The sequence below is a fragment of the Pseudomonas fragi genome (assembly GCF_900105835.1).
Classification (GTDB): Bacteria; Pseudomonadota; Gammaproteobacteria; order Pseudomonadales; family Pseudomonadaceae; genus Aquipseudomonas; species Aquipseudomonas fragi.
In genome coordinates, this window is the sequence record NZ_LT629783.1 from 3,862,787 (window position 1) to 3,976,526 (window position 113,740).

102 protein-coding genes and 5 pseudogenes (2 of these 107 cut by a window edge) are annotated in these 113,740 nt (G+C 57.9%); 63 read left to right on the forward strand and 44 right to left on the reverse strand.

Going from position 1 to position 113,740, the window contains the following annotated elements; genetic code table 11:
• Both eat and exaC read right to left on the reverse strand, forming a co-directional pair.
• Window positions 1–355: the beginning of an ethanolamine permease gene (gene eat / locus BLU25_RS17745; protein WP_016779246.1), read on the reverse strand. It extends 1,091 nt beyond the left edge of the window; the window shows 355 of its 1,446 coding nt (coding positions 1–355); it begins with the start codon at window positions 353–355; the stop codon falls past the left edge of the window.
• A gap of 223 nt (window positions 356–578) precedes the next feature.
• Window positions 579–2,099: an acetaldehyde dehydrogenase ExaC gene (gene exaC / locus BLU25_RS17750; RefSeq protein WP_016779247.1), complete on the reverse strand. Its 1,521-nt coding sequence runs from the start codon at window positions 2,097–2,099 to the stop codon at window positions 579–581.
• 346 nt (window positions 2,100–2,445) lie between these two features.
• Between exaC and BLU25_RS17755 the strand changes: the two genes are divergently transcribed.
• From BLU25_RS17755 to BLU25_RS17770, 4 genes are all read left to right on the forward strand, one after another.
• Window positions 2,446–4,332 (forward strand): sigma-54-dependent Fis family transcriptional regulator, encoded by a 1,887-nt coding sequence (locus tag BLU25_RS17755; protein WP_083369751.1) that lies wholly within the window; start codon window positions 2,446–2,448, stop codon window positions 4,330–4,332.
• A gap of 194 nt (window positions 4,333–4,526) precedes the next feature.
• Window positions 4,527–5,876: a UDP-N-acetylmuramate:L-alanyl-gamma-D-glutamyl-meso-diaminopimelate ligase gene (mpl, locus tag BLU25_RS17760; protein WP_083369752.1), complete on the forward strand. Its 1,350-nt coding sequence runs from the start codon at window positions 4,527–4,529 to the stop codon at window positions 5,874–5,876.
• Window positions 5,873–6,502 carry a flavin prenyltransferase UbiX gene (gene ubiX, locus BLU25_RS17765; RefSeq protein ID WP_016779250.1) on the forward strand — a complete coding sequence of 210 codons (630 nt, stop codon included), beginning with the start codon at window positions 5,873–5,875 and terminating at the stop codon, window positions 6,500–6,502. Before mpl ends, ubiX begins: the two co-directional genes overlap by 4 nt.
• A complete protein-coding gene (locus BLU25_RS17770) occupies window positions 6,495–6,782 on the forward strand; it encodes a YceK/YidQ family lipoprotein (protein WP_029611202.1) in 288 nt (95 codons plus the stop codon). Before ubiX ends, BLU25_RS17770 begins: the two co-directional genes overlap by 8 nt.
• Window positions 6,783–6,798: 16 nt before the next feature.
• Here BLU25_RS17770 and BLU25_RS17775 read toward each other — a convergent pair whose 3' ends face one another.
• Window positions 6,799–7,440, reverse strand: coding sequence for an oxidoreductase (locus BLU25_RS17775; protein WP_016779252.1), 642 nt, complete (start codon window positions 7,438–7,440; stop codon window positions 6,799–6,801).
• A 49-nt stretch (window positions 7,441–7,489) separates the two neighbouring features.
• Window positions 7,490–9,172, reverse strand: coding sequence for a C13 family peptidase (locus BLU25_RS17780; protein ID WP_016779253.1), 1,683 nt, complete (start codon window positions 9,170–9,172; stop codon window positions 7,490–7,492).
• 166 nt (window positions 9,173–9,338) lie between these two features.
• Between BLU25_RS17780 and BLU25_RS17785 the strand changes: the two genes are divergently transcribed.
• From BLU25_RS17785 to BLU25_RS17795, 3 genes are read left to right on the forward strand one after another with little or no spacing between them, the layout of a single operon-like run.
• Window positions 9,339–9,701: a CidA/LrgA family protein gene (locus BLU25_RS17785; protein WP_016779254.1), complete on the forward strand. Its 363-nt coding sequence runs from the start codon at window positions 9,339–9,341 to the stop codon at window positions 9,699–9,701.
• A gap of 2 nt (window positions 9,702–9,703) precedes the next feature.
• A complete protein-coding gene (locus tag BLU25_RS17790; protein WP_369782726.1) occupies window positions 9,704–10,414 on the forward strand; it encodes an LrgB family protein in 711 nt (236 codons plus the stop codon).
• Between the two features lie 10 nt (window positions 10,415–10,424).
• Window positions 10,425–11,015 (forward strand): LON peptidase substrate-binding domain-containing protein, encoded by a 591-nt coding sequence (locus tag BLU25_RS17795; protein WP_016779256.1) that lies wholly within the window; start codon window positions 10,425–10,427, stop codon window positions 11,013–11,015.
• Window positions 11,016–11,017: 2 nt separating this feature from the next.
• Here BLU25_RS17795 and BLU25_RS17800 read toward each other — a convergent pair whose 3' ends face one another.
• Window positions 11,018–12,334, reverse strand: a complete 1,317-nt coding sequence (locus BLU25_RS17800) for a bifunctional DedA family/phosphatase PAP2 family protein (protein ID WP_083369753.1) — start codon at window positions 12,332–12,334, stop codon at window positions 11,018–11,020.
• Window positions 12,335–12,494: 160 nt separating this feature from the next.
• Window positions 12,495–13,163, reverse strand: a complete 669-nt coding sequence (locus BLU25_RS17805; RefSeq protein ID WP_037001118.1) for a DNA-3-methyladenine glycosylase — start codon at window positions 13,161–13,163, stop codon at window positions 12,495–12,497.
• 176 nt (window positions 13,164–13,339) lie between these two features.
• Between BLU25_RS17805 and BLU25_RS17810 the strand changes: the two genes are divergently transcribed.
• From BLU25_RS17810 to BLU25_RS17870, 13 genes are all read left to right on the forward strand, one after another.
• The gene (locus BLU25_RS17810) at window positions 13,340–14,611 is read left to right on the forward strand and encodes a glutamate-5-semialdehyde dehydrogenase (protein ID WP_029611204.1); all 1,272 of its coding nucleotides are present in this window, start codon (window positions 13,340–13,342) and stop codon (window positions 14,609–14,611) included.
• Window positions 14,580–15,302 (forward strand): nicotinate-nucleotide adenylyltransferase, encoded by a 723-nt coding sequence (gene nadD / locus BLU25_RS17815; protein WP_083369754.1) that lies wholly within the window; start codon window positions 14,580–14,582, stop codon window positions 15,300–15,302. Before BLU25_RS17810 ends, nadD begins: the two co-directional genes overlap by 32 nt.
• Before the next feature lie 72 nt (window positions 15,303–15,374).
• Window positions 15,375–15,869, forward strand: coding sequence for a ribosome silencing factor (gene rsfS / locus BLU25_RS17820; RefSeq protein WP_016779261.1), 495 nt, complete (start codon window positions 15,375–15,377; stop codon window positions 15,867–15,869).
• A gap of 9 nt (window positions 15,870–15,878) precedes the next feature.
• On the forward strand, window positions 15,879–16,346 hold the full coding sequence (gene rlmH / locus BLU25_RS17825; RefSeq protein ID WP_003444191.1) for a 23S rRNA (pseudouridine(1915)-N(3))-methyltransferase RlmH: 468 nt from the start codon (window positions 15,879–15,881) through the stop codon (window positions 16,344–16,346).
• A 13-nt stretch (window positions 16,347–16,359) separates the two neighbouring features.
• Entirely contained in the window at window positions 16,360–18,255 is a 1,896-nt protein-coding gene (mrdA, locus tag BLU25_RS17830; protein ID WP_029611206.1) for a penicillin-binding protein 2, read from the forward strand.
• 31 nt (window positions 18,256–18,286) lie between these two features.
• Entirely contained in the window at window positions 18,287–19,390 is a 1,104-nt protein-coding gene (gene rodA / locus BLU25_RS17835; RefSeq protein WP_162939404.1) for a rod shape-determining protein RodA, read from the forward strand.
• Between the two features lie 17 nt (window positions 19,391–19,407).
• On the forward strand, window positions 19,408–20,418 hold the full coding sequence (mltB, locus tag BLU25_RS17840; RefSeq protein WP_083369755.1) for a lytic murein transglycosylase B: 1,011 nt from the start codon (window positions 19,408–19,410) through the stop codon (window positions 20,416–20,418).
• Window positions 20,418–21,404 (forward strand): septal ring lytic transglycosylase RlpA family protein, encoded by a 987-nt coding sequence (locus tag BLU25_RS17845; RefSeq protein ID WP_016779264.1) that lies wholly within the window; start codon window positions 20,418–20,420, stop codon window positions 21,402–21,404. The genes mltB and BLU25_RS17845 overlap by 1 nt, the downstream gene beginning before the upstream one ends.
• Before the next feature lie 176 nt (window positions 21,405–21,580).
• The gene (locus tag BLU25_RS17850; protein ID WP_016779265.1) at window positions 21,581–22,738 is read left to right on the forward strand and encodes a D-alanyl-D-alanine carboxypeptidase family protein; all 1,158 of its coding nucleotides are present in this window, start codon (window positions 21,581–21,583) and stop codon (window positions 22,736–22,738) included.
• Between the two features lie 80 nt (window positions 22,739–22,818).
• The gene (locus tag BLU25_RS17855; RefSeq protein ID WP_016779266.1) at window positions 22,819–23,094 is read left to right on the forward strand and encodes a DUF493 domain-containing protein; all 276 of its coding nucleotides are present in this window, start codon (window positions 22,819–22,821) and stop codon (window positions 23,092–23,094) included.
• Window positions 23,094–23,747 carry a lipoyl(octanoyl) transferase LipB gene (gene lipB, locus BLU25_RS17860; protein WP_016779267.1) on the forward strand — a complete coding sequence of 218 codons (654 nt, stop codon included), beginning with the start codon at window positions 23,094–23,096 and terminating at the stop codon, window positions 23,745–23,747. The genes BLU25_RS17855 and lipB overlap by 1 nt, the downstream gene beginning before the upstream one ends.
• A gap of 1 nt (window position 23,748) precedes the next feature.
• The gene (gene lipA, locus BLU25_RS17865) at window positions 23,749–24,789 is read left to right on the forward strand and encodes a lipoyl synthase (protein ID WP_016779268.1); all 1,041 of its coding nucleotides are present in this window, start codon (window positions 23,749–23,751) and stop codon (window positions 24,787–24,789) included.
• 4 nt (window positions 24,790–24,793) lie between these two features.
• A complete protein-coding gene (locus BLU25_RS17870; protein ID WP_016779269.1) occupies window positions 24,794–25,747 on the forward strand; it encodes a S66 peptidase family protein in 954 nt (317 codons plus the stop codon).
• A gap of 103 nt (window positions 25,748–25,850) precedes the next feature.
• On the opposite strand, the gene BLU25_RS17875 is transcribed toward BLU25_RS17870, so the two are convergent.
• From BLU25_RS17875 to leuS, 5 genes are all read right to left on the reverse strand, one after another.
• On the reverse strand, window positions 25,851–27,161 hold the full coding sequence (locus tag BLU25_RS17875) for a lytic murein transglycosylase (RefSeq protein WP_016779270.1): 1,311 nt from the start codon (window positions 27,159–27,161) through the stop codon (window positions 25,851–25,853).
• Window positions 27,162–27,211: 50 nt separating this feature from the next.
• Window positions 27,212–27,361, reverse strand: coding sequence for an alternative ribosome rescue factor ArfA (gene arfA, locus BLU25_RS17880; protein ID WP_003444166.1), 150 nt, complete (start codon window positions 27,359–27,361; stop codon window positions 27,212–27,214).
• Between the two features lie 174 nt (window positions 27,362–27,535).
• Window positions 27,536–28,573 carry a DNA polymerase III subunit delta gene (gene holA, locus BLU25_RS17885; RefSeq protein ID WP_016779271.1) on the reverse strand — a complete coding sequence of 346 codons (1,038 nt, stop codon included), beginning with the start codon at window positions 28,571–28,573 and terminating at the stop codon, window positions 27,536–27,538.
• 42 nt (window positions 28,574–28,615) lie between these two features.
• Window positions 28,616–29,221 (reverse strand): LPS-assembly lipoprotein LptE, encoded by a 606-nt coding sequence (locus tag BLU25_RS17890; protein ID WP_016779272.1) that lies wholly within the window; start codon window positions 29,219–29,221, stop codon window positions 28,616–28,618.
• Between the two features lie 89 nt (window positions 29,222–29,310).
• Window positions 29,311–31,917 (reverse strand): leucine--tRNA ligase, encoded by a 2,607-nt coding sequence (gene leuS, locus BLU25_RS17895; RefSeq protein ID WP_083369756.1) that lies wholly within the window; start codon window positions 31,915–31,917, stop codon window positions 29,311–29,313.
• Window positions 31,918–32,152: 235 nt separating this feature from the next.
• Between leuS and BLU25_RS17900 the strand changes: the two genes are divergently transcribed.
• A complete protein-coding gene (locus tag BLU25_RS17900) occupies window positions 32,153–32,437 on the forward strand; it encodes a hypothetical protein (protein WP_016779274.1) in 285 nt (94 codons plus the stop codon).
• A 158-nt stretch (window positions 32,438–32,595) separates the two neighbouring features.
• Window positions 32,596–33,357 carry a YdcF family protein gene (locus BLU25_RS17905; protein ID WP_016779275.1) on the forward strand — a complete coding sequence of 254 codons (762 nt, stop codon included), beginning with the start codon at window positions 32,596–32,598 and terminating at the stop codon, window positions 33,355–33,357.
• Between the two features lie 165 nt (window positions 33,358–33,522).
• Here the strand turns inward: BLU25_RS17905 and lnt are convergent, their stop codons facing one another.
• From lnt to miaB, 5 genes are all read right to left on the reverse strand, one after another.
• Window positions 33,523–35,046, reverse strand: a complete 1,524-nt coding sequence (lnt, locus tag BLU25_RS17910; protein WP_016779276.1) for an apolipoprotein N-acyltransferase — start codon at window positions 35,044–35,046, stop codon at window positions 33,523–33,525.
• Window positions 35,047–35,067: 21 nt separating this feature from the next.
• Entirely contained in the window at window positions 35,068–35,907 is an 840-nt protein-coding gene (locus tag BLU25_RS17915; protein WP_016779277.1) for an HlyC/CorC family transporter, read from the reverse strand.
• Window positions 35,908–35,945: 38 nt separating this feature from the next.
• A complete protein-coding gene (gene ybeY, locus BLU25_RS17920) occupies window positions 35,946–36,407 on the reverse strand; it encodes an rRNA maturation RNase YbeY (RefSeq protein ID WP_016779278.1) in 462 nt (153 codons plus the stop codon).
• Entirely contained in the window at window positions 36,400–37,419 is a 1,020-nt protein-coding gene (locus BLU25_RS17925) for a PhoH family protein (RefSeq protein ID WP_016779279.1), read from the reverse strand. The genes ybeY and BLU25_RS17925 overlap by 8 nt, the downstream gene beginning before the upstream one ends.
• Before the next feature lie 240 nt (window positions 37,420–37,659).
• Window positions 37,660–38,988 carry a tRNA (N6-isopentenyl adenosine(37)-C2)-methylthiotransferase MiaB gene (miaB, locus tag BLU25_RS17930; RefSeq protein ID WP_016779281.1) on the reverse strand — a complete coding sequence of 443 codons (1,329 nt, stop codon included), beginning with the start codon at window positions 38,986–38,988 and terminating at the stop codon, window positions 37,660–37,662.
• A 132-nt stretch (window positions 38,989–39,120) separates the two neighbouring features.
• Between miaB and BLU25_RS17935 the strand changes: the two genes are divergently transcribed.
• Window positions 39,121–39,447 carry a DUF1820 family protein gene (locus BLU25_RS17935; protein WP_016779282.1) on the forward strand — a complete coding sequence of 109 codons (327 nt, stop codon included), beginning with the start codon at window positions 39,121–39,123 and terminating at the stop codon, window positions 39,445–39,447.
• Between the two features lie 35 nt (window positions 39,448–39,482).
• Here BLU25_RS17935 and BLU25_RS17940 read toward each other — a convergent pair whose 3' ends face one another.
• From BLU25_RS17940 to BLU25_RS17955, 4 genes are all read right to left on the reverse strand, one after another.
• On the reverse strand, window positions 39,483–40,031 hold the full coding sequence (locus BLU25_RS17940; protein WP_016779283.1) for a tetratricopeptide repeat protein: 549 nt from the start codon (window positions 40,029–40,031) through the stop codon (window positions 39,483–39,485).
• 224 nt (window positions 40,032–40,255) lie between these two features.
• The gene (hemL, locus tag BLU25_RS17945; RefSeq protein ID WP_016779284.1) at window positions 40,256–41,539 is read right to left on the reverse strand and encodes a glutamate-1-semialdehyde 2,1-aminomutase; all 1,284 of its coding nucleotides are present in this window, start codon (window positions 41,537–41,539) and stop codon (window positions 40,256–40,258) included.
• A 31-nt stretch (window positions 41,540–41,570) separates the two neighbouring features.
• Entirely contained in the window at window positions 41,571–42,194 is a 624-nt protein-coding gene (gene thiE / locus BLU25_RS17950) for a thiamine phosphate synthase (protein WP_016779285.1), read from the reverse strand.
• A gap of 17 nt (window positions 42,195–42,211) precedes the next feature.
• Window positions 42,212–43,009 (reverse strand): hydroxymethylpyrimidine/phosphomethylpyrimidine kinase, encoded by a 798-nt coding sequence (locus BLU25_RS17955; RefSeq protein WP_029611207.1) that lies wholly within the window; start codon window positions 43,007–43,009, stop codon window positions 42,212–42,214.
• Between the two features lie 284 nt (window positions 43,010–43,293).
• On the opposite strand from BLU25_RS17955, the gene BLU25_RS17960 reads away from it, so the two are divergent.
• The 4 genes from BLU25_RS17960 (at window position 43,294) to BLU25_RS17975 (ending at window position 49,790) form a co-directional block, all read left to right on the forward strand.
• A complete protein-coding gene (locus BLU25_RS17960) occupies window positions 43,294–45,663 on the forward strand; it encodes a hybrid sensor histidine kinase/response regulator (RefSeq protein WP_016779287.1) in 2,370 nt (789 codons plus the stop codon).
• 74 nt (window positions 45,664–45,737) lie between these two features.
• The gene (locus BLU25_RS17965; protein WP_016779288.1) at window positions 45,738–47,387 is read left to right on the forward strand and encodes an acyl-CoA dehydrogenase family protein; all 1,650 of its coding nucleotides are present in this window, start codon (window positions 45,738–45,740) and stop codon (window positions 47,385–47,387) included.
• A gap of 227 nt (window positions 47,388–47,614) precedes the next feature.
• Entirely contained in the window at window positions 47,615–49,087 is a 1,473-nt protein-coding gene (gene amn, locus BLU25_RS17970; protein WP_016779289.1) for an AMP nucleosidase, read from the forward strand.
• 136 nt (window positions 49,088–49,223) lie between these two features.
• Complete coding sequence (locus BLU25_RS17975; RefSeq protein WP_166672938.1) at window positions 49,224–49,790, forward strand: pseudouridine synthase; 567 nt, start codon at window positions 49,224–49,226, stop codon at window positions 49,788–49,790.
• Here the strand turns inward: BLU25_RS17975 and BLU25_RS17980 are convergent.
• Window positions 49,785–49,994 carry a DUF2788 domain-containing protein gene (locus BLU25_RS17980; protein ID WP_016779292.1) on the reverse strand — a complete coding sequence of 70 codons (210 nt, stop codon included), beginning with the start codon at window positions 49,992–49,994 and terminating at the stop codon, window positions 49,785–49,787. The genes BLU25_RS17975 and BLU25_RS17980 overlap by 6 nt on opposite strands.
• A 256-nt stretch (window positions 49,995–50,250) precedes the next feature.
• Entirely contained in the window at window positions 50,251–50,730 is a 480-nt protein-coding gene (locus BLU25_RS17985; RefSeq protein ID WP_029611209.1) for an Lrp/AsnC family transcriptional regulator, read from the reverse strand.
• A gap of 415 nt (window positions 50,731–51,145) precedes the next feature.
• Here BLU25_RS17985 and BLU25_RS17990 point away from each other — a divergent pair, with 415 nt between their 5' ends.
• Entirely contained in the window at window positions 51,146–51,982 is an 837-nt protein-coding gene (locus BLU25_RS17990) for a DUF6515 family protein (RefSeq protein WP_083369757.1), read from the forward strand.
• A gap of 19 nt (window positions 51,983–52,001) precedes the next feature.
• On the opposite strand, the gene BLU25_RS17995 is transcribed toward BLU25_RS17990, so the two are convergent.
• Together BLU25_RS17995 and BLU25_RS18000 are read right to left on the reverse strand one after the other, a co-directional pair.
• Window positions 52,002–52,904 (reverse strand): cation diffusion facilitator family transporter, encoded by a 903-nt coding sequence (locus BLU25_RS17995; RefSeq protein WP_016779295.1) that lies wholly within the window; start codon window positions 52,902–52,904, stop codon window positions 52,002–52,004.
• Window positions 52,905–52,932: 28 nt separating this feature from the next.
• Complete coding sequence (locus BLU25_RS18000) at window positions 52,933–53,352, reverse strand: hypothetical protein (RefSeq protein WP_029611210.1); 420 nt, start codon at window positions 53,350–53,352, stop codon at window positions 52,933–52,935.
• A gap of 79 nt (window positions 53,353–53,431) precedes the next feature.
• Between BLU25_RS18000 and BLU25_RS18005 the strand changes: the two are divergent.
• The 6 genes and pseudogenes from BLU25_RS18005 to hrpB (BLU25_RS18030) all read left to right on the forward strand — a co-directional run.
• Window positions 53,432–53,815: pseudogene (locus BLU25_RS18005) on the forward strand (DEAD/DEAH box helicase); the annotation flags it as partial.
• 616 nt (window positions 53,816–54,431) lie between these two features.
• Complete coding sequence (locus BLU25_RS18010; RefSeq protein ID WP_016779298.1) at window positions 54,432–56,303, forward strand: KAP family P-loop NTPase fold protein; 1,872 nt, start codon at window positions 54,432–54,434, stop codon at window positions 56,301–56,303.
• On the forward strand, window positions 56,284–57,177 hold the full coding sequence (gene qatB / locus BLU25_RS18015; RefSeq protein WP_029611211.1) for a Qat anti-phage system associated protein QatB: 894 nt from the start codon (window positions 56,284–56,286) through the stop codon (window positions 57,175–57,177). The genes BLU25_RS18010 and qatB overlap by 20 nt, the downstream gene beginning before the upstream one ends.
• A complete protein-coding gene (qatC, locus tag BLU25_RS18020) occupies window positions 57,174–58,442 on the forward strand; it encodes a Qat anti-phage system QueC-like protein QatC (RefSeq protein WP_016779301.1) in 1,269 nt (422 codons plus the stop codon). Before qatB ends, qatC begins: the two co-directional genes overlap by 4 nt.
• Window positions 58,443–58,619: 177 nt before the next feature.
• Complete coding sequence (locus tag BLU25_RS18025; RefSeq protein WP_029611212.1) at window positions 58,620–59,042, forward strand: hypothetical protein; 423 nt, start codon at window positions 58,620–58,622, stop codon at window positions 59,040–59,042.
• Between the two features lie 99 nt (window positions 59,043–59,141).
• Window positions 59,142–61,676, forward strand: coding sequence for an ATP-dependent helicase HrpB (gene hrpB, locus BLU25_RS18030; protein ID WP_016779303.1), 2,535 nt, complete (start codon window positions 59,142–59,144; stop codon window positions 61,674–61,676).
• Between the two features lie 112 nt (window positions 61,677–61,788).
• Here hrpB (BLU25_RS18030) and BLU25_RS18035 read toward each other — a convergent pair whose 3' ends face one another.
• Window positions 61,789–62,253 (reverse strand): helix-turn-helix domain-containing protein, encoded by a 465-nt coding sequence (locus tag BLU25_RS18035; RefSeq protein ID WP_228795880.1) that lies wholly within the window; start codon window positions 62,251–62,253, stop codon window positions 61,789–61,791.
• A gap of 319 nt (window positions 62,254–62,572) precedes the next feature.
• Between BLU25_RS18035 and BLU25_RS18040 the strand changes: the two genes are divergently transcribed.
• The 4 genes from BLU25_RS18040 to BLU25_RS18055 all read left to right on the forward strand — a co-directional run bounded on the left by BLU25_RS18040 (window position 62,573) and on the right by BLU25_RS18055 (window position 64,672).
• Complete coding sequence (locus BLU25_RS18040; protein ID WP_169716047.1) at window positions 62,573–62,878, forward strand: hypothetical protein; 306 nt, start codon at window positions 62,573–62,575, stop codon at window positions 62,876–62,878.
• A 144-nt stretch (window positions 62,879–63,022) separates the two neighbouring features.
• On the forward strand, window positions 63,023–63,751 hold the full coding sequence (locus BLU25_RS18045) for a metallophosphoesterase family protein (RefSeq protein ID WP_016779305.1): 729 nt from the start codon (window positions 63,023–63,025) through the stop codon (window positions 63,749–63,751).
• Window positions 63,752–63,864: 113 nt separating this feature from the next.
• Complete coding sequence (locus tag BLU25_RS18050; protein WP_003444076.1) at window positions 63,865–64,266, forward strand: DUF6957 family protein; 402 nt, start codon at window positions 63,865–63,867, stop codon at window positions 64,264–64,266.
• A 49-nt stretch (window positions 64,267–64,315) separates the two neighbouring features.
• The gene (locus BLU25_RS18055) at window positions 64,316–64,672 is read left to right on the forward strand and encodes a hypothetical protein (RefSeq protein WP_003444074.1); all 357 of its coding nucleotides are present in this window, start codon (window positions 64,316–64,318) and stop codon (window positions 64,670–64,672) included.
• A 335-nt stretch (window positions 64,673–65,007) separates the two neighbouring features.
• Here the strand turns inward: BLU25_RS18055 and BLU25_RS18065 are convergent, their stop codons facing one another.
• A complete protein-coding gene (locus BLU25_RS18065; RefSeq protein ID WP_050901279.1) occupies window positions 65,008–65,307 on the reverse strand; it encodes a hypothetical protein in 300 nt (99 codons plus the stop codon).
• A 700-nt stretch (window positions 65,308–66,007) separates the two neighbouring features.
• Here BLU25_RS18065 and BLU25_RS23775 point away from each other — a divergent pair.
• The gene (locus BLU25_RS23775; RefSeq protein WP_228795940.1) at window positions 66,008–66,112 is read left to right on the forward strand and encodes a hypothetical protein; all 105 of its coding nucleotides are present in this window, start codon (window positions 66,008–66,010) and stop codon (window positions 66,110–66,112) included.
• 66 nt (window positions 66,113–66,178) lie between these two features.
• A complete protein-coding gene (locus tag BLU25_RS18080) occupies window positions 66,179–67,090 on the forward strand; it encodes a cation diffusion facilitator family transporter (RefSeq protein WP_016779308.1) in 912 nt (303 codons plus the stop codon).
• A 136-nt stretch (window positions 67,091–67,226) separates the two neighbouring features.
• Here the strand turns inward: BLU25_RS18080 and BLU25_RS18085 are convergent, their stop codons facing one another.
• Both BLU25_RS18085 and BLU25_RS18090 read right to left on the reverse strand, forming a co-directional pair.
• Window positions 67,227–68,663, reverse strand: coding sequence for a heavy metal sensor histidine kinase (locus tag BLU25_RS18085; protein ID WP_016779309.1), 1,437 nt, complete (start codon window positions 68,661–68,663; stop codon window positions 67,227–67,229).
• Entirely contained in the window at window positions 68,660–69,334 is a 675-nt protein-coding gene (locus BLU25_RS18090) for a heavy metal response regulator transcription factor (RefSeq protein WP_003444058.1), read from the reverse strand. Before BLU25_RS18090 ends, BLU25_RS18085 begins: the two co-directional genes overlap by 4 nt.
• 547 nt (window positions 69,335–69,881) lie before the next feature.
• On the opposite strand from BLU25_RS18090, the gene BLU25_RS18095 reads away from it, so the two are divergent.
• The 5 genes from BLU25_RS18095 (at window position 69,882) to BLU25_RS18115 (ending at window position 76,349) form a co-directional block, all read left to right on the forward strand.
• Window positions 69,882–71,105, forward strand: a complete 1,224-nt coding sequence (locus BLU25_RS18095) for a TolC family protein (protein WP_228795938.1) — start codon at window positions 69,882–69,884, stop codon at window positions 71,103–71,105.
• 87 nt (window positions 71,106–71,192) lie between these two features.
• Window positions 71,193–72,419 (forward strand): efflux RND transporter periplasmic adaptor subunit, encoded by a 1,227-nt coding sequence (locus BLU25_RS18100; protein ID WP_003444054.1) that lies wholly within the window; start codon window positions 71,193–71,195, stop codon window positions 72,417–72,419.
• A 26-nt stretch (window positions 72,420–72,445) separates the two neighbouring features.
• Window positions 72,446–75,610: a CusA/CzcA family heavy metal efflux RND transporter gene (locus BLU25_RS18105; protein ID WP_016779310.1), complete on the forward strand. Its 3,165-nt coding sequence runs from the start codon at window positions 72,446–72,448 to the stop codon at window positions 75,608–75,610.
• A gap of 140 nt (window positions 75,611–75,750) precedes the next feature.
• Entirely contained in the window at window positions 75,751–75,948 is a 198-nt protein-coding gene (locus BLU25_RS18110; protein WP_016779311.1) for a co-regulatory protein PtrA N-terminal domain-containing protein, read from the forward strand.
• A gap of 74 nt (window positions 75,949–76,022) precedes the next feature.
• On the forward strand, window positions 76,023–76,349 hold the full coding sequence (locus tag BLU25_RS18115; protein WP_081481051.1) for a DUF2790 domain-containing protein: 327 nt from the start codon (window positions 76,023–76,025) through the stop codon (window positions 76,347–76,349).
• 363 nt (window positions 76,350–76,712) lie between these two features.
• On the opposite strand, the gene BLU25_RS18120 is transcribed toward BLU25_RS18115, so the two are convergent.
• A complete protein-coding gene (locus BLU25_RS18120; RefSeq protein WP_016779312.1) occupies window positions 76,713–78,038 on the reverse strand; it encodes an OprD family porin in 1,326 nt (441 codons plus the stop codon).
• 390 nt (window positions 78,039–78,428) lie between these two features.
• Here BLU25_RS18120 and BLU25_RS18125 point away from each other — a divergent pair, with 390 nt between their 5' ends.
• Window positions 78,429–78,782: a hypothetical protein gene (locus BLU25_RS18125; protein ID WP_016779313.1), complete on the forward strand. Its 354-nt coding sequence runs from the start codon at window positions 78,429–78,431 to the stop codon at window positions 78,780–78,782.
• Window positions 78,783–79,262: 480 nt separating this feature from the next.
• Here the strand turns inward: BLU25_RS18125 and BLU25_RS18130 are convergent, their stop codons facing one another.
• Window positions 79,263–79,703, reverse strand: a complete 441-nt coding sequence (locus tag BLU25_RS18130; protein ID WP_016779314.1) for a MerR family transcriptional regulator — start codon at window positions 79,701–79,703, stop codon at window positions 79,263–79,265.
• A 61-nt stretch (window positions 79,704–79,764) separates the two neighbouring features.
• Here BLU25_RS18130 and BLU25_RS18135 point away from each other — a divergent pair.
• Both BLU25_RS18135 and BLU25_RS18140 read left to right on the forward strand, forming a co-directional pair.
• Window positions 79,765–80,079: pseudogene (locus BLU25_RS18135) on the forward strand (disulfide bond formation protein B); the annotation flags it as partial.
• Between the two features lie 2 nt (window positions 80,080–80,081).
• A pseudogene (locus tag BLU25_RS18140) lies at window positions 80,082–80,192 on the forward strand (transposase domain-containing protein); the annotation flags it as partial.
• 38 nt (window positions 80,193–80,230) lie between these two features.
• Here the strand turns inward: BLU25_RS18140 and BLU25_RS18145 are convergent.
• Window positions 80,231–81,193 (reverse strand): arsenic resistance protein, encoded by a 963-nt coding sequence (locus BLU25_RS18145; RefSeq protein WP_016779316.1) that lies wholly within the window; start codon window positions 81,191–81,193, stop codon window positions 80,231–80,233.
• 93 nt (window positions 81,194–81,286) lie between these two features.
• Between BLU25_RS18145 and BLU25_RS23855 the strand changes: the two genes are divergently transcribed.
• Window positions 81,287–81,721: a MerR family transcriptional regulator gene (locus tag BLU25_RS23855; RefSeq protein WP_016779317.1), complete on the forward strand. Its 435-nt coding sequence runs from the start codon at window positions 81,287–81,289 to the stop codon at window positions 81,719–81,721.
• A gap of 492 nt (window positions 81,722–82,213) precedes the next feature.
• On the opposite strand, the gene BLU25_RS18155 is transcribed toward BLU25_RS23855, so the two are convergent.
• Genes BLU25_RS18155 through BLU25_RS18170 form a run of 4 tightly spaced genes read right to left on the reverse strand, consistent with a single transcriptional unit; the run spans window position 82,214 to window position 88,564 of the window.
• A complete protein-coding gene (locus BLU25_RS18155; RefSeq protein WP_016779318.1) occupies window positions 82,214–83,620 on the reverse strand; it encodes a tyrosine-type recombinase/integrase in 1,407 nt (468 codons plus the stop codon).
• The gene (locus BLU25_RS18160; RefSeq protein WP_016779319.1) at window positions 83,613–84,221 is read right to left on the reverse strand and encodes a hypothetical protein; all 609 of its coding nucleotides are present in this window, start codon (window positions 84,219–84,221) and stop codon (window positions 83,613–83,615) included. The genes BLU25_RS18155 and BLU25_RS18160 overlap by 8 nt, the downstream gene beginning before the upstream one ends.
• Complete coding sequence (locus BLU25_RS18165) at window positions 84,208–86,304, reverse strand: hypothetical protein (protein ID WP_016779320.1); 2,097 nt, start codon at window positions 86,302–86,304, stop codon at window positions 84,208–84,210. The genes BLU25_RS18160 and BLU25_RS18165 overlap by 14 nt, the downstream gene beginning before the upstream one ends.
• A complete protein-coding gene (locus tag BLU25_RS18170) occupies window positions 86,291–88,564 on the reverse strand; it encodes a hypothetical protein (RefSeq protein WP_016779321.1) in 2,274 nt (757 codons plus the stop codon). Before BLU25_RS18170 ends, BLU25_RS18165 begins: the two co-directional genes overlap by 14 nt.
• A gap of 88 nt (window positions 88,565–88,652) precedes the next feature.
• Here BLU25_RS18170 and hrpB (BLU25_RS18175) point away from each other — a divergent pair.
• Window positions 88,653–90,791, forward strand: a pseudogene (gene hrpB / locus BLU25_RS18175) (ATP-dependent helicase HrpB); the annotation flags it as partial.
• A gap of 105 nt (window positions 90,792–90,896) precedes the next feature.
• Here the strand turns inward: hrpB (BLU25_RS18175) and BLU25_RS18180 are convergent.
• The 3 genes and pseudogenes from BLU25_RS18180 to BLU25_RS18190 all read right to left on the reverse strand — a co-directional run bounded on the left by BLU25_RS18180 (window position 90,897) and on the right by BLU25_RS18190 (window position 94,267).
• The gene (locus BLU25_RS18180; protein WP_016779323.1) at window positions 90,897–92,342 is read right to left on the reverse strand and encodes an aldehyde dehydrogenase family protein; all 1,446 of its coding nucleotides are present in this window, start codon (window positions 92,340–92,342) and stop codon (window positions 90,897–90,899) included.
• A 92-nt stretch (window positions 92,343–92,434) separates the two neighbouring features.
• A pseudogene (locus tag BLU25_RS18185) lies at window positions 92,435–93,517 on the reverse strand (endonuclease/exonuclease/phosphatase family protein).
• Between the two features lie 90 nt (window positions 93,518–93,607).
• Window positions 93,608–94,267, reverse strand: a complete 660-nt coding sequence (locus BLU25_RS18190) for a YciC family protein (RefSeq protein WP_016779326.1) — start codon at window positions 94,265–94,267, stop codon at window positions 93,608–93,610.
• Between the two features lie 176 nt (window positions 94,268–94,443).
• Here BLU25_RS18190 and BLU25_RS18195 point away from each other — a divergent pair, with 176 nt between their 5' ends.
• From BLU25_RS18195 to BLU25_RS18215, 5 genes are all read left to right on the forward strand, one after another.
• Window positions 94,444–95,115: a DUF2076 domain-containing protein gene (locus BLU25_RS18195; RefSeq protein WP_016779327.1), complete on the forward strand. Its 672-nt coding sequence runs from the start codon at window positions 94,444–94,446 to the stop codon at window positions 95,113–95,115.
• A gap of 123 nt (window positions 95,116–95,238) precedes the next feature.
• Window positions 95,239–95,715 carry a LabA-like NYN domain-containing protein gene (locus BLU25_RS18200; protein WP_016779328.1) on the forward strand — a complete coding sequence of 159 codons (477 nt, stop codon included), beginning with the start codon at window positions 95,239–95,241 and terminating at the stop codon, window positions 95,713–95,715.
• Between the two features lie 26 nt (window positions 95,716–95,741).
• Complete coding sequence (locus BLU25_RS18205; RefSeq protein WP_016779329.1) at window positions 95,742–96,353, forward strand: 3'-5' exonuclease; 612 nt, start codon at window positions 95,742–95,744, stop codon at window positions 96,351–96,353.
• Between the two features lie 331 nt (window positions 96,354–96,684).
• Window positions 96,685–97,575 carry a drug/metabolite exporter YedA gene (gene yedA, locus BLU25_RS18210; RefSeq protein ID WP_016779330.1) on the forward strand — a complete coding sequence of 297 codons (891 nt, stop codon included), beginning with the start codon at window positions 96,685–96,687 and terminating at the stop codon, window positions 97,573–97,575.
• Window positions 97,576–97,642: 67 nt separating this feature from the next.
• Window positions 97,643–98,980 (forward strand): DEAD/DEAH box helicase, encoded by a 1,338-nt coding sequence (locus BLU25_RS18215; protein WP_083369759.1) that lies wholly within the window; start codon window positions 97,643–97,645, stop codon window positions 98,978–98,980.
• A 105-nt stretch (window positions 98,981–99,085) separates the two neighbouring features.
• On the opposite strand, the gene BLU25_RS18220 is transcribed toward BLU25_RS18215, so the two are convergent.
• Together BLU25_RS18220 and BLU25_RS18225 are read right to left on the reverse strand one after the other, a co-directional pair.
• Complete coding sequence (locus tag BLU25_RS18220; protein WP_083369760.1) at window positions 99,086–100,327, reverse strand: TIGR03862 family flavoprotein; 1,242 nt, start codon at window positions 100,325–100,327, stop codon at window positions 99,086–99,088.
• A 272-nt stretch (window positions 100,328–100,599) separates the two neighbouring features.
• Complete coding sequence (locus BLU25_RS18225; protein WP_083369761.1) at window positions 100,600–101,520, reverse strand: histone deacetylase family protein; 921 nt, start codon at window positions 101,518–101,520, stop codon at window positions 100,600–100,602.
• Between the two features lie 91 nt (window positions 101,521–101,611).
• On the opposite strand from BLU25_RS18225, the gene BLU25_RS18230 reads away from it, so the two are divergent.
• From BLU25_RS18230 to BLU25_RS18240, 3 genes are all read left to right on the forward strand, one after another.
• Window positions 101,612–102,181 carry a GNAT family N-acetyltransferase gene (locus BLU25_RS18230; RefSeq protein WP_016779334.1) on the forward strand — a complete coding sequence of 190 codons (570 nt, stop codon included), beginning with the start codon at window positions 101,612–101,614 and terminating at the stop codon, window positions 102,179–102,181.
• 84 nt (window positions 102,182–102,265) lie between these two features.
• Complete coding sequence (tesB, locus tag BLU25_RS18235) at window positions 102,266–103,135, forward strand: acyl-CoA thioesterase II (protein ID WP_016779335.1); 870 nt, start codon at window positions 102,266–102,268, stop codon at window positions 103,133–103,135.
• Window positions 103,132–103,722 (forward strand): HAD family hydrolase, encoded by a 591-nt coding sequence (locus BLU25_RS18240; RefSeq protein ID WP_083369762.1) that lies wholly within the window; start codon window positions 103,132–103,134, stop codon window positions 103,720–103,722. The genes tesB and BLU25_RS18240 overlap by 4 nt, the downstream gene beginning before the upstream one ends.
• A gap of 166 nt (window positions 103,723–103,888) precedes the next feature.
• Here the strand turns inward: BLU25_RS18240 and BLU25_RS18245 are convergent, their stop codons facing one another.
• Entirely contained in the window at window positions 103,889–104,875 is a 987-nt protein-coding gene (locus tag BLU25_RS18245) for a hypothetical protein (RefSeq protein ID WP_016779336.1), read from the reverse strand.
• Entirely contained in the window at window positions 104,876–105,769 is an 894-nt protein-coding gene (ypfJ, locus tag BLU25_RS18250; protein ID WP_016779337.1) for a KPN_02809 family neutral zinc metallopeptidase, read from the reverse strand. It abuts the gene before it with no gap.
• 292 nt (window positions 105,770–106,061) lie between these two features.
• Between ypfJ and BLU25_RS18255 the strand changes: the two genes are divergently transcribed.
• From BLU25_RS18255 to pcaG, 4 genes are all read left to right on the forward strand, one after another.
• Window positions 106,062–107,027, forward strand: a complete 966-nt coding sequence (locus BLU25_RS18255) for a PDDEXK nuclease domain-containing protein (protein WP_050901269.1) — start codon at window positions 106,062–106,064, stop codon at window positions 107,025–107,027.
• 24 nt (window positions 107,028–107,051) lie between these two features.
• The gene (gene pcaQ / locus BLU25_RS18260; protein ID WP_016779339.1) at window positions 107,052–107,981 is read left to right on the forward strand and encodes a pca operon transcription factor PcaQ; all 930 of its coding nucleotides are present in this window, start codon (window positions 107,052–107,054) and stop codon (window positions 107,979–107,981) included.
• A gap of 98 nt (window positions 107,982–108,079) precedes the next feature.
• Entirely contained in the window at window positions 108,080–108,799 is a 720-nt protein-coding gene (gene pcaH, locus BLU25_RS18265) for a protocatechuate 3,4-dioxygenase subunit beta (protein ID WP_016779340.1), read from the forward strand.
• Between the two features lie 10 nt (window positions 108,800–108,809).
• On the forward strand, window positions 108,810–109,415 hold the full coding sequence (pcaG, locus tag BLU25_RS18270) for a protocatechuate 3,4-dioxygenase subunit alpha (protein WP_016779341.1): 606 nt from the start codon (window positions 108,810–108,812) through the stop codon (window positions 109,413–109,415).
• Window positions 109,416–109,593: 178 nt separating this feature from the next.
• Here pcaG and BLU25_RS18275 read toward each other — a convergent pair whose 3' ends face one another.
• Together BLU25_RS18275 and BLU25_RS18280 are read right to left on the reverse strand one after the other, a co-directional pair.
• Window positions 109,594–110,478 (reverse strand): DMT family transporter, encoded by an 885-nt coding sequence (locus BLU25_RS18275; RefSeq protein ID WP_083369763.1) that lies wholly within the window; start codon window positions 110,476–110,478, stop codon window positions 109,594–109,596.
• Between the two features lie 23 nt (window positions 110,479–110,501).
• Complete coding sequence (locus tag BLU25_RS18280; RefSeq protein ID WP_016779343.1) at window positions 110,502–111,830, reverse strand: MFS transporter; 1,329 nt, start codon at window positions 111,828–111,830, stop codon at window positions 110,502–110,504.
• Window positions 111,831–112,074: 244 nt separating this feature from the next.
• On the opposite strand from BLU25_RS18280, the gene quiC reads away from it, so the two are divergent.
• Window positions 112,075–113,740, forward strand: partial view of a 3-dehydroshikimate dehydratase QuiC gene (gene quiC, locus BLU25_RS18285; protein WP_016779344.1) — the 5' portion only. 245 nt of this gene lie beyond the right edge of the window; 1,666 of the gene's 1,911 nt are visible here — the first part of the coding sequence; its start codon is at window positions 112,075–112,077; its stop codon lies off the right edge, out of view.

Here is a 113,740-nt window from a genome sequence, read left to right on the forward strand (position 1 = left end):
GGATCGCGGTGCCGGTGAGAAATCCGCCCCAGGGCCCGAAAGCGCTGCGGGCAAAACCGTAGCCGCCGCCGGCCGTGGGGATCATCGAGGACAGTTCGGCCAGGGAAAAGCACATGCACAAGTACATGGTGGCCATCAGCAGTGTGGCGATAAACATCCCGCCCCAGCCGCCCTGGGCCAGGCCGAAGTTCCAGCCGGCGTAGTCACCGGAAATCACATAGGCCACACCCAGGCCCACCAGCAGGACCCAGCCGGCAGCGCCTTTTTTAAGTTCACGTTGTTGGAAATATTCGGAGCCGACTTTTTCGAAGTCGACAGAGGACGCCGCCGCAGCTGCAGTTGGTTCGCTAGGCATGGGAATTCACCTGTTCTTTTATAGTTTGAGAAAATATGACAGGGAGATAAGCAAGAGCTGGGCCACAGGGCCTTGTGTAGCAGCTGCCGCAGGCTGCGTCCGGCGGCGAAGCCGTCGCAAGTTCAAACAATGCGGTCGTACAGAAACACCGCATTATCAGGATTTACGACGGCTTCGCCGCCGGACGCAGCCTTCGGCAGCTGCTACGGGGCGAGCGTAGGGGTTAGAAGAAACCCAGCGGGTTGATGTCGTAGCTCACCAGCAGGTTTTTGGTTTGCTGGTAGTGGTCGAGCATCATCTTGTGGGTTTCACGGCCAACACCGGATTTTTTGTAACCACCGAACGCGGCGTGGGCCGGGTACAGGTGATAGCAGTTGGTCCACACGCGACCGGCCTTGATCGCCCGGCCCATGCGGTAGGCGCGGTTGATGTCGCGCGTCCACAGCCCGGCACCCAGACCAAACTCGGTGTCGTTGGCAATCGCCAGTGCTTCGGCTTCGTCCTTGAAGGTGGTGATGCTGACCACCGGGCCAAAGATTTCTTCCTGGAACACGCGCATTTTGTTGGTGCCCTTGAGCAGGGTCGGCTGGATGTAATAGCCGGTTGCCAGGTCGCCTTCGAGCTTGGCCACGGCACCGCCGGTGAGCAGTTGCGCGCCTTCTTTTTTAGCGATTTCAAGGTAGGACAGGATCTTGTCGAATTGCTGCTCGGAGGCCTGGGCGCCGACCATGGTGTCGGTGTCCAGCGGGTCACCGCGCTTGATCGACTCGACCTTTTTCATCACCACTTTCATGAATTCGTCGTAGATCGATTCCTGGATCAGCGCACGGCTCGGGCAGGTACACACTTCGCCCTGGTTGAAGAACGCCAGCACCAGGCCTTCTGCGGCCTTTTCAATAAAGGTTGGTTCGGCCTGCATGATGTCTTCGAAGAAGATGTTCGGCGACTTGCCGCCCAGCTCGACGGTGGACGGAATGATATTTTCCGCCGCGCATTTCATGATGTGCGAGCCCACAGGCGTGGAGCCGGTGAACGCGATTTTGGCGATGCGCTTGCTGGTGGCCAGCGCTTCGCCTGCTTCCTTGCCGAAACCTTGCACCACGTTAAGCACGCCCGGTGGCAGCAGGTCGCCGATCAGCTCCATCAGCACGGTGATGCTCAGCGGGGTTTGCTCGGCAGGCTTGAGTACGATGCAGTTGCCGGCAGCCAGTGCCGGGGCGAGTTTCCAGGCGGCCATCAGCAGCGGGAAGTTCCACGGGATAATCTGCCCGACCACGCCCAGCGGTTCGTGGATGTGATAGGCCACGGTGTTGCCGTCGATCTCGGCGGCGCTGCCTTCCTGGGCGCGGATGCAACCGGCGTAGTAGCGGAAGTGGTCGGCGGCCAGCGGCACGTCGGCATTCAGGGTTTCGCGCACGGCCTTGCCGTTGTCCCAGGTTTCGGAAACGGCCAGCAGTTCAAGGTTCTGTTCGATACGATCAGCGATTTTCAGCAGTACCAGCGAGCGCGCCTGCACGCTGGTGGCGCCCCAGGCATCAGCAGCGGCATGGGCGGCGTCGAGGGCCTTGTCGATGTCTTCGGCGGTCGAGCGCGGGAATTCGGCGATGGCTTTGCCGTTTACAGGCGAGGTATTGGTGAAGTACTGGCCTTTGACGGGCGCCACGAATTCGCCGCCGATGTAGTTACCGTAGCGGCTCTTGAACGAGACGATCGAGCCTTCAGTACCGGGTTGTGCGTAACGCATGGTAGGTGTCTCCTGGCTTTATTGTGCTTATGGGAGGACGCGCTGTGGCGCTGTTACAAGCAGGAGCAAGGGCTGGGCCAGAATGGTGAAACCCTTGCTGGCCGGGGCTTTGCGGGTTTAAGGGGGGCGTTGGGGCAGGGCGGATGTCACCGTTGTGGCACAGTGGCTGTGACAATTTGTACCATCGCTGGTACAAGCGATGACCGGCGGGTCAGTTCGCGATTGCAATGGCCGGTGAGCAAGAGGATGCTGGGTGTTCGGTTTGGACTGGATCCTTGTTGCCGCTGAGGGAAGTTTGCCTCTGATGAGCACGGGACCGCCGAGACAGAGCGGAGAACAATAAGAAATGCACAGTACTGATCTGCGCCGTCATGCACGGCAAGTCATTGATGTCACCCAGGGCCGCCCTCAGGGGTGCGATCCGTCTATCGTCCGCTCCTGGCAGCGCTGCCTGGAGGACTATCACCTCGACCCCACGCAAACCATCGCCCCCACCGTGCTTGAGCAAAGTCGCATCCTTGAAGGCCGTGAGCGTTTGCAGCAGGTGCTGAAAATCGCCGGTCACGAAATGAACAGCCTGCACCAGCAGCTCTCCGGTGCCGGGCACGCGGTACTGCTGACCGATGCCCGCGGCGTGATCCTCAACTGCGTTACTGCCCCCTCCGAGCGCAAGGTGTTCGAGCAGGCCGGGTTGTGGCTGGGCGCGGACTGGAGCGAGGCGCGGGAGGGCACCAACGGCATCGGCACCTGCCTGGTGGAGCGCCAGGCCCTGACCATTCACCAGGACGAACACTTTCGCGGGCGCCACACCGGCCTGACCTGTTCGGCCAGCCCGGTGTTCGACCCGCAGGGCGAGTTGCTGGCTGTGCTCGACGTGTCTTCGGCACGGCATGAGGCTTCGCGCCAGAGCCAGTTTCACACGATGGCGTTGGTCAATCTGTCGGCGAAAATCATCGAAAACAGCTACTTCCTGGGGCATTTCGAAAATCAGTGGCTGCTGCGCTTTCATCTGCAGGCCGAGTCTGTGGGGTTGTTCAGTGAAGGCATGCTGGCGTTTGATGGCGACGGGGTGATCTGCGCAGTCAACCAAAGCGCCTTGAACCTGTTGGGCCATATGCGTGACAGCTTGCTGGGGCTGTCGGTCGACACTGTGTTCGATTGCCCGCGCGATGAGCTGTTCAGCCGGGCCACACCCCAGGCCGGTACCAGTTGGCCGTTGCGCACCCGCGACGGGCGCCGATTGTTTGCGGCCCTGCGCGGTCAGCCGCGACATGTGCCAGCCCCGGTCGTCGTGCAGGCTGAGCCCACGCGTGCGCGCCCGAGCGGTATCTGCCTGGGGGATGAGGCGCTGCAGGAGGATTTTCGCCGGGCATTGCGGGTGTTTGAACGCGATGTGCCGCTACTGGTCAACGGTGAAACCGGTTCGGGCAAGGAGGCGTTTGCCAAGGCCGTGCATGAGGCCAGCTTGCGTAGCAGCAGGCCTTTTGTGGCGCTCAATTGCGCGTCGATCCCCGAAAGCCTGATCGAGAGTGAGCTGTTCGGCTATCGCGGCGGCAGTTTTACCGGAGCGCGCAAGGAGGGCATGCAGGGCAAGTTGCAGCAGGCCGATGGCGGCACCTTGTTCCTGGACGAAATCGGCGATATGCCGCTGGCGTTGCAGACCCGCCTGTTAAGGGTGCTGGAAGACCGGCTGGTGGTGCCCATTGGTGGCGAGCCGCTGGCAGTCAACGTGCGCATCATCAGTGCCACCCACCGCAATTTGCAGGAGCGTGTGGCCGACGGCAGTTTCCGCGAAGACCTTTTTTACCGCCTCAACGGGCTGGAAGTCGGCTTGCCGGCGTTGCGCGAGCGCACGGACAAATCCCAGTTGCTGGACTTTTTACTGGCTGAAGAGGCGGCCGGGCAAAGGCTGCGGATCACACCTGCGGCGCGTGAGGCGCTGCTGGGGTTCTCGTGGCCGGGCAACGTGCGCCAATTGCGCACGGTGCTGCGTACCCTGGCGGCGCTGTGCGAGGGCGACGTCATCCAGTTTGAGGACTTGCCGGCCGTTATTCGCCTGGCGCCGGTCAAGGCGCCCGAGCCCTGTGAACACCCGCTCGAAGATGCCGAAAAACAGGCGTTGATCCTGGCACTGGAGCTGCACCGCTGGCACATGACCCATACCGCCCTGCAACTGGGGGTGAGCCGCAATACGCTGTATAGAAAGCTGCGCAAGCATGGGATTGAACGCTGAGCAGAGTGACTTGAGCATGTGGGAGCGGGCTTGCTCGCGATGGTATCAGCGCGGTCTGTCAGGCAAATCGCGGTGATGCCTTCGCGAGCAAGCCCGCTCCCACAACAGCGATGTGTGTGAGCGTCGATCAGAATCATCAGGTGCTAAAACAACCCTCCTACGCTACCCTTCCTCGATGATTTACGAGGTCGACTATGCACATTCATATTCTTGGTATTTGCGGCACTTTCATGGGCTCGCTGGCGGTGTTGGCCAAAGAACTGGGCCATCACGTTACAGGTTCTGACGCCAACGTCTATCCGCCGATGAGCACCCAGTTGCAGGCTCAAGGCATTGAGTTGACCCAGGGCTACGATCCTGCGCAGCTCGATCCGGCCCCTGATTTGGTGGTCATTGGCAACGCGCTGTCCCGTGGCAACCCGGCGGTGGAGTACGTTCTCAACAAGGGCCTGCCTTATGTGTCCGGCCCGCAATGGCTGGCCGACCATGTGCTGCAGGGCCGCTGGGTGCTGGCCGTGGCCGGTACCCACGGTAAAACCACCACCAGCAGCATGCTGGCCTGGGTGCTGGAGCACGCGGGCATGGCCCCGGGGTTCCTGATCGGCGGCGTTCCGCAGAACTTTGCCGTGTCGGCCCGTTTGGGTGACACGCCGTTTTTTGTGGTGGAAGCCGATGAATATGACAGTGCCTTCTTCGACAAGCGCTCCAAGTTTGTTCATTACCGCCCGCGTACGGCGATCCTGAATAATCTTGAGTTCGATCATGCGGACATCTTTCCGGATTTGCCGGCCATTGAGCGGCAATTCCACCATCTGGTGCGTACCATTCCGAGTGAAGGGCTGGTGATCCACCCGACCACCGAGCCTGCATTGCAGCGCGTGATCGAAATGGGTTGCTGGACCCCGGTACAGACCACGGGCGTTGACGGCCAATGGCAAGCCAGGTTGCTCAGCGACGACGGATCACGTTTTGACGTGCTGTTTGAAAGCGTGCTGCAAGGTACCGTCGAGTGGGACATGACCGGCCAGCACAACGTCGCCAATGCCCTGGCGACCCTGGCAGCTGCCCGCCATGTAGGCGTAGTGCCGAGCATGGCCATTGACGGGCTGAGTGCTTTCAAAAGCGTGAAACGGCGCATGGAAAAGGTTGCCGAAGTTCACGGTATTACCATCTACGACGACTTTGCCCACCACCCGACGGCGATCGCGACCACCCTTGATGGTCTGCGCAAGCATATTGGTGATGCACCGCTGATTGCAGTGATCGAGCCGCGTTCCAACTCCATGAAGCTGGGTGCCCACCGTGATGGCCTGCCGCAAAGCGTGGTGCAGGCCGATCACGTGGTCTGGTACGCCCCGGCGAATCTTGGCTGGGATCTGGCAGCAACAGTTGCATCGAGCCCGGTGCCGACCAACGTCTGTGATTCGCTGGAGGCCATCATTGCCGAGGTCAAAACCCGGGTTAAACCCGGCACCCATGTGGTGATCATGAGCAACGGCGGCTTCGGCGGCCTGCATGGCAAACTGGCGGAAGCGCTGCAATGAGTGGCCCTGAGCGCATTACCCTGGCGGTTACCGGTGCTTCCGGCATGCCTTACGCCTTGCGTCTGCTCGATTGCCTGGTGCGAGAAGACCGCGAAGTCCACTTCCTGATCTCCAAGGCCGCTCAATTGGTCATGGCGACCGAAACGGACGTCAATCTACCGCCCAAGCCACAGGCAATGCAGACGTTTCTGACTGAATACACGGGCGCTGCCGCCGGGCAGATTCGCGTATACGGCAAGGAAGACTGGATGTCGCCAGTCGCCTCAGGGTCGGGAGCACCTGCGGCGATGGTGGTCGTGCCGTGTTCCACCGGCACCCTGTCGGCGATTGCCACCGGGGCTTGCAACAACCTGATCGAGCGGGCAGCCGATGTGACGCTCAAGGAGCGCCGCCAGCTGATTCTGGTACCGCGTGAGGCGCCGTATTCCAGTATTCACCTGGAAAACATGCTCAAGCTGTCCAATATGGGCGCGGTGATCGTGCCGGCATCGCCGGGCTTCTATCACCAGCCACAGACCATTGATGACCTGGTGGATTTTGTGGTGGCGCGCATTCTCAATCTGCTCAATATTCCCCAGGACATGCTGCCGCGCTGGGGTGAGCATCATGTTGGCGGCGATGAGTAAGGCGCTACTGGCACTGCTGGTAGCGGCTCTGGTGTGTGGATGTGCCAGCGTTCGCACGCTGGATGCCGCCAAGCCCGGCGCGCCTGTGGTCTATTCGGGAACCCGGCTGGACCTGTATGCGCTGGAGGGCGGGTGTTGTGCCAAGGATCGCTTTGGCGCCGAGGCACCGCGCCACCCCGGCCTGGACCTGCCCGCCAGCGCGCTGCTCGATACCGTGCTGTTGCCGTTGTCCGTGCTGACGGTGCTGGGTGTGGGGTTTCAGGCCAGCGGCGGCCTGTAGTCAGCAGGCTGGGTGATTACTTGCCCAGTTTGCGCAGCTCATCGGATTCGATCACCCGCACTCCGTCCTGCTCTTCCAGTGCCAGTCGCCACAGCGCACGCGCGAGTTGGCAGGCTTCAATGCCGTGGTACTTGCCCGGAATCAGCTTGGACAATGGCCCGGCGATCTGTTCGGCCAGGCGGGGCTCGATGCGATCACCCAGTAGCAGCGACGGGCGTGCGATGGTCAGTTGCGGCCAGTTCTGGGCGCGTAATGATTGCTCCATCTCGCCTTTGACCCGGTTGTAAAACACCGAGGATTTGGGGGCGGCGCCAATCGCGCTGACCACCACCAGATGGCGTGCGCCCATTTCCCGGGCGCGTTTGGCGAAAGCCACCACCATGTCATGGTCGACGGCGCGGAAGGCGGCTTCGGAGCCGGCCTGTTTGATCGTGGTGCCCAGGCAGCAGAAAGCCACATCGACCCGGCCACTGAGCTGGGGCAGGAACACCACCGGGTCACCCACCGGGTTTTCCAGGCGCGGATGCGCCGCCAGGGGTTTGCGCGAAGGGGCAAGCACGCGGGTGATGGTGGGCTCATTGAGCAGGCGGTCGAGCAGCAGTTCGCCCGTAAGGCCAGTGGCCCCGGCGAGCAGGATATGTGACGGCGTCAAGTGCATAGTGTTTCTCCCTTGATACAAACAGCTTAGTCATTGCAGGGGTATTTGCTTACTGCAAAGCCTGTTTTGCCTGTTGCTGACGTAAGCGTTGCCAGTGGGTCAGAACGCCTTTTGGCGCCCATATTTGCGGTTCAGATGGCTCGTAGCCATCAGCCTGTTCGCGCTCGGCCACATACTGCTTGGCCAGCTTGAAGGCTTTTTGCGGATCGTCGGTCTGGTTCAGCGCCTGGGCAAACAAGGCATTGCCGAAATAGGTGAAGTCGGCTTCTTCCGAGCAGCCAAAGGACACCCGATCAGCCTGGGATGCGGTCATGATCAGGGTTTTTTCATCCTTGAGCGCGGGGATGAAACCACCCGAGTAGCAGGATGAAATCACGATGATCTTGTCGCGGTTTTTCAGCGGCGCCAGGGCTGCCGCCAGTTCGTCGGCGGGCAGATCGGCCAGCTCCATGCGCGGCTGGTCCAGTACCAGCTCGTGCTCCTGGGTGCCGTGACTGGTGAGGTAGATAAACACCAGGTCCTCGGGGCCGGTGCGCTCGGCCAGGGTTTTTGCGGCGCGGTGCAGGTTTTCGCGGGTGGCCATCGGGCGATCGAGCAGATGATCGCGGTGGTTGACCAGGGTGATCCGGCCACGGCTGCCAAAACGGCTGGTGAGCATGTCGCTGACGTAGTCGGCCTCGCGCTTGAACACGCTCTGCTTGCCGTCGCCTGCCAGTACCAGGCTGTACAGCTCGATGGCCGGGGTGGACGGGGCAACGTCGGCCAGGGCCTGGTTGAGCAGTGTGCCCTGATTGAGCAGGCCCAGCTCCAGCGGGTCGGGCAGGATCGCGCCCTTGGCATCGCGCACCCGCTGGCCGTTGAGCCAGTAGCCGCTTTGTACGGTGCCGTCGCTCAGGGTCAGGGTGCCCTGGCCCTGATAGGTGTCTGCGGCGAATTCGCCGTCATAGGTGCTGCCGTCAGGCATGCTCAAATGGCCGGAGCCATTGAAGCGCCATTCGTTGAACTGGCCGCGATAGTGGCTGCCGTCGATGCCGATCAGCTCGCCCTGGCCGGTCAAGGCGCCGTCCTTGAAGTCGCCGATCCATACATCGCCGTCGGCATTTTCGTAGCGGCCCTTGCCGTTGAGCTGGTTGTTCCTGAACGCGCCCTCATACTGGTCGCCGTCGGCGCTGTTGAACACGCCGTTGCCTTCCAGCTCGCCATTGACGAATTCGCCGACGAACTCATTGCCGCTGGCGTCGCTGCGCCGGCCGGTGCCGTGGGGCTTGCCGTGGGCAAACTGGCCCTGGTACTGGCTGCCGTCTTCCAGCTCCAGATGGCCGTCGCCCGAGAACTGGTCATCCTTGAAGTCGCCGCGATAGCTCAGGGAACCTTGCTTGAGCGTGCCCTCGCCCTCGCGGTTACCCAGCTTGAACCCGCCCTCGTAGGTGCTGTCGTGGGTCGTCAGGCGGCCCTGGCCGCTGTACAGGCCTTGGGCGAAATCGCCGCGATAGCTGTCGCCATTGCTGGCGTGCCACTCGCCCTGGCCGTGCCACTGGCCATTTTTGAAGCCCCCTGCGTACCAATTGCCGTTCGGGTAGTCGATACGGCCCTGGCCTTGCAGCAACCCGTTGACCACTTCGCCTCGGTAGCGTCCGCCATCGGGCAGGCGTGCGTCGGGGGGTGACAGTGATTCACCGTCACCACAGGCCGTCAGCAGCAGGGTCAAAGCAAGGGGGGCAAGTGGGCGCATAGCGGGATCCGGGTAATTAAGCCACCGAGTATGCCGTAGCAATACAGGCTGTCTATAGGCCCGGATGAAACATCAACAGTTATTCAATGCCAAGGTGTAAGCCTGGGCCGTTGGTCGGCGGGACGTGCTTATAATGCGGTACAAAAATATTCGCTGGAGAGGTGAAATGTTGTTACGCGGCTTGACTTGGCTGGTGCTGTTTCAATTGCTCGGCACAGCCCTCAATCACTTGTTCGTCCCTGTATTGCCTGGGCCTATTATCGGATTGTTGCTGCTGTTGGGCTTTTTGGTGGTGCGCGGTCAAGTCAGCGAGCCATTGAGTCAGGCTGCCAGCGGGCTGTTGCGCTATTTGCCGTTGTTGCTGGTGCCGCCTGCGGTGGGGGTGATGGTGTATGCCGCCGACATTGCCGCCGACTTCTGGGCCATTGTCGGGGCGCTGGTGCTGTCGCTGTTGATCTCGATGGCGTTTGTCGGGGTGTTGATGCAGCGCCTGCTCAAGAACCACAGCCATACCGAGGAGCGCCCATGAATATGCAATGGCAGGGCGCTTGGGAGTCCGTTATCCACCATCCGCTGTTTGGCATCGGTATCACCCTGGGCGCCTATCAGCTGGTGCTCGCCGCGTACGAAAAAACCCGCTGGATTTTCCTGCAACCGGTACTGGCTTCGATGCTGCTGGTGATCGGTGTGTTGCTCAGTTGCGGCTTGAGCTACGCGGAGTACCGTAAAAGCACCGATATCCTGAGCATTTTGCTGGGCCCCGCGACTGTGGCGCTGGCGGTGCCCTTGTACCTGAACCTGCGGCGCATCCGGCAGTTGTTCTGGCCCATTTTTACTACGCTGGTGATTGGGGGGGTGTTTGCCACCGCGCTGGTGGTGGGCCTGGCCTGGTGGTTCGGTGCCGAACACATGGTGCTGATGACCCTGGCGCCCAAATCCGTCACCTCGCCGATCGCCATGCTGGTGGCCGAGCAGATCGGTGGTGTTGCGGCGTTGGCGGCGGTATTTGTGTTGATCACCGGTGTGATCGGCGCGATTTGCGGGCCGGCCCTGCTGAATCTGTTGCGGGTCAGCAGCCCCGAGGCCCGGGGGATGGCGCTGGGCATGACGGCGCACGCAGTCGGCACGTCGGTGGCCCTGCAGGAAAGTGAAGAGTGCGGCGCCTTTGCGGCGTTGGCGATGAGTCTGATGGGTGTGGCTACGGCGGTGTTTTTGCCGTTGGCCGTGACCCTGGTGGTGTAAAGGTGAAGCTATGACGTTGCCGCTGTTTCCTTTGAATACCGTGCTGTTTCCGGGGTGCGTGCTGGATTTGCAGCTATTTGAAGCGCGCTACCTGGACATGATTGCCCGCTGCATGAAGCAGGGGACGGGCTTTGGTGTGGTGTGCATCCTCGATGGCCGGGAGGTTGGCGATGTGCCGCAGGGTATCGCCGGGATCGGTTGTGAAGCCCTGATTCGCGATTTTCAGCAGCAGGACAACGGCCTGCTGGGCATTCGCGTCGAAGGCGGGCGACGTTTTGAAGTGCTGGGCACGCAGGTGCAGCGCGACCAGTTACTGGTGGCTGAAGTCGAGTGGCTGGATGACGCCCCCGAGCAGCCGCTGCAGGAAGAGGACCAGGACCTGCTGGCCTTGCTCAAGGCCCTGGCCGAGCACCCCATGGTGGCGGCCCTGAACATGAGTACCGAGGTGGCGGGGCAGCAGTCCTTGTCCAATCAACTGGCGTACCTGTTGCCCTTTGCCGAGGCAGACAAGATCGAGCTGCTGCAGGTCAATGACCCGCAGCAGCGGCTGGACGGGATCCAGGTGCTGCTCGATGAGATCCAGGGCGAGGCCCTCAACTAAGGTCAGTAGGCGTAGCGCAGCAGCTCCCTGGACAAATGCGCGAGCATGAAAAACCCGTAGAGCGCGGTGACTGACGGCAAGATCAGCCACCAGACTTTTTGCGGGACCGGTGCCAGGGGCATGAAGCGCTGGCTCAGGGCCAGGGCAAACGCGTTGACGGTGATGGCGAGCAGGGCGCCTGCGGTGATGTCGGTCGGCCAGTGAGCGCCGAGGTACACCCGTGACATGGCCACGGTGATCGCCAGCAGACAGCCCAGTAATACCCAGGTGACGCGCATGCGCTGTGGCTGATTGCGCCCGGCGAGGATCGCCAGGGCGACAAAGAACGCAAAGGCGCCCGAACTGTGGCCGCTGGGCATGCTGTAGGTGGTCAGCGGGTCGGCCAGTACTTCGGGGCGTACCCGGGCGAAGAAGTGCTTGGTCGTTGTATTGGCCAGCGCGGTAACCAGCGTGACCCCGCCAAAGAACCACATGGCCCGCCACTGCCGGGTAAACAGCAAAATGACGCACACCAGTGCTGCCGCCAGAAATTGTGTGCGGAAGTTGCCGATTTGCGTCACCAGTACGGCGGCGGTGTCCAGGGTACTGCTGCGATGTTCTTGTACCAGGGCGGTGATGCCCTGATCGAAGGCGGTCATATGCGGATAACCGACAAAAACGGCCAGCAGCAGGGCGAGGCTGAGTGTGCCGATCAGCAGCGTGGTCCGGGGCTGGCGGCGGATGCTGGCATTGATGCTCAAGCCCAGCAGCGCGGCGAGGCCCACCGCTACGATGGCAGCCTGAGGCCAGAAGCCTTCAGGTAATGGCAGGCGAATGGCCGCGCCGGTCGCCCAGCCTGGCAGCAGGTACGCCACCGACCAGCCGGCACCCGCCAGCAGGCTGACGCCGATAAAACGCGGGATCGGCATGTCGCACATCCCTGCCACCATTGGCAGCATGGGGCGTAGCGGGCCGATAAAGCGCCCAACCAGCAGACTGACGATGCCATAACGATGGAAATAGCTCTCGGCGCCGTTCATCCACTCCGGGTGCGAGCGCAACAGGGGCAGGCGGCGGATGTTCTGATGGAAGCGTCTGCCCAGGGCGTAGGACACCGCGTCACCCAGCAGCCCGCCAAGAAAGCCCAGCAGCAGGGTTTGGCCCAGAGACAGGGCGCCGCTGCCAGCCATGACGGCAATGGCGAACAGCAACACGGTGCCGGGGACGATGATCCCGGCAATTGCCAGGCATTCGACGCAGGCCACAATAAATACCGCGAGGCCAAGCCACTGCGGGTTGGCTGTGAGCCAGCCGGTGATGCTATCGAGCCACGGGCCCATGTTTCGATTTCCTTGTCTGCGTTTGGGGTGTTTGCAGGGGCTACAGCCTTGAAGCTGGCCCGGCTCTATTTGTGGGAGCGGGCTTGCTCGCGATGCAGGCCCCGCGGTCTGTCAGGAAAAATGCGCTGATGCCATCGCGAGCAAGCCCGCTTCCACAGGGTCAGTTGTGTTCCAGGGTGATGAAGTCCCGCCCCTCAACCTGGCCACGGCGCAACGGGTTGCGGGTGCAGTACTTAGCGTAGTCAGCGTCCACAAAGCGATACATCAAATGCTCGTCCCGCCCGTGAGGGATGCCCAGGCGCGTGGTCTGGATGATTCGCGAAGGTCGTTGTGTGACGTCATCGACCCACAAACGTTCGGGGTCGAAACATTTTGCATCCCATTCACGCACTTTCAGGCCCAGCGCCTTGCACAGCAGGGTCTGCCCCGCGCAAAGTTTGTGTTGCGGGCGGGGGTGGCCTTGGGCATCGGGGTTGTTGCGTTGCATTTGCGCGAGGCTGTCAACGCCCGACAGCTCGTCCAGCCACGGATGGGCCGACTTGATCAGCACGGCATTGCCGGCCCCGTGGGCACTGAAATTCAGCGAATCACCGCCGCGGGCGTAATACATGTAGATGTTGCCGCCATCAAGAAACAGCGCCTTGCGTTTGTCGGTATAGCCCAGCGAGGCGTGGCTGCCCTTGTCGGCAAGGTAATAGGCTTCAGTCTCGATAATCCGTGCGCTGAGCCACAGGCCGTTGACCCGATGGCGAATGACTTTACCCAGCAGTTCGCGGGCAACAAGCTGGGCGTCACGGTCGAAAAAGGCATCAGGCAGCATTGTGGGCATGTGCAGGACGGTCAGTGGATAGCTGAAAAGGGGCAGATCATAGCAAGTCATGCTTAATCGGGGCTGAACGCAGTGTATTTACCGTCCATTTCGACCATCCGCCTGCCACCGCTGTGCGTAAGGCGGCTGGACCGCTATAATCGGCCGCTTTCCTCCCTGCCAAGACCCTTGAGACCATGACTGAGTCCGTTCTTGACTACATGACCCGCCTGGGTCGCGCTGCTCGCGAAGCTTCCCGCGTGATCGGCCGTGCCAGTACAGCGCAGAAAAACCGTGCCCTGCACGGCGCTGCTGCTGCACTGGACGCCGCTCGTCTGGAGCTGGTTGCCGCCAACGAACTGGACCTGGCCGCCGGCCGGGCCAACGGCCTGGAGCCGGCCATGCTGGAGCGCCTGGCGCTGACCCCTGCACGCATCGACAGCATGATTGTCGGTTTGCGTCAGGTGGCAAGCCTGCCAGACCCCATCGGCGCGATCCGCGACATGAGCTACCGCCCCTCGGGTATTCAGGTAGGCAAGATGCGGGTGCCGCTGGGTGTAGTGGGAATCATCTATGAGTCGCGCCCGAACGTGACCATCGATGCGGCCAGCCTGTGCTTGAAGTCGGGCAATGCCACCATCCTGCGCGGTGGTTCCGAGGCGATTCACTCCAACCGTGCCATTGCCGTGTGCATCCAGCGCGGCCTGGCCGAGGCCGGTTTGCCGCCGGCCGTGGTGCAAGTGGTTGAAGTGACCGATCGTGCCGCTGTCGGCGCGCTGATCACCATGCCCGAGTACGTAGATGTGATTGTGCCTCGTGGCGGCAAGGGCCTGATCGAACGGGTCAGCCGTGACGCCAAGGTGCCAGTTATCAAGCACCTTGACGGTATTTGTCATGTTTACGTCAGTGCCCATGCCGATCTGGCCAAGGCGCAGCGCATTGCCTTCAACGCCAAGACCTACCGTTATGGGATTTGCGGCGCGATGGAAACCCTGCTGGTGGATCAGGCCGTGGCGGCAGCGTTTTTGCCGGCAATGGCTGAACAATTTCGCGACAAAGGCGTCGAACTGCGCGGTTGCGAACGCACCCAGGCGCTGATCGACGTGGTTGCCGCTACCGAAGAAGACTGGAACACCGAGTACCTGGATGCAATCCTGTCGATTCGCATCGTTGACGGGCTGGACCAGGCGATTGAGCATATCAATCACTATGGCTCCCATCACACCGACTCGATCGTCACTGAACACCAGGGCGATGCCCGGCGTTTTATGGCCGAAGTGGACTCCAGTTCGGTGATGCTCAACACACCCACCTGCTTTGCCGATGGATTTGAATACGGATTGGGTGCGGAGATTGGCATTTCTACTGATAAGCTGCACGCCCGCGGCCCGGTGGGTCTCGAAGGTCTGACCTGCGAGAAGTACATTGTGGTCGGTGATGGCCAGTTGCGCGGCCAGGAGCCGGTCTGACTTGGCCACCCTGAAAGCGTCAGTGCCGGCCCCTGTGATCGACGTGTTACCCCAGCGCATTGGCGTACTGGGCGGAACCTTTGATCCGGTGCATATAGGCCATCTGCGTGGCGGGCTGGAAGTGGCGGAGATGATGGGGCTCGACGAGCTGCGTCTGACCCCCAACGCCAGGCCGCCTCACCGTGACACGCCACAAGTGTCGGCCCACGACCGTTTGGCGATGGTCGAGTGCGCGGTCGCAGGAGTGGCTACGCTGGTAGTGGACGCCCGGGAGCTGCAACGGGACAAACCGTCCTACACGATTGATACGCTGGAATTGATGCGGGCCGAGATGGCCGCGCATGACCAGCTGTTTTTACTGTTGGGCTGGGACGCGTTTTGCGGACTGCCCACATGGCATCGCTGGGAAGAGTTGCTCCAGCATTGCCATATCCTGGTGCTACAGCGCCCGGATGCCGACAGCGAACCGCCGGATGCCTTGCGCAACCTGCTGGCAGCGCGCTCGGTAAGCGACCCGCTGGCCCTGAAGGGGGCCAGCGGGCAGATTGCATTCGTTTGGCAGACGCCGCTCGCGGTATCCGCCACCCAGATCCGTCAACTGCTGGCCAGCGGTAAGTCGGTACGTTACCTGGTGCCCGACGCGGTCCTGGCCTACATCGATGCGCACGGGCTTTACCGTGCGTCGAACTGAAAAAGGGTGTGTTTCAAGGCGCCAATTGACGCGTATTGAAACACCCGAACATACGAGCAAAACGAGTTTTATATGACTGACAAAGATGTAAGCAAAGTAAAGCGCAAAGGCACCTTCAAAAGCGCGCCATTGCCAGAAAAAACCTTCAGCGCCGAGCCTTTGAAAGGTGAAGAGCTGGTCAAGGTTGCTGTTGCAGCCCTTGAAGACGTCAAGGCCCAGGACATCCAGGTCATCGACGTGCGTGACAAGCACAGCATCACTGACTTCATGATCATCGCTACCGGTACTTCGAACCGTCAGATCGGCGCGATGCTCGACAAGATCCGCGAAGCGGTGAAGGCTCTGGGCGTCAAGCCGCTGGGCGAAGAAGGCAAGGGCGACAGCGACTGGGTGCTGCTGGACATGGACGACGTGATCGTTCACATGATGACTGCCAGTGCCCGTCAGTTCTACGACCTGGAGCGTCTGTGGGCCGGTGCTGAACAAAGCCGTGCAGGCAGCGCTGCTCACCACAGCCCGGAAAACACCCATGAGCACTTCCTGAAGCTCAACAAAGACCAAGAGTAAGGGTTCGCTGTGCGCCTGCGTTTGATCGCTGTCGGTTCGCGTATGCCCAAGTGGGTGGAAGAAGGCTGGCATGAATATGCCAAGCGTCTGCCATCCGAGCTGGCCCTTGAACTGGTGGAAATTCCGCTCAATACCCGTGGCAAGAATGCCGACGTGGCTCGCTTTATCCGTCAGGAAGGCGAGGCCATGCTGGCCAAGGTCGGCCCGGGCGAGCGGATCGTTACCCTCGAAGTGCACGGCAAGCCGTGGAGTACCGAGCAGCTGGCGGTTGAGCTTGACCGCTGGCGCCTGGATTCGCGCACGGTGAACTTTATGGTCGGTGGCCCGGAAGGGCTGGCGCCGGAAGTCTGCGCCCGCGCCGACCAGCGCTGGTCGCTGTCGCCGTTGACGCTGCCACACCCGTTGGTAAGGATTCTGATCGGTGAGCAGTTGTATCGCGCCTGGACTGTATTGTCCGGGCACCCGTATCACAAATAGCTCAGCGCCCTGAATGTCTCAGCCGATTCGCCTTAAAGACCACGAGAAAGACTCACGCCTTGTGCGCGGACGGGTCGTGGTTGGTGCAATTGTGGTGGTGACACTTATTTGTGTGCTGCTCGTGCGTCTTTATTACCTGCAGGTGGTGCAGTACGACTACCACTCCACCTTGTCGGAAAACAACCGGGTGCATGTGCAGCCGATTCCACCGACCCGGGGTCTGATTTTTGACCGCAATGGCGTGGTTATCGCGGACAACCGTCCCAGCTTCAGCCTGAGCATGACCCGCGAGCGCTCTGGCGACTGGCAGCAAGTGCTCGACGTTATTGTTGAAGTGCTGCAGCTCACCCCTGAAGATCGCGCCCTGTTCGAAAAGCGCATGAAGCAGGGGCGGCGGCCATTTGAGCCGGTGCCCATCCTGTTTGAGCTCAACGAAGAACAGATCGCCCGGATTGCCGTGAACCAGTTCCGCCTGCCCGGCGTTGAAGTGGTTGCGCAGTTGGTGCGCCACTACCCGCAGGGCGCGCATTTTGCGCACTCGGTGGGTTACATGGGGCGGATCAACGAAAAAGAGCTTAAAACCCTCGATCCGGTCAATTACAGCGGCACCCACCATATCGGCAAAACCGGCATCGAGCGTTTCTACGAAGCCGAGCTGCACGGTCAGGTGGGTTACGAAGAAGTCGAGACCAATGCCCGTGGCCGGGTATTGCGCGTACTCAAGCGCACCGACCCGATCCCCGGCAAGGACATCGTGCTCAGCCTCGACATCAAGCTGCAAGAGGCGGCCGAAGAAGCCCTGGCGGGGCGTCGTGGCGCAGTGGTGGCACTGAACCCGATGACGGGCGAAGTGCTGGCCATGGTCAGCCAGCCGAGCTTTGACCCCAACCTGTTCGTCACCGGCATCAGCTTCAAGGCCTATGCCGAGCTGCGAGATTCCATTGACCGACCGCTGTTCAACCGCATCCTGCGCGGCCTGTACCCACCTGGCTCGACGATCAAGCCTGCGGTGGCGATTGCAGGCCTGGACAGCGGCGTGATCACCGGCTCGTCGCGGGTGTATGACCCCGGCTATTACCAGTTGCCCAATTACGATCACAAATACCGTAACTGGAACCGCACCGGTGATGGCTACGTCGATCTGGATACCGCAATCATGCGTTCCAACGACACCTATTTTTATGACCTGGCCCACAAACTGGGCATCGACCGCCTGTCGAGCTACATGAACCAGTTCGGCATCGGCCGCAAGGTCTCGCTGGACATGTTCGAGGAGTCCGCCGGGCTGATGCCGTCCCGCGAATGGAAGCGCGCCACCCGGCGCCAGGCCTGGTTCCCGGGCGAGACGCTGATTCTGGGGATTGGCCAGGGCTATATGCAGTCCACCCCCTTGCAGCTGGCCCAGGCCACCGCGCTGATCGCCAGCAAAGGCAAGTGGATCCGCCCGCACCTGGCCAAGACCATCGAGGGCGTGCCGCCGGTGGATCCGGACCCGGTGCCGGATATCGTCCTGCGTGACCCGTCCAACTGGGCCAAGGTCAACCACGGCATGCAGCAAGTGGTGCATGGCGCGCGCGGCACGGCGCGGGTGGCGGGCGTTGGTGCGCAGTACCTGATTGCCGGCAAGAGCGGTACGGCGCAGGTAGTGGCGATCAAGCAGGGCGAAAAATACGACCGCTCCAAGGTGCAGGAACGTCACCGCGACCACGCCTTGTTCGTCGGCTTTGCGCCGGCCAACAACCCGCAGATTACCGTTTCGGTGATGATTGAAAACGGCGAAGCCGGCAGCCGTGTCGCCTCGCCCGTGGTGCGCAAGGTCATGGATGCCTGGTTGCTGGGTGAAGACGGCAAACTCAAACCCGAGTACGGCGGCCCCGTAAAGGCAGAGGTTCCGGCCAATGATGAGTAATTTCGACCGCATCCTCTCCAGTGAGGATGTGATGCGCCGCCGTGCCACGCTGCTTCAGCGTTTGCATATCGATGGCCCGCTTCTGATCCTGCTTCTGACCCTGGCGGCGGGCAGCCTGTTTGTCCTGTATTCGGCCAGCGGCAAGAGCTGGGACCTGCTGAGCAAGCAGGCAACCTCCTTCGGCATCGGCCTGGTCTCGATGTTTATCATCGCCCAGCTGGAGCCGCGGTTCATGGCGCGCTGGGTGCCGATCGGCTACCTGATCGGGGTGATGTTGCTGGTGGTGGTGGACATCATGGGCCACAACGCAATGGGTGCAACGCGCTGGATCAATATTCCCGGGGTGATCCGCTTTCAGCCCTCGGAGTTCATGAAAATCCTGATGCCCGCGACCATCGCCTGGTATCTGTCCAAGCGCACCCTGCCACCGCAGCTCAAGCATGTGGCGGTCAGCCTGATGCTGATCGGCGTGCCCTTTGCCCTGATCGTGCGTCAGCCGGACCTGGGTACGGCGCTGCTGGTACTGGCGGGGGGGGCGTTCGTGCTGTTTATGGGCGGGTTGCGCTGGCGCTGGATCCTCAGCGTACTGGCCGCCACCGTGCCAGTGGCGATTGCCATGTGGATGTTCGTGATGCACGACTACCAGAAGCAACGCGTGCTGACCTTCCTTGACCCGGAAAGCGACCCGCTGGGCACCGGCTGGAACATTATCCAGTCCAAGGCGGCCATCGGCTCGGGCGGGGTGTTCGGCAAGGGCTGGCTGCTGGGCACTCAATCGCACCTGGACTTCCTGCCTGAAAGCCATACCGACTTCATTATTGCGGTAATGGGCGAAGAGTTCGGCCTGGTGGGTATTTGTGCCTTGCTGCTGATCTACCTGCTGTTGATCGGTCGTGGCCTGGTGATTACCGCCCAGGCCCAGACCCTGTTTGGCAAGTTGCTGGCGGGCAGCCTGACCATGACGTTTTTTGTTTATGTTTTCGTCAACATCGGTATGGTCAGTGGCTTGTTGCCCGTCGTGGGTGTGCCCTTGCCATTTATCAGTTACGGCGGCACTTCCCTCGTGACGTTGTTGTCAGCGTTTGGGGTTTTGATGTCGATTCACACGCATCGCAAGTGGATCGCACAAGTTTGATTAAGGTGAATTATTCAATGCAAGCAATGCGTGGCTGGGCCGCTCGATACGCGCCGTGGGTGGGCCTGCTGGGTCTGTTCGGGGCAGCGCCGGGCGCGCTGGCCGGTGACTACGAAGGCTCGCCCCAAGTGGCCGAGTTCGTCGGTGAAATGACCCGTGACTACGGGTTTGCCGGTGAGCAGCTGATGGGCGTGTTCCGCGAGGCCGAGCGCAAGCAGAGCATCCTCGATGCCATTTCGCGCCCCGCCGAACGCGTCAAGCAGTGGAAAGAGTACGCCCCGATGTTCCTCACCGACGCCCGTGTGGCGCGTGGTGTCGACTTCTGGCGCGAACACGAGGCCGTATTGGCCCGTGCCGAGCAGGAATACGGTGTACCGGCCCAGGTGATTGTATCGATCATCGGCGTTGAAACCTTTTATGGCCGTAATACCGGCAATTACCGGGTGATCGACGCACTGTCGACCCTGGGTTTCGATTACCCGCCCCGCGCCGAGTTCTTCCGCAAAGAGCTGCGTGAATTCCTGTTGCTGGCCCGCGAAGAGCAGGTCGACCCGCTGACCCTCAAGGGTTCCTATGCCGGGGCGATGGGCTTGCCGCAGTTTATGCCCAGCAGCTTCCGTGCTTATGCCGTGGATTTCGACGGGGATGGCCATATCAATATCTGGAGCAACCCGGACGATGCCATTGGCAGCGTTGCCAGCTACTTCAAGCGTCATGGCTGGGTAGGTGGCGAGCCGGTGGTGAGCCGCGCCGATGTGCGCGGTGATCGGGTCGATGAAGGCCTGACCCAGGGTATCGAGCCGGTCAAGACCGTCGGGGAGTTGCGAGCGCTGGGCTGGTCGAGTCATGATGCGTTGCGCGACGACATGCCGGTCACAGCGTTCCGTCTTGAAGGCGCCGACGGCCCTGAATACTGGATGGGCCTGAAGAACTTTTATGCGATCACGCGCTACAACCGAAGCGTGATGTACGCCATGGCAGTGCATCAACTGTCCGATCTGCTGGTTCAAGCACGGGGCAACAAGTAATGCCGTTTCAAGCGATCCGCACACCGTTGAAACTCGCTGCCTGCGCCGCTATTGCGCTGCTGGTGGTGAGCTGTTCGAGCAGCCGCACGCCGCCACAAACGTCGGCGGGCGTCACCTCCAAGCCGGGCCTGGATATCAACCGTGCGCACAAGGACGGCGCGCCGTGGTGGGATGTCGACGTATCGCGCATCCCCGACGCCACGCCGACCCTGCACACCGGCGCGTACAAGGCCGCGCCGTACTCGGTGCTGGGCAAGACCTATTTCCCGCTGCAAGAGTCCAAGACCTATGTGGCCTCGGGCACGGCGTCCTGGTACGGCACCAAGTTTCATGGTCAAAACACCGCCAACGGCGAAGTGTATGACCTGTACGGCATGAGCGCGGCGCACAAGACCCTGCCGTTGCCCAGCTACGTCAAAGTGACCAACCTCGATAACGGCAAGGCCGTGATCCTGCGGGTCAATGACCGTGGCCCGTTTTATTCGGACCGCATCATCGACCTGTCCTACGCCGCTGCCAAAAAGCTCGGCTATGCCGAGACCGGTACGGCCCGGGTCAAGGTTGAAGGCATTGACCCGCAAGCCTGGTGGGCGCAACGTGGGCGCCCTGCGCCATTGATGCTCAATGAGCCGAAAGTGGCCCAGAACACCGCCCCGACCGTGTCGACCGGCAAGGTTGAGCAATGGACACCGCCGGCCCAGCAGCATGCCGCCGATGTGGTGCCAGTGAGCCCGATGGTCAAGGGCCAGGGCACCTATTTGCAAGTAGGCGCCTTTGCCAATCCGGACGCCGCCGAGTTGCTTCGCTCCAAACTCAGTGGCATGGTCAGCACACCCGTATTTATCAGCTCGATTGTGCGCAATCAGCAAACCTTGCACCGCGTGCGCCTGGGGCCTATCGCCTCGGCGGGTGAAGTGGCACAAACGCAAAACAGCGTGCGCCTGGCCAATCTGGGCCAGCCGAGCGTTGTGACGTCGGATCAGTAACATCGAACAAAGCGTTGGGCCGCGAACATTCGCGGCCCAAACGCAGTTGCAGAGGTCAAGAATAAAAGCCCTTCCAGGGGCCGGGACTGCAACTGAATACGCGGCAGTCAGTCAAAAGACTGCCTGTACAGTTTTGCCCGCGAGGGTAAGTTTCCATTAACAACTTCGAGAGACGGATGAACATCACCACCTTTGCCAAACGCCTGTGCCTGCTAGTACCGCTGATCGTCACTCCTGCCGCCTGGGCAGTCGAGATGATGCCGTCGCCGCCGCAACTTGCAGCCAAGTCCTATGTTCTGATGGATGCCAGCAGCGGTAACGTGCTGGTCGAGAACAACGGCGACCAGCGTCTGCCGCCAGCCAGCCTGACCAAGCTGATGACCGCTTACATCGCGACTCTGGAAATCCGTCGTGGCCAGATCGGCGAAAACGACCCGGTTACCGTCAGCGAAAACGCATGGCGCACCGGTGGTTCGCGGATGTTCATCAAGGTCGGCACCCAGGTGTCGGTCAGCGACCTGTTGCACGGCATCATCATCCAGTCGGGTAACGACGCCAGTGTTGCCCTGTCCGAGCACATTGCCGGCAGTGAAGACGCGTTTGCCGACATGATGAACAAGACGGCGGGCGAGTTGGGCATGTCCAACAGCCACTTCATGAACCCGACCGGCTTGCCGAACCCGGATCACTACTCCTCGGCCCACGACATGTCGTTGCTGGCTCGCGCCATCATCCACGAAGACCCGACTCACTACGCGATCTACTCGCAGAAAGAGTTCTTCTGGAACGGTATCAAGCAGCCTAACCGCAACCTGTTGCTGTGGCGTGACAAGACCGTTGACGGTCTGAAAACCGGTCACACCGACGAAGCTGGCTACTGCATGGTGTCTTCGGCTGTACGCGACGGCATGCGCCTGATCGCCGTGGTGTTCGGCACCAACAGCGAAGCCGCCCGAGCGGCCGAGACCCAGAAGCTGCTGACCTACGGTTTCCGTTTCTTCGAAACCCAGACCTTCTACCAGAAGGGCACCGAGCTGGCTCAGGCTCCGGTCTGGAAAGGCACCACCAGCCAGGTTAAAGCCGGTCTGGCGGATGACCTGACCATGACCCTGCCAAAAGGCCAATTGAAAAAGCTGGCCGCAAGCATGACCATGAACCCGCAACTGATGGCCCCTATCGCCAAAGGCGATGTGATCGGCAAGGTTGAGGTCAAACTCGACGACAAGGTTGTGCACAGCGCTGACCTGATCGCGCTTGAGCCTGTCGAGGAAGGTGGAATTTTCCGACGCGTGTGGGATAGCATCCGTCTATTCTTCTACGGGCTGTTCAACTGATTGCACCCACCTGAGTGCCCCCGCGCTTTACCCTGCGCGGGAGCACCTTTGTTGTTCCGGGCTTACGAGGCCAATACGCCATGAGCGATACCGAAGTAAAGGCGCCAAAGATCGAATTTCCCAACGTGGATTACCCGGTTAAGGTAATCAGCGACACGGGTGTGGGCAACAAGGACAAGATCATCGATATCGTCAAGAAGCACGCGACGGTCAACGATGATCGTGTCGATGAACGCCAGAGCACCAACGGCAAGTACACGACGATCCAGTTGCACATCGTGGCAACCGATCAGGATCAGCTCTACAACATCAACAGCGAATTGCGGGCCACCGGCTTCGTACATATGGTGTTGTGATGTCACAGGTCTTGGGTATTCGTGAGCTGGGTCTGCTTGATTACGAGCGCACCTGGCTGGCGATGCAGCGATTCACCGATGAGCGCAAGCTGGTGCCGGACACGCAAGACGAAGTCTGGCTGGTGCAGCATCCGCCGGTGTTTACCCAAGGTCAGGCAGGCAAGGCCGAGCATCTGCTGCTGCCGGGGGACATCCCGGTGGTCAAGTCGGATCGCGGTGGCCAGGTGACTTATCACGGCCCTGGCCAGTTGGTTGCCTACCTGATGCTCGACGTGCGCCGGCTGGGCTATGGCGTGCGTGAGCTGGTCACGCGGATGGAACAGTGCCTGATCGACCTGCTCGCCAGCTATGACGTGAGCGCTGCAGCCAAGGCCGATGCGCCGGGCGTGTATGTCGATGGCGCGAAAATCGCCTCACTGGGCCTGCGGATCCGCAATGGCTGCTCCTTCCACGGTCTGGCCCTGAATGTGGACATGGACCTGGAACCGTTTCGACGGATTAACCCCTGTGGTTATGCAGGGCTGGCGATGACCCAGCTGCGTGATCATGCAGGGCCGATTGAATTTGCCGAGGTAGGTGCCCGGCTGCGCTCGCAGCTCGTCAAACACCTCGACTATGCTGAGCAGACGACCCTGACGGGCGGAATCGATTGATATGACTACTGCGCAAGACGCTGTTCAAACCCTGATCCCAACGCTGGATATCTCAGAACGTGCAGCCCGCGCCAGCGAGGCCCGTTCCAAGGTTGAGACCGGCGTCAAGTTGCGCGGTGCCGAGAAGGTTGCGCGTATCCCGGTAAAGATCATTCCGACCACCGAGTTGCCGAAAAAACCCGACTGGATTCGTGTGCGTATTCCGGTTTCCCCGGAAGTCGACCGCATCAAGTCCCTGCTGCGTAAGCACAAGCTGCATAGCGTGTGCGAAGAAGCCTCCTGCCCGAACCTGGGCGAGTGCTTCTCGGGTGGTACCGCGACCTTCATGATCATGGGTGACATCTGCACCCGTCGTTGCCCGTTCTGCGACGTGGGCCACGGCCGACCGAAGCCACTGGATACCAACGAACCGGAAAGCCTGGCCATTGCCATTGCTGACCTGCGGTTGAAGTATGTGGTGATCACCTCTGTAGACCGCGACGACCTGCGTGACGGCGGTGCCCAGCACTTTGCCGACTGCATCCGCGAGATCCGCAAGCTGTCGCCGGGCGTACTGCTGGAAACCCTGGTGCCGGATTACCGTGGTCGCATGGACGTTGCGCTGGAAATCACCGCCGCCGAGCCGCCAGACGTGTTCAACCACAACCTCGAAACCGTGCCGCGCCTGTACAAGGCTGCGCGTCCGGGTTCCGACTACCAGTGGTCGCTGACCCTGTTGCAGCGCTTCAAGCAGATGATGCCGCACATCCCGACCAAATCCGGCTTGATGCTGGGCCTGGGCGAAACGGACGACGAAGTGATCGAAGTGATGAAGCGCATGCGCGAACATGACATCGACATGTTGACTCTGGGCCAGTACCTGCAACCGTCGCGCAACCACTTGCCGGTCCAGCGTTTCGTACACCCGGACACCTTCGCGTGGTTTGCCGAGGAAGGCTACAAAATGGGCTTTAAAAACGTGGCATCCGGCCCGCTGGTACGTTCTTCGTACCACGCTGATGAACAAGCCAAGCTGGTCAAATCCATGCTGGTGAGTGCCTGACCCCATGACTAACCGGCTCACCGCGCCAGTGTCCTTCAAGGCCCACAGCGCGGTGCCCGCGTTGCCCGCTGGCGGGGTGATCGCCCTGATTGCCCCGGCAGGCCCTGCCGAACTTGACCTGAACCTCGCGACCCAATGGATGCATGCACGCGGCTACCAGCTGCGGGTCTACCCGGGGGTGTGGCAAAGGGAGGGTTATCTTGCCGGTTCTGATGCAGAGCGTTTACGCGACCTGCATGAGGCCTTTGCCGATGACAGCATTGATGCCATTTTCTGCCTGCGCGGCGGCTATGGCAGCCCGCGCTTGCTCGATGGCATCGATTTTGAGCTGTTGCGTCGTCATCCCAAGCCATTTGTCGGCTATAGCGATATCACTGCGTTGCATCTGGCGATCACGCGTTACGCGGGCTTTGTGACCTTTCACGGGCCAATGTTGAACGCTGATCTGCTGGGCAACAAACAACCGCCCACCGAAACTTCATTGCTGCGTATGCTCAGCGGGCAACAGCCGCCTGTGCTGGAGCATCCCGCGGCCTGGCCGTTGACGACCATTGCCCCGGGCTGCGCCAGTGGCCGTTTGCTGGGTGGCAATCTGTCGATGATCTGCGCGGTGATGGGTACGGCGTTTGAACTGGACAGCGAAGACATCATCCTGTTTATCGAAGACGTCAACGAACCGTTGTACCGGGTCGACCGTCTGCTGACGCATTTGCGCCTGGCGGGCAAGCTCGAAAGGTTGCGCGGAGTGCTGGTGGGGGATGTGGCCGGGGTTGATGTCGCGGCGCTGGAGCGGTTGCTCACTCAGGAACTGGGCGGGCTGGGTATTCCGGTGCTGGCCGGTTGGCGCAGCGGGCATTGCGACCCGAACCTGACCTTGCCGATGGGGGCTCAAGTGCGGCTGGATGCTGATCGGCAGTTATTGGTACTAGAGCAGGCAGTGGTCACAGTCAAAACCTGAGCCGTGGGAGCGGGCTTGCTCGCGATGCTATCAACTCGGTATCTCTGACAAAACGAGTCGATGCAATCGCGAGCAAGCCCGCTCCTACAGGCTGAGTCGCGACTCAGCGGTTACGCAAACTCTCCAGCAACTTGTGACTCGGGTAGCCATCGGCTGGCCAGCCCATGGCTTGCTGCGCGCTGCGGATCGCCTTGCGGGTATTGGCGCCAATAATGCCATCCGCATTCCCCGCATCGTAATTGCGCTGGCTCAGCAGCATCTGCAGCTCAACACGCTCCGAGCGGCTCAGCGGACGATCGTCTTTTGGCCAGTCGGCCAAAATGCTCCCGCCACCGCCGAAGCGCTGAGACAACAAGCCCACGGCCAGTGCATAGGACGACGAGTTGTTGTAACGCAGGATGGCGCGGAAGTTGTCCAGCACCAGAAACGCCGGGCCGCGGTAGCCCGCAGGCAGCAGCAGGGTGGCGCTCAACTGCTCTGAGCCGGCGGCGCTGGCGGGTGCCTTGACCCCCAGTTGTTGCCACTCGGCGACACTCTTTTTGACGGCGCCATCAGCCAGTGCGTAATCGAACCCGGCAGGCAACGTCACTTCAAAGCCCCACGGCTGGCCTTGCTTCCAGCCAGAGCTTTGCAGGTAGTGGGCAGTCGAGGCCAGGGCATCAGCCGAGCTGTTCCAGATATCACGACGGCCATCACCATCGAAATCCACGGCGTGGGTTTCATAGGTGGTGGGGATAAACTGGGTCTGACCCATTGCGCCCGCCCACGAGCCGAGCATTTTGTCGGGGCTGATATCGCCTTCCTGAATGATTTTCAGGGCTGCGATCAATTGGCTTTGGGCGAACTCCGGGCGGCGCCCTTCGTAGGCCAGGGTCGCCAGGGAGCGAATAACCGACTTGTTGCCCTGGAACGAACCGAAATTGCTTTCCATGCCCCACACCGAAACCAGTGCCTGGCGATCGACGCCATAACGCTGCTCAATGCGGCTCAGCAGCTCGGCGTTTTGCTCCAGCAAGCGCTGGCCATTGCGCACGCGCAAAGGCGACAGGGCGCCGTCCAGGTATTCCCAGACCGGGCGGCTGAATTCGGGCTGGCTGCGGTCGGCCTTGATCACACTCATGTCTGGTGTAATGCCGGCAAAGGCGTTATCGAATACCTGTGGGTTGATACCGGCCTTGAGTGCCTGGGCGCGGAAATCGGCTTGCCACTCGCTGAAGCTTTGCGCGGGCTGAACAAGGGGGGTATCGCTGCCGGGTGCAGGCGCGCTGGTGATTACCGCAGGTGCCGGAGGTATCACAGGCAGGGTTTGAGCATCGGCTGCAGTCGGTTTCTCAGCGCAGGCGACTAAAAGGATGACGCTGGAAGCAGCGATCAGTTGGCGCATCGGCCAACGGCGTGTATGACGTGAGAGCATGCGCAGGTCCAGGTAATGCAAAACAGAAGCAGACCTTATCATCCCCGCCGTCAGGCAGCCAGAAAGTAAAAAGCCTCCCGGTCTCTCGACTGGAAGGCTTCGCGGCGGTAGCTGCCTTTGCCTTTGGCGGGGCGTTCCTGGCGGCTGCGGAACAGGGGTTGGGCGACGATGGATTTGGCCTTGTTGGGGCGCTTGCTCATGGCATTTGCTCTCGCGTGGTTTGAACAAGCGCAAATCATCGGCCGGTTTTTTCGTATTGTCCACTGGATAGTGATCGGTGGGAGCGGGCTTGCTCGCGATAGCATCAGCGCAATCAGCCTGTCAGGTCGCGGCGCCTGCATCGCGAGCAAGCCCGCTCCCACAGAAAGCAGTGTTTACTCCGCTGGCAAATTCAGCCGTTGCCCACACATCAGCAACGCCAAGCGGCTCAGGCTGCTCCAGGCTGAACCTGCAGCCTGACCCTTGATCTGGGCATCGATACGCTGTGCATCCAGCAGCAATTGCGCCCAGCGCTGGGCTGAATAGCGCTGCAGGGCTTTGCTCATCAGCGGCTTGCGCTTGTCCCACACCGGCGGCCGGGCCTGGCTGAAGGCTTTGTCCAGCGGTGTGCCCTGGCTATATTGCAGCGCTATATTGGCCAGCACCCGCAGCTCACGGGCCAGGGCCCACAGGATCACCGGCGGCTCGACACCTTCACCGCGCAGCCCTTCGAGCATGCGCAGGGCATGGGCAGCCTCGCCGTTCAGTACCGCATCTACGAGCCCAAATACGTCGAAGCGCGCACTGTCGGCTACTGCCGCCTGCACGGTCTCGACCGTGATTTGCCCGTCTTCAGCCATCAACTTGAGCTTTTCGATTTCTTGCGCGGCAGCCAGAAGATTGCCTTCAACCCGCGCGGCTATCAGCTCCACGGCGTCATGGGTGGCTGACAGCCCGGCCTGCGACAAGCGCTGGCGAATCCATTGCGGCAACTGGTTGGCGTCCACCGGCCAGATCTGCACGAACTGGGTTTGCGCGCCTTCAATCAGCGCCTTGCCCCACTTGGTCTTCTGCGCGCTGCCATCGAGCTTGGGCAGGCTGATCAGCAGCAGGGTGTCTTCGGCAGGGCGCGAGCAGTACTCGATCAGCGCCGCAGCACCTTTGTCACCAGGCTTGCCGGAGGGCAGGCGCAGCTCCAACAGGCGTTTTTCGGCAAACAGCGACATGCTGGCACCGGCTTGCAGCAACGTGCCCCAGTCGAAGCTGGCATCGGCGCTGAACACCTGGCGTTCATCGAAACCTTGCTGGCGGGCGGTGCTGCGAATGGCGTCTGCGGCTTCCTGGCACAGCAACGGGTCATCACCGCTGATGATGTAGACCGGCGAGAGCGTGCCTTGCAGATGCTTGGCGAGTTGGGCGGGAGCGAGTTTCATAGGGCCATAACGATAGCGGGGCGCTTGAGCGCCCCGTATGCCTTACTGGTTTTGCAGTTCGAGAGGCGACTGTTGAGGAGTTTCCTCTTGAGCCTTGCGCGCAGCTTCGATGGCGTCGGCTTCAGCCTTGGCTTTCGCTTCGGCTTGCTGCTGCAGTGTTTCCAGCTGGGCCGGGGTCAACTGCTCCAGGCGCAGAACCAGTTGCTGGATCAGGTCGCGACGGATTTCCTTGCGGATCATCACGCCTTCCTGGTTGCTGCCGGCCACGTTGCTGCCGTCCTGCAGGTAAACCTTGTAGGCCTCAACCTTGTTGCTCAGCAGCACCAGATGGTTCTGGCCCTGGATTTCGTAGTTGACCACGCTGTTCAACTGATACTCGGCGGTGCCCGTGTTGCCGGTGTAGCTGGCCGCACGCTGGGTTTCTTTCTCGTCAGTCAGAACCAGCTTGTAGGGGGCGTTTGGCGTGATTTTAACGCCGCTGTTTTCCAGTACCTGACGCAGTTGGCGCACAGTATCGCCGTAGGCGTTACGGGCGCTGACGTCGAGTTCGGTGATCGTCAGCTGGTTGGTGCCGGTGCCGCGCAGCTGAAAGCCGCAGGCGCTCAGCAGAACAGCGAGACCCATCACCAGCAAGTTGCGTTTGATCATGTGTTGCTCCCATTGAAACCAGAGAAGCCGACTGAGCGGCCCTGAAGGTCTTGTTGGGCGCCCGCGCTTGGCACGGGCGCCTGTTCCAATTAGCTGGCGACGATATTGACCAGTTTGCCCGGTACCACGATCACTTTGCGGATCGTCAGGCCTTCGGTAAAGCGCAACACGTTCTCATTGACGCGGGCTGCGGCTTCAACCTCTTCACGGCTGGCGCTGGCTGGCATTTCAATATGCCCGCGCAGTTTGCCGTTTACCTGGATAACCAGTTGCAGGGTGTCTTGAACCAGCGCGCTTTCGTCCAGGGTTGGCCATGCAGCGTCGATGATTGCACCCGCATGCCCCAACTGGTTCCACAGCTCATGGCTGATGTGCGGGGTGATCGGTGCCAGCACCAGGGCAACAGTCTCAAGGCCTTCCTGCAGCAGGGCGCGGTCTTGTTCAGTGGCTTGCGGTGCTTTTTCGAGCACGTTCATCACGGTCATCACCTGGGCGACAGCGGTGTTGAACTTGTGGTGCTGACCAACGTCCTGGCTGGCTTGCTTGATAGCCTGGTGGATGGCGCGGCGGATGACTTTTTGCTCATCGGTCAGGCTGGCGATATCCAGTGCACCCGGCAGGCCCTGGCCTACATGGGCATGGGCCAGGCGCCAGACGCGCTTGAGGAAACGGTGCGAACCTTCAACACCCGAGTCGGACCATTCCAGGCTGGCATCAGGCGGCGAAGCAAACATCATGAACAGGCGGCAGGTGTCTGCGCCGTACTGCTCGATCATGTATTGCGGGTCAACACCGTTGTTCAGCGACTTGGACATTTTCTGCGTGCCGCCGATTTCCACCGGCAGGCCGTCGGTCTTCAGCTTGGCGCCGATGATCTTGGCCTTGGCATCACGTTCGATTTCCACGTCGTCCGGGTTGAAGTAATCCTTGCCACCGTTGTCCAGCGTACGGAAGTAAGTCTCGGCGATCACCATGCCCTGGGTCAGCAGGTTCTTGAACGGCTCGTTGGAGCTGACCAGGCCTTCGTCACGCATCAGCTTGTGGAAGAAGCGCGCGTACAGCAGGTGCAAAATGGCGTGTTCGATACCGCCGATGTACTGATCGACCGGCAACCAGTGGTCTGCCGCCGATTTTTCGACCAGACCGCCTTCATAGTGCGGCGAGGCGTAACGGGCGTAATACCACGAGGACTCGACGAAGGTGTCCATCGTGTCGGTTTCGCGTTTGGCCGGTGCGCCGCATTTAGGGCAGCTGCACTCGTAGAATTCAGGCATGCGTGCCAGTGGCGAACCGGCGCCATCGGGCACGACATCTTCTGGCAAGACCACTGGCAGCTGGGCTTCAGGCACCGGCACGTCGCCGCACGTATCGCAATGCACGATCGGGATCGGGCAGCCCCAGTAGCGTTGACGGCTGATGCCCCAGTCGCGCAGGCGGAACTGTGTGCGCGCCTGGCCAAGGCCTTTGGCGGTCAGGGCGGCTTCGATGGCGGCGAAGGCAGCGTCGAAATCCAGGCCGTCAAATTCGCCGGAGTTGATCAGCGGGCCGTGCTCGTTGTAAGCGTCCTGCCAGGGAGCAGGTGACTCGTCGCCAGCACTGGTGCGCACAACCGGCTTGATTGGCAGGTTGTACTTGGTGGCGAATTCGAAATCGCGTTCGTCGTGTGCCGGTACCGCCATTACTGCGCCGTCGCCGTAATGCATCAGCACATAGTTGGCGACCCAGACCGGAAGTTTTTCGCCGGTCAGCGGGTGCTCGACGAACAGCGAGGTCGGCAGGCCCATTTTTTCCTGGGTGGCCATGTCGGCTTCAGCCACGCTGCCGCCCTTGCACTGGGCGATAAACGCCTGCAGCTCAGGGTTGCCCTGCGCGGCCTGGGTGGCGAGCGGGTGCTCGGCAGCCACGGCGACGTAGGTAGCGCCCATCAGGGTGTCGGGGCGAGTTGTGAAGACCTTGAGTGCGCCCGCTGCGCCGATGGACTCGACGTTGTAAGGGAACTGCACTTCCATGCCGCGGGATTTGCCGATCCAGTTGCGCTGCATGGTTTTGACCTGCTCGGGCCAGCCCGGCATGTCGTCGAGGCTTTCAAGCAGTTCATCCGCGTAAGCGGTGATCTTGAAGTAGTACATCGGGATTTCGCGTTTTTCGATCACCGCGCCCGAACGCCAGCCACGGCCGTCGATCACTTGCTCGTTGGCCAGAACGGTCTGGTCTACCGGGTCCCAGTTAACGGTACCGTTCTTGCGGTAGATCACACCTTTTTCGAACAGGCGGGTGAACAGCCATTGTTCCCAACGGTAGTAATCCGGCTTGCAGGTGGTGATTTCGCGGGACCAGTCAACGGCCAGACCCAGGCTGCGCAGCTGGGTTTTCATGTAGGCGATGTTTTCGTAGGTCCACTTGGCCGGCGCGACCTTGTTTTTCATCGCGGCGTTTTCGGCCGGCATGCCGAAGGCGTCCCAGCCCATCGGCTGCAAAACGTTCTTGCCAAGCATGCGCTGGTAACGGGAGATCACGTCACCGATGGTGTAGTTGCGCACGTGCCCCATGTGTAGCTTGCCGCTTGGGTACGGGAACATCGATAGGCAGTAGAACGTCTCTTTGCCTAGATCTTCGCTGACTTCGAAGGACTTTTGGTTGTCCCAGAATGATTGGGCGGCGGCTTCTATTTCACGGGGCTGATATTGTTCGTGCATGGCTACTTGTACTGATAAAGGGTGGCCTAATCCTCTTCAACATAGACCGGCGACAGTGTTGCCCGGTCAGGTTGGAGCAGGGGTTACAGGAAGTCCCGTAGCATACATGACCCCGCTCTATCGAGGGAAACCCTGATTGCCTCATCACTCCGTTGGTCGCAGCAGCACGCCGCTTTTAGATGCGCAGCTAAGCTCTCCTTTGGGGGAGATTCATTTCCTTAAATGAGGTGGACGGATGGCAGAGTTGCAACGCAGCGTAGCAACATCGCAAGTGTATGAGCGGCTGATTGATCGTTTAAGTATGGCTCTTGATTCAGCAAAGACGGCTGTCGTATTGCGAGATGAACGCCCAGTCGAATTGGAATTGCGAGGCTTGAGTCATGCCGAGCTGGAGTTGATCAACCTCTATTTGAACCGGATCGGGCGTGAGGCAGTCAAACGCTCGCAAGGCAGCGTGAACATGCAGGATGCCCCCAGAGCCAAGGTCATCTGGCTCAAAGACAGGGTGCAGGGAGCTTAGGCCATACGGCGAATCAGGCCCGGCCTTTAACAAAAGCCGTATCAAAACAGGTCGTACCCCGGGTTGATGCATCACGCGTTTGTGTTTGGGTTTCTCACCTGCGTTATTGATGCGCTCACTCAACCCCCTTAGGCTTCGGGCATCTTTGGAGATGCTCGATGCCTATTCGATATTTTTTTAAACAACTTCTATTGCCTCCCGGCATTTTGATCTTGCTCCTGGTGCTTGCCTGGTGGCTGCGGCGTTCGCGTCCGCGTGTGGCGGGCGTGCTGTTTGCCCTGGGGCTGGGCGGTTTCTGGCTGATGAGCTTGCCGGTAATGGTGGAATGGGGCGCCCGGGTGCTGGAGCGCGAGCCGCCGCTGGCGCAGAGCGAGTGGTCGACGTTGGCCCGGCGTGCCGATGCCATTGTAGTGTTGGGTTCGGGGCGTGAGCGGGGTGATCCGGCCTGGGGCAGTGATCAGCCGACGGGCATTGGTCTTGAGCGCCAGCGTTATGCCGCGCGACTGGCCAAGGCCTCGGGCTTGCCGGTACTGACGACTGGAGGTTTGCACTACGGCTCGCCGCCCAGTGAAGCGCAGTTGATGGCGGACTCTTTGCGTGATGACTTCGGCGTGCAAGTACGCTGGAAAGAAGAACAAAGCCGTACTACCTGGGAAAACGCCAAAATGACCGCCGACATTCTGCTGCCGCTGGGGATCAAACGCGTAGTCGTGGTGACTCACGGCTGGCATATGCCGCGTTCGGTCTGGAGTTTTGAAAAGGCTGGTTTTGAAGTGGTGCCGGCGCCGGTGGGCTTTTTCAGTGCCGACAACGCGCGGCCGCTGGGGGGCTGGATGCCGGAGTACAAAGCGTTCTGGCAGTCCGGGTTGTTGATCAATGAGGCGGTGGGGCAGATTGCCTATCCGTTGTTTTATCGCTAGTTAAGTCGATGAACTCATGTGGGAGCGGGCTTGCTCGCGATGCAGGCGGCGCGGTCTGACAGGCAAACCGCGCTGCTGCCATCGCAGGCAAGCCAGCTCCCACAGGTTTTGCGGCGCCCACACAGTCCGAACCCGCAGGGAACAGTGTGGGTGCAGGTGGCTGGCTTAGACCGTCTTGGCAATCCGGCTGGTGACCAGCGCCCAGCCAATCAGCAAGACACACAGGATGATCAGCGGCCAGGAGCGCCATTGCAGGTAAGGCGTGAGGTCATGCATGGGCACCACTTCGCCATACAGGATGCCTTGCTCGAACTGCGGAATCTGCGTGGTGATTTGCCCAAACGGGTCGATCAGTGCCGTGACCCCGTTGTTGGTGGCCCGAATCATCCAGCGCCCGGCTTCCAGGGCGCGCATCTGCGCCATTTGCAGATGCTGCAGCGGCCCGATCGAGGTGCCGAACCAGGTGTCGTTGCTGATGGTCAGCAGGATGTCACTCTGGGCCGCAAGCCCGGCGACGAAGTCCGGGTACACCACCTCATAGCAAATTAATGGCGCGATCTGATAACCCTTGGCCTGCAACATCGCCTGGTCGGCGGGGCCGCGGGCAAAGTCCGACATTGGCAGGTCAAAAAATGCGATCAGGCCGCGCAGTACATCCTGCAGCGGCACGTATTCGCCAAACGGCACCAGCTTTTGTTTCAGGTAAACCCCGTCGCCCTGGCCTACGGCCGTGATGCCGTTGAAGTAGCGCGGTTCATGGCGCACTTCCTGGCGGATCGGCACGCCGGTAATCAGCGCGGAATTCCGGTCGGCGGCAAAGCGCCCCATCATGCTCAAAAAGCCTTCAGCGTTCTCCTTGAGCACGGGGACGGCGGTTTCTGGCCATACAATCAGGTCTACACGCTTTGAACTGAACGTCATGTCGCGGTACAGGGCCAGCTGTGCATTGACCTGCGCCGGGTCCCATTTCATGCTTTGTTCGATATTGCCCTGGATCGCCGCCACACTCAGCGGGTCACCCGATGGGCTGGTCCAGGCGTGGTGCTTGAGTGCCTGGCCGATAACCCAGGGGCCGATCAGCAAGATCACGCCTGCGGCGACAAAAGCCTTGCGTCTGGCCTTGATCAGGCGTGGCAGATTGCACAGCAGGGCTGCGCTCAGGGCCAGGGCAAACGAAATCAGCCACATGCCGCCCAATGGCGCGAGCCCGGCCAGCGGGCCGTCGAGCTGGCTGTAGCCGGAGTACAGCCACGGAAAACCGGTGAGGAACCAGCCGCGGAAGGCCTCTTGAGCGACCCACAGCGCAGCAAATGCCAGGGTGTCGGCCAGCGGTGCTTCGTTGCGGCGGATCCAGCGTGCCCATAGCCAGGCGGGCAGGGCAAAGAACCAGGCAATGGCTGCGGTGAACAACAGCATCAGGAAGCCGGCCAGCAGCACAGAAGCGCCGCCGAAGTGGTGGATGCTGTAGTAGATCCAGCTGGTGCCCGCGCCGAACAGGCCAAAACCGAAGCACCAGCCACGGCCCAGGGCTTGTTTTGGCGACAGGTCGCGCAAACCGAGATAGAACAGAGCCAGGGCCACCAGTGCCAATGGCCAGATATCGAAGGGGGCCAACGCCAGGGTTGTCAGTGCGCCGGCCACCACGGCCAGCAAGTTACCGGGCCAGCCGGGGGAGGTTATCCAGCGCATTTCAATCCTTGGTGTTGAGGTTTAGCGGGCAATAGGCGTGAGACGAATCAAATGAATCCGGCGGCTGTCAGCATTGAGGATGCGGAAGCGGTAAGGGCCGATTTCAGTGGTTTCGTTGCGTTTTGGCAAGTGCCCGAATGCACTCATGACCAGGCCACCCACGGTGTCGAACTCGTCGTCGGAGAATTCGGTATCGAAGAACTCGTTGAAGTTTTCGATCGGGGTCAGTGCCTTGATCAGGAAGTCACCGCTGGGCAGCGGCTTGATATAGCTGTCTTCCTCGACATCGTGTTCGTCTTCGATATCGCCGACGATCTGCTCCAGAACGTCTTCAATCGTCACCAGACCCGCCACACCGCCGTATTCGTCGATCACGATGGCCATGTGGTTGTGGTTGGCACGGAACTCGCGCAGCAACACGTTAAGGCGCTTGGACTCGGGAACAAATGTCGCCGGACGCAGCAAATCCTTGATGTTGTACTTGTCGCCGTTCTCTTGAAGGATCAGCGGCAGCAGGTCTTTGGCCAGCAGGACGCCGAGGACGTCGTCGTGGCTTTCGCCGATCACCGGGTAGCGCGAGTGCGCCGCATCGATGATCGCCGGGAGAAATTCGCGGGGGGTCTGGGTCGCCTTGATGCTGATCATCTGCGAGCGCGGAACCATGATGTCCCGGACCTGCAGGTCAGCCACTTGAATGGCGCCTTCGACGATGGCCAGCGCTTCACTGTCCAACAGTTTGTTCTGATGTGCTTCGCGCAGCAGCTCAAGCAGCTCCTGGCGGTTTTTCGGCTCATGGGCAAAGGCCTGGGTCAGCTTACCTAACCATGACTTTTGCCCGTTGCTCGATCGGTCTTCGCTCATAGCGATTTACTCGTATCCCTTGGTAGTTTCAGTGGGTGTTATTCGGTTTCGTCGTCTGCATAGGGGTCAGGGTGACCCAATTCTGCAAGCAACGTTCGTTCTAGCGCTTCCATTTCTTCGGCTTCTTCGTCTTCTATATGGTCGTAACCCAGAAGATGCAAGCAGCCGTGTATCACCAGATGAGCCCAGTGGGCCTCAAGGCTTTTGCCTTGTTCGGCGGCTTCGCGCTCGACCACGGCCACGCAAATCACCAGGTCGCCCAGCAGCGGGATATCGAGGAACTCATCGGGCACATCGGCCGGAAAGGACAGCACGTTGGTGGCGTAGTCTTTCTGGCGCCAGGTGTGATTCAACTCACGGCCTTCGGGTTCGTCTACCAGACGAATGGTCATTTCCGAATCGGCGCTGCGCTGGCGCAAAGCCAGTTCGCACCATTGGCGGAACTGGGCTTCGCTGGGGGCACTGGCGTCGGTCGCCAATTGCAGGTCAAGCTCAAGCATCGTGGCGGTAATCCTTTGCAGCGGGCAGTGCGGCCAGCTTGTCGGCGGCTTCCTGTTCGTAGCGGCCATAGGCCTCTACGATGCGCTGCACCAGCGGGTGGCGCACGACGTCTTTGGACTGGAAGTGGGTAAAGCTGATACCCGGCACGTCCTTGAGCACTTCAATGACGTGATTGAGCCCGGACTTGGTGCCTTTTGGCAGGTCGATCTGGGTAATGTCACCGGTGATCACGGCGGTGGAGCCAAAGCCGATACGGGTCAGGAACATTTTCATTTGCTCGACGGTGGTGTTCTGGCTTTCGTCGAGGATGATGAAACTGTTGTTCAGCGTGCGACCGCGCATATAGGCCAGCGGAGCCACTTCGATGATCTGGCGCTCGATCAGCTTGGCCACATATTCAAAGCCGAGCATCTCGTACAGCGCGTCGTAGAGCGGGCGCAGGTACGGATCGATTTTTTGCGACAGGTCACCCGGCAGGAAACCGAGCTTTTCACCGGCTTCGACCGCCGGGCGCACCAGCAGGATGCGGCGGATTTGCTCGCGCTCCAGGGCGTCAACTGCGCAGGCCACAGCCAGATAGGTTTTACCCGTACCCGCCGGGCCAATGCCGAAGTTGATGTCGTTGCCCAGGATTTCCTTGACGTAGCGCTGCTGGTTGATACCGCGAGGGCGAATCATGCCTTTTTTGGTGCGCAGCGAAACACTGGCTTCGGCCACCGGGTTGCTGGCCAGGTCCTGGACTTCGGATTCCTGCAGGAACAGATGCACCATATCCGGCGAAAGCTCGGTGGCCTTGGTTTCGCGATACAGGCGGCGCAGCAGGTTTTCTGCCGAGGAAGTGATTTTCGGGTCGCCGATCAGTTCGAACTGGTTACCGCGATTGCGGATTTCGATCGTCAGGCGTTGCTCGATCAAGCGCAAGTGCTCGTCGAATTGCCCGCACAGATTGGCGAAACGGCGGGCCTCAAAGGGCTCGAGAAGGAAGCGATGTGGTTCGATGGGTGCGTTCAAGGTCGTATTTAGCCGCCCTTAGGCAATTGAGATGAAATCAAGGATAACGCTAGCAGGTCGAGCGTGAAAGGACTTCGCTGCAAATCACCTGTAGCAGCTGCCGCAGGCTGCGTTCGGCGGCGAAGCCGTCGTGAAATTGCTCAACACGTTGTTTCAGAAAAACCGTGCTCTCAGCATTCACGATCGCTTCGCAATCGAACGCAGCCTGCGGCAGCTGCTACAGGGTTCGCCTCAGGCTGCCTAATTTAGCAGCGAGCCTCGCAGCGAGTGCGGCTGGGCGGCATCGATATGCACATCGGCGAATTGCCCGATCAGCTGCGGGTTGTCGCAGCGGAAGTTGACGATGCGGTTGTTCTCGGTACGGCCCTGCAATTCGCCAGGGTCTTTTTTCGAGTAGTCGGTTACCAGGATCCGCTGCACGGAACCGACCATCTGGCGGCTGATCTCGAAACCCTGCTGGTTGAGGCGATGTTGCAGGGCGTTCAGGCGCTCTTTCTTGCGCTCTTCCGGGGTGTCGTCGGACAGGTCCGCTGCCGGGGTGCCCGGGCGCTGGCTGTAGACAAAGGAGTAGGAGAAGTCGAAGCCCACGTCTTCGATCAGCTTCATGGTCTGCTCGAAGTCTTTTTCGGTTTCGCCCGGGAAGCCGACAATAAAGTCGGAGCTGATGCAGATGCCCGGTACGGCAGCGCGCAGTTTGCGCAGCTTGGACTTGTACTCAAGCGCCGTGTGGTTGCGCTTCATCGCCGACAAAATGCGGTCCGAACCCGATTGCACCGGCAAGTGCAGGTGCTTGACCAGCTCGGGGACTTCGGCGTGGGCCTGGATCAGGCTGTCGGAGAACTCCAGCGGGTGGGAGGTGGTGTAGCGGATGCGCTCGATGCCGTCGATGGCGGCTACCACGCGGATCAGCTCGGCGAGGTCGGCCAGGCGGCCGCCTTCGGTCAGGCCACGGTAGCCGTTGACGTTCTGGCCAAGCAGGGTCACTTCACGCACGCCGTTTTCGGCCAGGTGAATGACCTCGGCCAGCACGTCATCGAACGGTCGGCTGACCTCCTCGCCACGGGTGTAGGGCACCACGCAGAATGTGCAGTACTTGCTGCAACCTTCCATCACCGAAACGTAGGCGCTCGGGCCGTCGATGCGTGGCTCGGGCAGGTGATCGAATTTTTCGATTTCAGGGAACGACACATCCACCTGCGGCAGCTTGGTGATGCGCGCAGCGTCGATCATTTCGGGCAGGCGGTGCAGGGTTTGCGGGCCGAACACCACGTCCACATACGGGGCGCGATCACGGATTGCCGCGCCTTCCTGGCTGGCCACGCAACCGCCCACGGCAATCACCATCTCGGGGTTGGCCAGTTTCAGTTCGCGCCAGCGACCCAGCTGCGAGTACACGCGGTCCTGGGCACGTTCACGGATCGAGCAGGTATTCAGCAGGATGACATCAGCGTCTTCGGCGCGCGCTGTGACTTCCAGGGCCTGATGTTCACCCAGCAGGTCGACCATGCGCGAGCTGTCGTACTCATTCATCTGGCAACCGTGGGTTTCGATGTAAAGCTTCTTGGCCATGGGTGTTCATCAAGTGGTTCAAAGAACCGCGCATTATAGGGGGCATAGCCGTTGGTTCCTAGCGCTGCGCGTCTGATGGCTATGCTATAGTTCGCGCCCTCTTTTTTACCTCCAGATGCTTACCCGCCCACCATGACCAAACGTGAAGCTCCAATCTACAAGGTGATTTTCCTCAACCAGGGCCAGGTGTTCGAAATGTACGCCAAGCAGATCTATCAAAGTGATCTGTGGGGGTTTCTGGAAGTCGAGGAATTCGTCTTCGGTGAGCGCACGCAAATGGTCGTCGACCCCAGCGAAGAAAAGCTCAAGGCCCAGTTCGAAGGCGTGGTGCGCAGCTTTGTGCCGATGCACTCGATTGTGCGTATTGATGAGGTTGAGCGGCTGGGTACGCCGAAAATCAGCGAAGCGCGGGGTGTCAGCAATGTGATGCCGTTTCCGTTTCCGATGCCGGACAAGTAAGCCCGTCAATATGCGTTACGGCAACAAGTGAGCCGTTAAGGCAGCGGCGAAAACGGCGAGCGGGCATCGGTTGATTGCAGCTCCTGCAAATACTTGCGGAAAATCTGCCCCAGGATCTGGGTGGCGGTTTCGAGCTGGTCGCGCGGCATTTGCTCGGCTACCAGGTCGGCAGTGTCCAGCGCGTCTTCTGCGCCATTGACCGCGGCCATTTTCAACACGATGTAAGCCTGAATGTTATTGGCGGGTACACCTTCGCCCTTGAAAAACATGGTGCCGAGCTGGAACTGGGCCATGGCGTGGCCTTGCAGCGAGGCTTTTTCGAAGTAACTCAGTGCCTTGTTGAAGTCTTGCGGGGTGTTTTTACCGTCGTAATAGAACTCGCCCAACTCGTATTCGGCTTCTGCATCCCCGGCTTTTGCCGCCTCTTCACAGGCTGCAAGTGCCTCTGCGAGGTCTTCAGGCTGTGTATTGAGGGTGCAGCGACCCATCGCTGGGATCAACAACGAGTTACCGCCTGCCTGGGCAAGCAACGGCTGTAGGAGCAACAGGCAGCCCAGTGCAAGGGCGCGGCCGGTGCGGTTCATGGGAATCGACGTACCTCTGGATGACGGGTTAACCCGATCATGGGATGTATAGGCGCGCATTATGAAATAAGCGGAGGCAACCTTACAAAGTCTTTACTCGTTTTTCTGCTGCCTGGGCGCGATATCCATTGATTTAAGACGATTTTGGACGGGAGGGTCAAAAGATCAGCCCATTACCGGCATAAAAAAACGGCAAGGGCGCTGGCCCCTGCCGTTTTTGGGCATCACTTCAGTGCAGCAAATGCGCGTTCTGCAGCGTCCAGGGTCAGTTGCAGCTCGGCTTCGCCGTGGGCGATCGAGGTGAAACCGGCTTCGAAGGCACTTGGGGCCAGGTACACGCCCCCTTCAAGCATCAGGTGGAAGAAACGCTTGAACAGGTCGGCATCGCTGGCCATCACGTCGTCAAAAGTGACGATGTCATCGGCGCCGCTGAAGTACAGGCCGAACATGCCGCCCGCCTGGGTGGTGACGAAGGGGATGCCGGCTGCATCGGCGCGCTGCTGCAAGCCATCGAGCAGGCGGGTGGTGTAGTCGCTCAGCTCGGCGTGGAAGCCCGGGCGGCTGATCAGGCGCAGGGTGGTCAGGCCTGCGGCCATGGCCAGCGGGTTGCCGGACAGGGTGCCCGCCTGGTAAACCGGGCCCAGGGGGGCGATGTGCTGCATGATTTCCCGTTTGCCGCCAAAGCAGCCGACCGGCATGCCGCCGCCGATGATCTTGCCGAACGTGCTCAGGTCCGGGGTCACGCCGTAGTGGGCCTGGGCACCACCCAGGGCTACGCGGAAACCGGTCATCACTTCGTCAAAAATCAGTACCACGCCGTGCTGGTCGCACAGGCTGCGCAGGCCTTCCAGGAAGCCCGGCGCAGGCGGTACGCAGTTCATGTTGCCGGCCACCGGCTCAACGATGATGCAGGCCACGGTGTCGCCCACTTCGCTCAGCAGCTGGGCAACGGCGTCGATATTGTTGAACTCGGTGGTCAGGGTGTGTTTGGCAAAGTCTGCCGGCACCCCGGCCGAGCTTGGCACGCCCTGGGTCAACAGGCCGGAGCCGGCTTTTACCAGCAGGCTGTCGGAGTGGCCGTGGTAGCAGCCTTCGAACTTGAGGATATTGTCGCGGCCGGTGAAACCCCGCGCCAGGCGGATGGCGCTCATGGTCGCTTCAGTACCGGAGCTGACCATACGCACCATTTCCATCGATGGCACGATGGCACATACCAGGTCGGCCATCTCGGTTTCCATCGCGGTTGGGGCACCGTATGACAGGCCGTGTTCCAGTTGCGCACGCACGGCGTCGAGCACGTCCGGGTGGCTGTGGCCCAGGATCATCGGGCCCCACGAGCCAACGTAATCCACATAGCGCTTGTTGTCTTCGTCGGTGACGTAGGCACCTTCGGCGTGCTTGAAGAACAGTGGCGTGCCGCCCACGCTCTTGAACGCACGCACGGGCGAGTTCACGCCACCGGGAATGTGTTTTTGGGCATTGGCAAACAGGGTTTCGGAACGAGACATGGAGGGCTCTCTCTGAATCAGGATTCGGTATTTAAATGGACAGCAAGGTGTTGAAGGCCTTGGCGCGCAGGGTGACTTCCCGGGCGCTTTCGGCGCCGAACAGGCCATGCACCACGGCCAGCAGGTCGGCACCGTGGGCCACCAGCGGCGCGGCGTTGTCCAGGGTAATGCCGCCAATCACGCAGATCGGCAGGTTGAGGCGGGCGCGGGCATGGTCCAGCACTTCGAGGGTCGCGGTGGACGCCCCGGGTTTGGTGCTGGAATTGAAAAACCGGCCGAAGGCGACATAACTCGCGCCCTCTTTGGCCGCTTGTTCGGCCAGTTCGAGCTGGCTGTGGCAGGTCGAACCAATAATCGCCTGTGACCCCAGCAGGGCACGGGCAGGCGTGAGCGGGCCGTCGGTTTGCCCCAGGTGAACGCCAACACCCAGGCGCGCGGCCAGTTCGGCATCGTCGTTAATGATCAAGTGCGCCTTGTAGCGCTGGCACAAATCCAGCAGCGCCTGGGCCTCGCGCAGGCGGCGGGCGTCATCGTTGCTTTTGTCGCGATATTGCAACAGTGTCAGGCCGCCATCGAGGGCCGCCTCAACGTAGGGCAGCAGTTTGCCGGCCAGTAACTGGCTGTCGGTGATTGCATAAAGACCGCGAAGCGTCATGGGGTGAGCCTCATTGGTTATGAGCAAAAATCCAGTGGCAAGCGGCGCGGTACAAATTGCCCCTGGCCCAGTTGCTCGGCATCACGCAGGGTGCGCCACGTATAGTTGAGCGCGGTTTGCACGGCGCTGACCAGTTCTTCACCAATGGCCAGGCGCCCGGCCAGGGTGCTGGCCAGGGTACAACCCGAACCGTGGTAGCTGCCCGGCAAGCGATGGCAAGTGAAGGTGTGGCGGCTGCCGTCGCGGCTGTACAGGCGGTTATGCACTTCGTGCTCATCACCGTGACCGCCGGTAATCAGCAGGTGGCGGCAAAACGGCAGGAGTTTTTCGGCGCACTCATCGGCGCTGCCCTCGGGCAGTTCGGCCAGGATGCGAGCTTCGGGAAGGTTGGGAGTGGCAATGGTGGCCAGGGGTAGCAGGCGTTCGCGCATGGCGTAGCCCACTTCGTCCTTGCCCAGTCGTCCGCCGCCGCCTGCGCGCAGCACCGGGTCGCAGACCATCGGCAGATGCGGGTTGGCCTGCAGCAGTTCGACCACGGTGTCGACCATCTCCAGTGAACCGAGCATGCCCAGCTTGACCGCCGCAACCGTGGAATCGCCGAGCACGGCAGCGGCTTGCGCCAGCACCCACTCACGGTCCAGCACGCGGAAATCGCTGACATTGACGGTGTTCTGCACAGTCAGGGCGGTCACCACCGGGGCGGCGTGACAGCCTTGAGCCAGCAGGGCTTCGATATCTGCCTGCAAGCCGGCACCCCCACTGGGGTCATGGCCGGAGAGACAGAGGACAACGGGGCGAGAACTGTAGATATTCATGGTGCGCGAGCTTACCACCAAACTGTTTTTGGCGGCGCTTGCCAGGTGCTCTGCCAGATGCCGTTTACAGTGTTTAAATCGGCTCGGGTTAATTGCGTCTGAATCTATATGGGCCTCTGTAATGCCCGGTTTAGAGGGGTCTAATAGTTTTGTTGCCTAGTGTGTATGTGCCATTAAGGGCTATGTTAAAGTGCCTTTAAATTAATAACCGGTCGTTCGGTCGACGTGATCTTGAAGGGAAGATGAGATCGCGCAGGTCACCGGGCGAGCTACGTTGGGGCTGTATGCGCTATTTGCTGATGATGTTTTTGGGCTGGCTACCGATGCTGGCCAGCGCAGTCGCTTTTGACGAAACCACACAAAGCCTGCCCTTGGGCCGCGTGATGCAAGTGTTTGAAGACACCGGTGGCGAGGCAACCCTGGCCGATATCACCGCGCGTGACGAACTGTTCAAGCCCCATACCCAAGACACACTTAACGCCGGTTACTCGCACTCGGCCTTCTGGGTCAAAATTGACCTGCAGTACCAGCCCCGGGACCCGCAAGTGCATCGCACCTGGCTGCTGGAGCTGGCCTACCCGCCGCTGGATTCCATCGAACTGTACCTGGCAGATGCCGATGGCAATTACCGGCTTGCAGAACGCACCGGCGATGCGCTGCCCTTCGACAGCCGGCAGATCAAAGAAAACAACTACCTGTTTGAGCTCAACTTCAGCCCGGGACAAAGCCAGACGGTGTACCTGCGCCTGGCCAGCCAGGGCTCGGTGCAGGCGCCACTGACACTGTGGTCGGCGCAGTCCTACCTCGAAGAGCAGCCCGTGCGCATTTACATCCTGGGCCTGATCTACGGCGTGTTGCTGGGCATGCTGGTCTATAACCTGTTTATCTACCTAAGCGTGCGTGACACCAGTTACCTCTACTACATCTTTTATATAGCTTCGTTCGGTCTGTACCAGCTGTCGGTCAACGGTGCGGCAGTGCAGTACTTCTGGCCGAACAACCCGTGGTGGGCCAATGCCTCCACCCCGTTCCTGATTGGTGCATCGGCCTTCTTCGGCTGCCAGTTTGCCCGTTCCTTCCTGCATACCGCCTCCCACAGCCGCTGGCTTGATCGGGCACTGATGGTGCTGATGGCCGTTGGCGTGCTGGTGATGGTGCTCGCACTGACCACCAGTTATGCCGTGTCATTGCGTCTGGCCACGGGCCTGGCGCTGGCCTTTATCGTTACCATTTTTACTGCCGGTGTGGTGGCCTGGGTTCGCGGCCTGCGGGTGGCGCGCTACTTCGTGATCGCCTGGTCGGCTTTTTTGCTGGGGGGGCTGGTCAATACGCTGATGGTGCTGGGTTATTTGCCCAATGTGTTCCTGACCATGTACGCCAGCCAGATCGGTTCGGCGATTGAGGTGGGCCTGCTGTCGCTGGCGCTGGCCGACCGCATCAATGCCATGCGTGACCTGCAGGCGCGTACCCTGCAGGAGTCCGGGCAGAAGCTGGCGGCGATGAACCAGCAACTGGCCCGCACCAACCAGCTCAAGGACGAATTCCTGGCGACCGTCACCCATGAATTGCGCACGCCGATGAACGGTGTGATTGGTTCTCTTGAGCTGATCAAGACCCTGGACATGGGGCCGGAGCTTGAGCAGTACACCCAGACCGCGCAAGGCTCGGCGCGGGAAATGATGCATATGGTCAATGGCATCCTGACCCTGACAGAGCTGCAGGCAGGGCGGCTGGTGGCGCGCGCCCGGCCGTTCAGTTTGAATGACTTGATGCAAGGGCTGAGCGAGCAGTTCGGGCCTGCGGCACGCAGCAAAGGGCTGGCATTCTCCTATGAGGTGACACGCACGCTGTCCGATCATTGGGTGGGTGATGCCGATAAAATCCGTCAGTGCCTTGAGTGCCTGCTGGACAACGCCATCAAGTTCACCCGTGAAGGGGTCGTGCTTGTGCGTGTCACCGGCAAACCCGGCGAGTCGGGGCGCTGGGCGCTGGCGTTCAATGTGATCGACACCGGCATCGGTTTTGTTCACCAGGAGCAAGCCGAGCTGTATCAGCACTTTTTCCAGGTTGATGGCTCGATGACCCGCGAATATGGTGGCCTGGGTATCGGCCTGGCGATTTGCCGGCGCCTGGTGGAACTGCTGGGCGGGCGCCTGACTCATCATTCGCTGCCGGGGCACGGCTCACAGTTTCAATTGTTGCTGGAGCTGGAGCCCGCGCCCCCCCTCCAGGTGCATAGCCCCACACTGATGCGTGCGCCGGGTGAGTGTGTCGTGTTGTTGGTGGAAGACCCGGTCAGCCCGGCCGTGGTACGCGCCATGCTGCTCAAGCTGGGCTACCGCGTGCTGGGTGTCGATACGGGCCAGGCGGCGATCGAAGCCCTGCGCCGCGAGCGGGTGGACGCGGTAGTGCTGGCGTGCCCGTTGGCCCAGGTGTCGGGCACCTCGATGGGCAGCCAGTTGCTGACCCTGGCCGCGTGCGCGCAACTGCCCGTACTGGCTCTGTTCGACGCCGAGGCCGAGGCCCGTGAAGCCCTTGAACAGGTGGATGGCATCACCGATTACCTGCTCAAGCCGCTGCGCTTTGAAGACCTGCAGCACACCTTGTGCCAGCGCTTATTGATTGAAGAGGATGGTAAAAACGCCGAGTTTTAGGCGTTTATGCCACTTGTTCAGGTTCAGATGCGTGCTTCACTGGCTTATTGGCATGAGCCACAGGAGCCCGCGCAATGAACCTGCATCAATACGCTGAAACCCATCAGGTGACCAATCAGCCACCGTCCCTGGACGACGTCAATCTGTATCGCATTGACCTGCCACTCCAGCACTGGAGCCAGCATTTCGGCGCAGGTTGGGCACAGGGGCGGATTGACGAGTACGGTGCCCTGGCGGGTGGGCCGTTGATGGCTGCGGGCTTTCTGGCCAATGAAAACAAGCCGCAGTTTGTCAGCCATGACCGTTATGGCCATCGGATCGATCTGGTTGAATTTCATCCGTCATACCATGAGCTGATGCGCACGGCGATTGAACACGGCTTGCCGACCTTGCCCTGGACCGACCCGCAACCCGGCGCCCATGTGGCCCGCGCATCCATGACCTACCTGCACAGCCAGGCCGAAGCGGGCAGCGGTTGCCCCCTGACCATGACCTTCGCCAGCGTGCCGGCCTTGCGCCTGCAACCGGACCTCGCTGCCATCTGGCTGCCCAAAGTGCTGGCCACCGAGTATGACCCGCGCAATATCGATATCAGCCAAAAGGCCGGGGTGACCCTGGGCATGGCCATGACTGAAAAGCAGGGCGGCACCGACGTGCGCGCCAACACCACCCGGGCTTACCCCGTGGGCGCCAAGGGACCGGGGCAGGCCTATGAACTGCTGGGGCACAAATGGTTCTGCTCGGCGCCGATGAGTGATGGCTTTCTGACCCTGGCCCAGACCGACAAGGGTCTGAGCTGCTTTTTGCTACCGCGCCATCGACCGGATGGCAGCCGCAACGAGTTTTATATCCAGCGCCTGAAAAACAAACTGGGCAATAGCTCCAACGCCTCCAGCGAGGTTGAGTTCCGTGGGGCATTGGCCTGGATGATCGGCGAAGAAGGCCGTGGCGTGCCGACCATTATTGAAATGGTCGCCATGACTCGTTTCGACTGCATGGTCGGCTCCAGCGCCTTGATGCGTCAGGCGTTGACCCAGGCCAGCCATCATTGTGCCCATCGTCTGGTCGGTGGCCGGGTGCTGGCGGAGCAGCCGCTGATGCAGAACGTCCTGGCCGACCTGGCACTGGAGAGCGAAGCCGCACTGGCCCTGAGCCTGCGCATGGGGCGGGCGCTCGACCATCTGGATGACCCGCAGGAGGCCCGGTTTTCGCGGTTGGTGACTGCAGTGGGCAAGTACTGGATCTGCAAGCGGGCCCCGGCCATGATCAATGAAGCGGCCGAATGCATGGGCGGCGCGGGCTATGTTGAAGACAGCATCCTGCCGCGCCTGTACCGCGAGGCACCGGTCAATTCAACGTGGGAAGGGTCGGGTAATGTGCAGTGCCTGGACGTGTTGCGCGCCTTGTCCAAAGAGCCGGGGGTGCTCGATGCGCTGTTTGCCGAGCTGGGCGACGGGCATGGCGACAGGCGTTTGGCGCAGCACATTGCGCAGCTTAAAAACGCGTTTACGGACACTGATGACATCCAGTACCGCGCCCGCCAACTGACCGAAGACATCGCCCTGGGCCTGCAGGCAAAATTGCTGCTGGAGGCGGGCAACAGCGACGTCAGCGACGCCTTTATCGGCAGTCGGCTACAGGGTCGCGCCCGGGTGTACGGCACCTTGCCACGGGGGTTGAACGTGGCCGCCATCGTTGCCCGCTCAACCCCGCAGATGGCCTGAGCCCTGGCCCTGTGGGAGCTGGCTTGCCTGCGATGCAGACGGTGCGGTTTGCCTGGCAGACCCCGTTGATACCATCGCGGGCAAGCCCGCTCCCACACTGATTTGCGTATGGCCGCCAGTATTCTGTTATCCCCCGGCTCCCACAGGAAATCTCTAACAGGCAATTTTGTAGCTGCCATTAGCCATCGATACAGGCAAGATAAAGGCCTGCCCGTTCAGAAGACAGGATGCTTATCGTGACCGAAGCTTTTATTGTCGTTTCCACCGCGCAAGAGGCCGTTGATCGCCTTGCCGCTTTGCACGAACGCGCAACCACGGCCTTGAGCCAGGCCCTCAAGCGTTATCTCAAGGATCGGGTCGAACCTTCTGCGCAAGAACGCGCGCTGTTTCGCTATCCCGAATTGCGTTTGACCTACCGTATCAACGGTGAAGTGCCGACCACCACCCGTGCGTATGCCAAGGTCCAGTTGCCCGGCACATACAGCGTCACCGTCACCCATCCTTCCTCTTTCCGTAACTACCTTTTGGAGCAGTTGGTGCCGTTGATGCGCGATTTCACCGTTGAGGTAGAAGTCGGTGTCAGTGAACAAAACATTCCTTACCCGTACGTCGTCGAACAAGGTGATGAGCTGGCCGGCTCCGGCGTGACGGCCGCAGCGCTGGCGCGAGTGTTCCCAAGCACCGACCTGTCCGCTGCCACTGATGGCATTGCTGATGGCCTGTACGATTGGGAGAACACCGATCCGTTGCCGCTGGCGTTGTTCGATGCGGCGCGGGTCGATTTTTCCCTGCGCCGGTTGGTGCATTACACCGGCAGCGACTGGCGCCATGTGCAGCCGTGGATCCTGCTGACCAACTACCACCGTTATGTTGACCAGTTCATCCTTCACGGCCTTGAGCAACTGCGCGATGACCCGCGTTTTGTGCGCATGGTAATGCCGGGCAACGTGATCATCGAAAAGTCGATGGACTACGGCGAAGCCCAGGCCATTGCGGCGGGGGTGGTGTGGCACCGCTATCAGATGCCCGCGTATCACTTGCAGGCCAGTGATGGCCATGGCGTGACCCTGGTGAATATCGGCGTCGGCCCCTCCAACGCGAAAAACATCACCGACCACCTGGCCGTTCTGCGCCCGCACTGCTGGTTGATGATCGGTCACTGTGGCGGCCTGCGCCAGTCGCAGACCATCGGCGACTATGTGTTGGCCCACGCTTATATGCGCCGCGACGGCATTCTTGACCGGGTCGTGCCGCCGAACATTCCGATTCCGGCCCTGGCTGAAGTCCAGCTGGCGCTGCAGGAGGCTGCTGCACAGGTCACCGGTGAGCGTGGCGACGAACTGAAAAAACGCCTGCGCACCGGCACCGTGCTGACCTATGACGACCGCAATTGGGAGCTGCGCTGGGCTCAGGAGCGTCCGCTGATCAACCTGTCCCGTGCCGTGGCCGTGGATATGGAAAGCGGCACGATTGCTGCCCAGGGTTATCGCTTGCGCGTACCGTATGGCACGCTGCTGTGTGTGTCGGACAAACCGCTGCACAGTGAAATCAAACTGCCGGGTTCGGCCAACGCCTTCTACGAGCGCGCGGTCAGCCAGCATTTGAAAATCGGTATTGCCGCCGTGGATTTGATGCGCGGTCAGCTCAATTCCCTGCACTCGCGCAAACTGCGCAGCTTCGACGAACCGCCGTTCCGTTGATCGGTGATGGTCATTTGGCGGTCCGGGGGCTAGCATTGCCAGCCCTGATCGCCAGATGTCCTTTTTAGTCATGTCCCGTCCCGCCCCGCGCCGTCCGGCCACCAAAAGCCCCAACCCGCAAGCTGCCAACCGCCGTGTGGCCAAGGCACCGCCAGCCGAGCCCAAGCTGTACCTGTTCAACAAACCCTTCGATGTGCTGACCCAGTTCAGCGACGAAGGCGGGCGCGCCACGCTCAAGGACTTTATCCCGATCCCGGGGATCTACCCCGCCGGGCGCCTGGACCGGGACAGTGAAGGGTTGTTGCTGCTAACCAACGATGGCCAGTTACAGGCGCGGATTGCCGACCCCAAGCACAAGTTGCCCAAGACCTACTGGGTGCAGGTCGAGGGCGAGCCCACAGCGGAGCAACTGCAGCAATTGCGCGATGGTGTTGAGCTCAATGATGGCAAGACCCTGCCCGCCGAGGCCCGAGCCTTGGACGAGCCGCAACTGTGGCCGCGCAACCCGCCGGTGCGGTTTCGCAAGAGTATCCCCACGGCCTGGCTCGAGCTGGTGATCCGTGAAGGGCGCAACCGTCAGGTGCGGCGCATGACCGCTGCAGTGGGCCTGCCGACCTTGCGCCTGGTGCGGGTGCGCATTGGTGACTGGACGATTGAAGGGCTGGAGCAGGGGCAATACCGGGAAGTGCCGGCGCGGCTATAGCGCGCCGGATTCGATCAGGCCGATGACCACGCTTTTGATGATGAACGCGGCAACGCCCAGGCCCAGTACGAAAAACAGGATCATCGAACCGAAGCGCCCGGCCTTGGACTTTTTGGCCAGATCCCAGACGATAAAAGCCATGAAAATGATCAGCACGCTGACCAGAATCGTCATCATCCATTCTTCAAGTACGGCAGGATCCATCGGTATTCTCCGGCGACATCATGGGAAAAAGCCGTAGGAGTATACGCCAGGGAAGTGGGGGGGATATTGATCTGGGTAGTGAGAGGGTGTCGCTATCCCCGTAGCAGTTGCCGAAGGCACGAGGCTGCGTTCGATTGCGAAGCAATCGCAAGATCAGACTGCACGGTACAACTGAAGAGTCGCGTGTGCTGATTTTACGACTGCTTCGCAGCCGAACGCAGCCTTCGTTCCTCGGCAGCTGCTACAGGTTTTATTTTCACGTGCGCAAATGGGTTAACGGCAGTTCTGTACTGTTAAGCACCTGATTGAGCACAAAGCTGGAACGCACGCTGGTCACGCCTTCGATGCGGGTCAGCTCGCCCAGCAGCAGTTTCTGGTAGTGGTCCATGTCGGCAACCACCACTTTAAGCTGGTAGTCGGCGTCCATCCCGGTCACCAGGCTGCACTCCAGCACCTGCGGCAAAGCGCGGATGCAGGCTTCGAAATTCTCGAAACGCTCTGGTGTATGTCGGTCCATTCCGATCAGAACGTAGGCCGTAAGGCTCAAGCCCAGCAGTTTGCGGTCGAGCAGTGCTACCTGGCGGCTGATGTAGCCGTCATCCTCAAGCTGTTTAACACGGCGTGAGCAAGGGGATGGTGACAGGCCGATGCGCTCGGCCAGTTCCTGGTTAGAGATGCGTGCGTCACGCTGCAATTCCGCCAAAATGCTCAGGTCATACCGGTCGAGTTTGCTCACGAAGTTACCCTTTGTCATAACTATTGCGTGAAAGTATCCACCTTAAGTCAAAAATTGCGCAAGTAATGTTTTATCGAGCAATCTTCGCAATCGCCTGCTGCGGCCAAACGCCTATTCTTTAAACCAGAATCACTGCCCGGACATAGAGTCCACTGCGGCCCGCCGAATCAGGCCAGCCGCGGCCGCCAACCCCACAGGGTTGCCCCGGCCCCCGGGCTGCGCACTGTCCAGAAGACGGAGCGAGGTGAGCCAACATCACAAGTGTTGAGCCAGGACGAAAAAATTCAAAGGGCGACCGACGGGTCGCCCTTTTTTCGTCTGGCAAAAATAAGTTGCGTCACTGACTGTTCGGTGTAGAACCGGTTCTCGAATTTTCAGTCTTATGTTTAGGCTCTTTCCCATAGTGAGTAACAGCATGAAATCGCGCATCTGGCAGATGGCTACAGTTGGCGTGCTCTGTGTGAGTGTCAGCGGCCAGTTGTTGGCCGATGAGCGGGGGGATGGCGGTTGGCAAGCTCGGCCACAGGGCGAAGCCACCAACCAGCCGCGACCGAACCAGCACGGTAATAACCTGCCGATCCAGCAGCGCCCCGACAGGGTGCAGCAGACTCAGTCGCCGAACCGGGGGGGCAATCAGAACTGGCATGCTGGCGGTTACAACCCCGGTGCGGATAACCGTCATCCCAATGATCAGCGCTGGGCCGGTCGCCCGTCCGGGCATGGCAATGGCTGGGGGCCCGGGCCGCAATATCGCCCGGGCAATGTGGTGGACCGATTCCCCGGTCAACACTGGCAAGTGCCATATCGCGGTCAGAATTACTACTTTTCAGGCGGCTACTGGTATCGCCCCCAAGGCCCGCGTTACATCGTTGTGCAGCCGCCATATGGGTTGCGCGTAGGTTTTTTGCCTGATTATGCGAGGGAAGTCTGGTTTGGCAGTACTTTGATGTTTCTTGCGGCAGGGGCGTATTACGCCTATCAACCTGCGACCCGGGACTACGTCGTGGTTGAGCCTCCGGCGGCCAATCAGCAGCCCGTGAGCAATAACTATGAGATGGTGGCTTACCCGATGAACGGTCAAAGCCCTGCACAAATTGGTCAGGATCGCTACGACTGCTACCGTTGGGCTGTAGAACAGAGCGGCTTCGACCCGGCCAAGGCGACTTACGCTCCAGCTGCGCAAGTGGTGCAAGCCTATCGGCAGGCGCAGGGCAGTTGTTTGAGCAGTCGTGGATATCAGGTGGCGAACTGACTTGAAACCAACGCAGCTGCTACGGGGCCTTGCTCAGCCTCGGTTTGACCACTTCCTTCGGGTCTGCATGCACCAGTACTTCGGCCCGCGGGTAGACCTTGGCGATGGCTTCAGCGGCGCGGTCACAGATGGCGTGGGCCGCGGACAGGGTCAGCTCGCCCGGCAGCTCAAGGTGCAGCTGCACAAACCAGATATTGCCCGAGATCCGTGTCCGCAGGTCGTGGGCGCCCAACACGCCGGGCACGGCACAGGCCAGTTTGAGCATGTCCTCGCTGACATCGACAGGCAACTCTTCGTCCATCAACACGGCAAAACTCTCACGGGCGATCTGGATGGCGCTCCACAGGATGTACACCGCAATCCCCAGGCCAAACCAGGCGTCCAGCTGCGGGAAGCCCACGCTGGCCAGCACCAGCGCCAGTAAAATACTGCCATTGAGCATCAGGTCCGAGCGGTAATGCAGCGAGTCGGCGCGTACCGCGTTGGACCCCGTGGCCTTGATCACCCGGTGTTGCAGCACCAGCAGCGCCACGGTCATCAGCAGCGAAAACACGATCACGCCAATGCCGATCCAGGGCGCGCCCACCGGCTCGGGGTTTTTCAGCCGCTCCACCGCCTGGAAGGCGATCAGCACCGCACTCACGCCAATAAACAGCGCTTGCGCCATGCCCGCCAGCGACTCGGCCTTGCCGTGGCCGTAGCGGTGGTCCTCATCGGCGGGGCGCAGCGCGTAATGTACCGCGAGCAAATTGAGAAACGAGGTCACTCCGTCAAGCAGCGAGTCGGTCAGGCCGGCGAGCATGCTGATCGAACCGCTGAGCCACCAGGCGATGGCCTTGGTTACGATCAACAGGCTGGCCACCGCCACCGATGCGCGGGTGGCCAGGCGTAACAGGCGGGCGTGTTCCGGGCTGCCGGTCATGGCGCATCCTTGGTGATGGGCAAAGGGTTCAGGCCGCTGGCTGCAAGCCGTACATGGCCAGTTGCTGGGCGCTGCCCTTGTGCTGGATCAGGCGCGGGTCGTTGAGCGGGAAGCTGCGGCCCAATTCGCTTTCGAGGATGGCCTGCAGCTTGGCGTTATCCACCTTGCCATCCGCGCCGATGGCTTCGCGCAGTTTTTCCGGAGCGATTTGTGCGGTCTTGCCCGGCGGGAAGTAAATGGCCCCGGTGGCAAAGTCGACACCGAAGGCGATCAGCCCCGGGATCACATAAAACAGCAGGCCCACGGCATCCAGCACGGCAATCATGGGGTCGATCTTGCCGTCGATCTGGCCACGCCGGTCAGGGAAGAAAATACTGCCGCAGGCAGTCAGTTGGGTGAACAGTGCCGCAACCACGACACCGCCGATTACTCGCGAAGGCATACGCATACAAAAAACCTCAAACATGCTCAAAGGACAGGATCATTACTGTTCGCCGTTATACTCGTCGCTCTGTTCTGGAGCCACCATGATTTCTTTGCCGATTGATGAAGTTTTACCTGCGCTGCGCCTGGCCCTGGCCGAGCGCCATGAAGCCGTGCTCGAAGCGCCGCCTGGCGCCGGTAAAACCACCCGTGTGCCGCTGGCCCTGCTCAACGAGCCGTGGCTGGCCGGGCAGAAGATCCTGATGCTCGAACCCCGGCGCCTGGCGGCGCGTGCGGCGGCCGAGCGGCTGGCCAGTGAACTGGGTGAAAAAGTCGGCCAGACCGTAGGCTACCGCATTCGCCTCGACAGCAAGGTCGGCCCCGAGACCCGCATCGAAGTGGTCACCGAGGGCATCCTGACCCGCCGCCTGCAGCACGATCCGGCGCTGGAAGGGGTGGGCCTGCTGATTTTCGACGAGTTCCATGATTTGCTGATTTGTTCTGTTTCTGCTTTTGCTTATCAGGATAATCAATCACTGCCCACAAGGCATTGATGCTCCTGCTCCTTCTTCCCCTTTAGCTCCATCATCCTGCGATTTCTTTACCCACCTCCCCGATATGCTAGATGAAGTAGGGTGCGCTATGTCGTCGCAATCCGAGTGATTTCCTTGGATCAGCAGCAGATTGAAATTCATGAACGGGAGAGTGGATGACAAGTGGATGACAAAGGCAAGATCTGGAGGTAAGAAGGCGGATGCGGGTTCAGCACGGTGACTCCATAGAGTGACGACGTCCTAATCCCGTCCTGACGCACCTATAATTCACCTTCCCTTCCAAATTCCGCAGTCACACCCTGTCATCATCCCACCCCCACCCCCACCCCCACCCCCACCCCCGCCCTCATTTGAGTAATCTCAAGCGATACTACTCTCGCCATCTTCAGGCTGAACGAACGCTGAAAGTGGGTTGTTACCTCACCCTGAACAACCTTGCTGAGAACTCACAACCCGAAACGCTGTGGTAGTGGCCAATTGCTCAGCGCGAGGGCTACTATGGCGCGTTGTTGCCATCGCTTCACGTCAAAGACTTCCAGGGAGGGTCGCTATGTGGGTTGATAACGAGACGGAAGTAGACTTCCTTAATTTCTCTGGGGTTGCTGACACAGTTGCCGAGATCGTCTATCAGGCGAACGGCCGTCCAATTTCCATCGGCGTGTCCGGTGCTTGGGGAGCGGGCAAGTCGTCGATGATCAAGCTGATCCAGGCGTCCCTTAAAGACCCGCCCGAGCGCAATGAGAAGCAGGCTAAGGACTTCGTGTTCGTCGAGTTCAATGCGTGGCTATACCAGGGCTACGACGACGCCCGAGCCGCCCTAATGGATGTGATCGCATCACGCCTAGAGGCTGAGGCCCAGAAGCGAGCAAAGGGGCTGCAAAAAGCAGCTGAGTTGGTATCACGTGTCGATTGGTTGCGTGCTGCGAAGCTCGCCAGCAGCACGGCCATTTCGTTTGCGACTGGTGCACCGACACCTGGGCTGCTGGGCGAGATCATCGGGCTGGTTGATCGACTTCGATCCGGAACGGTTGATCAGGACACGATTGAAACACTGCACGACACTGCTGAGCAGGCCAAGCAGGAGGCTGAGAAACTCTTTCATAGCGCGCCTCCCAAGAAGTCTCCACCGAAAGAGATTCAAGCGCTCAGGGATAATTTTGAGGCTATCTTGGATGATCTGGGTGTTACGCTGGTCGTGCTGATCGACGACTTGGATCGCTGTCTACCCGAAACGACGATTTCTACACTGGAAGCCATCCGACTCTTCCTGTTCCTGCGCAACACGGCATTCGTGATTGCCGCTGACAACGAGATGATCAAGCACGCCGTTCGCAAGCACTTCAGCGGTGTGCCTGACGATGTCCTCGTCACCAGCTACTTCGACAAGCTGATTCAGGTGCCGATTAGGGTTCCTCCTCTGGGCACCCAGGAAGTCAGGGCCTACATGATGATGCTGTTCTTGGAGAACAGCACGCTCCCCAAGGACGTGCTCGAAGAAATCCGTATCAAAGTACGCGGGCAGCTTCGGACAACTTGGCAGGGTAGTCGGGTAGATCGCGCCTTTATGCAAGGCTTGTACAACGACTACCCAACAGAGCTGATCGGCAAGTTTGACACTGCTGAGCGCCTGGCCGCTGTCATGACGTCGGCTTCTGGTATCCAGGGTAACCCCCGACTCATCAAGCGTTTCCTGAACGCCCTAGCTATCCGGATGAGCATCTCTCGCGCCCAAGGTGTCGGTGTCGACGAGGCTGTGCTGGTTAAGCTGATGCTGTTCGAGCGAAGCGGCAATCCCAAGGCTTACGAGGAACTGATGAAAGCCGTGGCTACCGATAAAAATGGCAAGCCAGCCATGCTCGGCGAGTGGGAAGCGGATATCAAAAAAGGCAAGAATCTGTCACTGCTGCAGCCCTGGGATCAGCTTTTCGTGAAAGAGTGGCTAGCTCTGCCTCCTGCATTGGCGGACAAAGACCTGCGTGGAGCGATTTACGTCAGTCGTGAGCATGCGCCGATCATTACGGACGAAGATCGGCTTTCGTCGGAAGCAGCGGAGTTGCTGACCGCGCTACTCGAAACGCCGGGAATGGCCATGCATCTCAAAAGCCGGTTGGCGCTCATCGCACCGGTCGAGATCAACGTGCTGATGGATCGCCTCCTGGATAAGGCGGGCGGTGAACAAGAGTGGGGCGTCCCAGACATTCTTGAAGCTTTGCTGGTTGTTGGACGGCTTGATGCCCAGCAGGGGCATCGACTGGCTGCATTTCTGAAGGAGCGTCCGCCTGCCCAAATCCAAGCGGGTATTGTGCCGAAGCTAACCGATGAAACATGGGCAAAGTCGGTGTACGAATTCTGGCTGACGGCTGACGTCAGCGGGCCGGTGAAGGCTGCAATAAGGAAATTCGATGGGAACCTCACAAAATAACGATGGGCCTGGAAAAGGCCTGCCGTTTGTACCACCGTGGACACCTCCGCTGCCGCCGTTACCTTCTAAGCCGCCAGAGCCTCCGGAGGATGACCCTCATGACGATGGGCCACCTGAACCGGATAAGGACGAGCCTAAAGACGGCGATGACGTTGTCGATGATCCCAGACCAATGCCGCAGGCACCTCCACCCCTAGCGCCGCCAGGGCGATTCGGTGGTGCCCGACGTGGCCTTGGCGACTACGCGAGCAATGGTGATCGCGGTAGCTTGCGCAAGAGCCTTCGGGAGTATGTGCGTCATGGGTACGGCGGCGCCAAAACCACCACTGCTCGCTTTGGCGGCACTGCGTCGATCGCGGGTGTGTTTGGCAACACGCTGGAAGCTGTCGCTGGTAGTAATAATCAAACCGGCCCAGCCGTGCTTGATCCTGCCCTGTGGCAGGGCAAATCTGCTTCTGAGGTCATGGATGCGCTGGTTGAAGCGGTGCGTCCAGTGGACGGTACCCAAGATGCAGAGGCCGAGCGTGCTTCCATTCGAGGCTCGCTTTCTGATGTTCTAGTGCGTTATCCAGATGCCGATCTACTCAATCTGTCGGTTGAGCAGCGGGAGTTTGCCATCGAGCGTTTTACTGCGATGGACGTGTTCCATCGGTTTGAGCTCGACCTAGGCAAAACTATCCAGGAAAAGGCCAAGTCGGCGTCCATTGCAGTGCGTCGCTTGAAGGAGATCAAGGATTACATCAGAGAGTGCGTCTCCGCATCGTTCCGCAAGATCGCTGCATCGAGTGCGCGTTTGACCACGGGTCGAATATCCCAGATGGTCACGCAAGCGTTGCAAGACACCTTTGAAGTGTTTGAGGGGTACGTAGAATGAAATTCGTGTGCGGCCCAGTTGGCTTCAGTGTGCCGGGCGCCGAAGATGCCATTCAGGTGGTGATCTACGGCAAGGCAGAGAAAGGGCAGGTAAGCGTAGGTGGTTATGCTCGAGAGCTTCTGGAGAAAGCCCACCTGGAGATCAATCCCCAAGCTTGGGATTTCCTAAGCATTGCGCTTGCGGTAGTGGCGGCAGACTTCACTGCTATTCGGGCAAAGAGCGCTGATGCTTGGACGCGCGTGATCAATCTCGAGATCGCCGTTCAGGATACGGTTTTCTGGAATAGCCAGGCGCGAGCACTTGAAGGGGCTTTGCGTTTCCTCACCACGGATCGTTGGACGCTTTCTTTCCATGCGGGCGGTTTTGGCCCTCCTGCTCAGCTGCAGGCCTTGCACCCAAGCGAAGATTCAGTGGTGCTGCTGTCGGGCGGGCTAGACAGCTTGATTGGTGCCATCGACTTGGTGGAGCAGGGCGTGAAGCCTTACGCGGTTAGCCAGATTGTGAGAGGCGATGGAGAGAAGCAGGCCACCTTCGCGAAGAGCCTGGGTTTGAACCGGATTGGCCTCAATCACGTTACCAAGTCCCCTGGCCAACAAGAGCCTTCGCAGCGTGCGCGCTCAATCATTTTCTTGGCATTTGGACTTGCGGTGGCGACCTCGCTTGATCGTTACCATCGGGGTGAGACAGTCCCACTCTACATCTGTGAGAACGGCTTCATTGCCATTAACCCTCCCTTAACGATGTCGAGGTTGGGGAGCCTGAGCACAAGAACAGCACATCCTGAGTACCTTGGACGGCTCCAACAGATCTTTGATGCTGCCAGCATCAATGTGCAAATCCGAAACCCTTATGCCCTAATGACCAAGGGTGAAATGCTCGCCGCATGCCGAAACCAAGAGCTGCTCAAAGAGCATGCTGTGGCCTCAACCAGTTGCGGGCGTTTCCAACGTTTCGGCTACAAGCACTGTGGGCGGTGTGTGCCTTGCCAGGTGCGTCGTGCTTCCTTCAAACGCTGGGCTGCGATAGGCGACGACACCCGGTATGTTTACGACAACCTAAGTCAGGATGATCTGCAGCACGGGAAGTTTGAGGACGTGCGATCTGTTGGCATGGCGTTAGCCAATGTTGCCCAAGAGGGATTTGAGCACTGGCTGGGACATTGTCTCTTTTCGCCCTTTATCCAGGATCGAGCTGGCTACAATGCGATGCTTGCTAGAGGATTGAACGAGCTTGGCCACCTGCACCGGGCCTACCAAATCACCTAGCTGATTCATCGCAACGCCTCGTAAAGCTCAGTGCGAGTCGATGCTGTGCTTCAAGTGCGGCATCGACATAGGTAACCTCACGGGTTGACCTTTACAAGGCCGTGAAGGCTGATGTGCGCTGGTAAGTCAGCTAGGGAGTACCTTTTTACGACATTAATGAGAGCTGTGGAGAAGTGCATGTTGGATGCTGGGTTTTTCGATCCGCGTATGCCGTGGTGCTTTGAGCAGGTCGCGCAGGATTACAGCCAGAAGCTCGCCGCGCTTGGTAAATGGCTTTTTGTGGGGAGTGGCGCGTTGTTTTTTGTTCCGCTAACCCAGTGGATGGCACTTGGATTGGCCGGTGCTCTGCTTGTGACTGCTGTCATCCTGGGGCGTGCTTACAATGAGCATGTCGATGAATTCATCAAGCACACTTCGGTTGCAAATCTCGTCAAGATCTTCGCTCCAACGTGGCGATACATGCTCATTACGAGCCTTCTTCTCGGGGTTGGCTTAGGACTGAATGAGTGGAGTTTCTTCGCCGAGCATAAGCAAATCATTATTGGTTTGTTTGTTTCGGGCGGGATTCTGGATGTGGCAAAAGGCTTCTTCAGCAACTGAAGAATGGCGGGTAGCGGGCCGGTTTGGCCAGTAATCTGCCACGCAGAGCCGCTACCAGACGAACCTTTGTATACTGCCCCGCATGTCGCAGGAGTACACATGAGTTCATTGCCGATCAATGCCGCGTTGCCGGCTCTTCTTGAAGCCCTCCACAAACGAGATGAAGTGGTGCTCCAAGCACCGCCAGGTGCCGGTAAGACGACGCTCGTCCCGCTCGCTTTGCTCAACGAGCCTTGGCTGCGAGGGCAGACGATTATCATGCTCGAGCCACGACGGCTTGCAGCGCGCGCAGCTGCGGAGCGAATGGCCAGTGAGCTTGGTGAGAAGGTCGGTGAGACCGTTGGGTATCGCATTCGCCTGGATAGTAAGGTCGGGCCGAAGACGCGAATTGAGGTGGTGACAGAGGGGATCCTGGCGCGCCGTCTGCAGAGCGATCCTTCTCTCGACGGTGTCGGCTTGGTGATCTTCGATGAATTCCACCTCCGAAATTTGGATGCGGATCTAGCCCTAGCTCTGACTCTCAATGGCCGCGAACTCTTCCGCGATGATGCACCACTGAAGGTGCTGCTGATGTCGGCAACACTTGAAGGGGAGAGGCTATCGCGCTTGCTTGATGATGCTCCAATCGTGACCAGCGAGGGCCGGATGTTTCCGGTTAAGACGATCTGGAGCAAGCCCCAACAGCCGGGTGAGTACATCGAGCCGCGAGTCATCAGTGCGTGCTTGGATGCGCTCGCTGAACAGACCGGCAGCGTGCTGGTCTTCCTTCCAGGCCAAGCGGAGATTCGTCGAGTCGTGACGGGCTTGGAAGAGGCTCTGAGCAACTCTCCATCCCTTCAGCCTGACGTACTTCTTTGCCCTCTTCACGGCGAGCTCGACCTGAATCAGCAGCGGGCTGCGATTGATCCTGCCCCATCAGGAAAGCGGAAGGTAGTACTGGCAACGAACATCGCTGAGACGAGTATTACCATCGACGGTGTGCGTGTCGTTATCGATGCAGGACTTGAGCGGGTTCCTCGCTTCGACCCTCGCAGCAGTATGACCCGCTTGGACACTCAACGCATATCCAAAGCAAGTGCAACTCAGCGCGCTGGTCGAGCAGGCCGAATCGAGCCAGGTGTGTGCTATCGACTCTGGTCTGAAGCCCAGCATGATCAGATTCCCGCTTTCAGTTCACCTGAAATTCAGCAGGCAGATCTCACAGGCTTAGCTCTCCAATTGACGAAGTGGGGCGTGCAGCCGGGTGACCTGAAGTGGCTTGATGCTCCGCCCGCAGCTGCTTACTCCCAAGCGAGCGATTTGCTTCGGCGCCTTGGCGCGTTGCAACCAGATGGGCAACTGACAAAGCACGGGCAAGCTATGGCAGAGCTGCCGAGTCATCCACGGATTGCTCATCTCCTATTGCGAGGTCACGAGCTGGGTCTGACTGAGACGGCGTGTAACATTGCAGCGTTGCTCGGCGAGCGCGATATTCAGCGTGGTGGTGGAGCAGACCTTCACAGCCGTTTGGCCATCATGTCCGGTGAGCAGAGAGCACAGCGCGGGGAGCAAGGGGGGGGCCAACGCGCGAAGCAACTCGCTAGGCAATATCGGTCATTCTTGCGCGGCCAAGCATCGCAGCCAGTCGCTGATTCAAACCACCCTCAATGGGTGGGCTGCCTGCTGGCCTTGGCCTATCCCGATCGGGTAGCGCAACAGCGCCGCGCTGGCGGGGCTGAGTATCGTTTGGCGAATGGTCGTGCGGCGATGTTCACCGAGACCGATGTGCTGATGAAGCATTCGTGGCTGGTGATCGCTGACTTGGGTAGCCGACAGGGGCAGCGGGAAGAGCGAATCTACCTCGCGGCCGACTTGGACGAAGCATTGTTCGAGACTGTGCTGAAAGAACAGGTTACCCAGGTGGACGAGCTCTACTGGGATGAGCGGGAAGGTGCTTTGCGCGCTGAGCGACAAGTGAAAGTAGGGGAGTTGATTTTGTCCCGCTCACAACTGGCCAACCTGGGCGATGAGGCTCGTGTACAGGCGTTGCTTAACTTTGTTCGTCGTAAGGGTTTGGAGCTTTTGCCCTGGACGCCCGAGCTTCGCCAGTGGCAGGCGAGGGTGGAGTTGCTGCGCATATTGGATGAAGAGTCGGGTAACCGAAGTGAGTGGCCTGACCTACGTGATGAGGCATTGCTGCAGTCCCTGGAAGAGTGGTTGGGGCCATATGTCGGTAAAGTCACTCGCCTCAGTCATTTTGGCCAGCTCGACTTATCGTCCGTCCTGCGCAACCTTCTGCTCTGGCCTCTTCCGCAGCAGCTTGATTCCCAGGCGCCCCAGACGGTTTCGGTACCGTCTGGATCGAATATTCGAATCGACTACAGTGAGCGACCTCCGGTTCTTGCAGTGCGACTCCAGGAGCTGTTCGGGCAATTGGATACGCCACGCATTGCGAATGGACGACAGGTGCTCAAGCTGCATCTTCTGTCACCGGCACGCCGTCCGGTACAGGTTACTCAGGACTTGGCGAACTTCTGGGCGTCGACCTACATCGAGGTGAAGAAGGATTTAAAGGGTAGGTACCCAAAGCATTTTTGGCCTGATGACCCTTTGATCGCGGAAGCTACCGCACGAGCTAAACCGAGAGGAACATAGCTAGGCTTCAGGCAATTTATAGGTATCGTATTATAACTCTGCGAAATGAGAGCTTGTTTACCGGTTGGCAGTTGATGGAGCGTGGCGCAGTCAAAGGTCATCCCCCGAAGGATCAGTCCTTCTGCCAATACCGCTGAACCGTCGATGTGGGCAGGCCTAGTTCACGGGCAGCTTCCGCTTGGGTCTTGCCCTGCTTTCTCAGGCTAATCACAGCACTGACGCTCTGGGCGTTCGCTCGAGTGCCACGACCGCGCTTTTTCAACGCGCCATCCTGCATTTGATCCTCCATGATATTGAGTCCCCCCGACTCTATGAAGCAAAGGAGTTCCTTTTGCGCCTTTTTCAACTCGGACTCGGGAGATTCTTTGTCACGGATCGCCAAGCACAACGCCATGAGCGTAAGAAGGTTGATACCGAGCGTCTCGGCCACTTTTACAAGGGTCGGTAGCGTAGCCTGGATTTTCCCTTGTTCCAGCAAGCTTAGGTTGCTCTGGCTGATAGTCCCTGCTAGGGCTTCATAACCTAATCCTTTCAGTTTCCGGATGGTGCGTAGGGTGATGGCTAGCTCTTCCTTCACGTTCAGTATCTCAAAAGGAAGAATAGAGCCACAGTCGTGTAGGCCCACCAAATATCATATGTTGTTATTGGTGAGCTGCTTCCTTATCATGTCCATTCAATGGGCGGCGCGCTGACCCGCAAATTGGGGATGCTTCAGCAGCTTCCCTATCTGGCTGCCAAATGTATTAGCAGCGTTTATCTAGAGGATCGCCTTGAGCTAAGCCGATCAAAGGTTTGGCAGGGCAAGGACTGGGTTTTTTGCCGTGTTTGTAACTTATAACAGTGAACTGCAGGGGCAATTTAAAGCGCCGGAGAGTGTTCGGATGCTCTGGAGATCAGTGGACATCAGTCGTTGTGAATACTCATTTCTGATCGAAGGCATGGGATGGGAGGATGGATGCATAGGCCCGGTTGCGCATCTCGTCACGGATGTGAGCACCATCCAAATGATGCGCGCAGCAGAGGTTGGTAATTTCCTGAGCGTGAGCAAAATCCATCTTATCCAGCCGCCTGCAAAGAATAATCAGGGCTCATACACCATGGAGCCTCTATCCGATATTCGGATTCAGGCCGGTACCGAAAGGAATCCGGTCTACGAGTTCGTAACGGATGTAGGCCGGATCTACACGAGCGCAAGGCAATGAAGTTCCATGATCAGGAGGACACATGGCTGTGACTCTGGATGATGTCACTTAATCTTTTTACGGCGCATCAGCGGTCGCACTAGGCTGGCATGGAACTGCGAGTGGGCTCGTTAGCTACTGCTGCTACATAAAGAGAAAAATGCTATGAAGCTGCAAATTTATTCAGATTTGCATAACGAATTCTCGCGATTCGAACCTCCTACCAGCGACGCGGACGTAGTGATTCTCGCCGGCGATATTGATATCAAATCGCGTGGAGTCTCATGGGCGAACGACACATTCCAGTGCCCTGTTATCTATGTGTGTGGCAATCACGAATATTACGGCGGCCACATAGGTCACACACTGCGAAAGATGAAAAACGCTGCATTGCCCCATGTGCATGTACTCGAAAACGAGATGCTCATTCTCGATGGCACACGCTTTTTGGTCACAACGGCCTGGACGGATTATTCGGCTACTGGTGATGTGGTTGCGGCAAAGCGCGTTGCTTGGGATTCGATGAACGATTTCTTGGTGATTCGAGCCGACTTGGATTACAGACGCCTGCGTCCAGATGACCTAGTCGCGAAATCAATGAGGGCTCACCGATGGTTAACCCAAGAGCTTAATAGACCTTTCGACGGCAAAACAGTGGTGGTCACACACCATGCACCAGTGTTGGATCGTCTGGGTGACGATCACCCCGGACATCTGGCTGCAGCCTATGCGAACGATTGGTCAGAGCTACTTAGTAAGGCTGATCTGTGGATACATGGACACACGCATTTTGCAGCAGACTTCCTTAAGAACGGGTGCCGAGTGTTTTCAAATCCGCGCGGATATCGGGGGCAAAGTACAGGCTTCGATCCTGAGTGCTTGGTAGAGGTTTGATGGTGAGTATTTCTCTGCAGTTCCATGCTTTAGGCTCGTAGTCGCTAGATCAAAACTAGCGGGTATGAGATTGCTCGAACGGTCGGTATTTAGAGCGAATTTGAGGGTTGTGAATGGTCACTTTAAATGAAATCTCGCAGCTGCTTTACGGCGTAGGGGAAGAGATGCCTGGCTGGCAGGGCACCCAGGACGAACTAATTGCATTGGCCGCAAACGCCTTCCCTGGCAAAGCCTTCTGTGTTGTGGAGCAGTGGATCCTGATCGACCTCACTGTGACACCTGCGGAGAAGGAAAAACTCACCGGGCTTGGTCTATTGCCCGCGACCCTGTTCGCCCATGAGGTCGTGCTCGATAGCCGTAATCGATTTCAACCCACCATGTGGGTACGCAGTAATTTCGGCGTGTCTTCCAACGCTTACATGTTTGAAACCAAAAATACTGTCTATCTCCTGCTTGGGCCTGGACTGAGAAAAGAGGCTGGCATTGGTGCCGCTTTTTCAATGAAGGTAGGGTGAGCGATGCTGGCCGACGGTGTATTCATGGTCGTTTTGGAGCTTGAGTTGGATGCCTGAAGTAATTGAGCTGGAATTTCATAGTAAAGATGTCAGCGAATTTCAGCTGCACCGTTTGGTGCGAGCAAGCTTTCGCAAATACACGGTGCCTGTCACGGCATTCATCAGCGACGCTTTTATTGCAGATGACACATGCGTCGGGGTGTCCTTCGACCATTCGAAGCGTGACGATGCATACCACAGGGTGGATGGTTCCATTCTTCTCACAGGTAAAATTCAGTCAGCGAGAAAAGAGGGCCGGTTTTGGTTGCTCGAGACTCAAGATGGTAATTACGTCATCACTAGCTTCAGGCGAGACCTGGGCAGAGCTAGCTTTTTGAAGCTTCTCCAGTCCGCCGATAGATCCTAATCGGTAGTATGAAAGCCATCATTTGATAACCTGGTAGGGCCGTGTCATATGCCAGATGAACGATGGTCAGTCGTTAGGGCAATAGCCCATTTTGACGAGTTGCTCGACCAGGTGATCACGACTCGCAAACCAGTTTTCGTTGATGGAGAACGCAGGACTGCGGTGTTCATTTCAATGGAGGAGTGGCTGTCGATTCAGGACAAGCTCATTGCTCGAGCTCCCTCAAACCTCTGAACTTTCGCTTGCTAGGCCTCTTACGGTTTTAGTCTGCTGCGCTCCGAGTCCACCATGCGGAGCGCTTCAAGCGGCATCTGTCCTGTAACGCTCGCCTTAGCTCAGTAACCGAGCTCGTTCAGCAGCTGTTGCAAAAAACCACGGCGCCTACGAATCGCGCACAGGATTAGATAGTCGCGGTCGGTATCGGTTGTTGAAATATGCCCGGCGTCCACCAAGCCATGGATGTAGCCTTCAGCTTTTCCTCTCGCCTCCAGCAGGGCTTCGATGGAAGTGCTTTTGAAAATGTCGCCAGCAATGAGCTGCCACCGCTTCTTCTGGCGGTTCCCAACGGGGTCGTCGGAAAATTTCGGTGCGTTGATAAGTGTGTTGAAATCGGCAAGTGCGTCAGGTGTGTTCAAAGCGAATTCTCGGAACGGTGATAACTGAGTTGAGGCTATCATGCGCACACTAAGTCGCTTGTTGTGAGCTGGTTTTTGTAGGCGCTGGCGCGAAGGGACGACTTCAATGATGGTGCACGCTATCGGTGGCACCTTTGAACATTGCGGAGCGTACAGGCAGTGTTATTCAGCGATTACATTCTTAGCCCGGAGTTGGTATGGGATATCTCAGCCTAGAGGACATCTACCCGGATGACGTACACAAATATGGCCATATGCGGGTAGGAATGACCGATCTCTACGTTAAAGACAATCACGCCGCTTATGGTGTGGTGACGCGTGGCGAATGCCGCGAGCTGACCAGTAGGTTACTGCGTGACGAAACAGTGCAAATGATCATTAGCGCTAATCTCGCCGCATTGCCAGAGGACTACGATCCGTGGATTAGGCGGATCGAACGCAATCGCGCCTTACACGCTAGGTATGGGGACAAATTCGATCCATGGGGAGACGACAGACCTTCATGAGGGCTTCGGCGAAGCCCGTATAGCGGTTCGTTCCAAGGATTATGGGGGCGGCTACTGTTGGCTGGAACGTGCGCATATCCTTACGTAACGTCGTACCCTCCTGCATACATAATCCCATGTTTGGATGTTGCGCGTAGGCATCATGACAGGTGGGGTTTCGGGAAGTTTTGGTACAAATAATACGCGTATTTGCAGTGCTGCTATTTTCTAGAGTATGGGTGCCTTGGGGGAACACAGGTCGTGCCAAAATAAGCGCTTTTCAGTTGATGCCTCTCTCCAAAACCGAAATCTCTTCTTGACGAAGATTGACCCGCTGACGATCTTTTGAGTAGTTGCCGCATCCTTTCACCCGCATGGAGAGTCATATGAGCGCTGGTCATAGTCACGGTCAAGCTCGTGCAGGACACGAGAAAAAATTGTGGATCGCTTTGGTGTTAACGACAAGCTTCATGATCGCGGAGGTCATTGGGGCTTTTGTGACAGGCAGCTTGGCGTTGTTATCCGATGCGGCTCACATGCTAACCGATTCCACTGCCTTGGCTATTTCATTGATAGCTATTCAAATTGCCAAACGCGCTGCGGATAAAAAGCGGACATTCGGCTATGCACGATTTGAGATCCTCGCAGCTGCTTTTAACGCGATTTTGTTGTTCATGGTGGCGGTGTACATCTTGTATGAAGCTTATCAGCGGTTTAAAGCCCCGACAGAAATCCAATCGACAGGGATGCTGATCGTCGCAGTGATCGGACTAGTTGTGAACCTTGTTTCAATGCGGTTGCTAATGTCTGCCAGTGCCGAAAGTCTTAACGTAAAAGGCGCGTACCTAGAAGTATGGAGCGACATGTTGGGCTCCATGGGCGTAATAGGGGCGGCATTGATCATTCGTTTTACCGGATTCACTTGGGTTGACTCGATCGTTGCCGCAGCTATCGGCCTGTGGGTGCTTCCCAGAACCTGGGTTTTGCTCAAAGAAAGCATGAACATCCTGTTGCAAGGGGTTCCGGATGGCATCGATATCGCTGAAGTGGAAGCGTGCATCAGGGCGGTTGAAGGCGTTGAGGATATCCATGACCTGCATATCTGGGCCCTGACCAGCGGCAAGAATGTCATGAGTGCTCACCTTGTAATCTTGCGTAGCTCCCGATCTGAGCAAGATATATTGGCTGAGGTGACTCGGCTGATGAGCGAGGTATTCCATATCAGCCATACGACTCTTCAACTGGAAAACTTGCAGTTTCATGCAGCGCTTGAAGAAAACGAAGGCATGCAGCACTAGAGCGGGATCTTGCAAACATCTCATGTCGGAGTAGGGGTTGCTGCGATTTACTCAGAACTCAGCGGACATTAAAAAACCTGACCACAGGCGCATGTCCAGTGGTGCAGGGAGGGTTGCACAGGTTTGTTGCGGGAATTTACCCTTGAACCTTTCTAGCCTGTTGCCAAGTGGTCTGTCCGTCGAGGTTTGGGAAGCTCAGCCTGAAAACGGTCATGCTGCCAGGCATGCTTTGAACATCCGCAGTTCCCTGGTGGAGGCTCATGATCGATCGAACAATAGCTAAGCCAAGACCAGTGCCACCTTCAGCACGCGAGCGACTTGTATCAATCCGATAAAAGCGGTCAAACAAGTGCAACAGATGCTGAGGTTCGATTCCTGCTCCAGGGTTGCCTACAAGTAGCGATACCTGTTCGGCATAGTTTTCAATAACAATTGAAATAGATTGTCCCGCAGGGCAATGGCGAATTGCGTTGGACAATAGATTGGATATTGCTCGCTGTATCATTAACCTGTCGCCAATCGTCTTGCCAGTTCCGGTAACATTCAGGGTGATACGTTTCTCTTCCGCAGACAGTGAAAACAGATCGACCACCTTAAATGCTTCATCTTCTAAGGTGATTGTTTCGAACGGGACAAGTGCCGCGGGATGGCTGACCTGAGCTAAGAAGAGCATATCCGAGACAATTCGCGTGACACGCCCCAACTCCTCGGTGCATGACTCCAGCACAGCTTTGTATTCTTCTGCCGGACGCTCCCGAGAAAGGGTAACCTGGGCCTTGCCCATCAAATTGGTGATCGGGGATCGTAATTCATGGGCTAAGTCATCTGAAAATTGCGACAACTGCTGAATACCGCTGTCGAGCCGGTGCAGCATGAAGTTGATGCCATGAGCCAACTCACTAAGCTCCTGAGGCATTTTAACAACAGAAAGTCGATGGTTGAGATCTTGAGCCGAGATCATGGCGGCGACCTTCCGGAACTCTCTCAGTGGAGAAAGTCCTTGTTGTACTACGGCCCAAGCACTTGCTCCGATGAGTATTAGTAAAAGCGGTAGTGCAATAATCGTCGACCTAAGGTACGCGCTGAGCAGCGCTTCATCGTTCGCACAATCCATCGACAGCAATACGGGAACGCTTACACCGTTCTTTAATGGGATGAGCTTGGATGCGGTAAGGAAGTGTCGACCTTCACCATCTGAATTGGTGGAATAGGAAACCTTGTCAACGGCAGCAGTCGCAGCTTTCAACTCAGTCCGCGGATCCGACAATCCAGGCCCAAATTTCAGTAAGGGCGTCCTGAGGTTTTTGAGATCATAGATGGTCAGATTCAGATTGTCATGTCCCATGACTTGATCCAGTAACGAATGCGGTTTTGAATTTACGTCGGCCGTGTCATCGTATAGCGAGAGGCTATGTTCAACCTGCTCCATCTTATTGATCAGGCTGTTTTTTGCCAACTTATCCAGCTCATGCGTCAGCGCAAAAAAGGCCAAGACAGCCAAAAAAACTACCAACAACGCCCCCAAGATACTTACTGTCAAACCTAGTCGCATTGACAGGCTGACCGGCTTCATACTCGCGCCTCTAATACGTAACCAACACCGCGAAGGGTGTGGATCAACTTGTTATCGAAGGGGTCATCTATTTTGGCCCTCAGCCTACGGATTGAAACCTCGACAACGTTAGTGTCGCAATCAAAATTCATATCCCAGACCAGTGAAATGATTTGGGTGCGAGAAAGCACTTCTCCAGTCTGGCGCATCAGCAAGTGCAACAGCGCAAACTCCTTGGTTGTTAGATCTATGCGCTGCTCACCGCGAAAAGCACGATGACGTCCTTGGTCTAGTTCCAGGTCGGCTACTTTTAGTACCTGCGGGACAGGTATGTGCTCACTGCGTCGCATCAGGGTTCGTACCCGTGCAAGTAACTCAGGAAACTCAAACGGTTTAACCAGATAATCATCGGCACCCAAATCTAGTCCGCGTATCTTGTCCGCTAGGCGCCCTCGGGCCGTCAACATCATGACCCGGGCATTACTGCTTTGTCGTAGACGTTCAAGAACACCCCAGCCATCAAGTTCGGGAAGATTAACGTCAAGTATCACCAAATCATAAACATGTTGGCGCGCCAGATGTAGTCCATCCGCGCCATTTATCGCACGATCAACAATGTAGCCACTTTCAGTCAGTCCCTGATGTAAGTATTCGGCAGTTTTGAGCTCGTCCTCAACTACAAGGATTCGCATAACATTTCACCTTCTTAATGACTAGAGTTAAAGGGGTTCAGAAAAGTAATAAACGTATACTGTGGTTTTCTGATTGGTATTGTCTTTTTATAAGATTCTCAATCTTCATATGGTTTGAATAACTTACGAGATGACAGCCTTCACTCTAAAGCCTGTAGCTGCTTTAGGGTCAAGCCAAAGCTGCGGTTTTGAGGCGCCAAAGCTAGGGTTGCGACAATCTGTCGCGGGAAATAATCCATAGGCTATATATCCATAGAGAGCTCATATGAATACCCCAATTCGACAAGTGCGCTTCGGCAGATAATTGCTGAATTTTTGTTTCATCATATTTCCGCCTTAAGTTTTTCTTTTTTAACACCTCCTATATTAGAGCAAAACCTACAGCAGTAGAGCTGGATAACATATTTGTAATTCTTCAGTCACCTTGTTGATAGATGAAGAACTCTACAGTTATCACGTTGAGAAAATTCGCTTTAAAGGAAGTATAAAATTGCGTTGGCTTAGAAAGTTAGTTACCCCCTTGCGTACCATAAAATCCTTGTTGGTAATAGGCCTAAGTTGCACGTTTGCACTATCAGGCACGGCTTTTTCCGCTGGTTCGGTTTCACAGGCGCTGACAATGGATCAAGTGCTTCAAATGGCGTTTGCCAACAACCCTGACCTAGCGGCAGCACAGTGGGAAATTGGTATCACTCAGGGAGATCGGCAGCAGGCGAGCTTGATTCCCAATCCTGAGTTGTCTTGGGAGGCTGAGGATACCCGGCGTAATTCGCGCACTACGACGGTGATGATCAATCAGCCGATCGAGCTTGGTGGTAAGCGAGGCGCTAGGATCGAAGTGGCAAGTCGAGCGCAAGATGCAGCCGAGATTGAATTGGAGCGCAAGCGTAATGTTCTACGTGCCGATGTCATTCAGGCGTTTTACAACACATCTACGGCTCAGCAAAGGTTGCTGTTATCACGTCAATCACTTGAGCTCGCACAGCGTGGCTTGAATGTAGCTCAAGGTCGCATCAGTAGTGGCAAGTCATCGCCTGTTGAAGGTACGCGAGCAGAAGTCCAGTTGTCGGAGGTACGCCTAGAGCTGAAACGGGCAGAGCGAGAGGAGGCAAATGCCTATCAACAACTCGCTCGAGTCATTGGTGTGCCTTTGCCGGCGTTTGCGTCTGTAAGTGATTCAAGTCAGCCAATGCCAACTGTACCGGAACCTTCGCTGCTCCTTAATCGCATCGGTCAGACTGCGGAGTTACGGTTGGCAAAGCTGCAAATTGACCAGCGTGAAGCCTCACTTGGCTTGGAGAAAGCCCAGCGCATTCCTGACCTAACCGTAAGTTTAGGTAGCCAATACGATGAACGGGAGCGTGAGCGCGTGAATGTCGTAGGGCTGTCGATGCCCATCCCATTATTCAATCGTAATCAGGGCAATGTGTTGGCAGCCGCCCGCCGAACTGATCAGGCCCGCGACCTTCGCAATGCCAGCGAGTTACGCCTGCGCACAGAAATTCAGACCACTCTAGCTCAGTGGAAGACAGCGAACACTGAAATCACGTCGTTCAATCAAACCATCCTGCCTGCCGCGCAAAGTGCTGTAGATACCGCTACCCGTGGTTTCGAAATGGGGAAATTCAACTTCCTAGATGTGCTAGATGCCCAGCGCACCTTAATCAGCGCGCGCGGCCAGTACATCCAGGCCATTGCCGAGGCGACAGACGCCTGGGTGCGTATCGAGCGAATTTTCGGTGATGTCGACAAGCTCACTCATACCCCTTGAATTTCATATAACACTTTTTTAACCGCTACTCAGCATCGCAGTGCCACGGTAATCCGTGACTGCCCACTGAGCTGCGTAGGGAGTCCCATGGATAAAAAACAAATCCTTGTCACCGCACTGACCCTCACGGTGGGCATATGTGTTGGTTCGCTCTGGATGGGTAGCACGTCAACAGCGTCCACCGGCGTACAGACGCAAGAAGAGCAGGGCCACGATGCTGATCACAGCAACGAGGGTGCGGCCAAGGAGTCAGTTGATGGCGGGCATGAAGAAGGGGAAGCAGAAGAAGGTCACCTGACTCTGAGCGACGATCAGATCAGATCTGCCGGCATTCAGTTAATCGAAGCTAAGGAACAGAGCATCAGCCTCTCATTGCCGTTTCCTGGAGAAGTCCGTTTCGATGAAGACCGTACTGCGCATGTGGTACCCCGGGTTCCTGGTGTCGTCGAGTCGGTACATGTCAATCTTGGCCAAACAGTGAAAAAAGGTCAGCTACTAGCCGTGATTGCCAGTCAACAAATTTCTGATCAGCGCAGTGAGCAAGCCGCAGCGCAACGTCGTCTAGAGTTGGCGCGCACTACCTACGAGCGTGAACGCCAGTTATGGCAGGACAAAATCTCTGCCGAACAGGATTTCCTTCAAGCCCGTCAGGCTCTGCAAGAGGCCGAAATCGCTGTCAGTAATGCCCGACAAAAAATCAGCGTACTTAGTGGCAGCTCGGTGATCAGTGGTGGCAACCGGTATGAGCTGCGTGCACCGTTCGATGGCGTTGTGGTCGAAAAGCACTTGGGCCTTGGTGAGGTTGTCAGTGAAACCAGCAATGCTTTTACGCTCTCGGACTTGTCGCATGTTTGGGTGACTTTTGGCGTTTCCCCTAAGGATTTGAGCAAAGTCCTGGTGGGCAAGTCTGTCACGGTTAGTGCCGCTGAGTTGAATGCGGAAGTTACGGGTGCCGTGGCCTACGTTGGGAGTTTACTGGGTGAGCAGACTCGTACCGCCACTGTCCGTGTGTCCATAGCGAATCCGCAAGGGGCTTGGCGTCCCGGGCTGTTCGTAACCGTACTGGTTGATACCGATACCCGGCTGGCGAAAGTCGCAGTACCAGAAGCAGCAATCCAGACGGTCGAGGATAGGCCAACAGTTTTCGTTCGAACTGATGACGGGTTTAAGGCGCAAGCAGTAGTAATAGGTAGTCGTGCAGCAGGTCTGGCTGAGATCACAGAGGGCCTGGAGCCCGGAGCTCAAGTCGCTGCTGCCGGCAGCTTCATTCTGAAATCAGAACTGGGTAAAGCCTCGGCTGAACACGCCCACTGATCCGCCACTTCCACGAGAAGGTTCTCATGTTCGAACGCCTAATCCAATTTGCCATCGAGCAACGCATAATCGTCCTGCTCGCGGTTCTCCTCATGGCCGGACTCGGCATTGCTAGCTACCAGAAGCTGCCGATCGACGCCGTGCCCGACATCACCAACGTCCAGGTGCAAATCAATACTGGTGCCGCAGGTTTCTCGCCACTGGAGACTGAGCAGCGCATCACTTTCCCTATTGAAACCGCCATGGCAGGTCTGCCGGCACTTGAGCAGACGCGTTCACTCTCACGCTCGGGGCTTTCACAAGTTACGGTGATTTTCAAGGAAGGCACCGACCTATTCTTCGCCCGGCAATTGGTCAATGAACGATTGCAGATGGCAAAGGAACAATTGCCCGAAGGCGTGGAAGCTGTCATGGGGCCGATTTCTACCGGTTTGGGTGAGATTTTTCTGTGGACTGTCGAGGCCCAAGAAGACGCCGTAAAAGAGGATGGTAGTCCCTATACGCCGACCGACCTGAGGGTAATCCAAGATTGGATTATTAAACCTCAGCTGCGCAACGTTCCTGGGGTCGCCGAAATTAACACCATTGGCGGATTCGCCAAGGAATACCAGATTGCTCCGGATCCAAAACGCTTGGCCGCTTACAAGCTGACCCTGACAGACATTGTGACCGCGCTGGAAAGCAACAATGCTAACGTAGGAGCCGGCTACATTGAGCGCAGTGGCGAACAACTACTGATTCGTGCCCCTGGCCAAGTGGCGACCACCGACGACATCGCCAATATCGTGATCGCCAACGTCGATGGCACCCCTATACGTATTAAAAATGTGGCGACCGTGGATATTGGGCGTGAAATGCGTACCGGTGCGGCGACCGAAAACGGTCGTGAAGTGGTACTCGGCACGGTGTTCATGCTGATAGGCGAGAACAGCCGTACCGTCTCTCAGGCCGTTGCAGTCAAGCTAGAGCAAATCAACCGTTCACTGCCTAAAGGGGTGGTTGCGATCACTGTTTACGACCGTACTAACTTGGTAGACAAGGCTATTGCCACGGTCAAGAAGAATCTGATTGAAGGTGCAATCCTAGTAATCGCGATTTTGTTCCTATTCCTAGGCAATATTCGCGCAGCACTGATCACTGCCATGGTCATTCCTCTAGCCATGCTCTTTACCTTCACAGGTATGTTCACCAACAAAGTCAGCGCCAACCTGATGAGCCTGGGGGCTCTGGACTTCGGTATTATCGTCGACGGTGCAGTGGTTATTGTCGAAAATGCTATACGGCGCCTCGCCAATGCGCAGCACCATCACGGGCGCCTCCTCACTCGCTCCGAGCGCTTTCACGAAGTGTTTGCAGCAGCCAAAGAAGCCCGTCGACCACTGATTTTCGGGCAGTTGATCATCATGGTCGTTTATCTACCTATTTTTGCCCTGACCGGTGTCGAAGGGAAAATGTTCCACCCCATGGCGTTCACCGTCGTGATCGCCTTGCTAGGCGCTATGCTGCTGTCCGTAACCTTTGTTCCTGCGGCAATTGCCATGTTCGTGACGGGCAAAGTCAAGGAAGAAGAGAACGTGATAATGCGAGGAGCGCGACGGGCTTATGCCCCCGCGCTGGATTGGGTCATGAGTCATCGATCGCTGGCATTTGCCATGGCATTAGGTGTCATCGCTGCGAGTGGCGTGGTCGCCAGTCGAATGGGCAGTGAGTTTGTACCTAGTCTCAGCGAAGGCGATTTTGCACTGCAAGCATTACGAGTACCCGGTACAAGTCTGACGCAATCGGTGGAAATGCAGCAGCGCCTGGAAAAGCTTGTGCTGGAAAAAGTGCCTGAAGTCGAACGGATGTTTGCTCGAACCGGTACTGCAGAGATTGCTTCCGATCCAATGCCGCCGAACATCTCTGATAGTTATGTGATGCTCAAGCCGAAGGATCAATGGCCTGATCCAAGCAAGTCCCGGGAGACGTTGACAGAAGAGATCCAGAAAGCAGCGGCTGCTATGCCCGGTAGCAACTATGAGCTTTCCCAGCCTATCCAACTACGTTTCAACGAGTTGATTTCAGGCGTGCGAAGTGATGTGGCGGTCAAGGTCTTCGGTGATGACATGGCAGTGCTTAACAGTACCGCTGCGAAAATTGCCGCGTCAATGCAGGGGGTCGATGGCGCCTCCGAGGTTAAAGTCGAACAGACAACGGGGCTACCTGTACTGACCATAAACATAGACCGCGACAAAGCCGCACGTTACGGTCTGAACGTTGGAGACGTTCAAGACACCATTGCGGTGGCTGTCGGTGGCCGCCAGGCCGGGACGATGTATGAGGGAGATCGCCGCTTCGACATAGTGGTGCGTTTATCCGACGCCATGCGTAAGGACGTTGAGGGGTTGTCCACACTGCTGATTCCAGTCCCGGCGCTGCTCAATGGCAATGCCGATCAGATCGGTTTTATTGCCCTTTCAGAAGTGGCGACCCTCGATCTTGTACTTGGCCCGAATCAGATCAGTCGTGAGAACGGTAAGCGTCTGGTCATTGTCAGCGCGAATGTACGTGGACGGGATATCGGATCATTCGTTAAGGAGGCTAGCATCGCCATTGATCAACAGGTAGAGATTCCGGCCGGTTATTGGGCTACCTGGGGTGGGCAGTTTGAACAACTTCAATCAGCTGCCAAACGCTTGCAGATAGTTGTCCCTGTGGCTCTGCTCTTGGTATTCACCCTGCTGTTCATGATGTTTAACAATCTCAAAGACGGCATGCTGGTATTCACCGGGATTCCATTCGCATTGACGGGTGGTGTTATGGCTTTGTGGCTACGTGATATCCCGCTGTCGATCTCGGCGGGTGTTGGTTTCATTGCATTGTCGGGTGTGGCAGTGCTGAACGGTCTGGTGATGATTGCTTTTATCCGCAACCTTCGAGAAGAGGGACATTCGTTGAGTTCTGCGATCAATGAAGGAGCGCTGACGCGGTTGCGCCCAGTATTAATGACAGCTTTGGTGGCATCCCTTGGCTTTATCCCCATGGCTCTAGCTACTGGAACAGGCGCGGAAGTCCAGCGGCCCCTAGCTACCGTTGTGATCGGCGGAATACTGTCCTCAACTGTGTTGACCCTACTGATACTTCCTGCGTTATATCACTGGGCACACCGTAAAGATGAAGAGGCAGACAGCGAAAAACAAGAAATAGTATAGCAGTTTGTTTTTAAAGCCCGCTGCTGATCCTCATTAGCGGGCTATTTATATCAATGATGACGGATATGTAATCTTAGTGCCACCGTATTGATAGCTTCGTATTGATACTCTAATACCAGTATTTAATATGAGGTGTCGAAATGAAAATCGCACAAATTTACGCTCTTGTAGGAGCATTGATTCTTTCTTCCACTGCATTGGCTGAGGGTGGTGGAGACCGGACTATTGCTAGAGCTACTCAAGCTACCGAGCAGGCTATGGAGAAGTTTTTAGCCAAAGAGCTGAAAAAAACTCCTCCGAAAATGTCAGGCGGTGATAAGGGCCCGATTAGTAAGTAAATGTAGTGGTGCTACACATAAGCCCCGCCCCGATTCCGGTTGCGGGGTTTTTATTGACATGTGAGGTGCAAAAAGTGAAGACTATTAATTATGTTATTTTTATTGTGGTCGCTGCGATCTCTTCAAACGTATTTGCTAAAGATAGTGACAAGGTTTTTGAAAAAAGAATGAGTGCCAACTCCGTAGCTATGGAGCAGTATGCGATTAGGCATGGAAAAAAAATTCCCGTAGCTAAGCAATATAAATACGGAATGAAATTAGATGTTGTGAATGTAGTTAGCATGGTGCGACCAGCGGAAGGGTGCGGGGTGATGCCCGCAGCTATGACATACGAAGACTCTGAAGGAGTACTGAATACAGTCAGATACACAGTGGCAGGAAAATGCCGTAAAGGTGGTTAGCCTCTACGCTCTTGGCATAGGGGGTCATATTTTTGAAGTGCGTCATAAGACATAAAATGTGGGGGGTGTTTACTGCAGGCATAAAAAAGACGCCCCGAAGGGCGTCTTAAAATACATCGTATTTAGATGAGTAATCTAAAAGTGGATGCGGAGCTTCAACTTGACAGCAGTGAGTTCCAGGTTTTTGCAAGGGTGTTAATTACCTGTAGCAGTCTAGCCAGATGCGCTAGCAGATTGCTATCTATGAACTCCAGTTTACTATAGGTGACTTAAGCTAACAGGAAGATGATTGAAAAATTACATTTTTGAAATTTTCCAGCTAAAACGGAATGTTCGTCTAGGACGATTCATCCTGCGCAGATCTTAAAGAATAGCTAATGGATACTCAATAATCACACGAACCTCATCCAGATCCGACTCAAATGTGGTTGCGCGAGTATTAGCTTGCCGTAGGCGGAAAGACATATCTTTCAAGGTACCTGTCTGAACGACATATTTTACTTCGATGTCACGCTCCCAACGTTTCTGGTCAGTAAGTGGGTTTCCATCCGCATCGCGTCTCATGTACGTCGTATTGGCGTTAGAGTAATCAGCATCAGTGCCACGACCGTAACGCGTCATAAACGACAAGCCAGGCACACCATACGATGTCATGTCGAGGTCGTAGCGAACCATCCAAGAGCGTTCTTTAGGTGAGTTAAAATCACTGTACTGAATTGAGTTATCAAGAAAGATTGAGTCCGACTGACGCAGGTAATCGAAGTCGTTATTTCCATTATTTCGCTGATGGGATAGTGCAAGTGTGTGCGCACCATACTTCACGCCTACTTTACCGCTCCATATGTTATTGTCGAAATCGCCAAGTAATTTTTTTCCTTCATCGACAGCCTTATAATAGTTAAGGCCTCCGAATACGGAAAGCTCATTTGATAATGAGTAGTTTACTCCGGTGCCAGCATAGTATTGATTCCATACGTCCTTGAGGCGACTGGAGTAAAGACTAAGGGTGACGTTTTTGTTTAAGTTATAATCACCACCAAAGTAGCCTGCCCAAGGCGAGTTAACAGGCCCGGCATAGAAGGTCGCAAAGTTGTCGCGCATGTTGCTCGAAACTGGCTGGCTCATGGCATGTAGGCGACCGCCCTGAACGGTCAAGCCTTCAATGCTAGTATTGGTTGCTGTGACGCCAGTGAAACTTTCCGGTAGTAGTCTTGAGTCGCCAGCAGCCACAACTGGGGTGGATGGGAATACGTCACCGACTTTTACTACGGTGTCAAAGGCGCGAATTTTTGCCGCACCTCCCACTTTTGTGTATTCGTCCCTTGCCTCTCCGTTGCTATTGACTGGAAGGACATCAAATGAACTACGGCCGCCATTACGGCCGCCACCCGTGTCGAGTTTTATTCCAATCATAGCAAACGCATCCACTCCGACACCGATTGTGCCCTGGGTAAATCCAGACTCGAATTTAGTAATAATCGCGTTTGCCCATGCTTCTGAATATCCATTGCCTGTAGGGCTTGACTCTCCGTTACGATGTTCGCGATTGAAGTAGTAGTTGCGGTTAAGGACGGTAAGGCTACTATCCTCTATAAAACCGCCATTTTTTTCTTCCGCAATCACCATTGACGGCACAGAGCTGACAACCATTGCCATAGCGGCTATCGAAAACTTTGTATTGTTAATCATTAATCACTCCTTCGGTTCGGCAGAACTAGAAAGCACTTCGGCTGGAATTGTTGTTTGAAGGAAGCTGGTCGCGCTTCCTATGTCATCGCCGAGTTGTATCGTTGCAATCTGTAGATAACAGGGGCATGATTGAGAAATTACAATTTTGTAATATTCGGCGGCTTTCTTGGAGTGTTGACGCGCGTGCCGTGCGATCAGCCGTTTGCGGCTCTGAGTTTTTACAATGCTAGTTGCTACACCGTGCTCACTTAGCGACCAGAAATCTTTAATTCGCACGTGAGAGGTGCGGATGCGCGGTGCTCGACCAGCTATAAGAGCATGGATAAAATTAGTTTAGACTCCCAGCCTTGGAGTCAGCACTAATTAAGGAATCAAGGAAGTGTCGGATGAATGATTTACCTGAAACTTATCGTAGTTTTTCCTTACGGCTGGCCCAGCTGTAAGCCGCGTCAAGTGAAGATCCAAAAAAAATCCGAACACATACGAAGTCGTCGAAACCAAAATCGGCAACCACTAGATGCCATGAATTTTAAGTCGGATGATTGGGCTTTTGCGCAGGAAGCGCTTGTCAGTCCGCTCTTCCTCCGCGACCATGAGCGCGGAGAGCTTGTCCTATCCTCGGTTTTGATTCAGTTGTTCAGTGACATTGTTTATGCGGAACATGGTGGACGGATACATCATCGCTCCGGGATTGTCGGTCAGGACATGCGCCCCTGCCCACGCAGCCATCTCGCCGTCGCCTGAATCATCAATGAGCAGCTTACCTCACACAGCACGACGATCAGATTTGGTCTCAAGAACGAGGGGGGCGGCCTGACCCTTGTAGGACAGCGTTACTGCGTCAGCCAGGGCATGGAAGGAAACTTCACACCATTGGTGAGAAGGAGTACATCGGCTGCAATTTTGTAAGCGACAGTATCGAACTGCTACGCCCAAACTTTCCCGAAAATAAGGTGGGGTTCTATAAGCCATCGAATCTCATCGATGCGATCCAGCGGCGTGAGGTAATGCTATGGGTAACCCGCTTCAGCTCTCCAAGTTGGTTGGCATACAAGCCTCAGAAGTTGCTGACGCCGGCAGCGGTGCCCATTGTTTTATCCGGGGGCACGTTGCAGCTCTGCAAGCACTGCGGTTGGTGATTTAAACCTGCCCTAGTAAGTCTAAGGAAATTACGCGCATCTTGCAGGCATAGCGAGAGAGCTTCAAGCCGCACGCCTAGCACGCCTAACGACGATTGGACATTGACTCGATAATGCGGCATTGCTCGATCACGCCACCCTCGCAACAAGCTATCAAGCGCTCCAATTCCGACTCCAAACCTTGCAGGTCTCGGATGCGCACTCGAACCTGCTCTAACTGCCCTTCGACTTTTGCGTCCACCCCAGCGCAGGAAGCGTCGCGTGTATCAGCAAAGCCTAGTAACTCTCGAACATCGTCAAGACTGAAGCCCAGTGCGCGGCTACGGAGTATAAACAGTAGACGGTCGCGCTCCTCGTCGGTGTAGAAGCGATAGCCCGATGCTGAACGACCTGCGGAGGGCAGGAGGACGACCTGCTCGTAATGGCGGATGGCTATCGCTTTGGTATCGGTCGCCTTCGCCAAGGCTCCGACTGTATATGTGGTCGGACTCATTTCGCTTGACCTTATAGTTGCTAGAACCTTCATTCTACGCGCCTTAGGTGATAAGCAAATCTGCGCGCGCTCAAAAGAAAGCGGACTGAATCCTATGGAAGCACCGTTAAAACAGCATCAATCCGGAGCTTGGGCACTACTGCTCTGTGCTTGGTTGCTCGCTCTGGTATCAACAATCGCCGTGCTATTCGTTGGTGAAGTCATGGGGCAACTGCCCTGTGTGCTCTGTTGGTTTCAACGAGCCTTCATGTTTCCACTCGTCCTTGTATTGGGCGTCGCCTGCTTTTTATCGGACGCCGGTGTTTGGCGCTATGCACTGCCATTAGCAGTTGTGGGCTGGCTCATCGCTCTCTATCACAACCTGCTTTATTTCGGACTGATCCCTGAAAGCATCAAACCTTGCGGGGCTGCCTAAACGGGCACGATCCATATGCTTACCTGAAAGATGTTCTTATAAGCCTGCCGACGCAGCGCGCGAGTAAGATTAACGAGCTGCTACCGCATAGGTGGGCGCCCGCTTAATCGCGCAGGGTGTTTTGGGCTTATGTCTTCGCTGGCATCTACATTTTGCGCCACACCAAAGCAGGAATTGCTCGGATGTAAATTAGTTCGCTGACCAACTCAATCAGCGTTTGAGTAATGACTGCTGCCGCAGCGAGCCCTCTGATTTCCTCTGGCAAGGCCAATGCCAGTGGCAGAACCACCAATGAATTGCGTGTCGAGCTACTGAAAGCTACTGATCTTGCAGTGATGGCCGGCAATTTGAATGCTCGCGCAACCAGCGCACCAACCAATGGTGCCAAGAGCATGAAACCAATGTAGACAGGAATGACGGGCAGCAGCTTGTCCATGTCTCTGACCACCGCTGAAATCTGAGATCCGATCACTGCGACCAATACCGCTGCCATAGCCGGTACAGGCATCCAAGCCCAAGCGTTGTTCCAACCCTCAACGACGCGTGACCTTTTTGTACCGGCAGCTGTTGCTACCGCCAATACCAAGGGCAAAGCAATCAGCACTACGAAAGCCTCAACAAATGGGCCCACCGATATAACCACCCCCGAGTCATTACCCAGCATGAAGGCCAGATACAGGGGCAGTAGCACAAGCTGAAGCAAGAGTAGTAACGGCGTTGCCGCCAGAGTCAGTTTGGAGTCGCCCTTACCGATATGGGTAAACACCACCACATAGTCGATACAAGGCGTCAGCAAGACCAACAGTGCACCCACCAAAATCGCTGGGTGACCCGTTAGGCCCATGGTCAACGCCCAAACCAACAGGGGGATGGCGACGAAGTTGGCTGTCAGCAGCGCCGTCATGAAACGCTTGTTTGCAAGCCCTTCACGGAGATCCAGGAATGGGATCTGTAGAAACATGGTGTACATCAGCACAGCGATGGCTGGCGTCACCAACGCACCTAACGCTTGAGAAGCATTAGGTGCGAGCAGACCTCCGATAGCAGCGACAATGACCGCGACGAAGTAGACGGGAATCTGGTTCTTCTCTAGCTGTTCTCTGTCCACAAAATGCCCTTAAAACGCGTGAAATCAATTTTCGATTGAGCAGGGTAATATCTGTAGCTACTACAGGTTCAAGAAAATGCTTGGGGAATTCGCATGTCAGGAATCGGGGCGTTGTCTAAATCAACGGGTTGCCACATTGAAACTATTCGCTATTACGAGAAAATAGGCCTTTTACCTCCGGCGCTGCGGTCGACCGGCAGGCACCGAATCTACACAGAGAAGCATCGTTCAAGACTCGTCTTCATCCGTCAGAATCGTGAGTTAGGCTTTCCCCTCGACGATATCCGAGAACTCATCGCGCTCGCAGCAGATGCTGATCGTCCGTGCGCTGACGCGCTGTCGGTGGTCAAGAAGCACCTAGCAGAAGTAGAGTCGAAGGTAGCTAAGCTCCAGCAAATCCGGATAGAGCTGCTCTCAATGGCAGGCACGTGTGAGTCAATTTGCTTGGGTTCAAACTCCCCAGATTGCACGATTGTAGAGTCCTTGTTCGAACCCGCTGCTGGGACGCGCTCCGGTTGCTGCTCCTAGGCGAATCAAGAAGCGTGGGGGAAGCAAGATGCCATCGAAACCGAATAACGCGAAGGTCTCGAAGGTATATTGAATCGCCCCGGCTTTTCTAGACACTCTCCAAGCTCGCTGGACTGCAATTGCTATCGATATAGTGCCCAGGCGCTGTGCCGCATTTATCGCACACCCTAATAAAAACTCATAGGTGGCAATGCACTTTAGGTAGAGCGGCATCCGTGTGGACAGGACAGGGATTATCAGTTGGCGCAACCGATGAGCACCTCGACATAATTGTTCCCGATACCATCCTGCAACTTGTGGCCAAAAGCGCAAGCGGAGCGCGCCGGCCCACGATGGGCCAGAGGCTTGAGAATGGAAGCCCGAAGCGTATGGCGTAATGCCCCCGATACGGAACATTAAGTTCCTTTTGCCCCGTTATGTACCCAGATGGGGGGCACTACGGGGGGCACTGTCCTGCGTGTAGCAGTGGACGGTCGTCATCACCGCCAGGCGTTAAAGAGACTTAGGCTGGCCGTCATACCTAGAAAGCTCGAGATCCCGCAGCGCCATCAACTCGTCACTCCGTCGCATAAACTCATCTGGAGTTATTTTTTTGAGCTTGAATTCGTTGTAAAGAGCATCGGAGTTCTTCTGATAAAGCGTTAACGTATTAGTCTTGTGCACGCTTTCAGCCGCATCACCTATGCTCTTATCTCCTTCGAATACCTTTGTTAGATAGTCTCTGAGAGACTCAATGCTCTTGTGGCCTGTCCACTCCCTAACTTTGCGTAAGAATTCCTTGTCGCTGATAAGTGCTGCTTGGAACTCATCCTTGCTTTCATACTTGTGTCGTTCGACGAGCAATCTGAACAAGTTCGTGATAAAGGCATGGCGGAACATATGCGCGCATGCTTGCTCTTCAATTCCAGCCGATTCTCTGATCTTCGAGACTATCGACGTTATAGTCTCAGGTGCGATCGGTTTTGCTGTTATTTCAGATATGAGCAAGTAGTCGTTTTGGTTTTCTGGGTGTGCTTTGATCAACTTCTGTCTTGCGGCTAAGTATTTTTTGACCTCATTCAATGCAATCGCATTCACCGGAACTTCACGGACAAATGCTTCGCCGCGCTTAAGCGTTACCAGCTTTAGCATTGGATACTTCATCAGCAGGGCATCACGCAGTGACGATGTTGTCAGGGATGCGATTTCCGATCGCCGAGCGCCTGTATGCTGAAGAAGTGTGAGCAGTGCAAGGTGTCGCGCTTTGAGGAACTCGGACTTGCCGCTATCATTTACCGCCTGCACCATCTTGTCAATGTTATGCTCAGAAATTGGGCTTCGTGTGTGCTCGCGGAAAGGTAGGGGGAAAGAGTGGTGCGAGATCGTAGTTGTTACTTTGTGTTGATTGTTGAAGGCGCGAATTACTTCTTCGGTGGTTAACTTGATGGTGCCTTTTGGTGATACGAAGTTGAGGTCGCCATAAAATTCGCCAATCCAAGCTAGGAACTTTAAGCACTCTCTACCTATGTTGATGGTGGTTCTGTCTGCTCTTTTTGGTTTATCAGGTTTTCTAGGGTTGGGCTCTTCAATTAGCTCAATGATGAAATCTTCAAAAAACTTGTCGGTTATGTGATAAGGGTCGACCCTGTAATGCCAGCAGCGTCTTATCAGCTGGCTAATGTTGCTCGCGTACTGGCCAATCGTTCCACCCTTGCTGTCCTGCCTTCGACCATCAGCAGAAATTTGCTCATGCTTCTTGGATAGTTTTAGCAAATAGAGATTGGCGATATGGCATGGCTCGTTATTTGGCCACTTTATGTATGGGAATTTGTAGAAGGCATGCTTGCGCGTCTTACCTCCGGAAAATCTCTGGAACAGATCTACATGATCTAGCGTTTCCACCAGAAATTCTTCATTCATTTTTCTTACCCTTGGCCGTGATAGATACGACCGATGCCTTCTGTATAGGCGGGATTTGATACATTTCAGGGTTTAGACTGGTTATTGCAGTGATACGCTTTAATATTTCCGCAGCGCGAATCTTGCGCGTCACTTCATCTTGTGCGCTGACTACGCCATCCAGCTTACTGCGGACATCCGATAAGGTTTGCAGGAGTATCAAGTTTGAGCGCTTCTGTACATCAAGGCTGAGATTAAGCTCCGCCAATTGCGCCAGTATCGCCTCTCTAGTTCTATTGTTTTTCGTGGGTGTTTTTTTTTCCTCCTTGTTGATAACCGACGCAGCATTTTTACGTAGGCGATCTATTGCAAGGAATCCACCCGGTATTCGCTCTTCGCTTCTTTGCTTAAATGTGTTTAAACTTATGGGTGATATATGTAGCGTCTCTCCCTCAACGATCGTTTCCAAAGCGAGCTTCGCCAGAGATGCCTGGCTAATAAGGGAGTCCCTTATAACGGCACTTTTGAGGTACTTGTAAGGCGTCGCGATTATCGCTAGTAATAACTTTCTCGTGTTCTCAATCGAGGCGGCTTGAATGGTTTTTCCCTCATCCCATTTCATCTTGTTTCCTCACAACAACAAGTATGTCAACCCGTAAACCGTTATCACTCTCCAGGAAAACTGGCTCCATGGTCATTTGGTCGCTTTCCATAAGAAAGTCAAAGTATTCTGCGAGCTGTTCTGCATCCATTAATGACACGTTTCGGGTGCCGAATTTAGCCTCAATCAGATCAACCACATCAGTATAGTACGTGGCGCCGCCAGAGGCGATACGCTCGCTGAGGGCTTGCGACAAGGTGTTTTGAAGCTCCTTGCCTGGCAGCTCCTCCGTAATGTAATTCCAGATGTGCGCCGGGTCAGTGTGCCCGAACATCCACTGCAGGATGCCTACGCTTGCCCCGTACCCACAATGGAGGAAGATTAAGGCAAAGAACCGCCTCAGTTGGTGTTGGCGGATGTAGTAGCGACGCCCCAAACTGTCGCGCTCGACCTCAAAGTAATCACAAAACAGATCAATATTTTTGTAGTAGAGGTAAACGTCGCAAGGCGTCAAAGAACTTGTGCCTATGATGCCTGGGGACGAAAACAAGGGAAGGTGCTGATCGATGAAGCCGATGCTGATCAGCTCTGTCTGGAAGTCAATGAGCGTCTGAACCATTTCCGCCGCTAGGGGATCAATGGGGCGGGCGTTTCGAGCCCTGCGACCTTTTAGACCCCGACTAGACTTGGCGATAGGGGCGATCAGCCACTTTTTGTCCGCGCTGAGACAGTTGGCAGGATCGAGGCCGCGTAGTTCACAACCCCGTTTCGCCATCGTTGCTCCTACCAACAACTGGATAGATCCGTAATAGACCGCGATGAGTTCCAGTAGCCCTACATTGCCCCGTAGCTTGCTGAAATACAGTTCCTTGCTTTCTTTTAGTTCAGTACCAGGATCCCTTCCGTTGGAGCGAGTAGAAATTCCTAGGTACTGGACGCCAAGTTTAGCGATGGAGGGTTCGAGTAGCGAGAGGATAGTTGTGTCTGGGATGCCTGTGATGTTGACCTTGTGTTTCACGGAATATTTGGCGATGTTCACATAGCTTTCAAGAAGCTGCGGGCCGTATTCAAAGTGGAACTCAATGCCATCTTTGATCGCCTTGAAAATGATTGGGGTTGGGACATTTTTAAAACGGCCCATCGCCGCCCCTGTTACTTTATAGGTTGCAATCTCTCTAAGATCTTCTGGGGTAGGGAGTGGAAAATCTAGGGCAGAGATCTTTTGTAAGATGGTAAAGGCGGTGCGGTACAAGACCAAGTCTCGCTTGGTCATGCGGTCTGGGTTGCCGTTGGTGACCGGGGCGCCATCGACCTCACGAATAAAGCGATCATTACGCCAAATGAAACCTAATATGCTATGCAGGGGCTTGAGTCGCCTTTTTCCAGCTAAAGTATCGTTGTATAGTTGTGCACTGACCCATACTGAGTTGACGTTCACTCCACCATTTGGATGGGTGTGGTACATCTTGTTGATATAAAGCGCGGCTCTTACACGCGGGATCAGCTCCAGAGGGATATCAAGCACGTTCTCTTCGAGCTGAAGAGGTGTTATGTCGGAGATGGAAGGGTAATCCTCCAGGCATTTATCAATGGCCGCTGGGCTAGTTTCCTCCAGAAGCGAAATGCAGTAGTTCGCGAGACGATTGTTCCAATCGTAGGTACTCACAGCGACGTAGCTACTAGTCCCGACCTGCTCGATGATGTCACACATCACGTCATAGGTAAGCGCGCTCAGGCCATGCTCGACCAGCTCCAAGGCTTCGGCGCCTTGAAGGATATGGTCAATGAGCGTGAGCGTTCGTCGAAAAGATGCCGCCTGTGAGGCCCAGCTATTGGTGAAGCCTGGCCCAGCTGAATTTTGAGTCGCTGCTATCAGCCAGCATTGCAACGAGTTGAGTAATTTGACGTGCTGTGGATCCGTTAATAACGAACCGTCATACAGGTGAACACTCCAATCCAGGTCTTGGTCGGTCTTGAAACCAAAATTGTATTTCCACACAGGATCCCTGAAGCTTGAGACAAGCCACGGAGCCGACATGAAGTGTGATATGTCGCGTTTCTTGAACAGGCTGGCGAAATGAGCGAGGTGTTCAGGATACTGCATGGATCATGCTCTCGTAGGCGCTGGGGTTGCAATTTTTGGAGGCGATTTCCAAATGAGCGTGCAGGAGTTTGTCGCGACTTTTGAGGATGTACTTCTCGACCGTATCGCAAACCGCAGCCCAGTATTTGGCCAGCCCTCGAACAGCGTGTGGCGTCTTGCTGAGATTGATGGCTTTTCTGATGGACATCAGCGCGGTCATGCTTTCAGCAGACACGGAGACACCCACCTCTACAATCTCACCATTGGCCAAGCGATTTTCTTCCCTGGTTTTGAGGTTCTCCGGAACCTCCTTGAGTGTGTACCGGCTCAAAAACTCGTGCATTTGGTCGAAATCGTCAAACTTGGAAGCACGAAGTAGGTATTTACTGTCTTTCATGGCTTCGCAGATGATTCCCTTCTGGAAAATACGCACATACCTGGTCGCGAAGAAGTCATAGATCGCGGTGGGCAGGTAGGAATCCAACAGGTCTCTGTTCATGTGGGCGTGACCAAGCTTTCTGGCAAGTCTTGGCAGGCTATGATTTTGAATGTAATCAGCCACGGCTGACTGAGCGCGAACCCTGGTTATCGAGAGCTTCTTGATAAAGTCCACCAAGTCGTCGCCTCTTTTCACGGTGTGGGGCGATAGCCGCGCAATGAAAACTTCGCGCCTAAAAGCGTTCTTATCGACTGCCGTTCGATTTAGAATGTTGCTGTCAGCAGTTTTCGGATAGTTGAAGCTTCTTCCGCACGTTAAAAAAAGTTTTTGCCAAGTCGGATCGCCTTGCTTTTTAAGGTATTGGCGAAGTGGCTCCGTGATCTCTTCTACCATACGAACGAGCGCAGCAGCCTTGGGGTGCAGCAGGATTTTCTGTTCGGAGTTCTTACTCCCGCGCCTATCCTTAAATCCAATAAGTTCATAGCCCTTGTCAGTCTTCAAGAACGAAACCCTTTTTGGGCCGTCCCAAATCACCAAGTCGTCCATGAAGGTAGTGGTAATTTCCGGGTGGTATAGAGTGAGTAAGCACTGAAACGGCAGTAAGCTGTAGGTTGTGGGTAGGCCAAGTTTTAGTGCTAGCGCCGGAAGCCTTATTCCGTAACGACGACGCGCATCATTCGTTGTGCACATGCCTTCGTCTTCGAAGGTGCGACAAATATTTGCGAAGCCTAGCTTTTCGAAGTTAAGGCGATTTTGGGGGTTGCGGACAACACGCTCCAGAAGCATGCCGTCCCCAGCTTCTCTGACTCGAATTCGTTGCGCTTTGCGAATTGCCAACGCCTCTGATAGCCCCCATTTTTCGATGCACGACAGATCACTGGTAATCTCTCCATAAAGGAGGTCGATTGCCTGGATGTCCGTGACATGCACGGGTACTTCTGTCAGAAGTTTGTCTTTGATCTCAATGCCATGCTTGTTCTTCTTGATGTTGAGCTCGGAGCCAGCCTTACTCTTCCCTGCAGGCAAAACTATTGCGTCTTCGTCAGCCGACCAAACATCGGTTTTGAGGAAGCATCTTATGATCAGGTTTCGCATAGTTCTGAAAGTGCGAGCATTGAGTTCTGGGTCTTCGTTGCGCTCGTACTCAATGTTCTGGTAGTGCCAGAAATAGTGCTCGAAAAAGTCTTCCATCATCTCCGGTGACTGGAAAGCTGCCGGAGGGAAACGAAAGCTTTGCTCAGATATGTATTTGGCGAGCTTATTGATCATCCCGCTCGCCACTTTGGCGCGCTTCAAAGAGTCGCGTCTGATCGCTTCATGGAAAGCTTTGGTGAACTCAGGGCCGTGCGAGTGATACATCGCAACTAGCTTGAGATAAACCGATTTTCCTTTCTTGGCCTTGACCTTCCACCCACTCCAGAAGGAGACGATCTCCGGGTCTAGCTTGTGCTTGCTCTCTTGCCATGTCTGTTCAAAGTGAGGCAGCCGGGCACGAGACCAGATCACTGGCTGCAGGCCTGGAACAAGGTCGACCAGACCAGAAATCATCTCAGTAACAGCAATTGATCGTTGACGAACTATGTACTCTTCAAGCACAGCTATGTCGCCAACGTGAAGGCTTCCAAGAAAGCTTTCGACCAGCCACGTGAGTTTTTCACCATCAAGGTTGGTCAGGCTGAGGTACTCGCCCAAGCAGTGACAGTGACAGTCGAAAAGCTGCAGAGCATTACTATTGTGTCTATCAAGTGTGGTCGGAGACATCAGCAGCTTGTATGCCAGCTCTTCATCAATGGCCTGCAGCGGGTAGTGGGTGACGTAGCCTTTACTTTTGATGATTGTCACGGTTTTATTTACCCTTGAAGGCTGGATTTGTCCTTAAAATGTAGCGGATTTTAAGTATTTGACAATGTGTCAAATCAGCAAACTTGCAGAGCGTAGTCTGGATGCCGATCTGGCGTTGGCCTTGAGCCTCAACGGGCGTGAGCTGTTTCGTGACGAGCAGCCGCTGAAAATCCTGCTGATGTCCGCCACCCTGGAAGGCGAACGGCTGGCCAGCCTCCTCGACGATGCGCCGATCCTGCGCAGTGAGGGGCGCATGTACCCGGTGGCGATGCGCTGGGGCCGGCCGTTTGTGCCGGGTGAATTTATCGAGCCGCGGGTGGTGCAGACCGTGCTCGATGCCATCCACGATGAAAGCGGTAGCCTGCTGGTGTTCCTGCCGGGGCAGGCGGAGATTCGCCGGGTCAACCAGCAACTGGCCGACGCGCTGGGTTCGCGCGGCGATATTTTGCTGTGCCCCTTGCATGGCGAACTCGACCTGGCGGCCCAGCGCGCCGCCATCGAACCTGCGCCCAAGGGGCTGCGCAAGGTCGTGCTGGCCACCAATATTGCCGAGACCAGCCTCACCATCGACGGCGTGCGCGTGGTGATCGACGCCGGGCTGGCGCGGGTGCCGCGTTTTGACCCGGGCAGCGGCATGACCCGCCTCGATACCCAGCGCATCTCCCGCGCCAGTGCTACCCAGCGCGCTGGCCGTGCCGGGCGTCTGGAGCCCGGCGTGTGCTACCGCTTGTGGTCCGAAGACCAGCACGCGCAACTGGCGGCCTATGGCAGTGCGGAAATCCTCCAGGCCGATCTGGCCGGGCTGGCCTTGCAACTGGCGCGCTGGGGCGTGACGCCCGAGCAACTGATCTGGCTCGATGTGCCGCCGTCGGCAAGTTATGCACAGGCCCGGCAATTGCTCGAACGCCTGGGTGCCTTGCACGGAGCAAAACTCACCGCCCACGGCGAAGCGATGGCTGAATTACCCGCGCATCCACGTATTGCCCATTTGCTGATTCGCGGGCAGGACTTGGGGCTGGCGGAAATGGCCTGTGACGTGGCGGCGCTTCTCGGTGAGCGGGATATTTTGCGCGGCGCCGGGGCGGACGTGCACAGCCGTCTGGCCCTGCTGTCGGGCGAGAGCCGTGTTGCACGGGGCGGGCAGGGTGGCGTGCAGCGGGCCAGACAACTGGCCAGGCAATACCGCGGCTACCTGCGCGGCAAGGCCACGCAACCGGTCGCCGACCCCGATCACCCGCGCTGGCTGGGCGCCTTGCTGGCGCTGGCCTACCCCGACCGCGTGGCGCAGCAGCGCAAACCCGGCGGTGCAGAGTATCGGCTGGCCAATGGCCGGGCGGCGCTGTTCAGCGAAGTCGACGGCCTGATGAAACAGCCCTGGCTGGTCATTGCCGACCTGGGCAGCCGTCAGGGGCAACGTGAAGAACGTATCTATCTGGCCGCCGAGTTCGACCCCGGGTTGCTGGATAACGTATTGAGCGAGCAGGTCAGCGTGGTCGACCAACTGGACTGGGACGAGCGCGAAGGTGTGTTGCGCGCTGAACGTCAGCGCAAGGTCGGCGAACTGGTGCTTAGCCGCGAGCCCTTGAACGGGCTCGACGAAGCAGCGCGCACCCAGGCGCTGGTCAATCTGGTGCGGCGCAAGGGCCTGGAACTGTTGCCGTGGACGCCCGAGCTGCGTCAGTGGCAGGCGCGGGTGGCGTTATTGCGCCAACTGGATCTGCTGGCCCAGGGGCAAAGCGAATGGCCCGACGTCAGCGATGGAGCCTTGCTGGCCGGGCTTGAAGACTGGCTGGGGCCGTACCTGGGGCGTGTGTCACGGCTTAGCCACTTTGCCAACCTCGACCTGTCGAGCATTGTGCATAACTTGCTCAAATGGCCGCTGCCCCAGCGCCTGGACGAACTGGCGCCCCATCACATCAAGGTGCCGTCGGGCTCCTCGGTGCGGCTGGACTACAGCGAGCAGCCGCCGATTCTGGCGGTGCGCCTGCAAGAGCTGTTCGGGCTGGCGGATACCCCGCGCATTGCGGGCGGGCGGCAAGTGGTCAAACTGCACCTGTTGTCGCCAGCGCGGCGACCGGTGCAAGTGACCCAGGATCTGGCCAATTTCTGGCGCAGTACCTATGCCGAAGTGAAGAAAGACCTGAAGGGGCGCTACCCCAAGCACTACTGGCCCGATGACCCGCTGGTGGCCGAAGCCACGGCGCGGATCAAGCCACGCAAGCCGTAGCGAACGGGTGTACGCATCGCGAGCAAGCCCGCTCCCACAATAAAATTGCGCAGTTCCTGTGGGAGCGGGCTTGCTCGCGATGGCATCAACGCGGTGAGTAGAGCTTCACGACCCGATATAGCTGGTCTTGACCACGGTGTAGAACTCCTGCGCATAGCGGCCCTGTTCGCGCGAGCCATAGGACGAACCTTTGCGCCCGCCAAACGGCACATGGTAATCAACGCCGGCCGTGGGCAGGTTGACCATCACCATCCCGGCCTGGGAATGGCGCTTGAAGTGGTTGGCATATTTGAGCGAGGTCGTGGCAATACCCGCCGACAAGCCAAACTCGGTGTCATTGGCCATCGCCAACGCTGCTTCGTAGTCCGCAACCTTGATGATATTGGCCACCGGGCCGAACACTTCCTCGCGGCTGATGCGCATGTCGGCCGTGCTGTCGGCAAACAGGGCCGGGGCCAGGAAGTAACCCTCGGTGTCACATGTCACCAGGCTGCCACCAGCGACCAGGCGCGCACCCTCGTTGCGGGCAATGTCGATATAACCCAAATCCTGGTCGAGCTGGGCGCGGGATACCACCGGGCCGATATCAATCCCGGCCTGCAAGGCATGCCCGACCTTGATCGAACGCATGCGCTCGGCCATCGCCTCGACGAATTTGTCGTGGATGCCCGCCGTGACAATCAGGCGGCTGGAGGCGGTGCAACGCTGGCCGGTGGAGTAGAACGCACTCTGCACCGCCAGTTCGACCGCTTGCTTGAGGTCGGCATCGTCGAGAATCACTTGCGGGTTTTTGCCGCCCATTTCCAACTGCACCTTGGCCTGGCGCGACACACAACTGATGGCAATCTGGCGACCAACGCCCACTGAGCCTGTAAAGCTTACGCCGTCCACTTTCGGGCTGTGGACGATCGCGTCGCCAACCACGCGACCGCTGCCCATCACCAGGTTGAACACGCCAGCCGGGAAACCGGCGCGGGAGATGATCTCGGCCAGTGCCCAGGCGCAACCCGGCACCAGGTCAGCAGGCTTGAACACCACGCAGTTGCCATAGGCCAGGGCCGGGGCGATCTTCCAGGCGGGAATGGCGATGGGGAAGTTCCAGGGGGTGATCAGGCCCACCACACCCAGGGCTTCGCGGGTAACCTCTACATGCACGCCCGGGCGCACCGAGGGCAGATAGTCACCTGACAGGCGCAGGCATTCCCCGGCGAAAAACTTGAAGATATTACCGGCGCGGCTCACTTCGCCTATGGCCTCGGGCAAGGTCTTGCCTTCTTCACGGGCCAGCAGGGTGCCCAGCTCTTGCTTGCGGGCGAGGATTTCGCTGCCGACCTGGTCCAGCGCATCGCTGCGGGCCTGAATGCCGGAGGTCGACCACGCGGGGAACGCGGCCCGCGCCGCATCAATGGCGGTCTGTACCTGGGCGGCATCGGCCTGGGCGTATTCGCCGATCACATCGCTCAGGTCGGACGGGTTGATATTGGCGCTGTATGCAGTGGCGGCGACCCACTCGCCCCCGATGTAATGGTTGTGGCGCTTTGGATCAGTCATGGCGTTTCTCCGCTCGGGGGATGGCAGGGATTGTTATTAGTTATCTGTCATCGTACAACTATGGAGATAAATAAGCAGTGATGCAACGCCCATCAGTCTGCAGGCAGCAGCAATCGGCCCAGCACGGGCAGGTGGTCGGAAATGGTCTGGGTGTCTTCCTGGCGCACATAGCCTTCAATGCGTTGCAGCTTGGGGCTGTGGAACAGGTAGTCGAGGGTGCGGTCGGGCTCGTCGGCGTCGGGACGGTTGGGCAAGTGGGTCAGCCACAGTTCGCGGTCGATGCCGGTGGCTTCAGGGTTGCTGGGGATCATCGGGTACTTTTCCCAGAGCAGGTGCAACTCGCTGTCTTGCGAGTAGCCCTGGCGCAATGGTGCGGGCAGGCGCAGGTACTGGCCGATGGGCAGCAGGTTGAAATCCCCGCCGATCAGCCACGGCGTGCCCTGGCTTTCGAGCTTGTCGGCCAGTGTGGCGACGGTCTGCATTTGCAGGCGCAGGTTGCTGTTGTCGGCGGAGGGCGGATCCAGCTGGGTGTTGATTGCTGCCAGTTGGCCGCCATCATTGAGTGGCAGGTAGTTGACCAGCAGTGCAGGCCTGGGCTGGAACTGGCGGCTGACAAAGTTGGCATCGGCCACGGGCAATTGCAGGCGCTCGGCGTGTTCGATCTGGAAGCGGCTGAGGGTGACCAGAGAGCGCCCGACACTGCCGAAAATATGCCAGTCGGGCACAAAGTCGGCCTTCCAGGTAAAGGCCTGGGTGCTGCAGGGGTAAAGGTCGACCAGACGCTCTTGCAGCAGGGCCAGCTGGTTCTGGTAAGCGCTGGCCTTGGCGTTGTCATCGACTTCCTGCAGCAGCACCAGATCCGGGCGCTCGTCACGGATGACCCGCGCCACTTCATCCAGGCTGAAGGCCATGTCTTCCAGGGTGGGGCGGGTATCAGGGCCACTGCCGTCGGCCAGGTTGTACCAGAACACGTAACGCTTGCCGGCCAGCTACTGGATGTTCCATGTCATCACCTTGAGCGCTTGGCCGGGCACCAGCACGGGGGCGCTGCCAGGGCACGTCAGCGGCAACACCTCGCGGGCATCGGGACGCCATGTCACGCTATAAATCAGGCATGCCAGCAGCGCTGAGAACAGCAGCAAACCTGATACGGTACGGCGTAATAAACGGGGCATGGGCTCGACTTATGACGTTGCTGAGAATAATCGAACATACCCGACGGCAGTGCGGCATTCCAAGGTTCTTTATGTAGGAAATTGCTGTTCTTATTGGCCTGACTTTTCGCTAATTAGCATAAATAAACGAAACAGCACGACGGAAACAAACAACTGCAAGAAGCTGTTGGCGCTGTCGAGTGCCAGCGACAGCAGTGTGTTGTCGTCCTTGGAAAACAGCGAGTAACTGAATTCCTTGAGTAACATCAGCGGGCCCAATACGGCCAGTATGCACACGAAAATCCGCCAGAAATGCCCACGGCTCAGGCTGAAACTCGACTTCATGGCCGCCAGTGGCGCTTCACCGCGCAATACCAGGCGGTACTCGGAGAAGGCCAGTACCACGGTGAGGAAAATCCCCGGAATAAAAAACATCGACAGCCCCAACACGATCAGCAACGTGCTGATCGCCGAGAGCAGGGCGAACCTGGGCCACAGATTGACAGCTTGCGCCAGCAGCTCGCGGTTGCGCGGGCTTTCACCGCGGCTGCGGGCATCCAGAAACAGGATCAGGGCCGCGGTGTACAGCGGATACAGCAACAGACCGACAATCAGGCCAAACCCGGCGGATGCATCGGGGCCAACGGCATCGTCAACGATGCGCTGCAATATGGCTTCAACAATGACCAGCGGCAGGCACAGCGTCACGATCTGGCTCAGATTGCGCTGGAAGAAATACAGGGAGTCGCGAAGAACAGTCAGCGGATTCATTGGCAGTTGTCAGCAGTCAAGAGCGGTGCATCACTTTACCCGATGAACCCCCTGAATGAACAAAAGTTCATGCAGGCTATTTGCTGTTGAAACTTCCTGTAATGCCCCAAAAACGGTTTTTGAGCTTCTGCGTAGTGCAAGGGGCAGGTTTTTAGCTGCAATCGAACGAGGTGGTCATGAACAGCGAAGAGCAAACCCTGATTGACGGGTTGTTTACACGGTTGCAGCAAGCAGAGGCAGGTTCTGCTCCACGCGATGCCCAGGCGCAGGCGCGTATCAATGAGCATCTGGCGCGCCAGCCGGCGGCAACGTACTACATGGCTCAGGCACTGCTGGTGCAAGAGGCCGCGCTCAAACAGCTCGACCAGCAGAACAGGCAATTGCAGGCCGAACTGGCCCAGGCCAAGGCACCCCAGGCTGCAGCGCCCACAGGCGGCAGCTTTTTATCCGGTCTGTTTGGTGGCGGTGCTTCTGCGCCTGCCCAGGCCCCTGTTGCTGCGCCTAGCCAACCGCCAGGCAGTGGTGGCTGGCGTGATGGCCCTGCGCAAGCGGCTCCGGCTCCTCAAGCAGCGCCTGCGGCCCCGGCAATGGGCGGCGGCTTTCTTGGCGGTGCCCTCAAGACGGCGGCGGGGGTGGCGGGTGGCGTGATGCTGGCGCAGGGCATCAGCAGCCTGTTCCACCACAATCAGCAGCCGCAGGTGATTGAAGAAATTATCGAACAGCCAACCCCCGTCAGCGACAGTGGTTGGGGTAGTGGCAACCAGCAATACGCCAACAGCGGTTCGGGAATTGAAGACGTCGGTCTGGACGATGACGGTTTCTTTTCTGACGACGACTCCTACGTTTGATCCCGTCGCCCGGCGGGTGATTGCACGCCGGGCGGTTTATCCGCGCAAACCCCCGACAGGCTGGCATACTGCAACCTTGTTTTCAGTCGCGTGCCCGCTGCCCGGGCGCCATGGGGTTTACCGGTGAAAAAAATTGCGGTCTTCGCGGATGTGCAGAACCTTTACTACACGGTTCGCCAGGCCTATGGCTGCCATTTCAATTACGCCGCCCTGTGGGCTGATATCAGCCAGCGCGGCGAAATTGTCGAGGCCTATGCCTATGCGATTGATCGGGGTGACAGCAAGCAGCAGCAGTTTCAGCAGATCCTGCGCAACCTCGGTTTTATCGTAAAACTCAAACCTTATATCCAGCGCAGCGATGGCTCGGCCAAGGGCGACTGGGACGTGGGTATCACCATCGACATCATGGACTCGGCGGCCAATGTCGACGAAGTGGTGCTGGCCTCGGGCGACGGTGATTTCGACCTGCTGCTGGAGCGCATTGCCAGCAAGCACGGAGTTGAAACCGTGGCCTACGGCGTGCCCGGCCTGACCGCCAACTCACTGATTCGCGCGGCCAGCCGCTATGTGCCGATTGAAGGCAATTTGTTGCTCAAGTAACCCACTTTTTACAGGATTGACCAGGTTTGGAACGCATCGCGGTAATTGACTTTGAAACCACCGGCATCTCCCCGAGCAGCACTTGCCGGGCCACTGAAATTGCCGTGGTGATTCTGGAGCGCGGGCGCATTGTCGAGCGTTACCAAAGCCTGATGAATGCCGGTGTGCGGGTCCCGGGGTTTATCGAGCAGTTGACCGGCATCAGCAACGCCATGCTGCGTACCGCACCGTCGGCCGAGCAGGTGATGAATGAGGTCAACGAGTTCGTCGGCATCACCCCGTTGCTGGCGCACAATGCCGCGTTTGACCAAAAGTTCTGGGATTTCGAAATGGGCCGCATCAAGCGCACCCGTTTGCAGAATTTCGCCTGCTCCTTGCTGCTGGCGCGACGCCTGATGCCGGCGGCGCCCAACCACAAGCTGGGCACCCTGACCACTTTTGCCGATTTGCCACATACCGGCCAGGCTCACCGGGCCATGGCCGATGCCGAGATGGCGGCCAACCTGACGGCGTATCTGGCTGAGCAGTTGCGCCAGAAGCATGGGTTGAAAGAGCTCAATCACGACCTGCTGTGTGGTTTGCAAAAAGTCCCGGCAGCAAAGGTCAACGAGCATCTGAAGCGCTATCGCGGGTTTTAAAAGCATCGCGACGCGGTTGCGAGGACAAGAAATCGTGTAGCAGCTGCCGAAGGAACGAGGCTGCGTCCGAGTGCGTAGCGCTCGCAAACCTAGACCATCAGGTCTGCCTGACACTCGGGCGAACCTGATTTCACGACGGCTCTGCCGCCGGACGCAGCCTCGTTCCTTCGGCAGCTGCTACGAGGGTTTGTGTTCCCTGCCTGCAATCTGGACAGTGTTTTTCGGTTCCGTTAAAAGTGTACGGCCCCTTTTGGTGCATTCTGTTACTTATTATTTCCCGACTCCCTGTCTAAACTCTCCAGTCCCCTGCCTCTGCCCTTGAGCTGCCTTCATGCCTGCCGCACGTCGTTTTCCGCTACAACTGATCGGTGCTTTTTTCGCCCTGTACATCATCTGGGGCTCGACCTATCTGGCCATCCGCATCGGTATTGAGTCCTGGCCGCCGTTGATGATGGCTGGCGTGCGGTTTCTGATTGCAGGCAGTTTGATGTACGGCTTTATGCGCTGGCGCGGTGCACCGGCACCCACTGCCGTGCAGTGGCGTTCGGCGGCCATGATCGGCTTTCTGTTGCTCGCGTGCGGCAACGGCGGCGTGACCCTGGCCGAACACTCGGGCGTGGCCTCCGGCGTCGCGGCCCTGGCCGTAGCCACTGTGCCGTTGTTCACCCTGCTGTTCGGCTACTTCTGGGGCAACCGCAACACCCGCCTGGAATGGGCCGGGATTGTCCTGGGGCTGATCGGCATCGGTATGCTCAACCTGGGGTCTAACCTGCAGGCCAGCCCGGCTGGCGCGGCGATGGTGATTTTTGCCGCTGCGGCCTGGGCTTTCGGCTCGGTATGGAGCCGTCACTTGCCGCTTCCGGCTGGGCCAATGGCCAGTGCTGCGGAAATGCTCACTGCCGGCGCCGTGTTGCTGGCTGGCAGCCTGCTCAGTGGCGAACGCATGACCCAAATGCCCACCGCAGCAGGCTGGGGCGCACTGCTGTATCTGGTGTTCTTCGGCTCGATCATCGCCTTCAGCGCCTATATGTACCTGCTTAAAAACGTGCGTCCTGCAGCGGCCACCAGCTATGCCTACGTCAACCCGGCCGTGGCGGTCATGCTGGGGATTGCCTTTGCGGGCGAGAGCATCGGTTTTGAGGAGTGCCTGGCCATGGCGGTCATCATCAGCGCCGTGGTGTTGATCGGTTTGCCGCAGTGGCGCAAGCAGAAACCGGCCTGAATTAGGGTAAACTGCGCGCCATTGCAACTTATGCACCCACGCGCTGACCTTTTTCGACGGTATCCCCATGACATTCGCCACCCTTGGCCTGATCGAACCCTTGCTGCGCGCCCTTGAGACGCTCGGCTACAAGACCCCAACCCCGGTTCAGGCCCAAGCGATCCCCGCAGTACTGGCTGGCCGCGACCTGATGGCTGCGGCCCAGACCGGTACCGGCAAAACCGGCGGTTTCGCCCTGCCGTTGTTGCAGTCGCTGACCATGGAAGGCCCGAAAGTGGCCAGCAACTCGGTGCGTGCACTGGTGCTGGTGCCGACCCGCGAACTGGCCGAACAGGTTCACGAAAGCATCCGCCAGTACGCCGAACACCTGCCGTTGAGCACCTACGCGGTGTATGGCGGTGTCAGCATCAACCCGCAAATGATGAAAATGCGCAAAGGCGTTGATGTGCTGGTGGCAACGCCGGGTCGTCTGCTGGACCTGTACCGGCAGAAGGCGATCAAGTTCAACCAGCTGCAAACCCTGATCCTCGACGAAGCCGACCGCATGCTCGATCTGGGCTTCAGCGAAGAGCTGCGGGACATCTACCGTGCCTTGCCGAAAAAGCGCCAGACCCTGCTGTTTTCCGCAACCTTTTCTGACGCGATCCGCCTGTTGGCCGAGCAGATGCTCGACAACCCGCTGAGCATCGAAGTCAGCCCGCGCAACGTGGCGGCCAGCAGCGTCAAGCAGTGGGTCATCCCGGTCGACAAAAAGCGCAAGGCCGAGCTGTTCCTGCACTTGCTGCGCACCCAGCACTGGAAGCAGGTACTGGTGTTCGCCAAGACCCGCAACGGTGTGGATGAGCTGGTAGGCAAGCTGCAAGCGTTGGGGGTCAATGCTGACGGCATTCATGGCGACAAGCCACAGGCCACGCGCCAACGGGCGCTGGACCGTTTCAAGGCCAGCGAAGTGCAGATCCTGGTGGCCACCGACGTGGCCGCCCGTGGCCTGGACATCGAAGACCTGCCGCTGGTGGTCAACTTCGACCTGCCGATCGTGGCCGAAGATTACATCCACCGCATTGGTCGTACGGGCCGTGCCGGTCAGAAAGGCGAAGCCATTTCCCTGGTCTGTGCAGACGAAGTGAATATGCTGTCGGCAATCGAGATGTTGACCCGTCAGACATTGCCGCGCCACGAAGAGCAGGATTTCGAACCTGAGCACCGCGTGCCCGAGACCGATGCGTCGGGTCAGGTCATCAAGAAGCCGAAGAAGCCAAAAAAGCCGAAGACTTCGGGCGGTGGCGGCAAGCGTAACCTGGGCAAGTGGGTGGATAGCGGCGAAGCGGCCCCCGCCGAACCGTCGGTCAAGCCGGTGCGTAAAGTGCCGGTATTCAACACCGGCCCGCGCAAGCGCAAGCCGTAAACACTCGGCACCTGTGGGAGCGGGCTTGCTCGCGATGGCATCCATGCGGTGGGTCAGCCAGACAGCGTTGCCTGCATCGCGAGCAAGCCCGCTCCCACAGGTTGATCAGCGTGGCGCCTGCAACCAGCTCAAAACCCCCAACCCGGCAGCCCGGCCACTGGCAAAACAGCCTGTGAGCAGGTAGCCGCCGGTGGGGGCTTCCCAGTCCAGCATCTCGCCCGCACAAAATACCCCCGGCAATGCTTTGAGCATCAGGTTTTCATCCACAGCCTCAAACCGCACGCCACCGGCGCTGCTGATGGCTTCGTCCAACGGGCGGGCTTTTATCAGCTGCAAAGGCAACGCCTTGATGGCCCTGGCCAGTTGCGCCGGGTCGTTGAAGCATTCGGCGGGTGCCAATTCGCGCAGCAGCGCCGCCTTTACCCCGTCAATTCCCAACTGGCTGTGCAGGTGCTTGCTCATCGAGCGTGAGCCGCGGGGCTTGGCCAATGCGGCCGCGACTTTATCCACAGGCTTGCCCGGCAACAGGTCGATCAGGATGGTCGCTTGGCCGTGTTGGTTGATCGCCTCGCGAATCGGCGCCGACCAGGCGTAAATCAAACTCCCCTCAATGCCGCTGGCGGTGATCACGCATTCGCCCAAGCGCAGCGTGCCGTGCTCCAGGGCAATGGCGATATTTTTCAGCGGGGCGCCGGCGAATTTGCTGCGCAGCACCTCGCTCCAACCGGCTACATCAAACCCGCAGTTACTCGGCTGTAACGGTGCCAGTTCAACGCCGCGTTCGGCCAGCAGCGGCATCCAGGCACCGTCCGAACCCAGACGCGCCCAACTGCCACCGCCCAGGGCCAGTAGCACCGCATCGGGCTTGAGCTGCTTTTGGCCTTCGGGGCTGTCCACCAGCAACTGGCCATCGGCCTGCCAGCCCAGCCAGCGATGGCGGGTGTGGATAACTACACCGGACTCGCGCAGGCGCTTGAGCCAGGCGCGCAGCAGCGGCGCGGCTTTCATATCGGTGGGGAACACCCGGCCAGAGCTGCCGACAAAGGTTTCGATACCCAAATCGTGAATCCACTGGCACAGCGCATCGGCATCGAAGGCGCGCAGCAACGGGGCCATCTGCGGTGCGCGTTCGGCGTAGCGCGACAGGAAGGCCGGGTAGGCTTCGGAATGGGTGATATTCATGCCGCCGACCCCGGCCAGCAAAAACTTGCGGCCCACTGACGGCATGCCATCGTAGAGATCGACCCTCACCCCAGCCTGACTCAACACTTCGGCTGCCATCAAACCGGCGGGGCCACCGCCAATAATGGCGACGTGACGGGAAGGGAGCGGGGAGGGTTCAGTCATGGCAGGGCTGCAAATCGGCGAAATAGGCCGGGCATTCTACCTGACTGGGCCGCATCTGCCCTTTGTGGGAGCGGGCTTGCTCGCGATGCAGGCGCTGCGGTGTGTCAGGCAAACCCTGGAGAGACCATCGCGAGCAAGCCCGCTCCCACAGTTTTCATAACTGTACGAAAAGTATACAGCCCTCTGAGAGCTATACTCCCTGTGGCCTGCAGGCGCTTTCACTCAGGTTATCCACAGGCAGTTCCACAGGCATTGTGGGTAAAAATCACAGCTTAGTGACACCCCGATGACAGCCAGACCTTCTGTGCACTGTGATGCAATATCCCGTGGCGACGTGCCAGGGCCTTGCGGTCCTTGCTGTAGCCGCCGCCAATCACCCCGACCACCGGTATGTCGCGGCCCAGGCAATGGCGCATCACGCTCTCGTCACGCGCGGCCACGCCTGCGTCGGTGAGCTTCAAATAACCCAGCGCATCGTCTTTGTGCACATCGACCCCGGCGTCGTACAGCACCAGATCTGGCTGATACAACGGCAGCAGGTAATTAAGTGCCTCGTCCACCACTTGCAAATATTCGCCATCGCCCATACCCATAGGCAGGCCGATATCCCAGTCACTTTGCGCCTTGCGCGCCGGAAAATTCTTTTCGCAGTGCAGGGAAACGGTAATTGCATCCGGCGTATGTTCAAGAATTCGTGCAGTACCGTCGCCCTGATGCACATCGCAGTCAAAGATCAGCACGCGGTTTACCCGGCCGCTTTCCAGCATATAGCGGCTGATGATCGCCAGATCGTTGAAGATGCAAAACCCTGCGGGGTGATCGTAGTGCGCGTGGTGGGTACCGCCCGCCAGATGGCAGGCCAGGCCGTGTTCCAGCGCCTGCTCGGCGGCCAGCAGCGAGCCGCCCACGGCCCGCACGGTGCGCCGTGCCAGCGCCTCGCTCCAGGGCAGGCCCAGCCGGCGCTGGTCTTCGCGGGCCAGTTCGCCGGCCATGTAGCGTTCGATATAGACCGGGTCATGGGCCAGGGCGAGGATATCCACAGGGCACAGCTCGGGGCGCAGCAACCGGGCATCCTGGGTCAGCCCGGACTCGACCAGGTGGTCACGCAGCAGACGGAACTTGTCCATCGGAAATCGGTGATCCGCCGGGAACTCTGGGCTGTAGTCATCGTGGTAAATCAGCGGTACAGGCATAGGGATTTTCGCGTCGTAACGAGCGCTGGATATTAACAGCGCTGTACACTGCTGACATACGCAAAGCCCGGTAACAGATCGGAGAGAACCGATGGAGCAGATCAAAGAACTCGAAAGTGCCCGTTTGCACTTGCGCCCCTGGCGTGACACAGACTTGCCCGAGTTCGCTGCCATGTGCGCCGACCCCCAGGTGATGCGCTATTTCCCCGCGCCCCTGAGCCGCCTCGAAAGCGCTGCGCTAATTGGCCGGGTTCGTGGTCACTTTGCCGAATATGGCTACGGGGTGTGGGCACTGGAGCGCAAGGATACCGGTGCCTTTATCGGTTTTACCGGGCTGATGAATGTGTCATTCGAGGCGCCGTTTACCCCGGCCGTTGAAATTGCCTGGCGCCTCGCGCCTGAGCATTGGGGCCTGGGTTACGCCAGTGAGGCGGCCTGGGCAGCGCTGCGTTGTGCCTTTGATCGCCTGGCGCTGGATCAGGTGGTGTCGTTTACCAGCCGACTGAACCTGCCCTCGCAGAAAGTCATGCAGGCCATTGGCATGCAGCACGATGTGGACGGTGATTTTGACCATCCCTTACTGGGCGCGGATGACCCGCTCAGGCCCCATGTGCTGTACCGCATTACGCGGGCACAGTGGCTGGAAACCCTGCACGGCTAGGCGTGTGTTTAACGGCGCAAGCCAAAAATTTTGACCTGCGTAACGAAGATTACGACGGTAATGCTCTGTGTGAGGAGAATCTGAATGAGCCAAGTGTTGGATGATCTGGTCAATTTGCTGACCCTGGAACCGATCGAAGAGAACCTTTTTCGCGGCAGCAGTCAGGACTTGGGCTTTCGCCAGTTGTTCGGCGGTCAGGTGCTCGGTCAATCGCTGTCGGCCATGAGCCAGACGGTTGAAGACGCCCGCCATGTGCATTCCATGCACGGCTATTTTTTGCGCCCGGGCGATGCAAGCCTGCCGGTGGTGTATCAGGTCGACCGCGTGCGGGACGGCGGCAGCTTCAGCACGCGGCGGGTAACCGCAATCCAGAAGGGTCAGCCGATTTTTACCAGCAGCGCTTCGTTTCAGTACGACGAAGGCGGTTTTGAACATCAGACGACCATGCCTGACGTTGTAGGCCCTGAGAATCTGCCTTCGGAACTGGACATGATCCGCCAGCGTGCGGACCTGATCCCCGAGTCGATGCGGGAAAAACTGCTCTGCGCCAAGCCCATCGAGTTTCGTCCGGTAATAGGCGAAGACCCGTTCAACCCCAAGGTCACTGATCCGATCAAATATGTGTGGTTTCGTGCCGATGGCAGCTTGCCTGACACCCCGGCGCTGCATAAATACCTGCTGGCCTATGCTTCGGACTTTGGCTTGCTGACCACCTCGTTGCTGCCCCACGGCAAAGGCGTATGGCAAAAGGATATGCAGGTCGCCAGCCTGGACCATGCACTGTGGTTCCATGCCGACCTGCGTGCCGATGACTGGTTGCTTTATGCGATGGACAGCCCGTGGGCAGGCAACTCGCGCGGGTTCTCCCGTGGCAGTGTCTACAACCGGGCTGGCCAGCTGGTTGCGTCTGTCACGCAGGAAGGTTTGATTCGCCATCGCAAGGACTGGGCATGACACTCAAGGACGTCAAGCACTGGGTTTTTGACATGGACGGCACCCTGACTGTTGCCGTGCATGATTTTGCCCTGATCCGCCGTGAGCTGGAAATCCCGGCAGATGCCGATATCCTCACCCACCTCAACGGCCTGCCTGCCGAGGTGGCGGCGGCCAAGCATGCCTGGCTGCTGGAGCATGAACGCGAACTGGCGCAGGCCTCCACGGCCGCGCCGGGTGCGGTTGAGCTGGTGCGCGACCTGGCGGCCCGTGGCTGTCGCCTGGGCATTCTGACCCGCAATGCCCAGGAACTGGCCCATATCACCCTCAAGGCCATCGGCCTGGGCGAGTGCTACGCCCCCGAGGATGTACTGGGCCGTGACAACGCTGCGCACAAACCCGACCCGGACGGCCTGCTGCAACTGGCACGGGCTTGGGACGTGGCGGCGGCGAAGATGGTGATGGTGGGGGATTACTACTTTGACCTGGCCTGTGGCCGCGCCGCCGGCAGCCAGACCGTACTGGTCAACGTGCCTGAAAACCCGTGGCCGGAGCTGACCGACTGGCACGCCAAAGACTGTTACGAACTGCGGCAGTTGCTCGGTTAACGAAACACTTGTAGCAGCTGCCGAAGGAACGAGGCTGCGTTCGACGGCGAAGCCGTCGTAAATCCAGGCAGCGCGGTGAGTCAGTTAAACTGTGCACTCAGACTTCACGATCGCTTTGCAATCGAACGCAGCCTCGTTCCTTCGGCAGCTGCTACACAGGGTGCTCTTACTCGCCAAACAGCGCCCTCTGCCCCTCAGGCGAAGTAAACATCTGCTCGCCGTTGTGCCCGACTCCGGGCACCTCAACCAGTCGCTGGTTGAGCCCCTGCGGATGGCGCTGGGTCAAATACTCAAAGTAGTTCTTGCCCCGTTCCAGCCTGAACGCCCCCTGTGCCTCGGCCTCACAACTTTTATCCAGCGCCGGGTGATTGGGGTCGATGTCCTTGGCACCTAACAGATAAGTGATGTCACGCTCGACATAAGCCTGCTCCAACTGTCGATGCTTTTGCCCTTCAGCGTAGGCAGGCAGCTTCTTAAGCCCGTATTTCCAGGTATTGAAGCCCGGGCAGTTCGCTGCATCAAACGTCGGAATCGGCCGCTGTGCATTGAAGTAGGCATAAGACGAAGGGTTGGCGATCACATAGCGCACCTTGATCCCGTCTGCCTGCAAGGCCTTGTCGGCTTGAGTGGTGAGGGCATAGCGCTGCACCACCTGGGCGCCCCCGGAGTGCCCGGCAATCACCACCTCGCGCAAGGCCGGGAAGCGCTTGCGGTCATCGAGCCGCTCAAGGATTTTATCCAGTGCTGCGTAGGAACTCAGCGGCGCCGGGCCCAGCGCCGGATCACCCGCCATCCAGTCATTGGCGTGCCAGCGCAATACGGCGTCGGGCAGGGGGTGGCGCGAGCCATCCGTGTCATTGAGAAACTGTGGCGCGACGATCAGGGTTGTGGATAACTGCCCGGCCTGGATCGCAGCCTGCTCGGCGCTATGCAGGTAGGTCTGGGCATTGCGCAGGCGGCCATGAATCACAATCAATGCGCGCTGCACCTGCGGCAGCGGTTGTTGCCATTGCTGACTGATCCCGACACTCAACTCACCGGGGCCGATGGTCAGATGATCGGGACTCAGTTCTTTAACCCCGTGCTCCGCCGCTTGAGCAGCCGAGCACGTCAGCAACAGGCCCAGGATCGGCGCAAGTGGACGTATCACCATTTACAGTTTCGCTGCCGAGAAGGTGTCGCACTGATTGATATTGCCCAGGGCAAAGCCGGTCTTGAACCACTTGACCCGCTGCGCAGAAGTGCCGTGGGTAAAGGAGTCCGGCATCACACGGCCCTGGCTTTGCTGTTGCAGGCGATCATCGCCAATGGCGTTGGCGGCGTTCAAGGCCGATTCTATATCGCCTGCTTCCAGCCAATTGTGACGTTTTTGCGCCAGGTTGGCCCACACCCCGGCCAGGCAGTCGGCCTGCAACTCCTGACGCACCAGCAAGCCGCCATCGCCTTCCATGCGCTTGCCCTGTTGGCGGGCCATCTGCATTTTCGACGACACACCCAGCAAGGTCTGCACATGATGGCCAACCTCATGGGCGATTACATAGGCCTGGGCAAAATCGCCAGCAGCCTTGAAGCGCTGAGCCATTTCCTGGAAGAAGCTCATATCCAGATAGACCTTTTGGTCGGCCGGGCAATAAAACGGCCCGCTGGCAGCTGTTGCAAAGCCGCAGGCCGAATTGATCTGGCCACGAAACAGCACCAGGGTCGGGTCTTTATAGCTACGCCCGGCTTGCTGAAACACTTGGCGCCAGGTGTCTTCGGTGTCGCCCAGTATCGCCCGCACAAAATCGGCCTGCTCGTCATTGGCCGCCGGTGCGCGACCAGCGGGCTGGGTAACTTGGGGGGAAGATTGATCGGTGAGCTGGCCGCTTAACTGTCCGAGAATCTGCATGGGATCCTGCCCGGTTAACAAACCGATGCCGACAATCACCACCACGGCCATCAAACTCAGCCCTTTGCCGCCGCCAATCCGCATACCGCCGCCACCGCCAGTGCTTTGATCGCGGACGTCTTCGACGTTATCGCTACGTCGGCCTTTTTTCCAAAGCATGGGGTAATCCTCTGATAAGTCATGGTCAAAAGTGTTGTAGCTGAGTCGAGGCCACGCCAGCCCGGCTGTCAGATGCTTCTTGATTTGGGGAGGGAGTATGGCACTGGGGGTTAGGGTTTGCTGTTTAGGGCTACAGAACGTATCGGCTTTTTGTGGGCTGGGGCTGACTTACGAGCTAAAGGGCGGGAGATATCGTTGGGTTTCTCAGCATCTTGTTCGGAGCTCGGCATGACAAAAAAAACAATCTGGCCCAACTGCAGTGGTAGCCTAGGACTCATCATTTTTTGAGGTAGTGCAACTGATTGACCAGGCCCGCCAGTACACAGCCAGAGCCATTAACACAGCGCTTATCGAGTTGTATTGGCAAGTTGGCCAATACGTAAGCCAGAAAACTGCGAGTGCTGGCTGGGGCAAAGCGACGGTTCTAGAGCTGGCCACTTACATTCAGCGTACACAGCCCGGTATCAGAGGGTTTTCTTCGCAGAATATCTGGAGAATGCGGCAATTTTTCGAGGCTTATCGAAGTGAGCCACATCTCTCAACACTGTTGAGAGAATTGCCATGGTCATCGAATCTGCACATTTTGACTCGCGCAAAACACCCTGATGAGCGCGCTTTTTATTTGCGCAAAGCGGTTGAGCAACGCTGGTCAGTCCGCGAGGTTGCACGACAGATGGATAACCATCTGTTTGTGCGAACCCAGCTCGTACCTGCAAAAGTATCGACAGCGTTGAGAGAAATTCATCCACTGGCGACCCAGTACCTCAGGGATATGTATTTTTTTGAGTTCCTGGGGTTGACCAACGATCATTCAGAGTCCGACCTTCACCAGGGACTGATTAAACATCTTGGCCGCTTCCTGACCGAGCTTGGCAGTGATTTTTGCTATGTGGGTTCTGAGTATCCGATCCAGGTTGGCGGGCAGGACTTTGCATTGGATCTGCTGTTTTTTCACCGCAGCCTCAATTGCCTGCTGGCGATCGAACTGAAGGTGACGCGCTTCGAACCCGAACACCTGGGCAAGCTCAACTTCTACCTCGAAGCCCTGGATCAGGGCCACCGCAAGGCTCACGAAAACCCGGCAATCGGTGTTTTACTGTGTGCCAGCAAAGACAATGAAGTGGTTGAATACGCGCTTAACCGTTCCCTGTCTCCCGCTTTGATCGCTGAGTATCAGACCAGGCTGCCGGACAAGAAGTTATTGCAAGCCAAGCTGCACGAGTTTTATCTGCAGAACGTTCCCGTTGATGATGCGTGACCCCGCCCCGGAGTTGTTAGCCCTGTGAATATCGATACCCGTATCAAGTACCGTCACCTCGTGTGCTTTCTGGAGATGGCGCGCCAGGGCAGTCTGGCGCGGGCGGCGGATGTGCTGGCGGTCAGCCAGCCGGCGATGTCAAAAACCCTCAAGGAGCTTGAGGAATTATTGACCGTCAGCCTGTTTGTGCGCAGTAAAAGCGGGGTCACCCTGACCGAGGCCGGGGTTGCCTTTCTGCGTTATGCGACACCTTCGGTGCAGGCCTTGCGTGAAGGCGTGAATGCCCTGCGGGGTGGCGAATACGTGGGCGGTACGGTGCGTCTGGGAGTGTTGTCGACGGTAGAAAGCCTGCTGATACCCGAGTTGGTGCAGCGCCTGCACGCCAGGCATTCGTCGCTGGTGGTGAGCGTGGTGACCGGGCCCAGCGCCTATCTGTTATCGCAGTTGCGTGTAGGTGATGTGGATTTGGTAGTGGGGCGCATGACCGACAGCCCGGAAATTCAGGGTATGAATTTTGAACACCTCTACAGCGAATCCATGACCCTGGTGGTGCGCGCAGATCACCCCCTGACCCGGGGGCCACTGGACCGCAGCCAACTGGAGCACTACCCGTTGGTTGTGCCGTTGGCCAACACCACCATTCGCGCCTTCGCCGACAGCCTGTTTGTGCAGTGCGGCATCAGCCAGTCCCGCCAGCGCCTGGAAACCCTGTCGATCACCCTCAGCCGACGTTATGTGCTGCGCAACGATGCGGTGTGGATCGCCCCGCTGGATGCCGTGCGCCTGGACCTGGCCAGTGGCGAGCTGCAAGAGATCGACCTGGGCCAGCGCGAACCGGGTGGTTCGATCGGCATTTGCAGCAATGCCCATGTGCCCATGTCCGTGGCGGCCCAGGGCTGTGTCGAGGTTTTGCGTGAATTGGGTCAGGCTTACGGCGAAGGTATTTATCCATAACCATTTGGTTATGTATTGGGTTGGGCTTTTCAGTAGTCGTTGCGCCCCTGTTGGTTAAAACTGGCTCTCAGCCTTTATAAAAACAACAGGAGATCGACATGTCTGATGCAGACAGCCGGCGCTTTATCATCCGTGACCGCAACTGGCACCCCAAAGCCCTGACCCCCGACTACAAGACCTCCATTGCCCGCTCCCCGCGCCAGGCGCTGGTGAGTATTCCGCAATCGGTCAGCGAAACCAGCGGGCCTGACTTTTCCCACTTGAAATTCGGCAAATTCGACAACGACCTGCTGCTTAATTTCAACAATGGCGGTTTGCCGATAGGCGAGCGGATCATCCTGGCAGGTCGCGTGCGCGATCAATACGGCAAGCCGATTCCTCATACCTTGGTGGAAATCTGGCAGGCCAACGCAGGCGGTCGCTATCGTCACAAGAACGACCGCTACCTGGCGCCGCTGGACCCAAACTTCGGCGGCGTGGGCCGAACCCTGACTGACAGTGAGGGGTATTACAGCTTTCGCACCGTCAAACCTGGGCCTTATCCTTGGCGTAACGGGCCTAATGACTGGCGCCCGGCGCATATCCACGTCTCCATCAGTGGCCCCTCGATTGCCACGCGCCTGATTACCCAGCTGTACTTCGAAGGTGATCCGATGATCCCCATGTGCCCGATCGTCAAATCGATTACCAACGCCGATGCCGTGCAGAGCCTGATTGCCCGGTTGGACATGGGCGCGGCCAATCCGATGGATTGTCTGGCCTATCGTTTTGACATTGTGCTGCGTGGTCAGCGCCAGACCCACTTCGAAAACTGCTGAGGAGCCCGTCATGCCTATCGAACTGCTACCGGAAACCCCATCGCAAACTGCCGGCCCCTATGTGCATATCGGCCTGGCGCTGGCTGCGGCCGGCAATCCGTCGCGTCCAGAGGAAATTTGGAGCGAAATGGCCAGGCCCGATGCCGAGGGCGAGCATATTGTGCTGTTTGGCAACGTTTACGACGGTAATGGCCACTTGGTGCGCGACTCGTTTCTGGAACTGTGGCAAGCCGACCATAAAGGGGTCTATGACGAAAATTTCGACTCGGAAAAAGCTTTTAACAGCTTTGGCCGCACCGCCACCACCTTCGATGCGGGTGAGTGGACACTCAATACGATCAAGCCGGGCGTGGTGAACAACGCAGCTGGCGTGCCAATGGCGCCGCATATCAACGTGTCGCTGTTTGCCCGGGGTATCAACATCCATTTGCAAACGCGGCTGTATTTCAGCGATGAGCCAGAAGCCAATGCAAAATGCCCGGTGCTCAACCTGATCGAACAGTCGCAACGGCGTGAAACCCTGATCGCCCAGCGTTGCGAAGTAAATGGCAAAACGGCCTATCGGTTTGACATCCGCATTCAGGGCGAAGGCGAGACGGTGTTCTTCGACTTTTAAAAGGATATGAGGCAAATGCAAAATCTGTAGCAGCTGCCGAAGGAACGAGGCTGCGTTCGGCGACGGAGTCGTCGTAAAACCTGAGCACCCGATTTTGCAGAAGTATCGGGGGGCTCAGGTTTTTACGATTGCTGCGCAATCGAACGCAGCCTCGTTCCTTCGGCAGCTGCTACGGGAGTTATGTGCGCCCGCGTCTTTGCTGCCACGCCGCCGCCAACCCGCTGGCACAGATAATCGCAATACCGACCCGGCTGGCCAGATCCGGTGTGTGGTCAAAAAGCAACCAGCCCAATATCCCCGAAAACACGATCTGGCAGTAGCTGAACGGCGCCAGCAATGCCGGCGCGGCAACGCGAAATGATTGGGTCAGCAGCAAGTGTGCGGTCATGCCCAGGCTGCCCAATGCCAGCATCTGCAGGCCGTGGGTCAGGGTTGGCGTTTGCCAGAAAAAAGGCACCAGCGCACTCATCACCAGCACATTGAACAACCCGGCAAAAAAATTGCTGGTGGTGGGGCTGTCGTAGGCGCTGAGTTTGCGCGTGAGGATTTGATAGCAGCTAAAACACAACGCCGCCGCCATCGGTAATAACACCGCAGGGGTAAACAGTTCGCCGCCCGGGTGGATGATGATCACCACCCCGATAAACCCGCACACCACGGCCAGCCATTGCCCGCGCGTCACCGTCTCGCCCAGCAACGGCCCGGACAAGGCCGCCACCAGCAGCGGTGCCAGAAAGTTGACCGCGGTATTCTCAGCCAACGGGATAAACAGCAAACCGTAGGTGAAAAACAGCCCCGAGCCCAGCAGGCAGATAGCCCGTAACACCTGAAGCAAAGGCCGTTTACTGCGCAATACACGCAAACCCGACTGAGGCAGAAAGATCCCCGCCATCAGTACGGTATGCACCAGGTAACGTGCCCACACCACCATCACCACCGGGTAAAAACCACTGAGGTACTTGGACAGCGCATCGTGGCTGGAGAACAGCGCTGTGGCCGTAACAATCAGCAAGATGCCCTTCAAGGGTTGGTTCACCCCTGAAAGGGGTGTGGGTAATGTCATCGAATACCTCGTTGTTCTATGCGTTAAACCTGTGGGATTTTTCGCGGTGCCATGAAGTACATCCACACTAACGCAATGAAGTACATCGCTGGAATCATGGTGAACAGCAAGGTGTAGTTATTGTTGGTGACGGTCAGCACATAGCCCACAAATTGGGTCATAAACATCCCGCCTATTGCGGCGCACATGCCGCCAAAGCCGAACACGGTGCCCATCATGTGCTTGGGCGTGTAGTCCATTACCATGCTCCACACGTTGGCCGTCCAGGCCTGGTGCGCACCCAGGGCCAGGGCGATGGCACCTACGGCGACCCACAGCTCGCTGGAGCCAGCGGCCATGACCACGCCGATGATGCTGATGGCACACAACAGCATCGACACCAGGCGCGCCTTGACCGCCGCCATGCCGCGCTTGATCAGTACCGAAGACAGGATCCCGCCGCCCACGCTGCCGAAGTCGGCGGTGATGTAGATGATGATCAGCGGGATACCCATTTGCGTCACGCTGATGCCCAGGTTGTATTGCTGATTCAGGAACGGCGGCAGCCAGTACAGATAGAACCAGAACACCGGTGCCGTCATGGCGTAGGACAAGGCGAAGGCCCAGGTGCCGCGCATCTTGAGGATGGTGCCGAAAGAGACGGTGGTTTGCTCAGGCTCTTTCTCTTGCTGGATGTAGTCCAGCTCGGCCTTGGTGACGGTCGGGTGCTCTTCCGGGTTGTAGTACTTCAAACCCCAGAAGATCAGCCAGATACCGCCCAGTGCCGCCATGCACAAAAAGGCCGCCTGCCAGCCCCACACATGCAGTACCAGAGGCAACATCATTGGCGTGAACATGGCGCCCACGTTGGTGCCGGCGTTGAAGATGCCGCTGGCCACGGCGCGCTCGCTGGCCGGGAACCACAGGCGTGTGGTTTTTACGCAGGCCGGGTAATTGGCGGCTTCGGTGATGCCCAGGATAAAGCGGCAGATCATAAAGCCCACCGCCGAAGTGGCCAGGCCGTGCGCGCCGGTGGCCAGGCTCCACAGCAATACGGCGCAGAAGAACACACGCTTGACCCCGACCCGGTCGATCAGGCGGCCTTGCAGCACGAAGCCGATGGCGTAGCCCACCTGAAACCAGAAGTTGATGTTGGCGTAGTCCATCGCCGTCCAGCTCATTTCCTTGGCCAGGATCGGCTGCATCACGCCCAGGGCGGCGCGGTCGATAAAGTTGAGGGTGGTAGCGAAGAACACCAGTGCGAGCATGCCCCAACGGGTTTTGCCAGTCGCCAGGGTGCCGCGAATCTTGTCACCGATTCCTGCGCCTGGAGCGTGGGCAGAAGTGGTGCGTGCAGTCGGAGAAGGGACCATGGATGTTTACCCGTTTCTTGGAATTTTTATGTGGTGTTGCACAACAAGTGACGCAAGGAGTACGGGCTTGATGGTGGCGAGTGGACAAAAAGTCGTCAATTCAAGATAGGCCATATTGTTCGATAATCGCACGCAAAACTAACCGGTTGGTACAGATTGGTTGCTCAATAATAGGGCGCCCTTAATAATCAAGCCATTAAGAAATGCCGTCGCCTGCAGGCTGCGCCAATCCTGGGAGTTATAAATGAAGCGTTCGATCGCCACGGTTTCCTTGAGCGGCACCCTGCCGGAGAAGCTCGACGCCATTGCGGCGGCAGGTTTTGACGGGGTCGAAATCTTTGAAAATGACCTGCTGTATTACGACGGTAGCCCCCGTGAAGTGCGTCAGATATGCACCGATCTGGGGCTGGAAATCAGCCTGTTCCAGCCGTTTCGTGATTTTGAAGGTTGCCGTCGCGACCGTCTTGCCCGCAATCTGGACCGCGCCGAACGCAAGTTTGACCTGATGCAGGAGCTGGGCACCGACCTGGTGCTGGTGTGCAGCAATGCCGCAGCGGACTCGGTGGGTGACCGGCAGATTCTGCTCGACGACCTGAGCCTGCTGGCCGAGCGCGCCGGGGTACGCAACCTGCGCATTGGGTACGAAGCGCTGGCATGGGGCCGTCACGTAAACACCTGGCAACAGGTCTGGGACCTGGTGCGTGAGGTCGATCACCCCAACCTCGGGGTGTTGCTCGACAGTTTCCACACCCTGTCACTCAAGGGCGACCCGAGCGCCATTGCGCAGATTCCTGGCGACAAGATCTTCTTTGTACAGATGGCCGATGCGCCGATTCTGGCGATGGATGTACTGGAATGGAGCCGTCATTTCCGCTGTTTCCCGGGGCAGGGCGAGTTCGATCTGCCGGGCTTCCTGGCACCGATCATACAAAGCGGCTACACCGGGCCGCTGTCTCTGGAGATTTTCAACGACGGATTCCGCGCTGCGCCGCCGCGCGCCAATGCCGCTGACGGCCTGCGTTCACTGTTGTATCTGGAAGAGAAAACCCGCGAACGGCTTGCCCTGCAAAATACCCCGGCCGCGACTCTGCAGCCGCTGTTTGCGCCACCTGCCGCCAGCCCGTACGACGGCATCGAGTTTCTCGAATTTGCCGTGGATGAAAGCCAGGGCGCGCAACTGACCCACTGGCTCGAGCGTCTGGGTTTCAGCAAGGCCGGGCAGCACCGCTCAAAGAATGTGAGCTTGCTGCGCCAGGGTGATATCAACCTGATCTTAAACGCCGAACCTTATTCGTTTGCCCATAACTTTTTTGAGGCCCACGGCCCTTCGTTATGTGCCACCGCGATTCGGGTGCAAGACAGTGCCAGCGCACTGGCTCGTGCCGTGGCCTACAAGGGGCAGCCCTATCGCGGGCTGGTCGGCCCCAATGAGCTGGAACTGGCGGCAGTGCGAGCGCCGGATGGCAGCCTGATCTATCTGGTGGACAAGGACGCTACCGGCAAGCCGTTGTATGAATCTGACTTCAACCTCACGTCAGCCCCATCAGCCCGTGGCGGGCTTAAACGCATCGATCATATGGCGATGGCATTGCCCGCCGACAGCCTCGACAGCTGGGTGCTGTTCTATAAAAGCCTGTTGGATTTCGAAGCGGATGACGAAGTGGTACTGCCAGACCCCTATGGTCTGGTAAAGAGCCGCGCGCTGCGTAGCCGTTGTAGCTCGATTCGCTTGCCGCTGAACATTTCCGAAAACAGAAACACCGCCATCTCACATGCCTTGTCGAGTTATCGCGGTTCGGGTGTGCATCATATTGCCTTCGAATGCGACGACCTGTTTGCTGAAGTCAGCCGCGCCAAGGCGGCGGGCGTCCCGCTGCTGGATATCCCGCTTAACTACTATGACGATCTGG

Excerpts from the sequence above, each read along its gene's own strand:
- BLU25_RS18165 (WP_016779320.1), bottom strand. The coding sequence starts at position 86,304 with ATGCAGTATCCTGAACACCTCGCTCATTTCGCCAGCCTGTTCAAGAAA.
- arfA (WP_003444166.1), bottom strand. The coding sequence starts at position 27,361 with ATGAGCAAGCGCCCCAACAAGGCCAAATCCATCGTCGCCCAACCCCTG.
- ubiX (WP_016779250.1), top strand. The coding sequence starts at position 5,873 with ATGAGTGGCCCTGAGCGCATTACCCTGGCGGTTACCGGTGCTTCCGGC.
- BLU25_RS17990 (WP_083369757.1), top strand. The coding sequence starts at position 51,146 with ATGAAATCGCGCATCTGGCAGATGGCTACAGTTGGCGTGCTCTGTGTG.
- qatB (WP_029611211.1), top strand. The coding sequence starts at position 56,284 with ATGGGAACCTCACAAAATAACGATGGGCCTGGAAAAGGCCTGCCGTTT.
- BLU25_RS17795 (WP_016779256.1), top strand. The coding sequence starts at position 10,425 with ATGACGTTGCCGCTGTTTCCTTTGAATACCGTGCTGTTTCCGGGGTGC.
- qatC (WP_016779301.1), top strand. The coding sequence starts at position 57,174 with ATGAAATTCGTGTGCGGCCCAGTTGGCTTCAGTGTGCCGGGCGCCGAA.
- BLU25_RS18000 (WP_029611210.1), bottom strand. The coding sequence starts at position 53,352 with ATGCGTATGCCTTCGCGAGTAATCGGCGGTGTCGTGGTTGCGGCACTG.
- pcaG (WP_016779341.1), top strand. The coding sequence starts at position 108,810 with ATGCCTATCGAACTGCTACCGGAAACCCCATCGCAAACTGCCGGCCCC.
- mrdA (WP_029611206.1), top strand. The coding sequence starts at position 16,360 with ATGTCTCAGCCGATTCGCCTTAAAGACCACGAGAAAGACTCACGCCTT.
- BLU25_RS17935 (WP_016779282.1), top strand. The coding sequence starts at position 39,121 with ATGACCAAACGTGAAGCTCCAATCTACAAGGTGATTTTCCTCAACCAG.
- BLU25_RS17800 (WP_083369753.1), bottom strand. The coding sequence starts at position 12,334 with ATGGGCCCGTGGCTCGATAGCATCACCGGCTGGCTCACAGCCAACCCG.
- BLU25_RS18055 (WP_003444074.1), top strand. The coding sequence starts at position 64,316 with ATGCCTGAAGTAATTGAGCTGGAATTTCATAGTAAAGATGTCAGCGAA.
- thiE (WP_016779285.1), bottom strand. The coding sequence starts at position 42,194 with ATGACGCTTCGCGGTCTTTATGCAATCACCGACAGCCAGTTACTGGCC.
- BLU25_RS17770 (WP_029611202.1), top strand. The coding sequence starts at position 6,495 with ATGAGTAAGGCGCTACTGGCACTGCTGGTAGCGGCTCTGGTGTGTGGA.
- BLU25_RS17850 (WP_016779265.1), top strand. The coding sequence starts at position 21,581 with ATGAACATCACCACCTTTGCCAAACGCCTGTGCCTGCTAGTACCGCTG.
- nadD (WP_083369754.1), top strand. The coding sequence starts at position 14,580 with ATGGCCAGTTGCGCGGCCAGGAGCCGGTCTGACTTGGCCACCCTGAAA.
- BLU25_RS17890 (WP_016779272.1), bottom strand. The coding sequence starts at position 29,221 with ATGATCAAACGCAACTTGCTGGTGATGGGTCTCGCTGTTCTGCTGAGC.
- BLU25_RS17955 (WP_029611207.1), bottom strand. The coding sequence starts at position 43,009 with ATGAATATCTACAGTTCTCGCCCCGTTGTCCTCTGTCTCTCCGGCCAT.
- ybeY (WP_016779278.1), bottom strand. The coding sequence starts at position 36,407 with ATGCTTGAGCTTGACCTGCAATTGGCGACCGACGCCAGTGCCCCCAGC.
- lnt (WP_016779276.1), bottom strand. The coding sequence starts at position 35,046 with ATGCGCTGGATAACCTCCCCCGGCTGGCCCGGTAACTTGCTGGCCGTG.
- BLU25_RS18155 (WP_016779318.1), bottom strand. The coding sequence starts at position 83,620 with ATGAATGAAGAATTTCTGGTGGAAACGCTAGATCATGTAGATCTGTTC.
- BLU25_RS18045 (WP_016779305.1), top strand. The coding sequence starts at position 63,023 with ATGAAGCTGCAAATTTATTCAGATTTGCATAACGAATTCTCGCGATTC.
- ypfJ (WP_016779337.1), bottom strand. The coding sequence starts at position 105,769 with ATGCTTTGGAAAAAAGGCCGACGTAGCGATAACGTCGAAGACGTCCGC.
- BLU25_RS17960 (WP_016779287.1), top strand. The coding sequence starts at position 43,294 with ATGCGCTATTTGCTGATGATGTTTTTGGGCTGGCTACCGATGCTGGCC.
- hemL (WP_016779284.1), bottom strand. The coding sequence starts at position 41,539 with ATGTCTCGTTCCGAAACCCTGTTTGCCAATGCCCAAAAACACATTCCC.
- BLU25_RS18105 (WP_016779310.1), top strand. The coding sequence starts at position 72,446 with ATGTTCGAACGCCTAATCCAATTTGCCATCGAGCAACGCATAATCGTC.
- BLU25_RS17965 (WP_016779288.1), top strand. The coding sequence starts at position 45,738 with ATGAACCTGCATCAATACGCTGAAACCCATCAGGTGACCAATCAGCCA.
- leuS (WP_083369756.1), bottom strand. The coding sequence starts at position 31,917 with ATGCACGAACAATATCAGCCCCGTGAAATAGAAGCCGCCGCCCAATCA.
- BLU25_RS17785 (WP_016779254.1), top strand. The coding sequence starts at position 9,339 with ATGTTGTTACGCGGCTTGACTTGGCTGGTGCTGTTTCAATTGCTCGGC.
- BLU25_RS18085 (WP_016779309.1), bottom strand. The coding sequence starts at position 68,663 with ATGAAGCCGGTCAGCCTGTCAATGCGACTAGGTTTGACAGTAAGTATC.
- BLU25_RS17790 (WP_369782726.1), top strand. The coding sequence starts at position 9,704 with ATGCAATGGCAGGGCGCTTGGGAGTCCGTTATCCACCATCCGCTGTTT.
- BLU25_RS17855 (WP_016779266.1), top strand. The coding sequence starts at position 22,819 with ATGAGCGATACCGAAGTAAAGGCGCCAAAGATCGAATTTCCCAACGTG.
- BLU25_RS23855 (WP_016779317.1), top strand. The coding sequence starts at position 81,287 with ATGTCAGGAATCGGGGCGTTGTCTAAATCAACGGGTTGCCACATTGAA.
- BLU25_RS18230 (WP_016779334.1), top strand. The coding sequence starts at position 101,612 with ATGGAGCAGATCAAAGAACTCGAAAGTGCCCGTTTGCACTTGCGCCCC.
- tesB (WP_016779335.1), top strand. The coding sequence starts at position 102,266 with ATGAGCCAAGTGTTGGATGATCTGGTCAATTTGCTGACCCTGGAACCG.
- BLU25_RS17905 (WP_016779275.1), top strand. The coding sequence starts at position 32,596 with ATGCCTATTCGATATTTTTTTAAACAACTTCTATTGCCTCCCGGCATT.
- BLU25_RS18220 (WP_083369760.1), bottom strand. The coding sequence starts at position 100,327 with ATGACTGAACCCTCCCCGCTCCCTTCCCGTCACGTCGCCATTATTGGC.
- BLU25_RS18280 (WP_016779343.1), bottom strand. The coding sequence starts at position 111,830 with ATGGTCCCTTCTCCGACTGCACGCACCACTTCTGCCCACGCTCCAGGC.
- hrpB (WP_016779303.1), top strand. The coding sequence starts at position 59,142 with ATGAGTTCATTGCCGATCAATGCCGCGTTGCCGGCTCTTCTTGAAGCC.
- rsfS (WP_016779261.1), top strand. The coding sequence starts at position 15,375 with ATGACTGACAAAGATGTAAGCAAAGTAAAGCGCAAAGGCACCTTCAAA.
- BLU25_RS18080 (WP_016779308.1), top strand. The coding sequence starts at position 66,179 with ATGAGCGCTGGTCATAGTCACGGTCAAGCTCGTGCAGGACACGAGAAA.
- BLU25_RS18245 (WP_016779336.1), bottom strand. The coding sequence starts at position 104,875 with ATGGTGATACGTCCACTTGCGCCGATCCTGGGCCTGTTGCTGACGTGC.
- holA (WP_016779271.1), bottom strand. The coding sequence starts at position 28,573 with ATGAAACTCGCTCCCGCCCAACTCGCCAAGCATCTGCAAGGCACGCTC.
- BLU25_RS18190 (WP_016779326.1), bottom strand. The coding sequence starts at position 94,267 with ATGAATCCGCTGACTGTTCTTCGCGACTCCCTGTATTTCTTCCAGCGC.
- BLU25_RS17810 (WP_029611204.1), top strand. The coding sequence starts at position 13,340 with ATGACTGAGTCCGTTCTTGACTACATGACCCGCCTGGGTCGCGCTGCT.
- BLU25_RS18120 (WP_016779312.1), bottom strand. The coding sequence starts at position 78,038 with ATGATTAACAATACAAAGTTTTCGATAGCCGCTATGGCAATGGTTGTC.
- BLU25_RS18225 (WP_083369761.1), bottom strand. The coding sequence starts at position 101,520 with ATGCCTGTACCGCTGATTTACCACGATGACTACAGCCCAGAGTTCCCG.
- BLU25_RS18215 (WP_083369759.1), top strand. The coding sequence starts at position 97,643 with ATGACATTCGCCACCCTTGGCCTGATCGAACCCTTGCTGCGCGCCCTT.
- BLU25_RS17780 (WP_016779253.1), bottom strand. The coding sequence starts at position 9,172 with ATGCGCCCACTTGCCCCCCTTGCTTTGACCCTGCTGCTGACGGCCTGT.
- BLU25_RS18130 (WP_016779314.1), bottom strand. The coding sequence starts at position 79,703 with ATGAAGGTTCTAGCAACTATAAGGTCAAGCGAAATGAGTCCGACCACA.
- BLU25_RS18090 (WP_003444058.1), bottom strand. The coding sequence starts at position 69,334 with ATGCGAATCCTTGTAGTTGAGGACGAGCTCAAAACTGCCGAATACTTA.
- exaC (WP_016779247.1), bottom strand. The coding sequence starts at position 2,099 with ATGCGTTACGCACAACCCGGTACTGAAGGCTCGATCGTCTCGTTCAAG.
- amn (WP_016779289.1), top strand. The coding sequence starts at position 47,615 with ATGCTTATCGTGACCGAAGCTTTTATTGTCGTTTCCACCGCGCAAGAG.
- BLU25_RS18160 (WP_016779319.1), bottom strand. The coding sequence starts at position 84,221 with ATGAAATGGGATGAGGGAAAAACCATTCAAGCCGCCTCGATTGAGAAC.
- BLU25_RS18125 (WP_016779313.1), top strand. The coding sequence starts at position 78,429 with ATGATTTACCTGAAACTTATCGTAGTTTTTCCTTACGGCTGGCCCAGC.
- BLU25_RS18010 (WP_016779298.1), top strand. The coding sequence starts at position 54,432 with ATGTGGGTTGATAACGAGACGGAAGTAGACTTCCTTAATTTCTCTGGG.
- BLU25_RS17980 (WP_016779292.1), bottom strand. The coding sequence starts at position 49,994 with ATGGATCCTGCCGTACTTGAAGAATGGATGATGACGATTCTGGTCAGC.
- BLU25_RS18180 (WP_016779323.1), bottom strand. The coding sequence starts at position 92,342 with ATGACTGATCCAAAGCGCCACAACCATTACATCGGGGGCGAGTGGGTC.
- rodA (WP_162939404.1), top strand. The coding sequence starts at position 18,287 with ATGCGCCGCCGTGCCACGCTGCTTCAGCGTTTGCATATCGATGGCCCG.
- mltB (WP_083369755.1), top strand. The coding sequence starts at position 19,408 with ATGCAAGCAATGCGTGGCTGGGCCGCTCGATACGCGCCGTGGGTGGGC.
- lipB (WP_016779267.1), top strand. The coding sequence starts at position 23,094 with ATGTCACAGGTCTTGGGTATTCGTGAGCTGGGTCTGCTTGATTACGAG.
- BLU25_RS17870 (WP_016779269.1), top strand. The coding sequence starts at position 24,794 with ATGACTAACCGGCTCACCGCGCCAGTGTCCTTCAAGGCCCACAGCGCG.
- BLU25_RS18275 (WP_083369763.1), bottom strand. The coding sequence starts at position 110,478 with ATGACATTACCCACACCCCTTTCAGGGGTGAACCAACCCTTGAAGGGC.
- BLU25_RS17875 (WP_016779270.1), bottom strand. The coding sequence starts at position 27,161 with ATGCTCTCACGTCATACACGCCGTTGGCCGATGCGCCAACTGATCGCT.
- BLU25_RS18050 (WP_003444076.1), top strand. The coding sequence starts at position 63,865 with ATGGTCACTTTAAATGAAATCTCGCAGCTGCTTTACGGCGTAGGGGAA.
- BLU25_RS18100 (WP_003444054.1), top strand. The coding sequence starts at position 71,193 with ATGGATAAAAAACAAATCCTTGTCACCGCACTGACCCTCACGGTGGGC.
- BLU25_RS17915 (WP_016779277.1), bottom strand. The coding sequence starts at position 35,907 with ATGAGCGAAGACCGATCGAGCAACGGGCAAAAGTCATGGTTAGGTAAG.
- BLU25_RS17805 (WP_037001118.1), bottom strand. The coding sequence starts at position 13,163 with ATGCCCACAATGCTGCCTGATGCCTTTTTCGACCGTGACGCCCAGCTT.
- BLU25_RS18240 (WP_083369762.1), top strand. The coding sequence starts at position 103,132 with ATGACACTCAAGGACGTCAAGCACTGGGTTTTTGACATGGACGGCACC.
- BLU25_RS18110 (WP_016779311.1), top strand. The coding sequence starts at position 75,751 with ATGAAAATCGCACAAATTTACGCTCTTGTAGGAGCATTGATTCTTTCT.
- BLU25_RS17775 (WP_016779252.1), bottom strand. The coding sequence starts at position 7,440 with ATGCACTTGACGCCGTCACATATCCTGCTCGCCGGGGCCACTGGCCTT.
- BLU25_RS17995 (WP_016779295.1), bottom strand. The coding sequence starts at position 52,904 with ATGACCGGCAGCCCGGAACACGCCCGCCTGTTACGCCTGGCCACCCGC.
- BLU25_RS17755 (WP_083369751.1), top strand. The coding sequence starts at position 2,446 with ATGCACAGTACTGATCTGCGCCGTCATGCACGGCAAGTCATTGATGTC.
- BLU25_RS18195 (WP_016779327.1), top strand. The coding sequence starts at position 94,444 with ATGAACAGCGAAGAGCAAACCCTGATTGACGGGTTGTTTACACGGTTG.
- miaB (WP_016779281.1), bottom strand. The coding sequence starts at position 38,988 with ATGGCCAAGAAGCTTTACATCGAAACCCACGGTTGCCAGATGAATGAG.
- mpl (WP_083369752.1), top strand. The coding sequence starts at position 4,527 with ATGCACATTCATATTCTTGGTATTTGCGGCACTTTCATGGGCTCGCTG.
- yedA (WP_016779330.1), top strand. The coding sequence starts at position 96,685 with ATGCCTGCCGCACGTCGTTTTCCGCTACAACTGATCGGTGCTTTTTTC.
- BLU25_RS17940 (WP_016779283.1), bottom strand. The coding sequence starts at position 40,031 with ATGAACCGCACCGGCCGCGCCCTTGCACTGGGCTGCCTGTTGCTCCTA.
- BLU25_RS18025 (WP_029611212.1), top strand. The coding sequence starts at position 58,620 with ATGTTGGATGCTGGGTTTTTCGATCCGCGTATGCCGTGGTGCTTTGAG.
- BLU25_RS17845 (WP_016779264.1), top strand. The coding sequence starts at position 20,418 with ATGCCGTTTCAAGCGATCCGCACACCGTTGAAACTCGCTGCCTGCGCC.
- BLU25_RS17900 (WP_016779274.1), top strand. The coding sequence starts at position 32,153 with ATGGCAGAGTTGCAACGCAGCGTAGCAACATCGCAAGTGTATGAGCGG.
- lipA (WP_016779268.1), top strand. The coding sequence starts at position 23,749 with ATGACTACTGCGCAAGACGCTGTTCAAACCCTGATCCCAACGCTGGAT.
- pcaH (WP_016779340.1), top strand. The coding sequence starts at position 108,080 with ATGTCTGATGCAGACAGCCGGCGCTTTATCATCCGTGACCGCAACTGG.